Origin of the sequence: Bacteroides sp. HF-162 (genome assembly GCF_015679285.1) — a bacterium.
In the GTDB taxonomy this organism is placed as follows: Bacteria; Bacteroidota; Bacteroidia; order Bacteroidales; family Bacteroidaceae; genus Bacteroides; species Bacteroides uniformis.
On record NZ_CP064937.1, the window covers coordinates 2,018,501 to 2,133,843 of the forward strand.

At 46.9% G+C, this 115,343-nt stretch carries 111 protein-coding genes, 3 tRNA genes, 3 rRNA genes and 1 pseudogene (1 of these 118 cut by a window edge); 75 read left to right on the forward strand and 43 right to left on the reverse strand.

What is annotated here, in order from left to right; genetic code table 11:
* The first annotated feature begins 376 nt into the window (after positions 1-376).
* Both ITJ87_RS08025 and ITJ87_RS08030 read left to right on the forward strand, forming a co-directional pair.
* On the forward strand, positions 377-670 hold the full coding sequence (locus ITJ87_RS08025; RefSeq protein ID WP_005864565.1) for a helix-turn-helix domain-containing protein: 294 nt from the start codon (positions 377-379) through the stop codon (positions 668-670).
* A gap of 56 nt (positions 671-726) precedes the next feature.
* A complete protein-coding gene (locus tag ITJ87_RS08030) occupies positions 727-1,449 on the forward strand; it encodes an NYN domain-containing protein (protein WP_007219026.1) in 723 nt (240 codons plus the stop codon).
* Positions 1,450-1,471: 22 nt separating this feature from the next.
* On the opposite strand, the gene ITJ87_RS08035 is transcribed toward ITJ87_RS08030, so the two are convergent.
* From ITJ87_RS08035 to ITJ87_RS08075, 10 genes are all read right to left on the reverse strand, one after another.
* Positions 1,472-2,263 carry a PRTRC system ThiF family protein gene (locus ITJ87_RS08035; protein WP_152635382.1) on the reverse strand — a complete coding sequence of 264 codons (792 nt, stop codon included), beginning with the start codon at positions 2,261-2,263 and terminating at the stop codon, positions 1,472-1,474.
* Positions 2,260-2,961, reverse strand: coding sequence for a prokaryotic E2 ligase family D protein (locus ITJ87_RS08040; protein ID WP_005828792.1), 702 nt, complete (start codon positions 2,959-2,961; stop codon positions 2,260-2,262). The genes ITJ87_RS08035 and ITJ87_RS08040 overlap by 4 nt, the downstream gene beginning before the upstream one ends.
* Positions 2,962-2,993: 32 nt before the next feature.
* A complete protein-coding gene (locus ITJ87_RS08045; protein ID WP_005828790.1) occupies positions 2,994-4,121 on the reverse strand; it encodes a hypothetical protein in 1,128 nt (375 codons plus the stop codon).
* Positions 4,122-4,163: 42 nt separating this feature from the next.
* Positions 4,164-4,385 carry a PRTRC system protein C gene (locus ITJ87_RS08050; RefSeq protein WP_005828787.1) on the reverse strand — a complete coding sequence of 74 codons (222 nt, stop codon included), beginning with the start codon at positions 4,383-4,385 and terminating at the stop codon, positions 4,164-4,166.
* Between the two features lie 19 nt (positions 4,386-4,404).
* Entirely contained in the window at positions 4,405-5,475 is a 1,071-nt protein-coding gene (locus tag ITJ87_RS08055; protein ID WP_005828784.1) for a PRTRC system protein E, read from the reverse strand.
* A 20-nt stretch (positions 5,476-5,495) separates the two neighbouring features.
* On the reverse strand, positions 5,496-5,705 hold the full coding sequence (locus ITJ87_RS18655) for a hypothetical protein (RefSeq protein ID WP_007219029.1): 210 nt from the start codon (positions 5,703-5,705) through the stop codon (positions 5,496-5,498).
* A gap of 19 nt (positions 5,706-5,724) precedes the next feature.
* Positions 5,725-5,937 carry a hypothetical protein gene (locus ITJ87_RS08060; RefSeq protein WP_005828779.1) on the reverse strand — a complete coding sequence of 71 codons (213 nt, stop codon included), beginning with the start codon at positions 5,935-5,937 and terminating at the stop codon, positions 5,725-5,727.
* A 312-nt stretch (positions 5,938-6,249) separates the two neighbouring features.
* The gene (locus ITJ87_RS08065; RefSeq protein WP_152635383.1) at positions 6,250-8,010 is read right to left on the reverse strand and encodes a DNA topoisomerase; all 1,761 of its coding nucleotides are present in this window, start codon (positions 8,008-8,010) and stop codon (positions 6,250-6,252) included.
* A 73-nt stretch (positions 8,011-8,083) separates the two neighbouring features.
* Positions 8,084-8,359 (reverse strand): DUF4099 domain-containing protein, encoded by a 276-nt coding sequence (locus ITJ87_RS08070; RefSeq protein ID WP_007219032.1) that lies wholly within the window; start codon positions 8,357-8,359, stop codon positions 8,084-8,086.
* 54 nt (positions 8,360-8,413) lie between these two features.
* A complete protein-coding gene (locus ITJ87_RS08075; protein ID WP_005828772.1) occupies positions 8,414-10,249 on the reverse strand; it encodes a DUF3945 domain-containing protein in 1,836 nt (611 codons plus the stop codon).
* Between the two features lie 852 nt (positions 10,250-11,101).
* On the opposite strand from ITJ87_RS08075, the gene ITJ87_RS08080 reads away from it, so the two are divergent.
* From ITJ87_RS08080 to ITJ87_RS08200, 25 genes are all read left to right on the forward strand, one after another.
* The gene (locus ITJ87_RS08080; RefSeq protein ID WP_005656940.1) at positions 11,102-12,325 is read left to right on the forward strand and encodes a site-specific integrase; all 1,224 of its coding nucleotides are present in this window, start codon (positions 11,102-11,104) and stop codon (positions 12,323-12,325) included.
* 494 nt (positions 12,326-12,819) lie between these two features.
* Positions 12,820-13,368, forward strand: a complete 549-nt coding sequence (locus ITJ87_RS08085) for a UpxY family transcription antiterminator (protein ID WP_005636842.1) — start codon at positions 12,820-12,822, stop codon at positions 13,366-13,368.
* A gap of 24 nt (positions 13,369-13,392) precedes the next feature.
* Positions 13,393-14,499 (forward strand): MraY family glycosyltransferase, encoded by a 1,107-nt coding sequence (locus ITJ87_RS08090; RefSeq protein ID WP_005636844.1) that lies wholly within the window; start codon positions 13,393-13,395, stop codon positions 14,497-14,499.
* 26 nt (positions 14,500-14,525) lie between these two features.
* On the forward strand, positions 14,526-15,320 hold the full coding sequence (locus ITJ87_RS08095) for a polysaccharide biosynthesis/export family protein (protein ID WP_005636845.1): 795 nt from the start codon (positions 14,526-14,528) through the stop codon (positions 15,318-15,320).
* A gap of 41 nt (positions 15,321-15,361) precedes the next feature.
* A complete protein-coding gene (locus ITJ87_RS08100; RefSeq protein ID WP_196096323.1) occupies positions 15,362-17,740 on the forward strand; it encodes a polysaccharide biosynthesis tyrosine autokinase in 2,379 nt (792 codons plus the stop codon).
* Between the two features lie 59 nt (positions 17,741-17,799).
* Positions 17,800-18,504, forward strand: a complete 705-nt coding sequence (locus ITJ87_RS08105; protein WP_152635386.1) for a tyrosine-protein phosphatase — start codon at positions 17,800-17,802, stop codon at positions 18,502-18,504.
* Between the two features lie 80 nt (positions 18,505-18,584).
* Entirely contained in the window at positions 18,585-19,790 is a 1,206-nt protein-coding gene (gene wecC, locus ITJ87_RS08110) for a UDP-N-acetyl-D-mannosamine dehydrogenase (protein WP_005636852.1), read from the forward strand.
* Positions 19,791-20,608: 818 nt separating this feature from the next.
* On the forward strand, positions 20,609-21,952 hold the full coding sequence (locus ITJ87_RS08115) for a lipopolysaccharide biosynthesis protein (RefSeq protein ID WP_152635387.1): 1,344 nt from the start codon (positions 20,609-20,611) through the stop codon (positions 21,950-21,952).
* Entirely contained in the window at positions 21,940-23,142 is a 1,203-nt protein-coding gene (locus tag ITJ87_RS08120; protein WP_005636858.1) for a hypothetical protein, read from the forward strand. The genes ITJ87_RS08115 and ITJ87_RS08120 overlap by 13 nt, the downstream gene beginning before the upstream one ends.
* Positions 23,143-23,148: 6 nt before the next feature.
* The gene (locus ITJ87_RS08125; protein WP_005636860.1) at positions 23,149-24,318 is read left to right on the forward strand and encodes a glycosyltransferase; all 1,170 of its coding nucleotides are present in this window, start codon (positions 23,149-23,151) and stop codon (positions 24,316-24,318) included.
* A 5-nt stretch (positions 24,319-24,323) separates the two neighbouring features.
* Positions 24,324-25,397: a polysaccharide biosynthesis protein gene (locus ITJ87_RS08130; protein WP_005636862.1), complete on the forward strand. Its 1,074-nt coding sequence runs from the start codon at positions 24,324-24,326 to the stop codon at positions 25,395-25,397.
* A gap of 174 nt (positions 25,398-25,571) precedes the next feature.
* The gene (locus ITJ87_RS08135) at positions 25,572-26,726 is read left to right on the forward strand and encodes a capsular polysaccharide biosynthesis protein CapF (RefSeq protein ID WP_005656928.1); all 1,155 of its coding nucleotides are present in this window, start codon (positions 25,572-25,574) and stop codon (positions 26,724-26,726) included.
* Positions 26,727-26,732: 6 nt separating this feature from the next.
* A complete protein-coding gene (locus ITJ87_RS08140) occupies positions 26,733-27,131 on the forward strand; it encodes a WbuC family cupin fold metalloprotein (protein ID WP_005636866.1) in 399 nt (132 codons plus the stop codon).
* Between the two features lie 6 nt (positions 27,132-27,137).
* Positions 27,138-28,319: a non-hydrolyzing UDP-N-acetylglucosamine 2-epimerase gene (gene wecB, locus ITJ87_RS08145; protein ID WP_005636869.1), complete on the forward strand. Its 1,182-nt coding sequence runs from the start codon at positions 27,138-27,140 to the stop codon at positions 28,317-28,319.
* A gap of 31 nt (positions 28,320-28,350) precedes the next feature.
* The gene (locus tag ITJ87_RS08150; RefSeq protein ID WP_005636871.1) at positions 28,351-29,532 is read left to right on the forward strand and encodes a glycosyltransferase; all 1,182 of its coding nucleotides are present in this window, start codon (positions 28,351-28,353) and stop codon (positions 29,530-29,532) included.
* A 69-nt stretch (positions 29,533-29,601) separates the two neighbouring features.
* Entirely contained in the window at positions 29,602-29,940 is a 339-nt protein-coding gene (locus tag ITJ87_RS08155; RefSeq protein ID WP_005656926.1) for an acyltransferase, read from the forward strand.
* A 4-nt stretch (positions 29,941-29,944) separates the two neighbouring features.
* Positions 29,945-30,442: a serine O-acetyltransferase gene (locus ITJ87_RS08160; protein ID WP_007219052.1), complete on the forward strand. Its 498-nt coding sequence runs from the start codon at positions 29,945-29,947 to the stop codon at positions 30,440-30,442.
* A gap of 346 nt (positions 30,443-30,788) precedes the next feature.
* Positions 30,789-30,911 carry a hexapeptide transferase family protein gene (locus ITJ87_RS18660; RefSeq protein ID WP_005840881.1) on the forward strand — a complete coding sequence of 41 codons (123 nt, stop codon included), beginning with the start codon at positions 30,789-30,791 and terminating at the stop codon, positions 30,909-30,911.
* Between the two features lie 6 nt (positions 30,912-30,917).
* A complete protein-coding gene (locus ITJ87_RS08170) occupies positions 30,918-32,111 on the forward strand; it encodes a glycoside hydrolase family 88 protein (protein ID WP_005636881.1) in 1,194 nt (397 codons plus the stop codon).
* A gap of 12 nt (positions 32,112-32,123) precedes the next feature.
* Entirely contained in the window at positions 32,124-32,822 is a 699-nt protein-coding gene (locus ITJ87_RS08175; protein ID WP_005656920.1) for a WecB/TagA/CpsF family glycosyltransferase, read from the forward strand.
* Between the two features lie 11 nt (positions 32,823-32,833).
* Positions 32,834-33,994, forward strand: coding sequence for a non-hydrolyzing UDP-N-acetylglucosamine 2-epimerase (gene wecB, locus ITJ87_RS08180; RefSeq protein WP_007219053.1), 1,161 nt, complete (start codon positions 32,834-32,836; stop codon positions 33,992-33,994).
* 895 nt (positions 33,995-34,889) lie between these two features.
* A complete protein-coding gene (locus tag ITJ87_RS08185; protein ID WP_152635388.1) occupies positions 34,890-35,198 on the forward strand; it encodes an Arm DNA-binding domain-containing protein in 309 nt (102 codons plus the stop codon).
* Between the two features lie 24 nt (positions 35,199-35,222).
* Entirely contained in the window at positions 35,223-37,484 is a 2,262-nt protein-coding gene (locus ITJ87_RS08190; RefSeq protein ID WP_005636894.1) for a Helicase associated domain protein, read from the forward strand.
* Positions 37,485-37,813: 329 nt separating this feature from the next.
* Positions 37,814-40,189: a hybrid sensor histidine kinase/response regulator gene (locus tag ITJ87_RS08195; protein WP_230391797.1), complete on the forward strand. Its 2,376-nt coding sequence runs from the start codon at positions 37,814-37,816 to the stop codon at positions 40,187-40,189.
* Positions 40,134-41,438 (forward strand): sigma-54 dependent transcriptional regulator, encoded by a 1,305-nt coding sequence (locus tag ITJ87_RS08200; protein ID WP_007219056.1) that lies wholly within the window; start codon positions 40,134-40,136, stop codon positions 41,436-41,438. Before ITJ87_RS08195 ends, ITJ87_RS08200 begins: the two co-directional genes overlap by 56 nt.
* Before the next feature lie 5 nt (positions 41,439-41,443).
* Here ITJ87_RS08200 and ITJ87_RS08205 read toward each other — a convergent pair whose 3' ends face one another.
* The 4 genes from ITJ87_RS08205 to mobA all read right to left on the reverse strand — a co-directional run bounded on the left by ITJ87_RS08205 (position 41,444) and on the right by mobA (position 45,887).
* Positions 41,444-41,938 (reverse strand): hypothetical protein, encoded by a 495-nt coding sequence (locus ITJ87_RS08205; protein ID WP_005636900.1) that lies wholly within the window; start codon positions 41,936-41,938, stop codon positions 41,444-41,446.
* Between the two features lie 221 nt (positions 41,939-42,159).
* The gene (gene mobC / locus ITJ87_RS08210; protein ID WP_005636903.1) at positions 42,160-44,196 is read right to left on the reverse strand and encodes a conjugal transfer protein MobC; all 2,037 of its coding nucleotides are present in this window, start codon (positions 44,194-44,196) and stop codon (positions 42,160-42,162) included.
* A 36-nt stretch (positions 44,197-44,232) separates the two neighbouring features.
* Complete coding sequence (mobB, locus tag ITJ87_RS08215; protein WP_005636905.1) at positions 44,233-45,480, reverse strand: conjugal transfer protein MobB; 1,248 nt, start codon at positions 45,478-45,480, stop codon at positions 44,233-44,235.
* The gene (mobA, locus tag ITJ87_RS08220; protein ID WP_005840900.1) at positions 45,465-45,887 is read right to left on the reverse strand and encodes a conjugal transfer protein MobA; all 423 of its coding nucleotides are present in this window, start codon (positions 45,885-45,887) and stop codon (positions 45,465-45,467) included. The genes mobB and mobA overlap by 16 nt, the downstream gene beginning before the upstream one ends.
* Positions 45,888-45,891: 4 nt before the next feature.
* Here mobA and ITJ87_RS08225 point away from each other — a divergent pair, with 4 nt between their 5' ends.
* The 4 genes from ITJ87_RS08225 to ITJ87_RS08240 all read left to right on the forward strand — a co-directional run bounded on the left by ITJ87_RS08225 (position 45,892) and on the right by ITJ87_RS08240 (position 48,520).
* Complete coding sequence (locus ITJ87_RS08225; RefSeq protein WP_230391798.1) at positions 45,892-46,173, forward strand: hypothetical protein; 282 nt, start codon at positions 45,892-45,894, stop codon at positions 46,171-46,173.
* A 438-nt stretch (positions 46,174-46,611) separates the two neighbouring features.
* Positions 46,612-47,406: a ParA family protein gene (locus ITJ87_RS08230; RefSeq protein ID WP_005828742.1), complete on the forward strand. Its 795-nt coding sequence runs from the start codon at positions 46,612-46,614 to the stop codon at positions 47,404-47,406.
* A gap of 8 nt (positions 47,407-47,414) precedes the next feature.
* Complete coding sequence (locus tag ITJ87_RS08235; protein WP_005828741.1) at positions 47,415-47,864, forward strand: DUF3408 domain-containing protein; 450 nt, start codon at positions 47,415-47,417, stop codon at positions 47,862-47,864.
* Entirely contained in the window at positions 47,852-48,520 is a 669-nt protein-coding gene (locus tag ITJ87_RS08240) for a DUF4122 family protein (protein ID WP_005828739.1), read from the forward strand. Before ITJ87_RS08235 ends, ITJ87_RS08240 begins: the two co-directional genes overlap by 13 nt.
* A 466-nt stretch (positions 48,521-48,986) precedes the next feature.
* Here ITJ87_RS08240 and ITJ87_RS08245 read toward each other — a convergent pair whose 3' ends face one another.
* Positions 48,987-50,126, reverse strand: coding sequence for an AbiH family protein (locus ITJ87_RS08245; protein ID WP_196096325.1), 1,140 nt, complete (start codon positions 50,124-50,126; stop codon positions 48,987-48,989).
* 32 nt (positions 50,127-50,158) lie between these two features.
* Positions 50,159-51,169 carry a hypothetical protein gene (locus ITJ87_RS08250; RefSeq protein ID WP_117974745.1) on the reverse strand — a complete coding sequence of 337 codons (1,011 nt, stop codon included), beginning with the start codon at positions 51,167-51,169 and terminating at the stop codon, positions 50,159-50,161.
* A 556-nt stretch (positions 51,170-51,725) separates the two neighbouring features.
* On the opposite strand from ITJ87_RS08250, the gene ITJ87_RS08255 reads away from it, so the two are divergent.
* The 13 genes from ITJ87_RS08255 to ITJ87_RS08315 all read left to right on the forward strand — a co-directional run bounded on the left by ITJ87_RS08255 (position 51,726) and on the right by ITJ87_RS08315 (position 61,777).
* On the forward strand, positions 51,726-52,112 hold the full coding sequence (locus ITJ87_RS08255; protein ID WP_074668503.1) for a DUF4134 domain-containing protein: 387 nt from the start codon (positions 51,726-51,728) through the stop codon (positions 52,110-52,112).
* A 5-nt stretch (positions 52,113-52,117) separates the two neighbouring features.
* A complete protein-coding gene (locus ITJ87_RS08260; protein WP_005656899.1) occupies positions 52,118-52,444 on the forward strand; it encodes a DUF4133 domain-containing protein in 327 nt (108 codons plus the stop codon).
* Positions 52,441-54,975, forward strand: coding sequence for a TraG family conjugative transposon ATPase (locus tag ITJ87_RS08265; RefSeq protein ID WP_005828729.1), 2,535 nt, complete (start codon positions 52,441-52,443; stop codon positions 54,973-54,975). Before ITJ87_RS08260 ends, ITJ87_RS08265 begins: the two co-directional genes overlap by 4 nt.
* Complete coding sequence (locus ITJ87_RS08270) at positions 54,972-55,328, forward strand: DUF3876 domain-containing protein (RefSeq protein WP_005636939.1); 357 nt, start codon at positions 54,972-54,974, stop codon at positions 55,326-55,328. The genes ITJ87_RS08265 and ITJ87_RS08270 overlap by 4 nt, the downstream gene beginning before the upstream one ends.
* Complete coding sequence (locus tag ITJ87_RS08275; RefSeq protein WP_005656895.1) at positions 55,325-55,954, forward strand: DUF4141 domain-containing protein; 630 nt, start codon at positions 55,325-55,327, stop codon at positions 55,952-55,954. The genes ITJ87_RS08270 and ITJ87_RS08275 overlap by 4 nt, the downstream gene beginning before the upstream one ends.
* A 2-nt stretch (positions 55,955-55,956) precedes the next feature.
* Positions 55,957-56,970, forward strand: coding sequence for a conjugative transposon protein TraJ (traJ, locus tag ITJ87_RS08280; RefSeq protein WP_005656893.1), 1,014 nt, complete (start codon positions 55,957-55,959; stop codon positions 56,968-56,970).
* 122 nt (positions 56,971-57,092) lie between these two features.
* Complete coding sequence (traK, locus tag ITJ87_RS08285) at positions 57,093-57,716, forward strand: conjugative transposon protein TraK (protein WP_005636947.1); 624 nt, start codon at positions 57,093-57,095, stop codon at positions 57,714-57,716.
* Positions 57,713-58,012 (forward strand): TraL conjugative transposon family protein, encoded by a 300-nt coding sequence (locus ITJ87_RS08290; protein WP_005656892.1) that lies wholly within the window; start codon positions 57,713-57,715, stop codon positions 58,010-58,012. Before traK ends, ITJ87_RS08290 begins: the two co-directional genes overlap by 4 nt.
* Positions 57,963-59,270, forward strand: coding sequence for a conjugative transposon protein TraM (gene traM / locus ITJ87_RS08295; protein ID WP_005828723.1), 1,308 nt, complete (start codon positions 57,963-57,965; stop codon positions 59,268-59,270). Before ITJ87_RS08290 ends, traM begins: the two co-directional genes overlap by 50 nt.
* A 49-nt stretch (positions 59,271-59,319) precedes the next feature.
* Positions 59,320-60,234, forward strand: a complete 915-nt coding sequence (gene traN / locus ITJ87_RS08300) for a conjugative transposon protein TraN (protein ID WP_152635350.1) — start codon at positions 59,320-59,322, stop codon at positions 60,232-60,234.
* A complete protein-coding gene (locus ITJ87_RS08305; protein ID WP_005828719.1) occupies positions 60,231-60,818 on the forward strand; it encodes a conjugal transfer protein TraO in 588 nt (195 codons plus the stop codon). Before traN ends, ITJ87_RS08305 begins: the two co-directional genes overlap by 4 nt.
* Before the next feature lie 21 nt (positions 60,819-60,839).
* Positions 60,840-61,301 carry a DUF3872 domain-containing protein gene (locus ITJ87_RS08310; protein WP_005828717.1) on the forward strand — a complete coding sequence of 154 codons (462 nt, stop codon included), beginning with the start codon at positions 60,840-60,842 and terminating at the stop codon, positions 61,299-61,301.
* Positions 61,298-61,777 carry a hypothetical protein gene (locus tag ITJ87_RS08315; RefSeq protein ID WP_005828716.1) on the forward strand — a complete coding sequence of 160 codons (480 nt, stop codon included), beginning with the start codon at positions 61,298-61,300 and terminating at the stop codon, positions 61,775-61,777. Before ITJ87_RS08310 ends, ITJ87_RS08315 begins: the two co-directional genes overlap by 4 nt.
* Positions 61,778-61,845: 68 nt before the next feature.
* On the opposite strand, the gene ITJ87_RS08320 is transcribed toward ITJ87_RS08315, so the two are convergent.
* The 7 genes from ITJ87_RS08320 to ITJ87_RS08350 form a co-directional block, all read right to left on the reverse strand.
* A complete protein-coding gene (locus ITJ87_RS08320; protein WP_005828713.1) occupies positions 61,846-63,000 on the reverse strand; it encodes a hypothetical protein in 1,155 nt (384 codons plus the stop codon).
* Between the two features lie 28 nt (positions 63,001-63,028).
* Positions 63,029-63,910: a hypothetical protein gene (locus ITJ87_RS08325; protein ID WP_196096326.1), complete on the reverse strand. Its 882-nt coding sequence runs from the start codon at positions 63,908-63,910 to the stop codon at positions 63,029-63,031.
* Between the two features lie 12 nt (positions 63,911-63,922).
* On the reverse strand, positions 63,923-65,158 hold the full coding sequence (locus ITJ87_RS08330; RefSeq protein WP_005636598.1) for a hypothetical protein: 1,236 nt from the start codon (positions 65,156-65,158) through the stop codon (positions 63,923-63,925).
* Between the two features lie 32 nt (positions 65,159-65,190).
* Entirely contained in the window at positions 65,191-65,931 is a 741-nt protein-coding gene (locus ITJ87_RS08335) for an N-6 DNA methylase (protein WP_032557856.1), read from the reverse strand.
* A complete protein-coding gene (locus ITJ87_RS08340; protein WP_005636601.1) occupies positions 65,918-66,739 on the reverse strand; it encodes a DUF4121 family protein in 822 nt (273 codons plus the stop codon). The genes ITJ87_RS08335 and ITJ87_RS08340 overlap by 14 nt, the downstream gene beginning before the upstream one ends.
* Complete coding sequence (locus tag ITJ87_RS08345; protein ID WP_005636603.1) at positions 66,726-67,004, reverse strand: hypothetical protein; 279 nt, start codon at positions 67,002-67,004, stop codon at positions 66,726-66,728. The genes ITJ87_RS08340 and ITJ87_RS08345 overlap by 14 nt, the downstream gene beginning before the upstream one ends.
* 281 nt (positions 67,005-67,285) lie before the next feature.
* A complete protein-coding gene (locus ITJ87_RS08350; RefSeq protein ID WP_005942846.1) occupies positions 67,286-67,576 on the reverse strand; it encodes a DUF4120 family protein in 291 nt (96 codons plus the stop codon).
* Between the two features lie 330 nt (positions 67,577-67,906).
* Between ITJ87_RS08350 and ITJ87_RS08355 the strand changes: the two genes are divergently transcribed.
* Complete coding sequence (locus ITJ87_RS08355) at positions 67,907-68,251, forward strand: hypothetical protein (protein WP_005636608.1); 345 nt, start codon at positions 67,907-67,909, stop codon at positions 68,249-68,251.
* Between the two features lie 58 nt (positions 68,252-68,309).
* Here the strand turns inward: ITJ87_RS08355 and ITJ87_RS08360 are convergent, their stop codons facing one another.
* The 11 genes and pseudogenes from ITJ87_RS08360 to ITJ87_RS08410 form a co-directional block, all read right to left on the reverse strand.
* Positions 68,310-69,020: a hypothetical protein gene (locus ITJ87_RS08360; protein WP_005840921.1), complete on the reverse strand. Its 711-nt coding sequence runs from the start codon at positions 69,018-69,020 to the stop codon at positions 68,310-68,312.
* Between the two features lies 1 nt (position 69,021).
* Complete coding sequence (locus ITJ87_RS08365) at positions 69,022-69,723, reverse strand: hypothetical protein (protein WP_005636610.1); 702 nt, start codon at positions 69,721-69,723, stop codon at positions 69,022-69,024.
* 10 nt (positions 69,724-69,733) lie between these two features.
* Complete coding sequence (locus ITJ87_RS08370; protein ID WP_008778735.1) at positions 69,734-70,753, reverse strand: LPD29 domain-containing protein; 1,020 nt, start codon at positions 70,751-70,753, stop codon at positions 69,734-69,736.
* A gap of 13 nt (positions 70,754-70,766) precedes the next feature.
* Positions 70,767-70,976: a hypothetical protein gene (locus ITJ87_RS08375; RefSeq protein WP_005802673.1), complete on the reverse strand. Its 210-nt coding sequence runs from the start codon at positions 70,974-70,976 to the stop codon at positions 70,767-70,769.
* Positions 70,952-71,251 carry a hypothetical protein gene (locus ITJ87_RS08380; protein WP_005637786.1) on the reverse strand — a complete coding sequence of 100 codons (300 nt, stop codon included), beginning with the start codon at positions 71,249-71,251 and terminating at the stop codon, positions 70,952-70,954. The genes ITJ87_RS08375 and ITJ87_RS08380 overlap by 25 nt, the downstream gene beginning before the upstream one ends.
* Entirely contained in the window at positions 71,248-71,847 is a 600-nt protein-coding gene (locus ITJ87_RS08385) for a hypothetical protein (protein ID WP_005864584.1), read from the reverse strand. Before ITJ87_RS08385 ends, ITJ87_RS08380 begins: the two co-directional genes overlap by 4 nt.
* A 47-nt stretch (positions 71,848-71,894) precedes the next feature.
* Positions 71,895-72,392, reverse strand: a pseudogene (locus ITJ87_RS08390) (DUF4313 domain-containing protein).
* Positions 72,393-72,442: 50 nt separating this feature from the next.
* Positions 72,443-72,694, reverse strand: a complete 252-nt coding sequence (locus tag ITJ87_RS08395) for a hypothetical protein (RefSeq protein WP_005634966.1) — start codon at positions 72,692-72,694, stop codon at positions 72,443-72,445.
* A 69-nt stretch (positions 72,695-72,763) separates the two neighbouring features.
* Positions 72,764-73,651, reverse strand: coding sequence for a hypothetical protein (locus tag ITJ87_RS08400; RefSeq protein WP_005828696.1), 888 nt, complete (start codon positions 73,649-73,651; stop codon positions 72,764-72,766).
* A gap of 3 nt (positions 73,652-73,654) precedes the next feature.
* Positions 73,655-74,797: a hypothetical protein gene (locus ITJ87_RS08405; protein ID WP_005864591.1), complete on the reverse strand. Its 1,143-nt coding sequence runs from the start codon at positions 74,795-74,797 to the stop codon at positions 73,655-73,657.
* On the reverse strand, positions 74,782-75,078 hold the full coding sequence (locus ITJ87_RS08410) for a hypothetical protein (RefSeq protein WP_005864593.1): 297 nt from the start codon (positions 75,076-75,078) through the stop codon (positions 74,782-74,784). Before ITJ87_RS08410 ends, ITJ87_RS08405 begins: the two co-directional genes overlap by 16 nt.
* Positions 75,079-75,105: 27 nt before the next feature.
* Between ITJ87_RS08410 and ITJ87_RS18970 the strand changes: the two genes are divergently transcribed.
* The gene (locus ITJ87_RS18970) at positions 75,106-75,300 is read left to right on the forward strand and encodes a hypothetical protein (RefSeq protein WP_005634939.1); all 195 of its coding nucleotides are present in this window, start codon (positions 75,106-75,108) and stop codon (positions 75,298-75,300) included.
* Between the two features lie 80 nt (positions 75,301-75,380).
* Here ITJ87_RS18970 and ITJ87_RS08415 read toward each other — a convergent pair whose 3' ends face one another.
* The 6 genes from ITJ87_RS08415 to sppA form a co-directional block, all read right to left on the reverse strand.
* Positions 75,381-76,616 carry a site-specific integrase gene (locus ITJ87_RS08415; protein ID WP_074783329.1) on the reverse strand — a complete coding sequence of 412 codons (1,236 nt, stop codon included), beginning with the start codon at positions 76,614-76,616 and terminating at the stop codon, positions 75,381-75,383.
* Positions 76,617-77,076: 460 nt separating this feature from the next.
* Positions 77,077-77,152 (reverse strand) — tRNA-Phe (locus ITJ87_RS08420).
* Positions 77,153-77,295: 143 nt separating this feature from the next.
* Entirely contained in the window at positions 77,296-78,345 is a 1,050-nt protein-coding gene (gene thiL, locus ITJ87_RS08425; RefSeq protein WP_005828671.1) for a thiamine-phosphate kinase, read from the reverse strand.
* Between the two features lie 6 nt (positions 78,346-78,351).
* Positions 78,352-79,161, reverse strand: a complete 810-nt coding sequence (locus tag ITJ87_RS08430) for a purine-nucleoside phosphorylase (RefSeq protein ID WP_005835556.1) — start codon at positions 79,159-79,161, stop codon at positions 78,352-78,354.
* Positions 79,100-80,230 carry a tetraacyldisaccharide 4'-kinase gene (gene lpxK / locus ITJ87_RS08435; protein WP_195690829.1) on the reverse strand — a complete coding sequence of 377 codons (1,131 nt, stop codon included), beginning with the start codon at positions 80,228-80,230 and terminating at the stop codon, positions 79,100-79,102. Before lpxK ends, ITJ87_RS08430 begins: the two co-directional genes overlap by 62 nt.
* Positions 80,231-82,000, reverse strand: a complete 1,770-nt coding sequence (sppA, locus tag ITJ87_RS08440) for a signal peptide peptidase SppA (protein ID WP_005835560.1) — start codon at positions 81,998-82,000, stop codon at positions 80,231-80,233.
* 755 nt (positions 82,001-82,755) lie between these two features.
* On the opposite strand from sppA, the gene ITJ87_RS08445 reads away from it, so the two are divergent.
* From ITJ87_RS08445 to ITJ87_RS08515, 15 genes are all read left to right on the forward strand, one after another.
* Positions 82,756-82,998 carry a hypothetical protein gene (locus ITJ87_RS08445; protein ID WP_196096327.1) on the forward strand — a complete coding sequence of 81 codons (243 nt, stop codon included), beginning with the start codon at positions 82,756-82,758 and terminating at the stop codon, positions 82,996-82,998.
* Positions 82,999-83,258: 260 nt separating this feature from the next.
* Positions 83,259-84,785, forward strand: a 16S ribosomal RNA gene (locus tag ITJ87_RS08450).
* Between the two features lie 135 nt (positions 84,786-84,920).
* Positions 84,921-84,994, forward strand: a tRNA-Ile gene (locus ITJ87_RS08455).
* A 56-nt stretch (positions 84,995-85,050) separates the two neighbouring features.
* Positions 85,051-85,124, forward strand: a tRNA-Ala gene (locus ITJ87_RS08460).
* Between the two features lie 129 nt (positions 85,125-85,253).
* Positions 85,254-88,131: ribosomal RNA gene (locus ITJ87_RS08465) — 23S ribosomal RNA — on the forward strand.
* A 73-nt stretch (positions 88,132-88,204) separates the two neighbouring features.
* A 5S ribosomal RNA gene (rrf, locus tag ITJ87_RS08470) occupies positions 88,205-88,315 on the forward strand.
* The 16S, 23S and 5S rRNA genes sit together here with 2 tRNA genes alongside, the layout of an rRNA operon.
* A gap of 123 nt (positions 88,316-88,438) precedes the next feature.
* Positions 88,439-88,705: a hypothetical protein gene (locus ITJ87_RS08475; RefSeq protein ID WP_117966787.1), complete on the forward strand. Its 267-nt coding sequence runs from the start codon at positions 88,439-88,441 to the stop codon at positions 88,703-88,705.
* A 364-nt stretch (positions 88,706-89,069) separates the two neighbouring features.
* Positions 89,070-90,566: a 2-isopropylmalate synthase gene (locus ITJ87_RS08480; RefSeq protein ID WP_005835565.1), complete on the forward strand. Its 1,497-nt coding sequence runs from the start codon at positions 89,070-89,072 to the stop codon at positions 90,564-90,566.
* Between the two features lie 42 nt (positions 90,567-90,608).
* Positions 90,609-92,003, forward strand: coding sequence for a 3-isopropylmalate dehydratase large subunit (gene leuC / locus ITJ87_RS08485; protein WP_117966785.1), 1,395 nt, complete (start codon positions 90,609-90,611; stop codon positions 92,001-92,003).
* A 109-nt stretch (positions 92,004-92,112) separates the two neighbouring features.
* Positions 92,113-92,712 carry a 3-isopropylmalate dehydratase small subunit gene (leuD, locus tag ITJ87_RS08490; protein ID WP_117601589.1) on the forward strand — a complete coding sequence of 200 codons (600 nt, stop codon included), beginning with the start codon at positions 92,113-92,115 and terminating at the stop codon, positions 92,710-92,712.
* Positions 92,702-94,243: an alpha-isopropylmalate synthase regulatory domain-containing protein gene (locus ITJ87_RS08495; protein WP_005826194.1), complete on the forward strand. Its 1,542-nt coding sequence runs from the start codon at positions 92,702-92,704 to the stop codon at positions 94,241-94,243. Before leuD ends, ITJ87_RS08495 begins: the two co-directional genes overlap by 11 nt.
* A 12-nt stretch (positions 94,244-94,255) precedes the next feature.
* The gene (locus ITJ87_RS08500) at positions 94,256-94,498 is read left to right on the forward strand and encodes a hypothetical protein (RefSeq protein ID WP_025834589.1); all 243 of its coding nucleotides are present in this window, start codon (positions 94,256-94,258) and stop codon (positions 94,496-94,498) included.
* 4 nt (positions 94,499-94,502) lie between these two features.
* Entirely contained in the window at positions 94,503-95,564 is a 1,062-nt protein-coding gene (leuB, locus tag ITJ87_RS08505) for a 3-isopropylmalate dehydrogenase (protein ID WP_117966782.1), read from the forward strand.
* A gap of 298 nt (positions 95,565-95,862) precedes the next feature.
* Positions 95,863-96,813, forward strand: coding sequence for a cysteine synthase A (cysK, locus tag ITJ87_RS08510; RefSeq protein ID WP_117601593.1), 951 nt, complete (start codon positions 95,863-95,865; stop codon positions 96,811-96,813).
* A gap of 15 nt (positions 96,814-96,828) precedes the next feature.
* Positions 96,829-97,680, forward strand: coding sequence for a tetratricopeptide repeat protein (locus ITJ87_RS08515; RefSeq protein WP_117966779.1), 852 nt, complete (start codon positions 96,829-96,831; stop codon positions 97,678-97,680).
* A 3-nt stretch (positions 97,681-97,683) separates the two neighbouring features.
* Here the strand turns inward: ITJ87_RS08515 and recQ are convergent, their stop codons facing one another.
* Complete coding sequence (gene recQ, locus ITJ87_RS08520) at positions 97,684-99,495, reverse strand: DNA helicase RecQ (protein WP_117966777.1); 1,812 nt, start codon at positions 99,493-99,495, stop codon at positions 97,684-97,686.
* Positions 99,496-99,776: 281 nt separating this feature from the next.
* On the opposite strand from recQ, the gene ITJ87_RS08525 reads away from it, so the two are divergent.
* The 10 genes from ITJ87_RS08525 (at position 99,777) to ITJ87_RS08570 (ending at position 109,942) form a co-directional block, all read left to right on the forward strand.
* Positions 99,777-100,250 carry an AraC family transcriptional regulator gene (locus ITJ87_RS08525; RefSeq protein WP_117601585.1) on the forward strand — a complete coding sequence of 158 codons (474 nt, stop codon included), beginning with the start codon at positions 99,777-99,779 and terminating at the stop codon, positions 100,248-100,250.
* 101 nt (positions 100,251-100,351) lie between these two features.
* Positions 100,352-102,400: a dihydrofolate reductase gene (locus tag ITJ87_RS08530; protein ID WP_117601584.1), complete on the forward strand. Its 2,049-nt coding sequence runs from the start codon at positions 100,352-100,354 to the stop codon at positions 102,398-102,400.
* A gap of 6 nt (positions 102,401-102,406) precedes the next feature.
* Positions 102,407-103,081: a DNA alkylation repair protein gene (locus ITJ87_RS08535; RefSeq protein WP_117601583.1), complete on the forward strand. Its 675-nt coding sequence runs from the start codon at positions 102,407-102,409 to the stop codon at positions 103,079-103,081.
* Positions 103,082-103,208: 127 nt separating this feature from the next.
* A complete protein-coding gene (locus tag ITJ87_RS08540) occupies positions 103,209-103,697 on the forward strand; it encodes a Fur family transcriptional regulator (RefSeq protein WP_005835580.1) in 489 nt (162 codons plus the stop codon).
* Entirely contained in the window at positions 103,694-104,965 is a 1,272-nt protein-coding gene (locus ITJ87_RS08545; protein WP_117601582.1) for an adenylosuccinate synthase, read from the forward strand. The genes ITJ87_RS08540 and ITJ87_RS08545 overlap by 4 nt, the downstream gene beginning before the upstream one ends.
* Before the next feature lie 102 nt (positions 104,966-105,067).
* Positions 105,068-106,372: an alpha-L-fucosidase gene (locus tag ITJ87_RS08550; protein WP_117974543.1), complete on the forward strand. Its 1,305-nt coding sequence runs from the start codon at positions 105,068-105,070 to the stop codon at positions 106,370-106,372.
* Positions 106,373-106,513: 141 nt separating this feature from the next.
* Positions 106,514-107,209, forward strand: coding sequence for a zinc metallopeptidase (locus ITJ87_RS08555; protein ID WP_117965136.1), 696 nt, complete (start codon positions 106,514-106,516; stop codon positions 107,207-107,209).
* 256 nt (positions 107,210-107,465) lie between these two features.
* On the forward strand, positions 107,466-108,827 hold the full coding sequence (hisS, locus tag ITJ87_RS08560; protein ID WP_117601592.1) for a histidine--tRNA ligase: 1,362 nt from the start codon (positions 107,466-107,468) through the stop codon (positions 108,825-108,827).
* Positions 108,828-108,973: 146 nt separating this feature from the next.
* Positions 108,974-109,132 (forward strand): hypothetical protein, encoded by a 159-nt coding sequence (locus tag ITJ87_RS08565; RefSeq protein ID WP_165491391.1) that lies wholly within the window; start codon positions 108,974-108,976, stop codon positions 109,130-109,132.
* Between the two features lie 48 nt (positions 109,133-109,180).
* Positions 109,181-109,942 carry an EFR1 family ferrodoxin gene (locus ITJ87_RS08570; RefSeq protein ID WP_117601579.1) on the forward strand — a complete coding sequence of 254 codons (762 nt, stop codon included), beginning with the start codon at positions 109,181-109,183 and terminating at the stop codon, positions 109,940-109,942.
* Here ITJ87_RS08570 and ITJ87_RS08575 read toward each other — a convergent pair.
* On the reverse strand, positions 109,912-110,766 hold the full coding sequence (locus ITJ87_RS08575; RefSeq protein WP_117965132.1) for a bile acid:sodium symporter family protein: 855 nt from the start codon (positions 110,764-110,766) through the stop codon (positions 109,912-109,914). The genes ITJ87_RS08570 and ITJ87_RS08575 overlap by 31 nt on opposite strands.
* A gap of 182 nt (positions 110,767-110,948) precedes the next feature.
* On the opposite strand from ITJ87_RS08575, the gene ITJ87_RS08580 reads away from it, so the two are divergent.
* From ITJ87_RS08580 to ITJ87_RS08595, 4 genes are all read left to right on the forward strand, one after another.
* Positions 110,949-111,221, forward strand: a complete 273-nt coding sequence (locus ITJ87_RS08580) for a co-chaperone GroES (protein WP_004290132.1) — start codon at positions 110,949-110,951, stop codon at positions 111,219-111,221.
* 37 nt (positions 111,222-111,258) lie between these two features.
* Complete coding sequence (groL, locus tag ITJ87_RS08585; RefSeq protein WP_016273163.1) at positions 111,259-112,896, forward strand: chaperonin GroEL; 1,638 nt, start codon at positions 111,259-111,261, stop codon at positions 112,894-112,896.
* A 253-nt stretch (positions 112,897-113,149) separates the two neighbouring features.
* Entirely contained in the window at positions 113,150-113,368 is a 219-nt protein-coding gene (locus ITJ87_RS08590) for a winged helix-turn-helix domain-containing protein (protein WP_005826242.1), read from the forward strand.
* Between the two features lie 156 nt (positions 113,369-113,524).
* Positions 113,525-114,544, forward strand: a complete 1,020-nt coding sequence (locus ITJ87_RS08595; protein ID WP_005835591.1) for a low specificity L-threonine aldolase — start codon at positions 113,525-113,527, stop codon at positions 114,542-114,544.
* 171 nt (positions 114,545-114,715) lie between these two features.
* Here the strand turns inward: ITJ87_RS08595 and ITJ87_RS08600 are convergent, their stop codons facing one another.
* Positions 114,716-115,343, reverse strand: partial view of a glycoside hydrolase family 9 protein gene (locus ITJ87_RS08600; RefSeq protein WP_117965130.1) — the end only. Its footprint extends 1,883 nt past the window's final position; 628 of the gene's 2,511 nt are visible here — the last part of the coding sequence; its start codon lies beyond the right edge, outside the window; it ends in the stop codon at positions 114,716-114,718.

Below are 115,343 nucleotides of genomic sequence, written 5' to 3' on the forward strand. Positions count from 1 at the left end.
TATGGAGAGGGAGACTCATATCCAAAAAGGTGTCCGCAAATGTCATCAGATGTCATCAGATGTCAGATATACATTGGTTTATGATATTTTTAGCCTGTTCCCCGGAAAGATAAGGCATGGCGGTAGCGGATAGCCGGTAATATGTAAAGTTTACAATCCGTATTTTACAGTTTTACACTTTACCTGTTTACACCTGTTACATTCGAAAAGGAAGAAAAATACAATTTATATCTAATTATCAATGTGTTATAATTCTGCTTAAAAGACATAAAGGAGGTATGGCATACATTTTTCATAATAAAATGGTATATACTCTTACAGTGCGCACCGGGGGTATTTCAGTAGTAACCTTTAAAAAATACAGGAGATACATGCCATGATGTATATAGATAATGAAGTGCTCGAGAAAATGATAATGACCATAGTGGAAGGATTTGACCGCATAGAGAAGAAACTGGATAGGATGGGCCGTGTGAAGGAGTTCTTGAACGGTGACGAGCTTCTGGACAACTATGACATAGCCAGGCTGCTCAACGTGTCGCTTCGGACCGTGGCCCGCTACCGGGAAAAAGGACTGATCCGTTATTACCAGACGGATGAGAACGGCAAGAATTTCTACAGGAGTTCGGATATACAGGATTTTTTGCAGAAACGGGGAAAGAAAAACTGAACGGGGCAATGTGGATATGCGGAAGTTATGCTAACTTTGTCTTATAAACGGTTGTTATGAAGACAAATACCAATTCAAAATATCTCATTGCGGTTCTGATTGACGGTGACAACGTGTCCTTTGAGAGGATGGAGGATATCATGGGCTTTGTTTCCCGTTATGGGGATGCCGTTATCAGACGGATATACGGTGACTGGACGAGGAAAGCTCTTTCCGGATGGAAGGAGACCGCCCGGGAATATGGGTTCAGGTTGGTGCAGGCCTCCTCCTATGCTTCAGGAAAGAACACTACGGATATCGCGTTGGTCATAGACGCCATGGACATTCTCCGTGACGGCCGGGTGGACTGTTTCTGTCTGGTCGCCAGTGACGGTGACTACAACCCGTTGGCGCAACGGATACGGGAGGCGGGATTGAAGGTACTGGGATATGGGGAGGGCAAGACTCCCGTATCGCTGATACGTTCCTGTTCCGTATTCCTGTATGCCGACCGTAAGGAAAACAAGACCTTGGAGAACACTCCGGATTTTTTTATCCGAAGGGATATGGAGTTTTTTGACAAGGCTTTCCAGCAGGCGGCTGACGGCAAGGAGGAGGTCTCCCTTTCCCTGATAGGCGGCTCGTTGAAGAAAATGATGCCCAAATTCAAGGTCAAGAGATACGGATGCAAGACATTGGGCAAGCTCTATGAAAGGTTGGAACGGTACGAGCTGGTCATGACGGAAAAGGGAGTGGCGAGTGCCGTACGGATGAAAGGTCGGGCCGTACGGCAGGAATGACCGGGAATAAATCCACGTCCGTTTATACCGGAATGGGATTTACCCGTAGCGTGTCAAGGTTGAGATAGGCCCCCCGGTAGAATGTCCTCCCTTCTCTGAACATGCGCCAGAGGATGTCGCAACCGATTTGTGCCAGCATGGAGTTGATGAACAGATCCTGCTTGCGCAACGCCTCCGTGAGTGAGCAACTCGGGCCTGAGTCCTCCTCCCGGATGGTGGAGTAGCTGACCTCCTCGGTGATGACATTCATCCTGGGCATGGGAAGGTATTCGCTGGATGCGGGCTGGCTTATTTTGCTCCGGATATTGCCTACCAGGACTTGCCCGGTGGTTTGGGCGTTCCCGAAATCCAACCAGTATATCGGCGCTTTCTCATCGTTATTTTTATATTCCCTGTATTTCTTCAGGAACCGCCACAGATCGAGCCGGGAACGGGTGTTGTCCGTACAGGTGATGATGATGTTCGCCAGCGGGACGCTTTTATCCCCTTCTTTGGTTATGATCGGATAGCGGCATTCCCTGGCCTCCCACGCGTAACCGAAAAAACGGTTGACGCGGGTGACAAGCGCCGTCGCCTTGTTCAACCCCAGTTCCGTCTCGCTGAACAGCTGGCGGCCGATGTTTGCTTCCGTGACAGTGTCGGGGTCGAAAGCCGTCAGGTGCAGCCCCGGATGTCCCAGAGCCTGTAATGCCACGCTCATGCGTGCCAGGTTGGTTATTACCTGCGAGCCGGTTCCACCCGCCCCGGCTACCAGGACGGTTACGGGGTGATAGGGACTGAGCAGGTACTTGTCTGTGAAATGGATCTTTCTCATGGCAGGATGTCTTTCAATCGTTTGTTGATCGGTTGGAGTTCGTCGTTGTCGAACGGCTGTTCACGCATCCGCTCAGTAACCAGGACCAGATTGTTTCTTGTCGGGTTCTTCCCTCCTCCAAGATGGGAAAATTCACTGAGCCAGAAACGTTTCTCCCAATATTCCAACAGGGTGTGAAAATCCAGGCTCTCCGGTTTCTCCAGTGTGGAGTTTCCCAGGCATACGTTTCCACCGGTCACGTTGAAAAAAGGGGCCAGATAGAGCGGTGTCCTCCCGTCCGGTTTTTTCCCCTTGTAGGCGAAGATGTCCATCCTTTCATTTTTAATGATATAAATGACTCCCGGCACGTGGAACATTCCATCCCCGATGTTCAGGTCGTTCTTGAAAAACATCCGCCGTTTTCCCGGCGGATTATACCACACATAGCTTTCATGCCCCCTGCGGGTATCGCACCACAGCATGTTGGGTGGCAGCCACCCGTGCGGGATACGCCGGTTCCCGTCCGAATAGGATTCCACCAGGGAGTCCATGAATTCATATGTAACCGGAATGCCGGCTTCCATTCTTCCCTTTTTGTTGATAGGGCGTAGTTCCAGGTAGTGACTTCCGCTTGCGTAGTGACCTTCCTGGTACTCATAGGCGATCAGCGCCGCTTTGGGCACCATTATCTCTTGCAGTTGCTTGGTAAGTTCGTTCATATCCTGTATTTTTTTTGTTTTCGTTTCTTTATTTATTGGGAAACGGGCACTTTAAAATGCCAGTTTATGCATTGCGTGAATCGTTCCATCCATCCGGACAGTCTCTCCGGATAGTCGTCCATCCGGAACAGTCTGTCCGTCTCAGGTGTCAGGTACATGCTTGTGACCGGGGTGATGGCATACGTCTCCCGGTAGTCCGAGTTGAAATAGCATTCCATGTTCTCCGTAAGGGTGTCATTGTTGGAATATGCCAGCATGATCTGACAGTCCAGGTCGATCGGGGGGAAATCCGGTGATCTTTCATACGCCCAATCGTAACCGTATTGCATGATGCACGGATTTCCTGGGGTAATCAGTCCCATCCCTTCCCGTATCAGTTCCAAAAGCTCCCGTTCCTCCTTCACTGCCGCCCGGTATTTCCGGACCTTTTCTTCCAGATCGGTACAGAACGGTTTCCCTTCCATTCGTTTAAGTGTTTTTGCGATTTTCCCGGATTGGTAGGATTCCGCCAGGCGTTTGTATTTACGGATTGTCTGAGGGGAAGCCTCGGGATCGCGGTTCTTCCAGTCATCCAGTTCCTCCACCGCCAGCTCATAATACCATGTTTCCGTGACGGCGTTCAACCCGTGGTAACGTACGAACTGCCGTATGAATTCCCGGACGATACGCCGTAACGGTACAGGAAGGTTCTCCGTGAAATCGACGGGTAGCCAGAACAGGGTATGGTCCGGCCAGTCATGGAACCTGTACAGGCAGAAATGGAGCCTCCCGGCCCTTTCCTCCAGATTGACATGTTCCGGCAAGGTCTCGTCCAGGGCCTTGTATAAGGCGGTGATGTTGATGCGGGGACCGCTCCCTTTCCTCGCGCGGAAAGGGAGCCTGACATTCATGAGATCGGCATATCGCAGGGCGGACCGGTATAGATAGTCAAAGTTTTCGGACGTGGTCAGGTTGACGCATGCCCCTCCCGTTTCGTCCTCCACCAGATAGTCCGCCGCGATGGGGAGGAATCTGCCTGTCAAAAAAGCGTTACGCTCCCCGGTGGCGGCAGTCTTCTTTTTTCCCGGCCCATCGTACCCCGTCCGATGTACGAGAGGTCGGCGGCCCTGATGATCAATACGGCCAGTCCCGCCATTTGTGATTCTGATAGCGTTTTGCATGTATCCTCCTTTTTTTTGATGGAAATTCTCTTTGCCATATATCTACCCTTTTGTTCCGATGGTCGTCTTGAACCGGTAGACCACGCTGTCATCCTCGCATTCCGGACCGTGTACGCTCGCCGTGGTCAGTTCCGGATAGGTCATGGAATAGAAATCCATCACCTCGTTCGGGGACAGGCTGTTGTCCGGATCGGCCAGCTCTATTTCCGACGAGCCTTTCCTGATTTTGAAAACTCTCTGCAATCCTTTAATTTCTAGTGCCATAATTGTATTTTTATAGGGTTTAACAACATATCATTTCCATTTGTGCCTCGTCTTTCATGCGGTATTCCTCCGGGAAGTCGAGATATTCCGCGTAAGGGTCCTCACGCAGGAGCTCCCTGTCATGCTCGTCGTCCTTGTCGAAGCCGTACTGTCCCATGTCCTGCGCTCGTGCCCCGTATTCGCTTTCCCCTTTGTTATCGGGAACGGTTTGCGTGGAAGCCGTTTGCGGTTGCGAAGGGACGGGTTGCAGCCATTGACCGTCGTATACCTGTGATTGCGGCATCTGTACCGGCTGGTGGAATTGTATGGTCTGCGGTCGGTTCACGGGCTGCTGACAGCCGGCCGGTGTACCATCCGCTCCTGGTCGTGAAGCCGCCTGTCCGTGTGGAACCTGTTGTGGTCGCGTGCCTTGTACCGACCGCGGAATCTGGTGGGGAGATTGGCGGGACGGTTGTTCGGGTGCGAACATCCGTATCTGTTCCCCTCCCTGATATCGGGGGGCATGACCGGGTACCGGTTGCGGCGCCACCGGTTGGATAACCTGCGCGGGCTGTGGTTCCGGCATTACCGGTTCCGCTCCGAAGAGACTGCCCTCGGACGCTTTTTTCTGTACCTCCGCTATCTTCACGTCAATCTCCTTCTGCTTGTCCGGCATGGCCAGCCGTTTTGCCTGTCTGAGCCAGGTCAACGCCTCGGAATAGCGTTTGCCGCCTGTGGCGTCCTCCGCCTTTTTAAGCAGCTTTTCCATCTTCTCCCGTTTCTCGCGTACCTCTTTTGATTCCTTCTCAGCTACGGACTTGGCCGCCTTGCTTTGTGATACGGCCTGTTCCGCTTGTTTCTCGAATGTTTCCAGGTTGGTAAGGATGCCCTGCGCCTTCTGTACGGGCGCGGTGATCGCTCCCAGGAATTCCATGTCCAGCTCTTCCGGGGTACCGTTCAATACCAGCGGGACGATTTGTTCCCCGGCCTCGTCTTTCAGTCCCGCACGCCGGGGCATGACGGCCACGGTCAGTTTGTCATTCACTTGTCTGATGTTGATACTCAGGTCTGTGCCTGCCGTAATCATTCGGTTGATCGTTTGAAAAAACATAATGGTAAAATATTTGTAAGTTATACATAAGTTTCTTGGAAAAACTCTTTCAGGAGTCTCTGCCTGTCGGGATTGGACGCGATGTCCTTTAATGGCTCCAGGTAGTGGCCTATTGTTTTCGGTTCGTCCAATATGCAGGGGAACCGTTTTTTGACAGGTTTTATGCGCTTTGTGACGGGCCATGCGACCGGCATGACCGGGGCTGAGGGGGTGGATGTCGCGGTTCTCATGTTTTTTGTATTTTAGGAGTTATGCAAGCATGCCCATGACGGACAGGATAAGGATGACTTTTATCACAAGGAGGAATGCCCTGAAGAGGAATCCTATGATTGTTCCCGATAAAAGGAACAGGACGATCAGGTACACGGGAATGATTCCCTTGCTGTAGAGCAGGCATATTCCCGTAAGCAGGACCAGTGAGACCACTCGCTTGCAGATGTTTTCGATGAGTCGCAGTTTCATATCTTTAAATTTTTAAGAATGAATAATCCCATCGGGATATGTTTTCCCGATTTTATAGGCCTCCGGCCCTTGGATTGCCTTTTTGCGCAAGGCTTGGTCAAAAGAAAATACCGCAGCGTAGCGAGGATGATTTTCTTTTGACCAACCAAGCCCCCAAAGGGGGCCGCCTTGCGGCAAAAACGAGGCAATCCAAGACCTTTGCCGGTTAAAAGCGGAAAAACTATCCAATCTCCCATGAAAAAAGGAGTACGGCATTGAAAGCCTGTACTCCCTGCTCTTTTGAGAATCGTCCCGTGCCGGTGGCGTAATATCCTACGGGTTGTTTTTAGCCTGATAGATCCGGAATATCTCACCGGTCACCTCCTTCACCTGTTCCAGTACCCCTCCCAGGAACTCCTCTTGCGTGAGTTTTCCCTGTTCTATCCGTGCCACTTCCGCTTCCCATCCGGAAGTGAGGGAGGTGTCGGCCACTTTCATCCCACGTACCGTTTCATAGAAGAAAAGCCCTTTTGGGGTGGGGATGACATATTTGCCTGAATAGCGGATATATTTACGCTCCAGCAGTGTGCGGATGATATTGGTACGCGTGGAGACGGTCCCTAATCCGCTCCGGTCCATATAGCCGACCAGCTCCTCATCCGTATAGGGGGATACCGGAAGTGTTCTCTTGCGGACGATATTGCATCCGCTTACCGGTACCGGCTCTCCCGGGGAGAAATCCGGTAGTGCGGAACAGGGCATACCCCCCCTTGCGATAAGATGTTCCCGCCCGAAGATGCTGAGCCACCCCTTTTTCAGGACGCGGTACGTTTGGACGCTGAACTTCCGTGCGGCACATACTACGTCGATGGTCGTATATTCCACCCGGCAGGATGGCATGAAGGCTTCGAGTGTCCTGCCGAGAATGAGCGTATAGACCAGTTGTTCCTCCTTGTTCAATGTTCCGGGGGGCATGCCGGTGACAATGATCGCGTGGTGATCTGTCGTCTCCTGTGCGCTGATGTCGCTTGGCGGCGCGGCAAAGTCCGTCATTTTGGCGTATTGGCGGAATTCCTTGCGGGAAAGAATCTTTTCCATGACAGCGGGCAACGTGTCATATACGTCCCTTGTCAGCAGGCGGCTGGCGGTACGCGGATAGGAGATCAGTTTCTTTTCGTACAGGCCTTGGGTGATATCCTGTACCTGTATGGCTGTCAGGTTGTGGTAACGGTTCGCGTCCTTCTGAAGTTCGGTCAGGTTGTAGGGAGCCGGTGCCCGGATGTCCTCGCTCTCGCGGCTGACCGTCGCGATACGTGCGTTCCGTACCGCCTTGCAGTCACCGTACAGTTCTGACGCGTACCGGTACTCCTGAAAATCTTCCGTGTGGCGCAGTTTTATGATTTGTCGGTCCTTGCAGAGACTGACGAATACCGGCCAGCTGTCGGCTAGCAGGAAATTCTCCCTCTCCCGGTACCGTCTGCATATCTCCGCCAGTACGGGGGTCTGTACCCTGCCCAGCGAATTGTTCCCGAAGCTTACCGCCTTACAGATGGCATAGCTTGAATTGACCCCCAGGAGCCAGTCCGCCCGGTTACGGCTGTCCGCCGCAAGGAACAGGTTGTCGAACCGATCACATGGAAGGAGGTTCGCCATACCTTCCGTGATGGCCTCGTCCGTCAGAGACGAGATCCAGAGGCGGAGGCAGGGTTGTTTACATCCCAGAAAACCGTAAAGATGGCGGAACAGCATCTCTCCCTCTCGGGAGGCATCGGTTGCCGCGATAATGGTGTCGCATGCGTTGAGCACCTTGGCAATCACTTTCAACTGGAGCACCGCATTGATGTCGGGATTCCACCCGGTATCCGTCTTCACGTGCCTTACTGTCAGGAAGGAAGGCGGCAGCAGAGGAAAGTCCTTCCACTCCACATGGGCTGTTCCTGAATCCTTCGGCATTGCAAGGGAAAGCATATTGCCGTATGTCCATGTCACCATGTAGCCGTTCCCGGTCATATAACCGTTCTCTTTTCTGCCGGCTCCCAACACTCTTGCTATCTCTCTGCCCACGTTGGGCCTGTCAGTCACTATTGCGATCATATTCTTTTTCTTTTTGATGCCCCGTACCGGATTGGGCAGTACAGGGACAGGTTAAACTTATTTTATTTTTTTGTTATTTCTTTGGAGATTCCTCCTGACGGATGCCGTTGATTTCCATGATTGTCCTGTTGTTGTCACCGGGTACCAGTTTGAGTGTAGCGTCCATGGTCAGGCTGATTACCGGGGTACAGAGTTTCAACGGGATGATTTCCGACTCCTTGCCTTGCAACAACAGGTCAAGGTTGCCGTCCGCTTCCAGTTGCTCCTTGCTGATACCCACGGCCTTCAGACCGGGCCAATCAATATCTTTTACATTATAATTATAAGGGATGTTCCGATTCGTATTCATACGGTTTGGGGATTTGATGTTTGTAAAATTCATTTTGTTTCTCTCTGATTGGGGTTATACCGCTTGTTTTGCGCCCTTCTTTTGTTCCTGCTGCTGGCCTTGGGCGGTATCCGCCTGTGCTGCACGACGGGAAGTATCCCTGCGAATATCAGGGTTCTCTTGGAAATACTGCAACTGTCCGGAATAAGGGTTTACTTTCAGGTAGGAACTGAACGTTTGCCCGTTGTTTTTCAGTCCTTCGACCAGGAGGGTCTTCCCGTCCTGGAGGTTCGCCTTTTCCTGCGCCGTGAATACATGGCCGTAAACCTCCGCCGGGATACGTGGTGCCTGCTGCTCGTTGAACCCATCCGGCGTGCGTGAGTACATCGTCCTGCCGGTATTCATGTCCAGCTTGACAAATGCGGAGAATTCCTCTCCCTTACGGTTGATCATGTTTTCCAGATAGACGGCCTGCCCCTTGCGCAGGACCTCCTTGTCCTCGGCTGTCAGCTGCACGTTGCAGATTTCCTTTGGAATATAGATTTCTCCGGTTTCCGGATTATGACGGGTGTAATTCGGCCGTCCCGTCGTCTGGTCTATCGTGACAAACGCGGAGAAAGCTCCATCCCTGTTCTTGAACTTCATGTCCTCGACCAGGATGGTATGTCCCTCGCTGAGCATCTTTATCTGGGTGGGCGAGAGTGGCACGCCCCCGATGGACTTCTCGTTGAATACCTGGTTCTTCGGGAAGATGAACTCCAACCCCCTGCGCTCGGCACTGTATTGAAGCGTGGCGTCAAACTCCTTCCCCGCCTTGGAGGTCATCCCCTCCACCTTGACGGGTTGTCCCTCCTTCAGCAGTCTGATCTCCTCGTCCGTAAGTCTTACCCCGCTCACTTCCTGCGGGATGTAGACATGTTCCTGCCGGACGGCGACCAGCTCGTTGGTGTTTTTGTCGATGGAGATCAGGCAGGGGGTGTACTCGCTGCCACGCAGGTTGAGTTCCACCGCACGTCCCATGTTGCCGGTCTCACGCAGGTTCTTCTTGTCTTCCTCGCTAAAGTTAAACCCGAAATAAGGGCGTTCCAGTTGCGGTTCCTTGCGTATACCGTGAACGGCCAGCCCCACCTGCCCGTTCTCTTGCGGTATGAGCGAGAGCCTCGCATCCAGTTTGGCTGTCAGCACGCCGGGAATGTTAAGTGTCAGCGGCACCAGCTTGTTGGTCTTGTAACCTCTCAGCATGGAGTCAAGAAGTCCTTGCTGTTCGAGTGTCGCCTTTGAGATACCGATCTTGTCCAATCCCTCCCAGTCGATCATGTTCTCATTGTAACGATAGCGCGGGCCTTGCGGCTCTTGTGGCACCTGCTGTGCCTGCGGTTGCTGTTGTTGCTGGGATGCTTGTTGTACCTCACTCTGTTGCAGGGGTTCCTGCGGTTGCGTTTCTTTTTTTGCCATGGCTGTCTCTTGTTTATTCATGTTTTGTTCCTCTTTGTTCTCTCTCGGACGGATCTCGTAGCGTTTGAGGAACTCCTTCACCACGTCCGTCTTTTTCCCTTCCGCCAGGTCCTTGATCGCCTGCTTGTTCACCTTGTAGTCGTGGAAGGTCATGCGGAGCAGGCGGAAATGGGTCGGTTCCTTGAACTGGCTCCAGAAATTCTTGATGAAGTTTTCGAGTATGCTCGAGTTCTTGTCGAATTTCAGGAATGAGTTTTCATTCTTCTCGTCCGCTGGAACCGTCTTGACCTTCCCGTCCTTGTCGATCTCGCTGACCACTTGTACACCGGCTTTCGGATCACTCTTGTTATGAATCATCATCAGCTCGGTGATCTGTTCCACCAAAGGGGCATCGTTCATGACCTTCGGTTTCCGGGGCCGTCCAGGCTTCTCGTTTGGGCTCTTTTCTTGTGCCATACCTTTTCTTTTTGGGGTTAATAAATTGCTTTGACACTTCAAAAATATGGGCTAAATCCGAATAAAACACTGATTTTCAAAAAGGTGTCATCAGATGTCATCAGATGTCGTCAAATGTCCGAAAGACTAGTTTTCCGTGAGAGAAACATGCCGTGAAAACAAGGATATGGTATGCGGAGGAAGGGCGAAGAAGCCGGCACGGGCGCAAAGGGAGGATTATGCAGAGCAGAGGGAGCTGAAGTCCCTGTCTTCTCATGGGGCGGCGTTTTTTTCATAAGACATTGCAGGTCTGCCCATATATCCCGTACTTCCTGCCGAATTTATTAGGGATATAAAGGAGGCCCTCCTTTTTTCATCAATGACACGGTCATGCGTCGCGTCGGTCGCAGTGAGTCCCTATAATCTTTCCCGAAATCAAAACCATTGTCCGGGCGTTTGTTTCCATGTGTATTTTCCGCGACTTGTCGCAAGGAAAATACTCATGGAAAGCGAAGCCGGAACGCCCGTGACAATACGGTTTTGATTTATCTTTGATTATAGGGAACTCGCTGGTATCCGTCTGTTTTTACGAATTTCCCAGAAAACATATACTGTCTTGTTGTTTATGCGATATAAATATTTCTAGACTTGTTCCACGGAAAAAACGTCGCTTTTCATTTTCGGACTTTGATTCTTTACGAGGCTATTCGGACTGTCTTTCAAGAAGATTTACAGAGTTTGGCATCGGCATCAGGTGATATTCGGTGTTCCAAGTGGAGAAGCGGAATCCATGACTAAATATTTTCTTCCTTCAACAATATAGCCCACGGGTTGTATCTATGTACCTATTATTCATCATAAAACAGACTATATATGGCTACCATTAAATTAAAATTCCGTCCGTCGACGGTACAGGGTAAGGCCGGCACGCTCTGTTACCAGCTTTGCCACCGTCAGGAGAACAGGCAGATTACCACCGACATGAGGATATTTCCCGAGTGGTGGAATGAGACGAAACGTGAGCTTGTCGCTGTCCCCGGCAATGAGAGGGTCCTGACCGCCTACCGGAAACGGGCGGAAAAGGAGATGCGTGACATCCGTGAGATTATCCGCGAGCTGGACTGTAGCGGAGAAACATACACCTTGTCGGAAATACTCAACCGCTATCGCTCCCTGCCTTCCGAGCCCGGTTTCCTGTACTACATGAAAAAAGAGATGGAAACGCTTTGGGAGAATGGCCAATACGGCACCTCTCGTAATTACCGGCGTGCACTGAACAGCTTTTCCGCTTTCCTGGACGGTGACGACATTCCTTTTTCATCGTTGGATTCCGCCCTGGCGTGTCGGTATGAGTCATGGTTGTGGCAACAAAAGGTAGCGAGAAACAGCAGCTCGTTCTATATGCGGATTCTGCGTGCCGTCTATAACAAGGCCGTAAAGCAAGGTCTTGCGGTGCAGACCTTTCCGTTTCGTGAGGTTTATACAGGAGTGGCTCGCACATCGAAGCGTGCCGTGGATGAGGAAACCATTCGGAAGTTACAGCGGCTTGACCTATCCGGATCACCGGCTCTGGCACTTTCAAGAGATATGTTCGTGTTCAGCTATTGCGCCCGTGGGATGGCGTTTGTGGATATGGCCTATTTGAAAAAAGAGGATGTAGGTGGAGGACGAATCACCTATTATCGTCATAAGACCGGGCAATACCTGACACTCCGCATAGAGCCGTGTATGGTAACGATATTGGAACGGTATGGGCGGACTTGTCCGGAAAGTCCATATCTTTTCCCCATCCTTACCGATGAACAGCCGGAGCTGGCTTACCGTCAATATCGGACCGGATTGAACTACCATAACCGAAAGTTGAAACGGTTGGGCAAATTGCTTGGCGAACCATTACCTTTGTCCTCATATACGCCACGCCACAGCTGGGCTACCGCCGCACGCAACCACGACGTACCGATTGCCGTCATCAGTGCGGGGATGGGACACAGCAGCGAAAGGACTACGCTTATTTACTTGGATTCTTTGGACAATGCCATAATAGATAATGCGAACGAGAAGATTTTGAAGGGTTTGAACGATACCATTTCTATGTAAGAGAGGGTAAAAACACACTGCAAAGGTAATGATTCTCAGTAAAACTGAAAAGTAAAATAAACGTTTTTATTTCCTTATTTTACCCCCCCCCATTTACAAACAGCTGATTATCAATAATTTATATTACTAATTTAATATGAATCAAAATAGTGCCGTAATAAGAATATAAAATAAAAGGAGAACGTTGCATTTTCCATTCGAGCGTATTTTCGAGTCTAAAACCGAGCAAACCGAGCAAAAATGTACTTTTATAGCAATGTATATTCTTGATTATCAGAAAAAAACAACATGTGTACCCTCTCTTACATAGAAACGGTACGAATACGGGGTTACGGTATCCGCTCACTGTAGTCAGGAGCGGCCCGCATTCCGGAAGTCCTATGAAGGAAAAAACCGGATTAACCTTGATTGCTGTATCTTCCTTATTTGAAAAAGCAGAAGGTGCAGGAATGGAAATTATATTCTTTTTATCAACCCGGTAACATTACTTTTCGTTGAACATAGAAACACACACACACGAACATTGGTTCGCCCTAAAAGTATTTTATAACAAAGTTTTCGAGATTGAGGATATATTGAAAAAAGACAAGATCGAGACTTACATTCCTTGTGAGGAAACCTTGATGGAACGTAACGGCATAAAGAAGAAACTCCGTCGTCCGGTCATTAATTCGCTTATGTTCTTCCGTTCAACCGTTTGTCGTGCTTTGGAAGTACAGCGACAATTCACCAATAAGGTAATCCTATATACAAGACAGAAGGGATTGAAAAGACTTCCCCTTGCCATTCCTGATCGGGAAATGAACATTTTCATGCTGGTCACCTCGTCCGGCGAGCAGGGAATGGAATATTTCGGGGAGGACAATTCCAAGTTTCAACAGGGAGAACGTGTACGGGTCATTGACGGAAAGTTCAAGGGAGCGGAAGGGGTTATCTGCCGGATTAGGAAGAATCGCCGTTTGGTGGTCACCGTCCAAGGCGTATGCGCCGTGGCTACTTCCTATATTCCACAAGCCTTTCTACAACGGATAGGGCAAGATTAAGAAAATCATCAAAAGAATCATATAGTGGACATTCTTCATTTTATCGAATTTGCCTTTATAGTCATAGTCGGCTGGACATTGAGTGCGATGGTCCTGCCTCGCATTTCGTTGGTCTCTTTCCGACGTCGCCTGTTCGACTCAGTGGACGAACGTAAGTTGCATACTGCCCATATACCAAGGTTAGGCGGTATCGCCTTTTTCCCTTGTATCACAGTTACGGTTTCGCTTGCCATTATCGGTTACAACCTTTGGCAGGGCTATAACATACTCGACATGGACTTGACGAACCGTCTGCTTTCCATGCTCTGTTGTCTGTTCATACTTTATCTTATAGGTATGATGGATGACCTTATCGGTGTACGTTACCGTTCCAAATTTGTAGTGCAAATACTTTGTGGCATACTGTTGGTGATTTCCGGGTTATGCTTCGACAACCTATACGGGTTGTTCGGTATTTATGTCATACCTTATTACATAGGAGTGCCGTTCACAGTATTCGTCATCGTCTATATCCTGAACGCCATCAATTTGATAGACGGCATTGACGGACTTGCCTCTGGGTTGAGTATTATCTCATTCCTCGCTTTCAGCTGCATGTTCATCCATTTGCAATGGTGGATGTATGCCTTTATCAGTCTAGCTGCTTTCAGTGTGTTATTGCCGTTCTTTTATTATAACGTATACGGTAAGATATATCGGGGACGCAAGATCTTTATGGGTGATACCGGTTCGCTCACTATCGGGATGCTGCTGGCAGTGATGGTCATCCGTCTGAGTATGTCCGATCCAGTGAAAGAGAGTGCCTTTCCCGGTAGCATTGTGATAGCTTTTTCTTTTTTGATTGTACCAATGTTTGATGTGATACGTGTGGTTATTCACCGGTTGCGTAACGGTAAAAATCCATTTCTTCCAGACCGGAATCATATCCACCATAAATTTATAGCCTTAGGAATGTCCCAACGTAAAGCTATGGTAAGCATTATTATTATGGCAGCTTTTTTTGCATTGGGAAATTGTTTTTTGATTCATTGCCTTTCCGTAACAAACTTGTTTCTGTTGGATGTGGCTGTTTGGACGGTGATTCATTGCTACATAACTATGAAAATCAAACGAAAACATAAAGTAGAATAATTAACTGTACAGAAAAAAAATCAGATATGAAATTTCATTTAATTAAATTATGTTTCTTGTGTGTCTTATTGGTGTCCTGCAATACCTCCAAAGAAATTGTCTATTTTCAAGATATCGTAGTTAATCAACCCGAGGCGATTATCGGGGCACGGGATATTACCGTACAACCCAAAGACCAGATTTCCATTATGGTGTCCAGTAAGGATCCGCAATTGGCGGCTCTGTTTAATTTGACACGGGTGCAATACCGTGCCGGATCTTCTGATTTACGTTCTGGCAACATCAATGGAGAAATATCAGGTTACACATTGGATGATAAGGGGAACATTGATTTTCCTGTTGTCGGAACATTGCATATTGCCGGTATGACCAAGAGCCAGATTGCCACCCTGGTAAAAAAAAGGCTGATGGAAGAGAATCTGGTAAACGATCCGGTAGTTACAGTTGAGTTTATGAACCTTTATTTCTCCGTGTTGGGCGAGGTGAAAACTCCAGGTAAATATGCCATTACAAAAGATCAGATTACCCTTTTGGAAGCCATCAGTATGGCGGGTGACCTAAGCATCTACGGAAAGCGAGATGCGATATTTGTCATCCGTGAAGAAAACGGCGAGCGTGTAACCCATTGGGTGGATATCCGCTCGAAAGATCTGTTTAATTCACCGGTGTATTATCTGAAACAGAATGATGTGGTGTATGTACAGCCCAACAAGGTACGTGCCGGACAAAGCACCATTAATGAGAACAGTGTAAAATCGGTATCGTTGTGGATCAGTATCGGTTCGCTCCTATCCTCGCTGGGTGTTTTGCTGTTCAAGTAATGTATTGAATTTTATTTTATAAGATATTAAAGAGAGCCAAAATGATAAAGAATAGAACGAACACAGGCAAACCTACCGATGATTTTATACGGATACAAGATTTATGGGGTATGTTTATCCCGAAATGGTATTGGTTTGCCACTTCCTTGTTCGTTGCGTTGGCAACGGCATCATTATATTTGTTGAGTACTCCTAATGTCTATACCCGGACGGCTGCCATTTTAATTAAGGATGACTCCAAGAACAATTCTCCGGCAAGTGCAATGAATGAGTTTGCAGATATGGGTATTTTTAAATCAAACACCAATATCAACAACGAACTGCTCACCTTGAAATCCCCTACGCTGATGACAGAGGTGGTGAAGCGTTTGGGGCTAAATGAGATATATACTATTCGTAGGGGCTTAAAAAGAATAGAATTATATAAATCAAGCCCGATATTGGTGACTTATCTTTTTGATAATAAAAAAAGTGTAAGTTTTGATATAGAAGTTGGTGCACAAAACAAGTTTTATCTTTCAAACTTTATCGTTGCTGGAGAAGAAACTGGGGAACGGTTTGAAGGAATTATAGGAGATTCCATTCAAACATCAGCAGGAACATTGGCCATCAGCTTAACTTCTCAATATGAGAATTTTTTTACAGGCAGCACTATTCAATATAGTAAAGAACCGGCTGATATGGTGGCAGACAGCTATACGCAAAAATTGTGGGCTGAATTAGGCAATGAAGATGCCACCATTATTAATTTGAGCATTGATGATGCTTCTGTACAAAAGGCAGAAGATATATTAAATACATTGATTGAGGTTTATAACGAGAAATGGATCCAGGACAAGAACCAGATAGCAGTAAGTACCTCACGGTTTATCGGTGAACGTTTGGGCGTGATTGAAAACGAATTGGGTCATGTGGATGAGAACATCTCCAGCTACAAGAGTGAACATCTGTTGCCGGACGTACAAGCCGCATCCAATCTGTATATGAGCCAGTCAGCTGAGAATAAAAAAGAAATTCAAGCACTCACCAATCAGCTTACCACGGCCCAGTATATTCGTCGCGAACTGAACAGCAAGGAAATGAACCAGCCATTGCCAACCAACTCCGGTATAGCTAACGTAAATATCGAAAGTCAAATCGGAGAATACAACAAGATTGTGTTGGATCGTAACCGGTTGATAGCTAACAGTAGCGAGAAGAACCCGTTGGTGAAAGATTTGGGAAACTCTATGCAGAGTATGAAGCGTACCATTTTGCAATCAGTTGATAATCTGATTGTATCACTGAATACCCAGATACGCAGTATTCGTCAACAGGAAGTGGCGACCACTCAACAGTTAGCTTCTAATCCGAGTCAGGCCAAATACTTGTTATCGGTAGAACGTCAACAAAAAGTAAAGGAAGAGTTGTACCTGTATCTGCTCCAGAAGCGTGAAGAGAACGAACTGTCCCAAGCGTTTACCGCTTATAATACGCGAGTGATTACAGCTCCACGTGGCAGTGCTTTACCAATGGCACCGAATAAGAAAAACATTTTGTTGGTGGCTTTTGCTCTCGGGCTTTTAGTACCGGCAGTCATTATCTTTATGCAAGAAAACATGAACACCAAAGTTCGGGGTAAGAAAGATTTGGAGAACTTGAGTGTGCCCTATTTGGGTGAAATACCATTATATTCCAATAACAAGAAAAAGAAGAACAAATCTCAGGAAAAAACAATCGTGGTGGAAGAAGGCAATCGCAACATCATCAACGAAGCTTTTCGTGTACTTCGCTCCAACGTGGACTTTATGAAAAACAAGAATACCGATCAGAAAGTATTTGTGATTACCTCTTTCAATCCGGGTAGTGGAAAGAGTTTCTTTTCGGTGAACATAGCCACGAGCTTTGCCATTAAAGGGAAAAAAGTATTGGTGATAGATGGGGACTTGCGACATGGAACGGTTTCGGCTTATGTAGGGTCGCCTAAGAAAGGTTTAAGTGACTACTTGGGAAACAAGGAAGTCGTTTGGAACGAGTTGCTTGTGATAGACAAAAAGTATCCTAATCTGCATATAATTCCAGTAGGAACCATTCCTCCTAATCCGACGGAATTGTTGGAGGATGGAAGTCTGGCAACCTTGATGCAAGACTTACGCGATGAGTATGACTATATCTTTATTGATTGCCCGCCGATTGATATTGTGGCAGATACACAAATAATCGAGCAATATGCCGACCGGACACTCTTTGTGGTACGGGCGGGATTATTGGACCGCTCACTGTTACCTGAATTGGAAAGTATTTATCAAGAAAAGCGGTTCAAAAACCTTTCGGTGATATTGAATGGTACGGAAAGTACAGGTGGACGCTATGGTTACCGCTATGGTTACCGCTATGGTTACCACAATGGGTATGACTCTTATTACGGCAACACAAAATAGAGGGGTATTCCAAAATAAACAAGGAAACTGTTTGCTATTATTCCCAACAGTCAACAGAAATGTGTTTTTTCCGACAGAAAAAAGTATTAGCGGAAAGCGGTTTTTTCCGTGGTTTCACTGATTGCCACAGCCATCTTCTTCCCGGGGTAGATGATGGGGTGAAAACGTTGGAAGAGTCGTTGGCGATATTGGAAGAAATGGAACGTTTAGGCGTTCGTAAGGTTTGGCTTACCCCCCATATAATGGAAGACATACCCAATGAAACAGTGGATCTGCAACAGAAGTTCCAAGAATTAAAGCAAATGTATCATGGAAAGATCGAATTGGCTTTGGCAGCGGAATATATGTTGGATAACCTTTTTGAGGAACGGTTGGAAAAGGATGACCTGTTACCCCTTGAGGAGGGAAAACGTTATCTGTTAGTGGAAACTTCTTATTTCAATCCACCAATGGGATTACTGTCTATTTTGCAACGCATCCAAAAGAAAGGTTATCATCCTTTGTTGGCCCATCCGGAACGATATGAGTATATGCAAATGATGGATTATAAAACGTTAAAAAAGAACCAAATTTCTTTTCAATTAAATATACCGTCATTAGTCGGAATGTATGGTAAGCACATAGAGAAGAAAGCGAAGATATTATTAAAAGCAGGAATGTATGATTTAGGAGGAAATGATGTTCACTCCCTTATTTTTTATGTGACAACTTGTAAGCAAAAAATAGACAATCTGTCTTTCTTGAAAAATGTGTGTAAAATATAGCGTATTTACATTCGGGAAGACTTTGCCCTAATATGTGTTTTTTATGTAAATGAATGATTTAATATTTAATACAAAGATAAATGAAAGCATGTTTCATGGGCTTGGGTTACATCGGACTACCTACAGCCATTATTGCCGCAAAGCACGGCATTCAAATAACAGGAGTTGACATTAATCCTCATGTAGTGAAAATGACCAATGCGGGACATTTGCACATCATTGAACCTGGCATGGAGGAAATGTTACAGGAAGTAGTGAAAGCTGGCATGTTGAAGGCTTCGGTTACACCGGAAGTCAGCGATGCATACTTCATGGTGGTCCCAACCCCGTTCAAGGGAAACCACGAGCCGGATGTGAGTTACGTGGAAGCGGCTACACGTGCCGTATTGCCGTTACTGAAAGAAGGGGATCTTTATGTAATAGAATCCACTTCACCTGTAGGAACTACAGAGGCTATGGCACGCATCATTTTTGGTGAACGTCCGGAATTGGAAAGTAAGATTTTCATAGCCTATTGCCCGGAGCGTGTATTGCCAGGTAATGTGATCTATGAATTGGTACACAACGATCGGGTCATCGGTGGTTTGAATCCTGAATCTACCGAAAAGGCAATAGCATTCTATTCGCAATTTGTGCAGGGCACACTTCACAAGACTAACTGCCGTACAGCGGAAATGTGTAAGCTGACGGAGAACTCCAGTCGCGATGTACAGATAGCTTTTGCCAATGAACTTTCGCTTATCTGCGACAAGGCTGGTATCAATGTTTGGGAACTTATTAACCTTGCCAACAAGCATCCGCGTGTAAATATCCTGCAACCCGGTTGCGGTGTAGGCGGTCATTGTATTGCGGTAGATCCATACTTTATCACTGCTGATTTCCCGGCAGAAAGCAAGTTAATCAGCGATGCACGTGATATTAACAACTACAAGAGTTTCTGGTGTGCTGAAAAGGTGAAGAACGCCATGTTGAAGTTTGAGTTGAAGAATCATCGTAAACCAGTTATAGCCATGATGGGATTGGCATTCAAACCAAATATTGACGATTTGCGTGAAAGTCCGGCGAAGTATATTACCACGAAAGTGATGCAGAGCTGCAACAATGCCGACATTTTGGTCGTAGAACCGAATGTAAAAGAGCACAACGTGTTTAAGCTGACTAACTACTGCGAAGCCTACGACAAGGCAGACATCGTGGTGTTCCTTACGGCTCACAACGAGTTTAAAGAGCTATCTTGGAGGAAGGATAAAATGATATTGGACTTTTGTGGAATATTCAAGAAATAATGGATATTTCTAAATAAGTGCAAATACAATTATCACCGAAACTAATGAAAATTGCACATAAAATAGTTCAAGTACCGGAAATGAAATTTTTATTAAGACCTTTTATACACAATGTAAAAAGGAATAATCAAAATATACATGAGATTTTCCAGGAAAAATCTCATGTATATTTTCGGAGTTTGATAAGATTTTGCCACAAAACAATATCTTTTGCAGCGTATTTACCAATATATTATTGGGGGCGGTTCGTAAAAAAATATCAAAAGCGTTTCGATATAATAATCACCAGTGCCTGATACAAGAATTATGCATCCAAATTAAAATATATACTCGAAAAAATAGGAATTTATGTTTATCCGAAGATTTGAAGTGTTAGCTGGGAATAAGACTTGTGAAGAAACATACAGGAAACGTCATATCGACATAGAATATATCTTACATATATGAAGACTATCCATCATGTCTGTGTGATTTTGGTTACGTTGACGGTACGGTATCGCATTTAGAATTGATGAAAAAAATTCGGTTGGGCAAAATTGGAAGAATCGAATTCCCTATCAGTCACGAAATAACACATTTTTTCGAAAACATAGAATCAACGTATTGGCTAATACAAATGAATGGATCTTGCAAGATATGAACTACTATATAACTTCCTATTCAGACTTTCACGACGATGACACAAAGCCAAGGATGTTTGAATAGAAAGAGGGTAAGGCGATATTAATGCATAGTGAGTATGAGGAGAAGTGGAATATTATTCCTGTATAAAATTCTTTTAGATAATCCTATTATTAGGTGATTTTAGGTTTCAAGATATGAAAGGGTTGAGTTTTATTAAGTCATCTTCAGGCAGAACTCAAAAGGCACAAAAGAATATTTTGGGGATGTTGCTCATAAAAATTTGCAACATCATTATTAATTTGGCTTATGTTCCATTGTTGATTAATAGTTTGAATCAAGATAGATATGGAATATGGTTGACAATTACTACAATTGTTTCTTGGATTGCATTTTTTGACATTGGGTTAGGTAATGGTCTGAGAAATAAATTGGCGGAATCAATTGCTTGTAAAGATGAAATAAATGCTCGAAAATATGTGAGTACTACTTATGGTGCAATGGGAATCTTATGTTTCTTGTTCTTTATCATAGAGGCCTGCATTGTTCCATTTTGCAATTGGAATAGTCTGCTAAACGCTCATTCGATTCCTAATGGTGAACTTACATTATTAATGTTATGGGTTCTTTCAAGTTTAGCATTTCAAATGCTACTAAAACTTCTAAATTCTGTATTGTACGCTTTACAAAAGCCGGCATTATCCGCATTGATATTGATGCTTAGTCAATTGTTCGCTTTCATTGGAATTTTTATTTATACAAATGTTTGCAATGAAGTTTCTCTTTTGAAATTGGGAATGATTATATCAATGGCTCCAGTCGTTGTATTGATGATTTTTTCATTGATACTGTTTAGAAAAATGATACCCCAATATATGCCAACCCCCTCTTTCTTTGAGCGTTCTAAAATAAAAGAGATTGTTATTCTTGGGAGTAAATTCTTTTGGATTCAATTGACGACTTTATTATTATTTCAGTCAAACAACTTGATAATCGCCCATACTTGTGGAAATACTTCTGTGGCTGAGTATAATATTGCCTACAAATACATTGGTTTGATAGAGATGGCCTTTATGATTATCATGACTCCTTTTTGGTCTGCTGCCACTGATGCTTATGCGAGAAAGGATTATCAATGGATTAAAGGAATATTAAAAAAACTACAATTCATTTCATATATAATGATTGCCGCTGGAGGAGTTTTGATTTTATTATCAGATTTTGTATACAAATGGTGGTTATCATCAACTATCAAACCCGATAAATCATTAATGTTTCTTCTATTATTGTATTTCTGCATCCAATTATCATGGGCTAGATATGGGAGCATAATCAATGGTATTGGGTGTGTAAAGCTCCAATTCTATATTACAATGATAGAGGCTTTTGTGCATATTCCATTGGCTTTATTGCTTGGTACTTATTGGGGTGTAAAAGGAGTAATTATTTCACTTATTATATCAACATTTGCCAATACTATTTGGCCTAAGATACAGATCAAAAATATTTTTTTAGGAAAACGAAGTATATGGGTAAAGTAAATTCTATTACAAAGCTAGAAATAGCGATATTTGTTTTTCTCACTATGATGATATCAGGAGCATCGTCCATTGCTAGTAATGATTTTATTAGAATTATAGTTGTGGGATTATTAGCTCTTTATAGCTTTATAAATCATAAGAATTTATATAATAATATTCTTTTTTATTTATTAAGTGGATGGATTTTAATAAACCTAATATCCTCATTATATTTTGGTAAAAATATAGATTTTTTTCCTTTTATAGGGAAAATTGTTTTGATCTATCTTGCATATTTATGTTTATCTTGTTGCAAGGATAACTTTTGGGATAAATATGAGCAATTTTTGTATAAACTGGCGTTAATTTCTACAATATTTTATATCTTATCCTTGTTCTTTCCCAGTATGTTTAATAGCCTTACTTCTGTATTCCGTCCTTTTACCGCTGATATTTTTTATCAGAAGGAGTCTCAGAAATACTATTTCTATGCTTTCTTTTTTACATATATGGGTAATGGAAACTTCAGGAATAGTGGTTTTATGTGGGAACCGGGTGCATATGCGATGATTTTAAATATCTTGATTGCATATAATATATGTCGACAAGGTTTTCAATTGAATAGACACATTAAGGTATATACTATAATCCTTTTAACTACATTTTCCACAGCAGGATATTTGGCATTTTTTATCATTTTGCTACTGTTTCTTTTGAAAGGACAAAATATTTATATAAAAGCACTTATTCTTATCTGTACTGCTTTTTCAATAGGTTGGTTGATGAATGCAGACTTCCTTCTTCCAAAAATCGAAGAATTTATATCCTCCGCACAAAAGGGAATAGTACACCATCAAGGTTACAGGAAACTATATGAAGCCAATAGAATCCTTTCTTTCAAATTGTTGACGGATAAATTTTTGATGTTTCCAATAGGTTGGGGTTGCGTCCAAGATACAACTTCATATATGGCTTTGAAACATATTGTTACTGTTAATGGCTTGGGAAACACATTAGTGACATGGGGTATTTTCGCATTCTCTTTTTTTATGTACTCGATTGGTAATTTTTTCTATCAATATAGGCAGTCAATTATTATTGTTACACTTTCATTATTAGTAGTATGTATTAGTTTTTTTAGTAATCCTATAGAAAATAACATACTACTCTATTTGTTAATTTTATCTCCTTATATCGTAGAATTTAATTGATAAAACATGAATATTGGCATTATTTGTAAATACCCTATTCCGTATGGAATGGCAGCCACAACACGTATCTTCTCATATTCTAAGGGCTTATTAGAATGTGGTGATAAAGTTGATGTATGGTCAATTGCACCTAATAATTTTAACGCGAATAATAATAATGAAGGCGTTTTTAATGGTATATCATATTTTTATTCATTCAGAAGCAAACGATTTAGTAATAAGCTATTCCATGCATATGAAATGATTTATTCTCTTTTTATCTTAGGTGTAAAATTACATAAAAGAGATAAAATTAGAAGATATGACGTGTTTATTATAAGCTCAGATAGTCTCATTTGCCTGCTGTATATGAGGGTATTAAATATATTATTTAAGAGAAAACTTATTTTTATTTTTGATGAGTATCCAACACCTATTAGAGGTAAATTAAAGAATAAAATACCATTTTGGAAAGAAGTGATTTATCGTGTTATTTTAAGTAAATATTCAGGATATATTTCCATGACCGAAAATTTATTGAAATATTATAAAAAAATCACAGACAATCCAGGTATTATAATTTCATCCATTACCGATGTCAATCGATTCCATAATATAATAAAAAAGCCTATAAATAAAACTAAGAAATTAATTTATATGGGAAATATGGAATTATCAAAAGATAATGTAGACAATATTTTGTACGCTTTATCTATCTTGCTAAGAGATAATTATGATGTTCATTTGTATCTTTTTGGAAAACCAAATTTAAAAGATAAATCTATATTGGAAAGGATTATTGAGCAAGAGGGATTAGCAAACAACACAAGTTTTAGATTTGCTCAATATAATGATGTTCCAAAGATTCTATCAGAAGCAGACATTTTAGTTTCCTCCCAACCTGTGACTGTTCGTGCAGACGGAGGATTCCCAACTAAATTGGGAGAATATTTAATGTCGGGTACTCCTGTATTATCAACCAATGTTGGAGAAACATCAAAATACTTTAAGGATGGCGAACATATGTATTTTGCAAAACCAGAATCGCCATTGGATTATGCTAACAAGCTCAAATATATCATAGATAATTATGAGAAAGCATTAGCTGTTGCTAAAAAAGGGAAAATGCTAATAGAGCAATCGTATTCTCATATATCTGCTGGAGAAAAGATGCATAAATTTTTAAAATCATTATAAATAGTATGTCAGTATTCAAAGACAAAGTCCTGTTAATTACAGGCGGTACGGGTTCCTTTGGGAATGCTGTGCTACGTCGTTTTCTTGACAGCGACATCAAGGAAATCAGAATTTTCAGTCGTGATGAGAAGAAGCAGGACGATATGCGTCACCGCTTGCAGAATTCTAAGGTGAAGTTCTATATCGGTAATGTCCGCAACAAGACTTCTGTAGATATTGCTATGCGTGGTGTTGACTACGTTTTTGCCGCCGCCGCTCTCAAGCAGGTGCCGAGTTGTGAGTTTTTCCCTATGGAGGCTACTCGCACTAATGTTCTCGGTACTGGAAACGTTCTTCTTTCTGCTATCGAGCATGGGGTAAAAAATGTTGTGGTCCTTTCTACTGATAAGGCAGCTTATCCTATCAATGCTATGGGTATCAGCAAAGCACTTATGGAGAAGGTTGCGATTGCTAAGGGTCGTGAACTTGGCGAGGGTGCGGCTACTACCATTTGTTGTACTCGTTATGGTAACGTTATGGCAAGCCGCGGTTCTGTTATCCCTTTGTGGGTTGAGCAGATGATAGAGGGTAATCCTATTACTATCACTGATCCGAATATGACCCGCTTTATGATGACTCTTGATGATGCTGTTGACTTGGTTATATACGCGTTTACCCATGGTCATAATGGTGATCTTTTTGTCCAAAAGGCTCCTGCCGCTACTTTGGAGACTCTTGCTACCGCACTGAAGGAAATATATTCTAAGGTTGATCCGAAATATGGAGATACTGAGGTTCGCGTTATTGGTACTCGCCACGGTGAGAAACTTTATGAGACTCTTGTCACTCGCGAGGAGATGGCTAAGGCTATTGATATGGGCAATTATTACCGTATTCCTTGTGATAACCGTGACTTAAATTATGACAAGTTCTTCTCTGAGGGTGATGAGGTGGTTTCTCGTATTGAGGATTATCATAGCCACAATACTCAGCGCCTTGATGTTGAGGGTATGAAGAAGCAGTTGATGCGTCTGCGCTTTATTCAGGAGGATTTGGGCTTGATTGAGAAGGCAAAGGCGCGCGAAATCCGTTCCGAATAGCCGGTGTGTGAAAACCGGCAATCTACTGCGTTGCCATCGACTTCGCAAAGTATTTTTTTTGGGGGGGGAACAATTATTCAAAGTGTTCCCGCTATTGAGAAATCACCAATAGGAAATCTTTTACACACAGGAAGACATTATCTTTCTTTTCCATCATAATTAAATTTTATCTCAATGAAAATATTAGTTACCGGAGCCAAGGGCTTTGTCGGTCGAAATCTTGTTTCGCAACTTTACAATATCCGCGATGGCAAAGCTCGCAATTACGGCATTGACAGTGAGGACTTGGCCGTTTATGAATATGATATTGACAGTGACCCTGCCGACCTTGAGGAATATTGCAAGAATGCAGACTTTGTTTTCAATCTTGCCGGTGTTAACCGCCCGAAGGACAATTCTGAGTTTCTGAAGGGCAATTTCGGCTTTGCGTCGGTGCTTCTTGACACTTTGAAGAAGTATGGAAACACTTGCCCTGTTATGATTTCATCATCTATTCAGGCGGTTCTTGACAATCCTTACGGTGAGTCGAAGCGTGCTGGCGAGCAGTTGATGTTTGAATATTCGGCGGAAACTGGAGCGAAAGTGCTTGTCTACCGCTTCCCGAACGTTTTCGGAAAGTGGTGTCGTCCAAACTATAATAGTGCCATTGCAACTTTCTGCAACAATATAGCGAATGATCTTCCTATTAGCGTCAATGACCCGAGCATTGTTATGAATCTTGTTTATATAGACGACGTTGTTGATGAGATGATAGCGGCACTTAACGGCAACGAGCATTGCAATGAAAACTTCTGTGAAGTTCCAGTCACTCATACCCGCACACTTGGCGAGATTGTTGAGATTATCCGCTCGTTTAAGGATATGCCAGCAAATCTCGGCGTTGCAGATATGGGCGACGGTTTGGCTAAGAAACTCTATTCAACATACCTTACTTATCTGCCGAAGGAGCGTTTTGCGTATCCTTTGAAAATGAACGTCGACGAGCGCGGCAGTTTTACTGAATTTATCAGGACAGCCGATCGTGGTCAGGTTGCGGTGAATATATCCAAACCGGGTATTACCAAAGGTGAGCACTGGCACCATACAAAGGTGGAGAAATTCGTTGTAGTCAGCGGTCACGGCCTTATTCAGATGCGTAAGGTCGATTCAGACGAGGTCGTCAATTTTGAGGTTTCCGGCGATAAAATCGAGGTTGTTGAGACTATCCCGGGATACACTCATAACATTGTAAACCTTTCAGAAACAGAGAATCTTGTAACTCTGATTTGGTGTAACGAGTGCTTTGACCCGAACCGCCCAGATACTTATTTCGATAAAGTAGTAAAATAGCAGGTTATGTTGGTTATCGACAAAGAATTGCTTGACGGGGTAACGGCACAGGCAAAGGCGAGTCCCCGTTTGCGGATGAACTACAATCTGCATGACAGTCTTGAGGCAAAGGCGCAGAGACTGATGAACGCTATGGAACCCGGAACCGATTTGCCGATTCACCGCCATACCCATACTGCAGAAACGTATTTCGTTCTACGCGGTAGAATCAACGTGCTGTTTTACGGTGAAGATGGTCAGTTGGAAGAAAGCCGTGAACTTGACCCCTTGAAAGGATGTTACGGCGTTCAGATTCCTATCGGTCAATGGCATACGATTGAGGTCCTTGAAAGCGGAACGGTAATCTTTGAAGTTAAGGATGGACCGTACACACCACTTACTCCTAAAAATACAATGACAAAATAAAATATTATGGAATTAAAAACTGACTATTCAGATATAAAATTTGCGGAAAACGGCAAGTTGAAACTTTTGATAATTGTAGGAACAAGACCTGAAATTATCCGCCTTGCAGCCGTTATCAGTAAGTGCCGCATCTATTTCGACACAATCCTTGCTCATACAGGCCAGAACTATGACTATAACTTGAACGGCATCTTTTTCAAAGACCTGAAGTTGAAAGAACCAGAAGTGTATATGGATGCCGTTGGCGATGACCTCGGTTCAACAATGGGAAATATCATAAGTGCTTCCTATAAACTCATGTCGCAGGTAAAGCCCGATGCTGTACTTGTTCTTGGCGATACAAACTCATGCCTGTCAGTTATCGGAGCAAAGCGTCTGCACATACCTATCTTCCACATGGAAGCAGGTAATAGATGCAAGGATGAGAACCTTCCGGAAGAGACAAACCGCCGTATCGTCGATATCATCAGTGACGTCAACCTTGCCTATAGCGAGCATGCTCGCCGCTATCTTGCAGAATGCGGATTGCCGAAGGAGAGGACATACGTTACCGGTTCACCAATGGCGGAAGTCCTTCATAATAATCTTGAAGAGATTGAGGCAAGCGACATTCATAACCGTCTCGGCCTTGAAAAGGGCAAATATATCCTTCTTAGCGCCCACCGTGAGGAGAATATCGACTCAGAAAAGAACTTCACTTCATTGTTCCGGGCAATCAATGCGATGGCAGAGAAGTACGATATGCCGGTGCTTTATAGTTGCCACCCAAGAAGCCGCAAACGCCTTGCCGCAAACGGATTCCAATTAGACAAAAGAGTAATTCAGCACGAGCCTCTCGGATTTCATGATTATAACTGTCTCCAGATGAACGCATTTGCCGTTGTCAGCGACAGTGGAACATTGCCAGAGGAGAGTTCATTCTTCACATCAGTAGGCCATTCGTTCCCGGCAATCTGCATCCGCACGAGCACAGAGCGTCCGGAAGCCCTCGACAAGGCATGCTTCATATTGGCAGGCATTGACGAAAAATCATTGCTTCAAGCGGTTGATACAGCCGTAGAGATGAACAAGAATCAAGATAACGGCATTCCAGTGCCAAACTATGTTGATGAGAACGTATCAACAAAGACCGTTAAACTCATCCAAAGTTACACCGGCGTTGTCAATAAAATGATATGGAGAAAATAATTAAGAATTTTACCTAAATCATCAATAAATAATGAAAGTTCTTTATTCTCATCATGGCATGAAAGGAAAAAATGGATGGGGACGAACCTTTTATATGGCACAAGGATTAGCAGATTTAGGACATGATGTGACCTTATTAACAATCAATCCTAAATGTTCATTCTTTAAGATAAATACTATTATCTATCAAGGTGTTAAAATAAAAGTACTACCAGACTTTTTTCCTGCCAAAATGAAATCCTCAGGTTTTGCTATTTGGAGTACTTTATTTGGATTGATATACTCGATGTTCCATAAATTTGAAATATGTATAGCAGATTGTGGACATAGATTTACTTCCTTACCTTGTAAATTAAATAGATTTATTTATCATTCTGTTTATATTTCTGAGTGGTGGGATTTCTTTGGTAAAGGAGGTTATATTAAAAAGAAAAGTAGATTGTTTAGGTTAACATACGGTAGACTGGAATGCTATAATGAACTCAACGATAAAAGAAAAGCTGATGCTATAGTCGTATTATCTACTTTTATGAAAGATAGGGCTGTTGAAAATGGAATTGACTCAGAAAAAATTTTTATTGTTCCTGGTGGGTCTATAGTGAAAGATGTAAAGCCGTTATATCCATCCTATTCATCTGTTGAAAAACGAAAAATAAATATAGCATACATTGGCATTAATAATCACGAAATTGATTTGATAGCTCCGTTTATAGAAGCATTGAAATGTGAAAATGTTAAAAACAGTTACAGGTTGATTCTATATGGGAATACTATCTCAAACGAAAAGTGGAATCAATTAGGATTGTCTGAAATTGCTGAATATAGAGGATGGTTAGATTATTCTAAAGATGTTTCTACCTTAAAAGATATAGATGTGTTTTTGCAATTATTAGATGACAACAATGTTTCTAAAGCTGGATGGCCTAATAAATTAGGTGATTATTTAGCATTTGGGAAGCCCGTTATATTGTCACCTTATGGTGATATAATTGATTTTGTAAAAAATGAAAAAGGTTTTTTTATAGTAGAATACAATAAATACTCGATATTAAAAATTTTACAAGAAATTAAAGATATACCTTATAGCGATTTAAAGACCATGGGGTACGCTAATAGGCAATTAGCGGAAAAAATCTCATGGAAAAATAGAGCAAAAAATATAGAATATATATGCAATAAAATTAGATTTAATAATGAAACTGTCAAGAATTAAAAAACTTGTCTTCCTTCATTTACAGCATTTGCCAATGAAGTCAAGGGGTTGGAGACCAACGCTTTGTAAATGGGGGGGGTAAACATCAAATGCCCTAAAAAGACCTTCATCGGAGAGGACGTTATTTTCGACACAAATTATCCCGAAGATATTGTCATTGAAGAGGGCGTGCGCCTGACTGTCGGCGTCCGGATTGTAACGCATTTCATGAACCCGAAGACAGGCAGTTATGACCGCGGTCAAGTGCATGTTGGCAAAGGAGCCTACATTGGCATGGGAACAATGGTTGTCAAGCCGGTCACAATCGGAGAAGGGGCAATCGTAGGCGCCGGGGCAATAGTGACGAAAGATATACCGTCAAACGAAGTATGGGCAGGAAACCCCGCCCGCTTTATCAGAAAACGATAAAATTATGCCAAACGCAATATTTTTTTACAGAATACAGAGGTGGTTATACTTACACCACATTCCATTTTTACCTAAATTAATTCAACTATTAATTTTTCTGATTTACAACACTAAAATTACTGCTGATTCAAAAATCGGTAAAGGATCTTATTTTGTTTGTAAAGGAATTAGCACTGTACTAATCCCAGGAACGGAAATTGGAGAAAACTGCGTATTAGGTTTACGATTCTCAACAGTAAGAAAATTTCCATATAAAAACGTTCCTAAAATTGGCAATAACGTTTTTATCGGTCCAAACGTTGTAATCTGTGGACCAGTAGAAATTGGTGATAACTGTATTGTTGCAGCTAATTCGTTTGTTGATAAATCATTAAGGGGGGGGGTAATTGTTGCAGGCTCTCCTGCTAAAATAATCGGATATACTAAAGACTTAAACTATAATATTTCTTCAAATCAAAAAGATTTAGATGGAATAGCACCATATCTGCAACCAAAAGAGTAAATCAAAAGTTGCAATCGGATATAGTTTTAAAAGGATAAAACTATGTTGAATGCAATCTCTTTTTATCGGGTATCAAGGTGGCTGTACTTGCACCACATTCCTGTACTGCCAAAATTGATAACATTGCTTATTTTCCTAATTTACAACAGCAAGATTCCATACCAGGCAAAGATTGGCAGAGGGTCAACTTTTGGATACGGAGGTATGGGTGTTGTTATCCATTCTAAATCAATTATAGGGGTAAACTGCACTATATGTCAGCAAGTTTCCATAGGGGGGTAATTCAAGATTTCCAGAAGTACCAGTGATAGGTAATAATGTTTATATTGCGAAAGGTTCTATCGTTATGGGTGGTATAACAATCGGAAACAATGTTACAATAGGAGCAAACGCAGTCGTAACCAAACCAATTCCCGATAATGCTATCGTTGCAGGCGTACCCACCAAAATTCTAAGGACTAAAGAATAACATAATATGCATAAAGTTATCAACTCTTTTCGCTTGCTGAAGGAGTATTGCGAGAATGAGGGGTTCAAGGGTTGGGATCCCTATGACGGACTTAACTCGAAGGTTTTTCAGGCGTTGCCGTTCCTGAAGAAGTCGGCAATCTGCCGCCTGGTTGTTATCCAAGGATTTAAGCGCTGCCCAGTCAATCTCCGCAGGCTTGCGCTTGTCCCCAAGGAATATAATGCCAAGGGCATCGGGCTTTTCCTTTCCGGTTACTGCAACCTATATAATGCAGTTAAGGCAAACCCCAAACTTGCGGAAAGCCTCGGCTCTCCCGATTCCCTGAAATCACGGATTAACGAACTGGCTGAACTGTTGATCTCTCTACAATCAAAAGGTTACAGCGGTGCTTGCTGGGGATATAACTTTGACTGGCAGGCTCGCAGACTTTTCCTTTTCCCAAAGTTTACTCCAACCGTTGTTGCGAGCAATTTCTGTGCAACCGCTCTTATGGAAGCATACGAAATTACCAGAGAGAAAAGGTTTCTTGAAATCGCTCTCAGTGCGGCACATTTCGTTATCAACGACCTTCACCGCACGGAATATAAGGACGGATTCCTATTCTCTTACAGCCCGTTGCAGGGAAACGACACTGTCTTTAACGCCTCACTGCTCGGCTCAAGGCTGCTTAGTTTTTGCTACAAGTACACAGGCAACGAGGAATACTGCGAACTTGCAGAGCAAAGCATAAAGGCATGCTGCTCAGGTCAAAAGCCAAACGGTGCATGGGTATATGGCATGCTACCCGTTCAGAGTTGGGTTGACAGTTTTCATACAGGCTATAACCTTGATGCGCTTATTGCATATCAGGAGCTGACAGGCGACAATAAGTATCGCAAATATATTGAGAAGGGCTTTGAATATTATATTCAAAACTTCTTTGAAGCCAACGGAATGCCAAAATACTACGACAACCGCACTTATCCCATCGACATTCACTGCCCGGGGCAGTTGCTCGTAACGCTCGCAAGGTTGCACAAGATCGAAGAATACAAGGAAATTGCAGAAAAGGTCATTGATTGGACTATCCGCAATATGCAAGACCGGAAAGGCTATTTCTACTACCAGTTAAAGCCGGGGATAAGTTCAAAAATATCATATATGCGTTGGAGCAATGCGTTTATATTTAATGCTATGAGCCATTATTTACTTGCCGAATAATATTTTAATCTTATGGATAAAGTTTCATTAAACGGGGTCGAAATATTCCCTTTCGACTCCGAACAGCAACTATTGCATTATGTGGACACGCATAAGGGCATATTGGTAGCGATCAATGCAGAAAAGATATTGCATGCCACGGAACAGACACGTGCCATTATCAATCGAAATATTGGGTATTGTGATGGAGCCGGTGCACAAATGGCTTTAAAGCAGAAAGGTTATAAAGATGCCTGTAAGATTCCCGGATGTGAACTATGGCTAAAGATTATTACTCGCTTTTACAAGGAAAAGACATTCTATCTGGTTGGTGGAAAACCGCAAATCGTAAATGAGACCGTAGAGAAACTGTGTTCTGAATATCAGGATATCCGAATAGTGGGTTATCGTAACGGCTATATCAAGACGGATGAAGAGAAACGACGATTGATAGACGATATTGTGGAGAAGAAACCGGATGTGGTATTCGTGGCTATGGGGTCGCCAAAGCAGGAATTGCTGATGGAGGAGATACAGCAACGGCATCGCGCTATCTTCCAAGGCTTGGGTGGCAGTTTCGATGTCTATACAGGTCATGTGCAGCGCGCACCGAAATGGTGGGTGGAGCATAACCTGGAATTTGCTTATCGCTTGATAAAAGAACCCAAAAGAATTAAACGTCAGATCCACTTGGTGAAATATGCTTGGTGGCTGATGAAGAAAAAATTATAAACAGAGGATATATGAAGAAAGTGATGTTGGTCTTCGGCACCCGTCCGGAGGCAATCAAGATGGCTCCGCTGGTGAAAGAATTCCAGAAACAGCCAAAACGGGTAGAGACTGTGGTGTGCGTAACCGGACAGCATCGGGAAATGCTGGATCAGGTGTTGAAGATATTCGACATCAAACCGGATTATGATTTGAATATCATGAAGCAGGGACAGGATCTGTATGATGTGACCGCTCGTGTGCTGACCGGTATGCGTGATGTACTGAAAGAGGTAAAGCCCGATGTGGTATTGGTACATGGGGATACTACCACTTCTACAGCTGCAGCTTTGGCTGCTTTTTATCAACAGATACCGGTGGGACATGTGGAAGCTGGTTTGCGTACACATAATATTTATAGCCCATGGCCGGAGGAGATGAATCGGTTGTTGACGGGGCGTCTGGCGACCTATCATTTTTCTCCCACTCCGTTAAGTCGTAATAATCTGATTAAAGAGAGCGTTGATGACCGCAATATCATTATAACTGGTAACACAGTGATTGATGCACTTTATTGGGTAGTGGATAAAATCAAGAACAACAAGGAGCTAGATAATGAATTGGAAGATATATTGAGCAAAGCGGGTTATGATGTAAACCGCTTGAACAATGGCAAGAAGCTGGTATTGATTACGGGGCATCGTCGTGAGAATTTTGGTGACGGATTTATCAATATGTGTACAGCTATTAAAGATTTGACGGTTAAATATCCAGATTTGGATTTTGTTTATCCTATGCACTTGAATCCTAATGTACGCAAGCCGATTCATGAGGTGTTCGGGGAGAATCTGTCCGGCTTAAAAAATATGTTCTTCATTGAACCATTGGAGTATTTGAGTTTTGTGTATCTAATGGAGAAGAGCAGCATCGTATTGACAGATAGCGGTGGCATTCAAGAGGAAGCTCCGGGACTGGGTAAACCGGTATTGGTGATGCGTGATACCACGGAGCGACCAGAAGCATTAGATGCCGGAACGGTGAAACTGGTAGGTACGGACTATAATAAGATTGTAAACGAAGTATCATCTTTGATTGATGATAAAGCAGCTTATGAAAAAATGAGTAAGGCTGTAAATCCGTACGGTGACGGATTAGCCTGCGGACGTATTGTAAATGCATTGTTATATAGGATATAAGCTGAGCTATGAAGCTGATGCTGAAAAAATATTTTTACAAATCGAAATACTTGTTATTACTTATGGTTTGCATTACCAAGAGCTAATAAACTTAAAGTGAAAGTTTTTTCTGGAGTTGAACTTCATTATCGGGACTTGTTTCATGGTAAGATATACGAATTGTTGCAAAAACTAACATCGGGTATAAAATGAAGAATGATAAACGAAAAAAGGAAATTTTTCGGTGGATATTCCTCGGAGGACTTTTGTTGTTTGTGACTTTTCCTGTTTTTACGCAGTAAATACAAGAATGAGTGGATTGATTTATGTGCCGAGCACGGACATAGATGATGGAGGAAAAACTCGCATAGGTGGTCACTTTTTCAGAAAAGAGTTCCTGCCCGATGTCAGCTTGAATTCGTTAGGAAAGTGGATGTATCATACAGGCAATCATTTTTTGAGCATCATTCCTTTTTCATAGATTGAGCTGGAATTATTTGTACTATACAGAAAAAATTAAAAGACAGCAATATAGATAATATGGATTTTGATCACAAGAATTGATATTTATCTAAAAGAATCAGGCCTATCAAAGAAAACGAATGATGATCATGTATTGCTATTGGAAGTAATGATCACATTACGACGAGTGACAAGGTGAAAAGAGATGATTGGCCGGATAATAGAAGAACCATATTGGGGAACTATTATGTTGCTGCCACTAAATATACGAAAAAAAACATATCATAGGTTTCTATGTCACCTACCGAAAATGAAAACGTGATTACAATTAAATGGAATGGAGTGGCAGACTGTATGACTTATCAGTCCTCTTTGCAAAACGGGAAATATTCTTCGGAAGGTATATGCTTTTACATCAACCTACTGTAAAATACTAATCAAGAAAATAATAAGGATGCCTACAGTCGTTGTCCGTTTTGAGACTTGTAAGAAAGCCATAGGGTACGGTACGGTTTATTACCGTATCTACAAAGGACATAACCGACGTATGGAATTTTCTTTCCACCTTCACCTACCAACTTCTTCTTGGGATGAAACCACAAAGACAATCCGGGGAGAGCATCCCAAAGCCTGTCTCTTTCGTGCTCAGATGGAAGCGGATCTTCGGCTTTTGAACCGGATTATAACGGAAGATGTTACCGGTCGACTGACAATGGGCGATATGATAGCCCTCTTTAAACATCAAAGGACAATAATCAAATGAACTTTTGACTTGTAAGTCAATAGGATGGTACCGTCTTTGACAGATTGCTATCACCGTCTAGGTTTTCAGGTAACAGAATCCGAAGATGGATTACGGATAGGCTTCAAACCGGGAATGGCACATGCTATCGTGAAGGAGATTTGGAACGAGCAGCCTTTGACCCGTTCGGATGTTGAAAGGTTTTATGAAAAGCTTTCTTCACTGAACAAAGGATATCGAAATCTCTATTTCAGGATCGTGGCGCACGGTGGATTCCTGCCGGAGGCATTGGACTTTGAACTGCACGGGCTGACCGTTTCGGATGAAAGCTATATTGAAAGCCTCTTGTCCGGAAGACATGTGGAGCTTTATCCGCATAACGAAGCGGCTTACAGGGCGATCATGCGGGGATTCAAACAACACCGTATCGGTACGGTCGTGCAGGCTACCGGAACAGGGAAATCCTATTTGCTGGCACGCTATATCGCAGATCATGCAAAGGAAAATATATTGGTCTTTGCTCCGAACATCACGATTCTGGATGAGATCCGGAAAGCCGTCGGATTCTCCATTCCGCAAGTGACGTACCGGACATTCCAGTCACTGATTCGTAACCGGGAGGACAATGGGTTGTTACGGGCAGATCATATTCTTATTGATGAATTCCATCATTTCGGGGCGGAAATTTGGGGAAGTGCCTTGCAGGAAGTGATAGAAAACAATCCCTGTGCCTATGTCCTGGGAACATCGGCAACGCCAATCCGTCCGGAAGGAATGATCGATACGGTGGATCTTTATTTCGAAGGAAATTTGTTTTATGAACTTACCTTGCCGCAAGCTTGGTATTACAATATCTTACCAGTGCCGATCCTGGTACAAAGTGCTTACGGGCTGGACAACGAACTGGATCGGCTGCAAAGAAAGCTGGAACGCAGCGGTTGTTCAGTCCGCCGGAGAGAGCGCATCCAAAAGAAACTGGACCTGGCGCGGGTCGATTTCAAAGGTGCTTTGGGCGCGTCGTCGGTGATCCGGAAGTTCCTACCCGAAAGCGTACGCAAACTGCTGGTTTTCTGTCGCGACCTGGCCGATCTCAGACAGATGGTGCCGGAAGTGTGCGACTGGCTCACACAGGCAGGCCGATCGATTACGCCATTTGAAATCCATCATGCGCAAAGCGAGCAGGAGAATCAGCGGCTGTTGGCCGCTTTCCGAGAAGAGTCGGACCGGTTACACGTACTCTTTTCCGTCAATATGCTGATCGAAGGATTGCATGTCGAGGGAGTGGATGCCGTCTTGTTCCTGCGGCGCACCGAATCTTACATTGTCACCCTGCAACAGCTGGGGCGCTGTCTGGATGCCGGAAGCGGGAAACAGCCGGTCGTCTTGGATTTCGTGAATAACCTGTCGGGTAAATCGGTCTACGACGTGATGGCGTGCCACTGGGAGCGACTCTCTTATCTTCCATCGCCCCACGGATTTGAAAGAACAACCTCGTTCCTCGCTACCGGCTATTTGTCGGATATCCGGCTCCGCATCGAAGAGATCCTGGCCGAGCTGGAACCATGGCAGATTATGTACGAGCGGCTGGTCGAGTTCCACCGGGAAGAGAACGACTGGCCTTCAGTGACGGAAGGGAAACTGGGCCTTTGGTGCAACACGCAACGCATCGCCTACAAACGAGGCTGTCTTGCCAAGGAACGGTGCGACCAGCTTGATGCAATCGGTTTTGAGTGGAATCAGCTCGACTCCAAATGGATGAGGGAATACCATGCATTGAAAGTCTTCTTTGATACCTGCGGACGCTGGCCCAAACGTGAAGACGGCCCGCTTGCGACCTGGTGTTATACCCAGCGGGAAAGACGGAAGGATGGACGTTTGAGCAAAGAGCGCATCCGGGCTTTGAATGAGATCGGCTTTGTCTGGAATCAGAACCTCCAAGGGGAATGGATGAAGAACTACGAGGAGCTGAAGTCTTTTGTCAGAAAATATCGGCGTTTCCCTAAATCGACGGAAGGGAATTTGGGCGGATGGTGCCATACACAACGGAAAATGCGTAAACAGGGAAAGTTACCCAATGACCGCCGGCTCCTGTTGGATAAAATAGGATTTGTCTGGTCGGCGGAACAGGTCTGGCAAGGCAACTTCGAACAATTGTGCCTGTTCCATAACCTGCAAGGACGATGGCCGGGATGCCGTGAAGGAGCATTGGGACGCTGGTGTACCATTCAAAGACGGGATTACCGCAAGGGGAACATGTCAGACGAGCGAAAAGCACAATTGGAAAGAATCGGTTTCCCTCTTGCCTGATATGGAATATATTCGATTCTATCCGTTATGAAAGTTGTCTATTCAATTATAATCAACATTGGAACAGTGTCTGTCATTACCCGGATTTGGAACTGCCAGCATACGGGTGGAACCAACTGATAAAACCGGAATAAGACCAATCTCATAAAGTAAATCGTTATTGATTCATCCCAATATGGAAGCCCTTGTCTGAAGCCGGTTATCGGAGAAGACAGGGGCTTCTTCTATATTTTATAAATGAATTATAGATAACTATTACACTGGCTTAACGAATCCGTTACAAATCCTTGGTGGTTTAAAGTGAGTGTTTACGTAAAATGAAAATATTTATGGTAGCAAGGAAAGTTTCATTACAGCATAAGGTTCTTTTAGGGTATATGATATTGATCATGGCTGTTTGCGGCATGGTTTCCATCTTGTTATACGAACGGAGCCGCATGCGTGAGATAAAAACGGAAACATCGGAGATACGCAGGATACGCCATGACATCAGTACGGCGCATCGCTATATCACGGAGCTTGCCACCTATGGAGAGTCCGTCATTGTCTGGGAGGATACCGATTTTCGTGAGTATCGCAGAAAACGCTTGCAAACGGACAGCTTGTTACAAATATTGAAAGTGAGTTGTGGCACGTTCGTCCTGCCAAAGCAGATAGACTCCCTATGTCATTTATTGGAAGCTAAGGAGATACATCTGCTCCGCATTATGGAGACCATTACCAGACAGGGGGAAGCGGACAGCCTGCTCGCAAATCGTCTGCCTATTGTTATCAGGGAAGCGGTTCGTACCCGGACAGTCACCCAAAAGAAAAAAGGGATTGCCGGTTGGTTCGGAGGGAAAAGGAGCGTACAGGTCTTCGAGCCATCGAAAGGACTGCAAGATTTGAATGAGAAGCTGATCGCCATGCAAGAGGAACGTGAACGCCGGATAGACATGTATACCGACAGTCTGCGCATACAGAATAAGGCCTTGAACCGGAAGTTGCAAATACTCATCACCCATCTTGACGGGCAAGCGCAGGCGGCGTTCATCAGTCGTGAGGAAAAAATCACGGAAGCCGGAGATTTTTCTTTCAAACTGTTTGTCTTGGTAATCGTCTCTGCTTCCTCCTTGCTATTCATCTCGTTCCTGATCATACGGCATGACATCAGGAAAGAAAGGGAAGGGCGGGCACAGCTCCAAAGGATAAACCGTGAGAACGAGGAACTGCTCGGTATGCGTAAACAGATCATCCTGACCATCTCGCACGATATACGAGGACCATTGGGTAATATCAACAACTGCGTGGAACTGGCCTCGGAAACCCGTGAAAAGAAAAAACGGGAAGGCTATCTGGAGAACATCCGCCATTCCTGCCGCCATATACTGAATCTGGTGAACAACCTGATGGATGTTTATAAGATCAATGAGACCAAGGATACCCGTAACGAGGTTCCTTTCCATCTAAACAACTTGCTTGACAACATATCGAAGGAATATGCCCGCAAAGCGGGTGGCCGGGCCTTGCTGTTCGAGCACCGGCATAAGAATGTCGGTGATATTACAGTGAGAGGAGACGCAGACAAATTGGAACAAATATTGGACAATCTGCTGACAAACGCCATCAAGTTCACCCTGTCGGGTACGATCCGTTTCCATACCGAGTACATGGCGGGAAGATTATATGTGGAGGTCGGTGATACCGGTATCGGTATGGACGAGGAGACATTGGAACGTGTCTTCCGTCCGTTCGAGCGTGCGGCGCAGGAGATAAACTCGGAAGGTTTCGGTCTTGGGCTTTTTATCACGAAAGCTCTTGTAAAGGTACTGGACGGAAGCATTGAAGTAGAGAGCCGACCAGGTAAAGGTACAACATTCCGCCTGTCGTTTCCCCTTTCGGAAACGACAGGAGAACCGGAAACAGAGGAGCTTCCGGTACAATCTGCGACGATACTTCCCAAACATGTACTGGTAGTGGATGATGACAGCATCCTTCTGAAAATAACGGAAGACATGCTCGGGCGCAACGGGGTGGAATGCACGACCTGTCAAAATGCAAAAGAAGCCATTCTAGCACTCGACCGCTTGGATTATGATTTGGTATTGACAGATATACAGATGCCCGTGACCGATGGTTTCGGCTTGTTGAGATTACTGCGTAACTCGGATATCGGAAATTCCCGTACCGTTCCGGTCGCTGTCATGACGGCACGGGGGGACGGGGACTCGGGCGTGTATATGAAGTCCGGTTTTTGCGGTTGCATACATAAGCCTTTCTCTTCAAAAGGACTGCTGGCCTTTATCTCCTCCGTTACGGAGGGCAGAAGTGCAGGCATGTCTCCGTTCGACTATTCCCGCCTGATGGAAAGTACGGACGACCGTCGTCATATGTTCGGTCTTGTCGCAAAAGAGTCAGAAAAGGATCTTGCCGAACTGGAGGAGGCTTTAAGAGAAAACGATCGGGAAGCCATGCGGAGGATCGTACATCGGATGGCTCCGGTCTGGGAGTTGTTAGGGGCCAACGATGTACTGTTCGGTTATCGGAAGCTCCTGCATGACAAGACCTCGAGCGACGAGACGGTCAGAGAGTACACGATGAGAATTATGAAACAGATACGGTTACTGATAGACGAAGTAAATAATGAATTAAGAAAGAAAAATGACGGGGATGAAAAAGACTTTATTGATCGTGGAGGACAACCTGATTCTTTGCGATATTCTTGAGAGATGGCTACAGAAAGCCGGTTACAGGGTATTGACGGCCATAGATGAGCCTTCGGCACGCCGGAAAATCAAGGGGAATAACGTGGCGCTGGTACTGACGGATGTCCGCCTTCCCGAAGGGGATGGCATCAGTTTACTGGAATGGAGCATCTCCCAAGGGTTACATATCCCTTTTGTGGTGATGACTGAACATGCCTCCATTGCAGATGCGGTGCGTGCCGTCAAATTGGGCGCAAAGGACTACTTGCCCAAGCCTGTCCACGAGGAGTTACTGATGGAACTGTTACGGGGATTGATCGGTCTGCCAGTTTCCGTTCCCCCGAAGAAATCATTAATGAAAAGGCTTAGCGGGGCGGTCCGGGAGACCGAGCGGATAGCTTGTCGTGTGGCTCCTTTGAATTGTTCCGTCATGATCCTTGGACCGAACGGTAGCGGAAAAGAATCTGTCGCACAGCTGATCCAACAGCATAGCGGGCGTAAGGACAAGCCTTTTGTGGCGGTGAACTGTGGTTGTATCCGGGGGGAACTTGCCGCATCTGAGTTCTTCGGTCACGTGCAGGGGGCATTTACCGATGCGAAAAAGGATACTGCCGGCTATTTTGAGACGGCCAAGGGCGGTACGCTCTTCCTTGACGAGATCGGAAACATGCCTCCCGAAATGCAGACACTGCTGCTCAGGGTATTACAGGAAAGAGTGTATTGTCCAGTGGGCAGCCGCAAAGAACTTGAAGCCGATGTACGGATATTGTCGGCCACCAACGAGGATATGGAGCGTGCCATACGGGAGGGACGTTTCCGGGAGGATCTGTACTACCGTCTCGCCGAGTTTGAGATACGCCAGCCCTCTCTCTCCGAATGCCCGGAAGATATATTGCCACTGGCTGACTTCTTTCGTGAGCAACATTCAGAAGAGATACGTGTGGAGACCTCCGGTTTTACCGAACAAGCCAAAATCTCCATGCTTTCCCACTCATGGCCGGGCAATGTGCGTGAACTTGACAACCGGATAAGACATGCTGTCCTGTTGGCGGTATCTCCATTGTTAACCCATAAAGATCTGAACCTTAATGCGACCATCTGTAGGACAGGCGAAAAATGTAAAAAAGGCTTGATGGAAGAAGCAGAAGAGAAAGAACTAATAAGGAAGATTCTGGAAGAATGTGGAGGTAAGATCAGTCGTGTGGCGAGAATGTTGGGGATGAGCCGTCCGACGCTATACAAGAAAATGGAAAGGTATGGGTTGAGATAGCATCTTCATCCGTTTCGTTTATACATAAGCCGGCAGATTCCGTTGGAGAAAGTTTTGCAGCCAAGAAGTTTCCAGCGGGCAGACCGGAATTCTCCCGTCAAGGGGATTCCACCACCATAAGAAAGAGGCAGCAGAAAAAGTACTGTCTCATCCACCAGATTATACCGAAAAAGTCCATCGGCATATTCCGCACTTCCTCCATCTCCCACTCCTGCCAGATAAATACAATCCTTGTCATGCTTTTCCTTTACATTCAGCAAGTCCATCAAACCGTAATGGGGGTAGATGTGGAATGTGGCCTGTCGCTGCCAGCGTGGGAAACCATACCGTTTGTTTTCCCTCACCCATCGCATAAGCATCTCGTCTTCATGCGGAAGGAACCCGTCCAAAGTGAGTGCCATGATAACTTGAATTTTTGCCATACCTCTTGTTAAAAAAGCATGAAACCCATGCTTATTTCGAACAGAGGCTCTGACAAAGCCCAACACAGAAACCCGCATGGGCTCATGCTATAAGGTATAGCATAAGCCTCACGCAATAGCCTCTGTGTTTTTGAATTTGTCAGATTCCTGTTCGAGACGTCTTGCGACTTATGTATAATAATGGCGGTCCCAATTGTCGAGACCGGCCTTATTTCTCTATTTCAAGTTTCAAATATACGGCATCTTTTTCAATAATCCGATCAGTCGGGGTATAATTTCTTCAATTACCCCTCCACTTGTCATGATTTGTCGGGGTCCTTTCCTTTTTCATCTTCCAGACCTAGTCGTTTACGGAGTTCAGGGTCATTTTTGATACGCCGCATCTCCTCATTGATAATAGCCTGCGCATCCGCCTTGATCTGGTCGTAATTGCGTTGTATCTGTTGCATCATGATGTCGTTACCGTTCCTGTCCTTGAAGTCGTTGATGACCGGGATTTTCTGATAAGCCTTTTCTTCTGCGCTGATCTTGGTATGGTCCACGACAATTTCGGCATGAAATATTTTTTGCTCTATCCTCTCATCAAAATTATCCGCCACAGCCCCGACAAACGTGCCTTGTGAGAGGTTGGCGATCTTTGATGCGGGAATGAGCGAGTCTAGCTGTGTGTTGATGGAGGTGGATACGTCCTGACGGTTGATGGATACGGACTGACGTTGCTGAAGCACCTTGCCGAAGCGCTCTGAAAGCGTTTTTGCGGTTTCACCGACCACCTGTCCGCTGAAAATATTCCCCACCGTGTTCTGGATGACCTTGGATTCTTTTTCTCCGTAGTCACGTGTCAATTGACTGAAATCCTGAAAACCCAGAAGCACACCCACCTTGTTGCTTCTCGCCGTCGCGATCAGGTTGTCAAGCCCACGGAAATAGATGGTGGGAAGCTCGTCAATGATAACGGCGCATTTAAGCTGTTTTTTCTTGTTGATAAGCTTGACGATACGGGAATTATATAATCCGAGCGCTGCCGAATAAATGTTCTGCCTGTCCGGATTGTTGCCCACGCAGAGCAGTTTGGGCTCTTTCGGATTGTTGATATCCAATGAAAAATCATTACCGGTCATCACCCAGTAGAGTTGTGGGGAGATCATGCGCGTAAGGGGTATTTTAGCCGAGGCTATCTGGCCTTGGAGCTGGTCCTGGGCATTTCCCTTCCATGCGTCCATGAAGGGAGAAAGATAGTTTTCCAGCTCCGGATAAGAGGTCAGAATGGTGAACAGGTCTGAGTAGGGTTTGTTGAGCAGTTCTACCGCATGGGGAAACGTACAGTAAATACCGTTTTTGTAAATCTTTAAATACCAGATTATTGCCGCAAGCAGAATGATAGGAGACTCCACGAAGAAGTCCCCCTGCTTTTCGATCCAGGTGCGATTGAGGTTGAGCATTATCGTATAGCTTGCCTCGTACGCATCGGAAATGTCCGTCATGAATTCCGGATTAATGGGATTGCACCGGTGAGACCTGCGCGGATCGTCGAAATTGATGACATAGAACCGGGGCTTTACCTCGTACTTGTCCATATTTTTCAACAAAGAATTATAGGCGATGGTGGACAGGTCATCAAACTTGTAATCATAGATGTAAATCGCAAAGCCTTTGGCTATAAGCTGGCGTATGTAACTGTTGACTATCGCATAGGATTTGCCGCTGCCCGGTGTCCCGATAACCATGCAGGCACGGAAAATATTGACAATATTGACAAATCCGTTATTCCAGCGTTTTTTATAATAGAATCTCGTCGGGAGGTTTACCGAATATTCATTCTCCATCAGTCGGGTTTCCTGCATGAAACTCTCATTTTCCATATTGAACACATCTTCCATGAGGTTGTGCCTGTAAAGGCGGCTCATCCATAATCCCGACATCAACAGGGCGAGATAGCCTGCCGTAAGAGTAAAAATATAGAATGCGGTATTTGCCATGTGTGGCAATGGCAGTTTAAGAAGCCACCAGTTCAGAAAAAACAATGCGCATCCTGCCACCAACACCGCATAAATTTTAGGCCAGGTTATTTTTTCACCTTTGACCCCATGCGTACCCAGGCAGGAAACGGCCAACAGAAGCACTGCCAACAGTTTGCTCCAGAGAATACAGTTGAAAATTCCGGTCGTGTTGTTGAAGTTTACCAGAATCCGGTCTATCACCTCAAGGTTCAGGTGCCATGCGGTGATACTCGGATAGCAGTACACATAGACGTGTACCACCAAAAGAAAAATACTCACGGCCCTGCCGAATTCCATTATCTTAGCGAGAGCCCTCAAATCATCTTCCTGCTGCATAAGAATTGTATATAAATGGGTTGATACTTGTTTTGTCTAAATGCCACGCTTGCGTCCGGTCTTCTTTTTTTTCTTCATGCGGCGTGCAAAGGCTTCCTCCTCGTAATCCCGCGGATTGGTTTCCAAGGAAAAAATGCCTGCCGCCAGTTCGAGCGTGCTAGAGGATTCGTGACGGTGATGCTGCCAAAGTTCTGTAGCGGAATGTCCGCCCCGTTCCTTTTCGGGTATGTTTTCCAACCATTTGAAATAGTCGTTGAACACATTGGCAGAAAACACCTTGCCCATGCGTGAGCCGTTGAACACCTCCCGATGGTTGTGATCAATAAAGGTGACACCATAGATACGTCCCCGCTCATTCTTGCGGAAAACCACATCAATACGCCTTTGCCCGAGCAGTTCCACAAACCGTTTCTGTGAATCCGCCTGCCGCAAGGCACGAACGATGTCCGCCTGTATGGAGGGGGCCCATTTCCCATCTTTGAGAGCTTTCAGATTTATCAGCATCCGCTTTTCCAACTGTTCATTTCCGAAGCGTTTCCCAAATCGGGAACTTTTGAACGGTGGGCTGACAACCTTGCCGGTATCATCCGTGACCGAATATACAATACTGGTATATGGGGTACCGTTGTATTCTCCCCTGACCTGTTTCGCCTCGATGTTGAGCGTGGAAAGCAGCGCATTGTATTCCCCGAAGGTTTGGAAACGGTAGCTTTCCAATACGGCTTTAAGGGTATTACCTACCTGATGGCGGACATCTCCCAAGGAAGCGTCCACCTTTCTTAGTTCCGCTTTTGGATTCCGCTTTTCCGCATCCGCTCCGTTTCGCAGACCGAAATCCACTTCCAGCTCCCGACAGGCGGTCATGGAACGCCGATGCTCGTAGGCATCGCTGATCTTTTTCCCCTGTTCATCCACACAGACACTGACAATATGGATATGGGTATTGTGTGTATCGGCATGTTTGTAGGTGATGTAAGGCTGATTCCCATACCCCATCTTCTGCATATAACGTTCCGCCAGTTCTGCCAGCCGCCCGTCGGTCAGCCGGTCTTCCGGTGCTGGGGAAAGGGAAATGTGCAGGACGGGCTTCTCCGTATTGCGGTTTGCCAGCAGGTAATTCTCAAAAGAGAGCAATGCCAAGCGCATGTCCTCGCTTGGCAATCCGAGCCGGTCGGAAATCATACGGTTACCGGAAAGAATCTCAGCCGTACCAGCCGCTACCTTCTCGTAGTTATAAGCAAGCGCTCCGTAAAGACTCATGCCATGGCTTATTTTTGCAACCATTTCCGCTCGTATTCCTGGGTTAGCGCCATGACCTTTTTGCAGATGAGCATCAGCTCAAGACTCAATCTTTCCAACTTATAGAGCAATGCCATCGCCCGTTTCTCCCCGAAATTGTTCTTCAAGGCACGGACGACCTGGTTGTAGTTGTTGCCGACAGCCTGGAACTGTTTGTGGAATTCTGTCAGCCTGATGTAATAGTCCATCGTCGCCTTGTCTATTTTCACGACCTTTATCTGTCCCGAGAAGATGGATTTCTTGATGAACAGCGTGAGGTTGCCGGCTCCTGAATCCGCCAGCAACTTTTCAAATCTTGTGTTCTCCTCGGCGTTCAGGCGGAAACTGTACTTGTGGTCCGCCGGATCATTTTTAGGCTTTCTGCCCGTCCTTGTCCCTGTTGTTTTCTCCATACACATGAGATTTTTGGTTTGTACTTTTTTCTCTTCCAGAATCCGCGACTTTGGAGCGGATTCCCCCGCCCCTCTGGGCGGGCAAGTTGGTTCTTGTCGGACAAAAGACTTTTTGTCGGACAAGGACACAACTTGCTCTGTTCGCTTGAACAGAGAATCCTCCTTCGTCGGATTGCTGCGCGACGTTCACGGCGTGCTGTGGTCCGGCGAAGTCAGTTCCTTTCCATTGTCTGATTCCGGTTTTGCAAAATTAGACAGTGATAACCGATTGGTAAACAGTGCTTGATATGACATTTGATGACATCTGACGACATCTGATGTCAGGTAGGGGAAATGTTGGCGGAAGTTTCAAAAATAGCCACTACTTTTGGCACAGTGCATGAGGGCATACATTGGAACATTGTCCTGTAAGGTGTATTGCTTGCCTGCCACAGGTGGTGCATGACGCGAATGCGGTATCATCCATGTATGCGCAATGCCATATATGCCGCATGGCAGTCCTGCATGACGGGACACATTGCATCCGTGCAATGCAGTATGGGGTACATTGAACTCCATATTGCATGAATGCAATGCACCTTATACGGCAACACCCTCCGGCAACCGGCATTACACTGATGCGATATGGTATGCAATGTATTCATGCAAACAGGCAAGCAATGCGTCATTGCCATATACCAACGGATGCATTGCCGTGTGATGAAACGAAAAAATCCAGACAGATATGAAACAAGTCATACACTCTAAATTCAAGCCTATGAAGAGAGAACCTTTATTTGTCGCTTTGAGCAATCAGAAAGGCGGTGTGGGAAAATCCACGTTCACCGTGTTGCTCGCCAGTTATTTCCATTACCTGAACGGATATAACGTACTTGTGGTGGATTGTGATTATCCACAGCACAGCATCAGTGCCATGCGGGACTGGGAAGTGGGGAACATTGAAAAGAACGTGCATCTGCAAAACCTGCTGGTGGAACAGTTCGGAACAAGCGGCAGGAAAGCCTACAGCATCCTGAACTCCACCCCGGAGGAAGCCAGGGAGACGGCCGGCCGCTTTCTCGAAAAGTCGGAGCTGGACTATGACCTTGTCCTTTTTGACCTCCCCGGTACCGTGAATGTGCCCGGTGTCTTCCAGTCCGTAATCAATATGGACTATGTATTCACTCCGATTACACAGGAAAGGATGGTAATGCGGAGCAGCATGTCTTTTGTCCTTGCCATCAGGGAATACATGCACCGGCATGCGGACGTACCCTTGCGTGGCATCCATATGTTCTGGAACCGGATGGACAAACGGGTGTCCAAAGGGCTGTATAACGGCTATACCGAAATTTTCCGCTCTCTGAAACTGCCGGTGCTGGAGACCGTCATTCCCAGTGCGGAACGCTACAACAAAGATTCCGGGATGAAGGGGTCCCTGTTCCGCAGCACCTTGTTCCCTCCATCAGCCGCCGCACTGAAAGGCAGCAATCTGGATCTGCTGGTTGCGGAGATGGAAACCATACTGAAACTTAAATAGGAATCATCATGGCTACCAAGAGAAGAACGGATTACCGGGTGGACGAGGATGCCCTGAAGCGTATGATGGCGGGGGATGTCACGGCATTGGAGGAAACAGCAGCTCCGGCTGAGACTCCGGAAATAAAGCCCTCCCTTTCCCGGGAGAGACAGGAGAAGAAAACCTCTGCCGATTCCCCAAAACAGCAAACAAGAAAATTTCCGGATGAGGCATCAGGTGCCGATGAATACCGGCTGCGTTTTCTGGAAGCAAAGCTGACGGGTACCAGAAGGCAGACCTATATCCACGATTCCCTGTATAGGGCGGTTGCCAGGGTGCTGCCGGTCATTGCGCCGGACATGTCCGTCCCGATGTTTCTAAGCAGCGTCCTGTCAGACCATCTGGAAAGGTACCAGGACATCATCAATGAGATATATAATCAGGAAGCCACACAAAAACCGATAGAATGGAAGAAATAGTTTATTTGTCAATACGGCTCGGCTGTACCGCTTATCTATTATATAAGGTATGGGAGCAGAAAAAGAGAATAGGTAAGATATGCGATCTGCTTTATACTCCCCGTAAGAAACCGGAAATGGAGAAGGGCCACCACCGGAATCCGGAAAATGCGGCAGATGTGATGGGGGCCACCCGTTTTGTCTATCTGGATGAGAATGCCGGAAAGACCGTTGCCCCTTACATGAGCCAGCAACTGGAAATGGGAAGCGACCTTATCGGCAAGGATGAGGATATTCCGGAAGATGAAGTGGAATGCAAACTGCCTTTGGAGGAGATGAGAATGCTGAAAGACGAACAGGAGGAGCTGGACAGCCGTTCTCCCGAGGCGGAAGCCATTGTTCCGGCAGTCACTCCTGCCGACCTGCTCAATGTAGGTGACGTGCTGCTTAATCTGGACGGTGCCGGTTCGGATGAGGACAAATCATACCGGGCCGCCATGACACTGCGTGCCATCCGGGAAACGGACATGTTCGAGCTGTTCTCCTCCCAGGTGGAGAACAAGAAACTGATAGAGGAGCTGATGGAAAGGTATGTGGATGAGGAAGGGAATGCTCTGCCTTTAAAAAAAGAGAGGAACGTTTCCAAACCTGTCGCAGACTGGAGGAAGCTGGTCTGAAAGTAATATGCTATTATGCCACAAAATTCCATATTGTTGAATATTATATATAGGATATTCATTATGTACCCAACTTTGTATTTTTCTATAATCTATGAAAAAGGTTGAAGTTTGTCTTTTGTTAAGGGTCATAGAAAGGAACAAACACTCAAAACATAGAAATCACGGGGACAACTCAGAAAATCGGATACTTCCTCACTGTTGCTTACGATTCAAAAGTAAAAGAATGAAATTATCCTGATTTGCTGACAGGAAAAACTATAACTCAATTTATTAAATGAAATTTCTTTATAAGAGACCTATAAACGACTATAAAAAAGTAAGGAGCTGCTTACCAAGCCAGCTCCTTACTTTTTCTAATGGATGAAAATCCGTTTCCCTGCTTCCTTTTGCACAATATTTTTGTCGTACTTTATGTGCATAACAAGATATCATAGAAAAAATCACATTTAAATTTAGTGTTCCATTACATGGTTTTGCATTGCTCCTTGTTCACAACTCTATCTCTGAATAACTTCATATTAGTAAAGTTTCGGGAAATATTTTGAACAAGTTCCAAGTAATTATCTCTGCCATCTTCCCATTTATGATAAAACGGCTTTATGGAAACACAGTTTTCATGTTCAAAGACGGTATTTAGTAATGTTCGGTCTGAATTTCCGCAAGAATGCCCCATTATCAAAACTTGAAAAGGTGCAGCTAAAAGAAATTCGAGCAAATCATGATAATGTCTTGTTTCTAAATATTTAACGGATTTGACATATCTAAGTAACTCATTGTCATTCATATCAAGAATAGACTGGTAACTTTTGTCAAGTTCATCCCCATAGCCAAAAATTATATTTTCAGGTTTTTCTAATTCGCCATGAATATAATTGTGGGTAATATTAAAGTTACCATACATCTTAGCTGTTTTTGTATAGTTGAAACTCAGCAACATGATACGTTTAGGGATAAGTTTATCGCGTTCTCCATAATTGTATTCAACATCTGCAAGGCTGGATATATCCAGCCCAATGTTATCCAGAGCTTTCTTTTTTCCTTCTGTTGAGAAATCAGCAGGATCAAAGAAGTCAATTATTGCATTTTGAAGGTCATTCCTTACATTGTCTGTTTCTATTGTATGGAGGTATTCAATTAATTTTTCTTGAAGGAATGCAAATTGTTCATTCAACTCACTGATTGTATAATTACAACCAGGGCTATCCATGCCAACTTTCAACAGTTGGTAATAGTTGTTTTCAATATCCACCCATCCTTTGGTTTCTATTGATTGCAGAATAGTTTTAAAAAAAGGGCAACATTCAATAGAAAAAATGTTTGGTTGGTCCTTGATATACTGAATAACTTCGCTTCCTGAGTATCTTTCTTTACGATAGATATCCTTAAAAAAACATGAGTTGTTGAAGACAAAAACATTCCAGCAATTAATGCCTACATTATCTTTGATAACCAAACGGCAAAGGCAATCTTCTGATACATTTGTAGTATTACCGGAAAAAGTATACACTCGTTGGTCCCAATACCAGTTGATAAAATCCATATAACTTGTTTTAAAGCCATGTGCCATGTCAAATCCGTTTCCTATGATAACAAGTCTATTCATTCGGTTGTAATGATGATGTTAGTGTTATTGACTTAAATTATAGAATAATCTCCTTGCTCTTCATTTACAAGAAGTGGCTTTAAAAGCGTTTCCACCGACTCAAAAGTATCTTGTTTTGAGAAGTGTATCTTTGGTTGTCCCCACCATCCTCTAATGAATTGTTGGTATTGGTATTGCAAGGTACGGCGAGGTGCCTGCGCCAAGTAGCTATTATAAAAGGAGTCCACAATGTCAGAATGGTAATTGGTCAATGAAAAGAAATACTGCCAAGTTTCTGATATTTCATTCGCGTTGAATCCGGGACGTTCAATTATTTCCACTGCATCCAATCTATGAACACCATCATGTTTAGAGAACGCAGCTTTAAGTATTTCACTTGCCTCCTTATCAGAAGAAGGTGCGCTATACCCAAAGATTGTTACCTTGCCTGCTTTCGATATGTAGTACTTTGCAACACTCCATTGGTCACGGATAAAGCTGTCGCTGTTGTAATCCTTTTGTTCTACAGGATACAGCAAAGGAACAGCGTTGTATGGTTTGCCACACTTTCTGCAATAGTTTTGTATAAGACCAAAGGTCATACAGTCTTTGCACACACCAGCCCCCACATTTCCATGCAAGAACAGAATCTTTGGTCTGTTCCAGGTAATCTTTGCCACTCTGTTATATGCTTGGATAAGCAGACTATCCCAGTTGAAGGATACAATGCAGTCTTTTTCTGTGAGCGAAAGAATCAAAAGGTCGTAGATGGTCAAGAAGGATGGAAGCTGCACATTTGAAAAATATTCATAAAGTTTTTTTTCCATTGCTATCCGTGCGTTTTTACACTCATCACCACGTCTAAACAGCTCACTATATATATCTTCAAGATTCTTGCTTTTCGTTTCTAACATAAATCCTTCAAGGATCCTATCTAACCCAACCTGTTCAATGGCTTCATTCATCGTCGGGCAAGATTTTCCCATGACCGCTCTTGAAGCACCAGCTCCAACTATCACGACATGAGGGCGTTGGCAATACAAATCTTTAAGTTTTTTCTTCATACACTAACTGATTAAATATTTTGCCCGTAAGCAATTGTTGCATCATGCTTTATTTTACGGCCTCATATTTTGTTCGTTTTGTTTCAGGCACAATAATTTCATTGTTCATACTTATAAGTATGAAAGTTATTGTTCTCTGTTTGGCTGTTCTTGAATATAAACAGATATATTACTTAAAAATGCCTTATCAAGGTGTGATATTGTTACTCTCTTTATACACTACTACATGATATACTATTTTTAACCTGTTTACATTGGCCATAAAACTGCGTTTGATATGCAAATATAGCTATTTTAATCCAATATCAATAATAGTCGTTTTTGACAAGAAATCAACTTTATGGAATTTGCTGGCTTTTGTATGGCAATTATATAAATGGTACAGAAAAACATGTAACCGTTTGAACAATCCATGTTTGTGCCAAAATCATCAATTAATCATGTATTATGCTTGAGGTAAGCGTCTCCGCAATGACGTAAAACAGTGTTGAAAATCTCTGTAGAGACGCGCAAAAGCACTTGTTGGATGACATCTGATGACATCTGGCGACATCTGATGACACCTCTGAATAACAGCGTATTATCCCTTTTTATCTTCGCCGTCGAATTCAAATTTATGTCTTACCCAAACGATTCGACAATGAAGAGAAGAATCCTTTTTTCAGTGATGTGCGCGGCGATTGCCGCCGGTGCTTTCGCGCAGGGCCAAGGCCAGGGCCTTGCCGGTATCAACGAGGCGACCAGCCTCATGACCTCGTATTTCGATCCCGCCACCAAACTGTGCTATGCCATCGGTGCGGTGCTCGGCCTGGTGGGCGGCATCAAGACCTACGGCAAGTTCTCCAGCGGTGATCCCGACACCTCGAAAACCGCCGCCAGCTGGTTCTTTGCCTGCATCTTTCTGATTGTAGCCGCCACCATCCTGCGTTCCTTCTTCCTCTAAGCGGTATGGAGTATTCTGTAAACAAGGGGGCGGGCAATCCCGTCGAGTTCAAGGGGCTCAAGTCACAATACCTGTTCGTCTTCGCGGGCGGTCTGGTGACGGTGCTCCTGGCGGTAGTCATCCTTTACCTGGCAGGCGTGGACCAATGGATATGCATCCCTTTCGGGACCGTATCCGGCGGTCTGCTGGCATGGGCGGTGTTCCGGCTGAACGCCCGCTACGGCGAACACGGTCTTATGAAGCTGCTAGCGGAGAAACGCCATCCGCGCTACCTGATCCACCGCAAGAGAGTTTTCAGATTATTTGCAAAAAGAAAAAAACGACAATCATGAGAAATGTATTGAAAGCGGAAACGCTGGAACGCAAGTTCCCCCTGCTCTCGGTGGAGAACGGCTGCATCGTGAGCAAGGACGCCGACCTGACCGTGGCCTTCGAGGTGGAGCTTCCCGAGCTGTACACGGTGACGGCGGAAGAGTATGAGGCCATGCACTCCACCTGGATAAAGGCCGCCAGGGTACTGCCCGAGCACAGCATCGTCTGCAAGCAGGACTGGTTCACGAAGGAGAGCTACCGTCCCCAAAACGGCGGGGAGGAACAGAGCTTCCTCTCGCGCAGCTATGAGCGGCACTTCAACGAGAGGCCGTACCTGAACCACCGCTGTTACCTGTATCTGACAAAGACCACCCGTGAGCGCAACCGCCGGCAAAGTGACTTCAGCACCCTCTGCCGGGGATTCCTGCTGCCCAGGGAGATTACCGACAAGGACATGGCGGCCCGCTTTCTGGAAGCGGTGGAGCAGTTCGAGCATATCGTGAACGACTCCGCCCATATCCGGCTGCGCCGCCTGGAAACGGAGGAGATTACCGGCACGAAGGAACATCCCGGGCTGGTGGAGAAATACCTCTCCCTCTCGATGGAGGACGGGACCGCCGTGCTGCAGGACATCTGCCTCAAGCCCGGACGGATGCGTATCGGGGACAAGCGGCTCTGCCTGCACACACTTTCGGATACGGAAGACCTGCCGGGCAAGCTCTCCACCGACATGCGCTACGAGCGTATGTCCACCGACAGGAGCGACTGCCGCCTTTCCTTCGCCGCACCCGTGGGGCTGCTGCTCTCCTGCAACCACATCTACTCGCAGTACGTGTTCATCGACAACGCGCAGGAAATCCTGCAGATGATGGAGAAGAACTCGCGCAACATGCTCTCTCTGTCACGGTACAGCCGGAGCAATGCCGTGAACCAGGAATGGACGGAGATGTATCTGGACGAGGCGCATACCAAGGGAGTGCTTCCCGTCAGATGCCACTGCAATGTCATCGCCTGGGCGGAGGATGCGGAGGAGTTCCGCCGTATCAGGAACGACACGGGCAGCCAGCTTGCCATGATGGAATGCACCCCCCGTTACAACACCGTCGACACCCCGGTGCTTTACTGGGCGGGCATTCCGGGCAATGCGGGCGACTTTCCTGCCGAAGAGTCATTCTACACGTTCCTGGAGCAGGCGGTCTGCCTCTTTGCCGGGGAGACCAATTACAGAAGTTCTCCCAGTCCGTTCGGCATCCGCATGGCGGACCGGCAGAACGGCATTCCGGTGCACGTGGACATTTCCGACCTTCCGATGAAACGGGGCATCATCACCAACCGCAACAAATTTATCCTGGGACCAAGCGGCAGCGGCAAGTCCTTTTTCACCAACCATCTGGTGCGCAACTATTACGAGCAGGGAGCGCATATCCTGCTGGTGGACACGGGCAACAGCTATCAGGGGTTGTGCCGGATGATCCACGACCGCACACGCGGCGGGGACGGCATCTACATCACGTATGAGGAGGACAATCCGATATCCTTCAACCCGTTCTACACCGATTCCGGACAGTTCGATGTGGAAAAGCGCGAGAGCATCAAGACTCTGATACTGACCTTGTGGAAACGGGAGGACGAGGCGCCGAAACGTTCGGAAGAGGTGGCGCTCTCGGGAGCGGTGAACGCCTATATCCGTAAAATTACCGGGAATCGGGAGGCAAGGCCGGACTTCAACGGCTTCTACGAGTTCGTGGACGGTGACTACCGCCGGATGATAGCGGAAAAGAAGGTACGCGAGAAGGATTTCGACATCGACGGTTTCCTGAACGTGCTGGAGCCTTTCTACAAGGGTGGCGACTACGACTTCCTGCTGAACTCCGACAGGGAACTGGACCTGACAAACAGGCGGTTCATCGTGTTCGAGCTGGACAACATCAGCGGCAACAAGGTGCTGCTGCCTGTGGTGACGCTGATCATCATGGAGACCTTCATCGCCAAGATGCGCCGTCTGAAAGGAATCCGCAAGGTAATATTGATAGAGGAGTGTTGGAAAGCCCTTATGTCCGCCAACATGAGCGGCTATATCCAATATTTGTTCAAGACCGTCCGTAAATATTTCGGTGAGGCCGTTGTGGTGACCCAGGAGGTGGACGACATCATCAGCTCCCCGATTGTGAAGGAGGCCATCATCAACAACTCCGACTGCAAGATCCTTCTGGACCAGCGGAAATACATGAACAAGTTCGAGCATATCCAGCGGCTGCTCGGCCTGACGGAGAAAGAGAAAAGCCAGATACTCTCCATCAACCAGGCGAACCATCCCGGACGTTTTTACCGTGAAGTCTGGATAGGGCTTGGCGGCACCCGTTCGGCGGTCTATGCTACGGAAGTGAGCGCGGAAGAGTATTTCACGTTCACGACGGAAGAGTCCGAGAAACTGGAAGTGCAACGGCTTGCCGAGGAGCTGGACGGCAACCTGGAACTTGCCATCCGCCGGATGGCAGAGAGAAAACGAGAGGAACAAAGACAAGTATCAACCCCAAAAAGAGAACAATGAGAAACAAATCCCTTATGAGACTGGCGGTGTGCCTGATCGGTATGGCCGCCATGGTATTGCAAGGCTGCTCGGAGAGCGGCACCGACCGTGACAAGCTCTGCGGCTCGTGGAGCAGCGTGGAAGGCAAGCCGGACGTGCTGGTATATAAGGAAGGGGAAGCCTACAAGGTGACGGTGTTCGCCCGTAGCGGAAAGATGCGCCGTCTCAGGCCTCAGACCTACCTGCTGGTTGAGGAGAACGGGAACCTGTTCATCAACACGGGGCACCGCATCGACATCTCCTACAACGAGGCCGCCGACGTGCTGACCTTCTCCCCGAACGGTGACTATGTGCGGAAGGAGGAACGCCCATGAAAGCGAAGTCACTCCTGATCGGAACGGTACTCGCCCTGTGCGGCACCGGCGCCAATGCCCAGTGGGTGGTGACCGATCCCGGCAACCTTGCCCAAAGCATCATCAACATGTCGGACAACATCGCCCATACCTCGAAAACGGCGGTCAATACGGCCGACAGCTTTGCGGAGACGGTGAAGATTTACGAGCAGGCCAAGAAGTATTACGACCAGTTAAAGGCGGTGAACGACCTGATACAGGACGCCCGCAAGGTGCGCGACATCATCCTGATGGTGGGCGACGTGTCCGACATCTATGTAACGAACTTCGGCAAGATGATGAACGACGGGAACTTCTCGCCCCGCGAGCTGGACGCCATCGCCTTCGGCTACACCCGCCTGCTGGAGGAGAGCAACGGCGTGCTGCAGGATCTCAGGCAGGTCATCAACGTGAGCACGCTCTCCATGACCGACAAGGACCGCATGGACGTGGTGGACCGCTGCTACTATGAGATGCGCCGCTACCGCAACCTGGTGAGCTATTACACGAACAAGAACATCGCCGTGAGCTATCTCCGTGCCAGAAAGAAGAACGACCTGGACCGGGTGATGCGGCTTTACGGGAATGAAACCTCCAAATACTGGTAGCCATGATGCCGTTGTCGATAGATTTTGCCAACCTGCATACCATACTGGCGACCCTGTATGACGATATGCAGCCCCTTTGCAAGGACATGATGGACGTGGGAAAGGGACTTGCCGGGCTGGGTGCCCTGTTCTATGTCGCCGTCCGCGTGTGGCAGTCGATGGCCCGTGCCGAACCGATAGATGTCTATCCCCTGCTGCGTCCCTTCGCCATCGGCATCTGCATCCTGCTTTTCCCCACGCTGGTGCTCGGCACGCTGAACACCGTGCTCAGCCCGATAGTACAGGGTACGCACAAGATGCTTGAGGGGCAGACGCTGGATATGGAACAGTACAGGGCGCAGAAGGAGGAACTGGAAAGGGAGGCCATGCTGCGCAATCCCGAAACCGCCTACCTGGTGAGCGACGAGGAATTCGACCGTCAGCTGGACGAGCTGGGCTGGTCAACCATAGATACCGCCTCCCGCCTGGGCATGTACGTGGAGGTGGGGATGTACAATCTGGAGAAGAAAATCCGTGACGCCTTCCGCAGCCTGCTGGAACTGATATTCGCGGCGGCATCGCTGCTGATAGACACCGTGAGGACCTTTTTCCTTGTCGTGCTCTCCATACTGGGACCGGTGGCGTTCGCCTTCAGCGTATGGGACGGTTTCCAGTCCACGCTCGGGCAGTGGTTCACGAGGTACATATCCGTCTACCTTTGGCTTCCGGTCAGCGACCTGTTCAGCACCCTGCTCGCCAAGCTCCAGGTGCTGATGCTCCAAAATGACATTCTGGAATTACAGAACAACCCCGACTACTCGATAGACAACTCAAATAGCGTCTATATCATATTCATGCTGATAGGGATTATCGGGTACTTCACCGTCCCGACGGTGGCGGGCTGGATCGTACAGGCGGGCGGAGCCGGAAACTTCAGCCGTAACCTGAACCGCACGGCCACGAAAGCGGGCGGTTTCGCTGCCGGGACGGGCGGTGCCGTACTGGGGAATATCGGGGGAAGGCTGCGGGGCAAATAGGCTCTATGGCAACCCGTTTCCGTGAGTCGGCAACTTGGATTACCGGGTTGGCGACTTGTCGGAAGGAGCCGCCCGGTCATACCGGAACATTTATTTATTCATTCAAACCAATCATTCGCTAAATGGAATTCAAGTCATTGACCAACATTGAGAGCAGCTTCAGGCGTATCCGGTTGATGCTGGCTGTCTTTACCGGCTGCTGTGCGCTCATTACCGGCTATGCGTTGTGGAGCTCGTACCGTTTCGCCGAGAAGCAACGGGAAAAGATCTATGTGCTGGATAAGGGCAAGTCGCTGATGCTCGCCCTCTCGCAGGATCTTTCACAGAACCGCCCCGCCGAGGCGCGGGAACACGTCCGGCGTTTTCACGAGCTGTTCTTCTCGCTCTCCCCGCAGAAGGACGCGATCGAGCACAATATAGGCCGTGCCCTGCAGCTGGCGGACAAGAGCGCCTATCACTACTATGTGGACTTTGCCGAAAAGGGATATTACAACCGGCTGATTTCGGGCAACATCAACCAGGTGGTACACGTGGACAGCGTGGTGTGCGACTTTGCCGCCTATCCCTACAAGGCGCGTACATATGCCCGGCAGCTGATCATCCGTGAGAGCAACGTGACCGAGCGAAGCCTTGTCACCTCCTGTTCGCTCCAGAATACGGGGCGTTCGGACGACAATCCCAACGGGTTCATCATCGAGCAGTTCACCATACTGGAGAACAGGGATATAAGGAGTGTGGAACGATGAGAGGGAAACCTGCCGTCTTAAAACGTGCGGACAGCCGTATCCGGCTGTTCTGCCGCCGGCTGACCGGGAAGCAGCGCATTGTCTTGACAAGTGTCGTCTCGCTTCTGTTCACGGCAGCCTGCCTGTACTCGGTTGTCTCTTCCGTGTCCCGTTTGGGGGAACGGAAGGGCGACATGAAAACCGGGCATATCCGGCCCGTCATGTTACGGCCGGAAACAACAACCATTCATTCAAACATCCAGAAACATGAAAATGGACTTTCAGAAAATCAGGGAACGGCTGGGGCTGTCGAGTGACAAGCCGCTGACTCCCGAAGAGAAGCGCCGACGCGCGAGGTATATTGTCTATCCGTTCTTCTGCCTGCTGTGCGCCGGATTTCTCCTGCTGGTATTCAGCCCGTCGGAAAAGGAGAAGGCGGAAAAGGAAAAGGGCAAGGGATTCAACGTAGAGATGCCCTCGCCGAAAGATTCGGAAATGGAGGGCGACAAGGTAAGCGCCTACGAGCAGGAAGCACTGGCTAAAAAGGAAAAATGGCGCAGGGGAACCTTCCAGGAGATGTCCAAGCTGCTCAACAAGGACAGTCAGGATACTGCCGGCCTTACCGCAGGAAAAGCCAACACGGAACTTCCGCCGGAACCGGAAACGGGGAAATCCCCCGGCTCCGTCCATTCCTCTGCGGAAGCCTACCGGAATATGAACCGCTCGCTGGGTGCTGTATATACCCGGAATGAAAACCAACAAAATGCCGATCTGCTCCGCCGTATAGAGGAACTGGAAAAAGAAAAGAGACCGGCGGAAGGACAGCCGGAAGGACAGACCCTGGAAGAAAAGATGGCACTGCTGGAAAAGTCTTACGAGCTGGCCGCCCGGTACAACGGGAAGCAACCGGATGCCCCGGCTGCCGTGAATGGCCGGAGCGACCGGAAAGACAGGACAGCCGTCCGCCCGGTGAAACAGGTACGGAATCAGGTGGTGTCATCGCTTGCACAACCTATGGGCAATGAGGATTTCATCGCCGAATTTGCGGGAGAGAGGAATACCGGTTTCCACACCCCTATAGGCAGGACACTCCCTTCCGGCAGGAATACCATCGCCGCCTGTGTACACGGCACGCAGACCGTATCGGACGGGCAGGTGTTGCGCATCCGGTTACTGGAGCCGATGGCGGTGGACGACCGGCTCATTCCCCAAGGGATGGTATTGACCGGCGGTACACGCATCCAGGGGGAGCGGATGGACATCCTTGTAGAGACGGTGGAATACAAGGGCACGCTGTTTCCTGTGGAACTGGAGGTATATGATGCCGACGGACAGCGGGGAATCCTCGTGCCGAACTCGATGGAGTATGATGCGGCGCGTGAGATAGCCGCGGGTATGGGCGCCTCAATGGGGAGCAGCATCAACATCTCGACGGATGCCGGGGCGCAGATTGCCTCGGACGTGGGCAAGGGGGTAATACAGGGCGTGTCGCAATATGTGGAAAAGAAAATGCGTGCGGTGAAAATCACCCTAAAAGCCGGACACCGGCTGTTGCTGCACTCTCCCGAAAAATGAAAAGAGAAAAGAAACCAACCATTTATTCACCAACCAATCAAGAACGCACATGAAGAAGATTCTGATGATGTTTGCCCTGATTATGGGCGCAGTGGCTGCATACGCGCAGCAAGGCAGCGGGGATTATTACGAGGGATTGAGCCGCAAGATCGGCTTCAGCCAAATGATTCCCCCGCATGGTCTGGAAATCACGTATGACAAGACTGTACATATAATTTTCCCCTCTCCCGTAAGATACGTGGATTTGGGTTCCCCCAACCTGATAGCGGGCAAGGCGAACGGTGCGGAAAACGTCATCCGTGTGAAGGCGACCCGGAAACATTTCCGCAGTGAAACCAATATGAGCGTGATAACCGAGGACGGCAACTTTTACACATTCAACGTCAAGTATGCCGACGAGCCGTTGCTGCTGAACGTGGAGATGTGCGACTTCATCCATGACGGGGAGTCGGTTAACCGTCCGAACAATGCGATGGAAATCTACTTGCAGGAACTCGCCGGGGAGTCGCCCCGTCTGGTACGGCTGATCATGAAATCCGTGTATGGGCAGGACAAACGCAAGGTCAAGCACATCGGCAGCAAGCGGTTCGGGGTTCAATACCTGCTCAAGGGGCTTTACGCACACGGCGAGCTGCTCTATTTCCATACCGAGGTGAAGAACGCCACGCACGTGCCTTTCGATGTGGACTTCGTAACTTTCAAGATTGTAGACAAGAAAATCGTGAAGCGTACCGCCATGCAGGAGCAGGTTATCTATCCGCTGCGTGCCTTCAACTATGTGACCCGTGTGGACGGGAAGAAGAACGAGCGGACGGTGTTCGCCCTGCCCAAGTTCACCATCCCCGACGGCAAGAAGCTGGTCGTGGAGATGTACGAGAAACAGGGTGGCCGCCATCAGTCGTTTGAGGTGGAGAACGAAGACCTTGTACGCGCCGAGACTGTCAATGAACTGAAAGTAAGATGAGTGCCATGAAAAGAAACTTCATCTTTATTATCCTCCTGCTTGCCCTCTTTACGGGGCAGGCGGAAGCCCAGCGCCGGCTGCCGGGGATGAAATCCGTCCGCTTTACCGCTGAAATGGCCGACGGCTTTTACAGCCGGGCAGACCGCCATGATGCGGGCTACGCCTTTTCGCTGGCTGTTGCCACTTACACAAAGAAAGGGAACCAGTGGGTGTTTGGCTGTGAGATGCTACAACGTAATAACCCTTACCGGAACACGTATGTCCCACTGTCGCAATATACAGGGGAAGGCGGTTATTATCATACAATCCTTTCCACATCCGGCAAGTCTTTCTTTCTGAACCTCGGCGCTTCCGCCTTGCTGGGCTACGAGGCCGTGAACAACGGAAACCGCCTGTTGGATGACGGAGCTTCCTTGCGCAAGTATGAGTCCTTCATCTATGGAGGCGCGGTGACACTGGAAGCGGAGGGATACCTGTCGGACAGGATAGCCCTGCTGATACGCCTGCGTGAACGTTTTGTATGGGGTGGCGCTTCCGGCCGCTGCCATTTCCAGTATGGAGCCGGAGTCAAATACATTTTCTAACCTTAAAAAGAACATATACCCATGAAAAGAAGAATCCTTGATTTTATGATGACAGCCTGTTGCATGGTATTTTCCTTTCTTGCCCTTGTCGCCTGTGACAATGAGCTGGATATCAGACAAGAATACCCGTTCACGGTGGAGTCCATGCCGGTGGCGGACGAAATCGTAAACGGTGAGACGGTGGAAATCCGTCTGGAAATCAAGCCGGAAGGAAACTTTTCCGGAACTGTCTATACGCTGAGGTATTTCCAGCCCGACGGAAAGGGCAGTCTGAAGATGGAGGACGGAACGGTACTGAAACCCAATGACCGTTATTTGCTGAACGAATGGAAATTCCGTCTTTACTATACCTCGCAGAGCGGCAAGGAATCACAGACCATAGACCTCTATTTTGAAGACAATTGGGGAAATCTGCAACAGTTGACATATGATTTCAATGGAAAGGATGCGGAGGAGGAAGACAATAATACGGAGGCCGCATGAAAAGAATACCGGTTATTATGATTTTTCTGTCACTTGTTCTGTATGGCAAGGCGGAAAATCCCCCGTCTGACAAGGATAAGGCGGTAGCCTGCATCAAGCGGTGGGAAGGCTGGCACCGGGGGAAAATGCCTTACATCGGTTACGGACACCGCCTGCTCCCCCATGAGAAGCTGACCGAGAACCTGAGTGAGGCACAGGCGGACTCACTTTTGAGATGCGACCTTGAACGGTGCCTGAACGTATTCCGTAAATATGGAAAAGACTCGCTTCTTTTAAGTCTGTTAGGCTTTAATGTAGGCTGTTACCGTCTGATCGGAAACGGCAAAATACCTAAAAGCAGACTGATTCAGAAACTGGACAGCGGCAACCGGGATATTTACAGGGAATATGTATCGTTCCGCTGTTATCGGGGGAAAGTCATTCCAGGCATAGAGAGAAGAAGAAAAGAGGAGTTTGAACTGTTCTATATACCGTAGATTGAAATTATGCAAAGCCGTGAACGGACGCTTGCCATCGCCGTTCACGGCTTTAGTCTTAGCCACTCTTAATTTACCTTTACCCGGTTCATCAGCTGCCCCGATATTTCATGCAGTTCCCGGCAGCGTTCCGGCTGCTGTTCCCTTGCAAAGGCGGTGATTCCCTGTGTCAGTTTCCAGAGCGTGGCCCCGCCTGTCACTCCGTCGTCAGGATTGTTGTTCATCAGCAGTTTTTCCACCTCGCGTCCTTCGTTTTTCAACAAGGCTCCTTTCTGCACCAGATTCTTCAGTTCCTTGTCGAAATCCACGTCAATTTCCGATGCTCCTTGAATTTCGATGGCCTTCTGCATGATGGTGTCTTTGCTGTACAGTCCTTTGGTCAGGTCGGAAACAGCCGATACGGTGGTCTGCGTGTCCAGTTCGTAGGTCTTTTGGGAGAGGGACAGGGATTCCGGCAGTCGGCCTCCAAGGTGTATCTGCCGCATGACGGACTCCCTGACCATCCCGTTCAGGCACGCCCCGTTGAGCAGGAACGACCGCATGTCCACCGATCCGTTGCCATAGTCGGATGTGGAGAAGCGTGCTCCTGCGAAGATGATGACCGTTCCGTTCTTACGGGTGGGTATCTCTATCGGAGTGGGCAGGATTGTCTCACACCATACTTTCGTGTCGTTCATATAGGCATCGGACACGACCGCCCCCTGTCCTCCCGCCTCACGGATGAAAGCGGTCAGGATATCCACCGAGTTCAGCCGACGGTAGGAGTCCGACAATACGCCCCGGACTTCCATTCCTACCGCCCGTATCAGTACCCGTGTACGCTCGGTCCATCCCGAATGCTCGTTCAGGATGGTGGCGCACAACTGTTTCTGCCAAACATCCCCGGCGGAAAGCTCGCGCAGGTATTTGGCGGGAATGCCCATCTTCTCCGAAATCTGGCTTATGGCGTTGCCGTGCAGGTTGAAGTTCCCTTCGGGCATTGCCATCTGTACCCTTCCTTCCGCTTTGAAAGAGATAACGGGGCGTTCCTTGCTACGTTGGCTTACCCCGATGGGAGCGATGAAATCCTGCGCGATCCGTCCCTCACTGAGCAGACGGTTGATGGTGTCCATGACATCCCCCTGCCTGCCTTCTATCATTCGCCGTACCTTGTTGATGACTACCTGGTTGAGTCCCTGCTGTTTCTGTACCGGTGCAGTGGCCGGCATGACTGTTGCTTCCATATTTCTTGTTTTTAAAGTCGTTGATAAATTACAATTTGTTCTTATGGCTTGTCCTGCTTGTTTTAGTAAATTCAGATCTGTACTCTTCTGACAGACGGATATAATCCTTTTCGCTATATCCGGCCGTTCCGAACAGTTCATAATATCCGGGGAAGGGTTTTCTTTCCGTTTCCGGTATATGCGTGCTGGTTTCCTTATGGCAACAGATGATGTGCCGGACAAACCGGTAGCACTTGCAAAGATCCGCCAGGATGGTGTACTCGTTGTCCGTATGAGGTTCATAATATCCGCAGGAGAGATTGACGCAGGATACTTCCAGCCCGTTCCTTTTCAATGCCGCCACATCCGTAGCCAGCCCCTGTGCAGGCTTGTAACCGTACCTCCGGGGATCTACTGCCGAAATGAACTCATTGGAGCAGAGCCTCATTCCGTTGATTTGTGTCACCATGTCCCCGTTCCCTTTCCGGTCGCACTGGATGACGAAACGGCAGTCGGAAAAGAAGGACATGTCGGCATGGCCGCTGCCTATGCATCCTATCTCCTCCTGTACGAAGAAGGCGCATTTCACCGCCTTGAAATCCTCCGGGCATTTCAGGCAGATCCAGATGCCGTTCTTGTCATCCGCGCCGATTCCGGCCATCCGTTTACGCTTGCGGTCATAGCCGACAATCATCGAGTCCGCCACAAGATGGGCTGCATAGGTGCCTGTCTTGCGCCGGTGTACCTCGTCCATGTGCGCCACGACACAGGGGTAGCTTTTCCGGTTGCCTTTGACCGCGTAGATGTTTCCGTGCCGGTCTTGCCGGAAAGGAATACCCATCCGCCTGAGTTCCCCGATGATGAACCCGGCCATCTTCCCCTCCTTGCCGGAGGGGGAGGAGATGTTGTAAAGAGCCATTAATTTTTCCATGATACTGACTTTTCAGGAGATGAACAACTTTTCGATTTGCAGGTACCGTCTGAACTCCGGTACGGGACGTCCCTTCTTGAAGAGGAAGGACGGATATTTCTTTCCCTTGTATTCCGCGGACGTGCCTTTCAGTACTTTTCCGAATACGGTGGATATATAGAACATGTCCTGACAATTCTTGCAGAATGCCGTATCCGGAAAGGAATGTATCTTTCCGCATTTGGGACATACATATTTTCTCCTGTTTGCGCGCCCTTCCGTGCTCCGGCAGGTGGCTATGCTCGTGTCGCCCTCCGTATTTCTCAGTTCCAGGTTACCGTCCGTCAGATGGAGGCTGTAGAACGTGTCGAGGTAAGGCACCCCTTTCTTGTGCCACCTGCAGGCGGGCACTTTCACCGTCAATGAAACCTGTATATTGTCTCCGGCCGCCCATTCCTGCCCCTCAATGGGATTCAGTACGGTGAAATCCGTTGTATGTGTATAATCGTTGTATCTGCGTCGCAACAGGATGCCCGCCTCCTGCGCCTGCTTGCGGATCAGTTCGGCGACGAATGCGTGTGAGGAATAGATGCGGTCCAGCAGGGAGGCGGCAATCGGTGTGTTTATTGATTTCCACAATGTTACCTCGTTCCATACGACAGCCCGTCCGAGTATGTTGTTGCTCTCGTCCCTTGCCACAAGGATTTTAGCGCCGGCGAAGTTGGTATAGAAGTCAGCGGCGTTGCGTGCCTTGTCCTCATACCGCATACAGGAACTGTGCAGGCTGGATGTGTCACTGTCGGAGATGGGGCTGTAGTTGCTTTCCAGATAGGCTTCCATGAAGTCGTTCATGCTTTCATGCAGCCTGACCGTGACTTTGCTGTCCAATGAGAGAGAACTACAGAAATAATTGATTTCGTCGGGTGAGTACTTGGGCAGGTTCTTGAACAGTTCCACAAACGTGGAGGGTTCCAGGTCTGTCCGGTTCTCCGGGAACCAGGGTGCCTGCGGGTTGTTCCGGTCCGGGAAACTGGGATGGGCCAGATCCTTGCTGCAGGCCGTGAACACGATTCGGATTTTCTTGAACGTGCCCGCTTCCGTCCGCTTGCGCTTGGTGGAGAAGCAGTTGTAGGTACCGCGTATGATCTCTTCCACCGGTACGTTCTTTTTTACTTCCGAAAGGATGTCTTTGGCTATCACACTTCCGTTTTCCGCCGCATGCACCAGGCGGGATTTCAATTCATTGCTAACATTCAGTTTCATAATCATTCGTTTTATTGTTTATAAATTCTGCCATGTTTTTATGGCAATTGTTTCTTGTCCGGCTGCATTTGGCGCAATTTCTCTTTCTGCTTTCTGAGCAGGTCAACGGACATGTTCCTGCTTGTCCGATATTCCTCCTCGCTCATCCGGCGAATGGAAGGAATGCCCGTCTGGGTCAGTGTATGGTTTACCATCCAGCCGTCCATGAAGTTTTCGGGGCAGAGGCTGTCATGGTGGATGACTTCCCCCACGCAGCCGTGAATGAGCATATTGCATATGGTCATCAGGCAACAGGTACGGTTGACATCTTCTGCGACAAGATAATTACCCAGGTGGCGTACATGATATGCCAGCAGGAGACGCCCACTTCCGCAGGTAGGGTCGTTTATCCTCTGCCCGGTCTTTTTTCCGTCCGTTTCCGTACACATTACCATCAGGTCGCAGATATGTACGGGAGTGAAGAACTGCCCTTGCGCCTGTTGTCCCTTTCTGGAACTGAGCGCCATGAAAAGGTCTCCTAACGCGTCATACCAGGATGCGGCCTCCAGCTGCTTCTGCATGAGCCGCACCCATTCCGCAAACATTTTCATGAATGCGGCATTCTGCTGCCGCTTGTACCTCCAGTCTTTCAGCGGAGGAGCGCCCGGTGAGAATCCGTGTATGACGTAACGCAGGAAATCTGTGAACACGTTCATCGGATCGTACCCGTTCAAGCCTGCAAACTCACAGATTGTCTTTTCAAGTGGCCGGACTTCTGGGGATGTCTCATAGCGTGTCATATTGTTCTGTTTTTTTATAGAAGGTTACTGTATGTCCGTTATGGTCTGTCCGTATCTTGACGGGGGAGACGCCAAGGAAAAAGAGGTGCGTTTCCGCTTTCAGCATGTTCCATTCCCATGTGGGAAGTTCCTTCCATTCCATACGGTATGCCCAGAGTATGAACAGACCGGGACGGAATCCGTTGAAAAGTTCTCCGTGCAGAATCCCGACCAGCCGCTCCAGTTCTTCCCGCGAGTAAAGGGTGAATGACTCATTCCGATAGATAAAGGCATCAGCCGGTTCAATATCCGGCTGACACTCGATGATGTATCTCGTCCATTCTTTTGTGGTGTACTTTCCGTACAGAGGATCGGGTTCCGTGTATTTCCATGCCCTGACGAATGTGTGGAAGAGGACGGCACCGTTCCTGTGCCTTCCGGTATGCCCCCACATCCGGAACTGTTTGCTGCGTATGCCATCGGGAAGCAGCAATTCCGGACCGGTTATAACCCAAGGGCCTCCTTCCGTATTGTAACCGGTACACTTTTCATTTTCATGGCAGAAAGGTGTCTGTGGGAGAAGGCAAATATGGACTTCCCGGTCATCGCCCCTTTCAATGTGTGCCTGCGGATAATAGTCACCGCCACGGGTAGTATAAGTGACGACATCCCCTGCGGTCGGTAAACTGACTCTTTCCCTGTCCTCCCGCATCCTTGAAATCAGCCGGTTCACCTTCTCCACGTCGCACTCCTTTATGGAACAGGCACACCCTTCATGCCTGTTGAGCAGAGTCAGGCTTTCCAAATCATAAAAATTACCGTACTTCATATTGAGAGCGTTTTTGTTGGTACAATTTGACCTGGCGGGCAACCATATCACAGAACTTCTGTCCGTTCTCCTTCTCGCTTCTGAAATAGGCAATCATGTCCCAGAGATTCTGATTGAAGTAGCCGGTCCATTTTTCGTAGCAGTGACTTCCATAGACCTTTCCGAACGTTTCCTCGAAAAGTGCGGGAGTCAGCCCTTCATCCCCATGGTGGTTGTATTGCCACAGAGAGACAAGCAGCAGCCGGTTATAATCCAGTGTTTCCATATCCGTTCTTTTTTAAGTAAAACATCGGCCTACATGGGTAGGCATTTTTATTTCTTGGTGTCTTTCCGGCCTGTTTGCCGGGGATTGCGACAAGGCTTGGCGAAAGAAAATACCGGAGCGAAGCGAGGATGATTTTCTTTCAGCCAACCCAGCCCCTGAAAGGGGCCGCCTTGCGCAATCAGCCCGGGAAACGGCTATCTTTACAGCAAGAAATGAAAAAGCAGACCTCGGATTCTCTGTTCTGAAGTCTGCTTTTCGGTCATTGTCGAGTCTCATGTTTTTCAGGTATGTATCTGCCATCCGTGGAACGGCTGCAATGTTACGGCAAACGATCTGTCAGGTATTCCATGATAGAGCAGACCTCCCACGATACCTGTCCTTCCGTCGGGATAGCGCTGTGTAAAGCCGAACGAGTACGGGGCATGGTCGTAGTAGAGTGAGATTTCGCAGGGACAGTCAGGGTTTTCTTCCCAGCTTTTCAACCGTTCCAGACATTTTTGGAGCGAGGTGTCACCGATGGATTCGGCATAGCGCCTTACATTCTCGAAATGTTCTTCATTCAGGATTTTCATGACTTTTGTATTTTTATCTGTTAAACACGTCCGGCTCCGGGAGCCGGTATTTTTATTTCTCGCCTGCCTGACAGTCCCGTGGCCGTACCCGCAAGGTTTGGCGAAAGAAAATACCGCAGCGAAGCGAAGATGATTTTCTTTCAGCCAACCCCGCAGGGGCCTGACCTTGTACGGGTACACAGGACACGGGACTACCTTTGCAGGGTGGGAAATAAAATATGCGGTTGTTCCTTGTTGCGGGATCTTGTATGGCTTCCGGAGATAATCTTCCTGATTTGTTCGCCATTGCCGGACAAATGGTGTATTTTTGCAGTTTCTAATTTCAGGATCATGGAAAACTATATAAAGAAAGCGGCGGATGCTTTCCTTGTGGAGCGTCCGTATGGTATGCGTGTGGATTACAGGAAGAAAGGATTCGTGCTGTTTAACCGCAACCTGAACGTATTGGGCAATGCGGAGCATGCCCGTCTGGAAGAGCTGCCTCTGGAGCGGTTCAATGTGGAGGAGATTCCGTTGGATGGTGAAATTGTGGAGGAACACGCGGGATTTACCGATGTATTCTTCTATACCGATCTGACCAGCCCCTATGCCGGATATGCGCTGAATTTGCAAAAGCTCAAGGCCTATAACCGGTTTATGTTTCCGTTGGCGATGGCGCTGAACCGTAAGTTGTGAGTCCGGAAGCCGGCAACGGTAACAGCCGCATGGAGCACGCCGTTACCGCCAGGTTTTATTATTTGCCCTTTCTTGTTGTTATAAATGCAAGATAATCGCCCACGGCCTTATGGCATCCGGTAAAGTCCGGAGTCCGGAGACCTTTGATTTTCCGGTAACTGACGGTTCCGTTCCTGTCAATGCCTCTTACATGCCTGTTGAATGTCCCTTTGGTTCTGATATGGATGTCAAAACCGTCCCTTCCGGTGATTTCAAGGAACATTCCTCCCGTGATCCGTTCCCCGTCCAGGAATTTCTGTTTCTGTTCATCGAGCAGCCGCTGATATTGCTCTTCCCGCGCTCTGCGCTCTTCCGCCTCTTTCTCCTCCTGTTCCCTGCGTTTCTGTTCCTGCCTCCTTTTGTATGCCTCACGGGCTTGCACCAGGGGGGTGGTGTCAAGTCCGAGAGCCTCGAACACGCGGACGGAGATCAACCTGACAAAGGCTCCTCTTTCCGCGCCCTGAAGCGTATCCGCGATCCAGTTCCTGCAATAGGCGGCAGTTTCGTCCCTGCGGTTTTCTCCGTTGAGGAACCGGCGTGAATACTGCCCGCTGGAGAAATAAACGTTTTCAATCCGGCAGACCACATGGAAACAGTCATCGTCCTCATTCCCATATTCGTTCTTTCTAGACAGGGAGAGATATACATTCTCGGCGTACGGTTCCAGTTCCATATAAGGAGCCACGACGGTATTCCCGTCAGACCTGTACTTGAATACTTTTGCTTTCATACTATCGTTCAGTTTGTCGGTTGTTGCATATTTCATCTATAATCTCTTTCCCGCTTCTTTCACCCTTCAGGAAGGCAAGGAAGCGCCTCAAAAAGAGCCGGGCACAGTCAGTTCCCAGCTGGGAGCTTTCACCGTCTTTGGTAGCGCATACCGCAAAACGCCCCAGTCCGAAACTGTCCTGTTGCGGTACGATGTGGTAAGACAAGTCCTCGCTTGCGTTGATGTGCAACCCACGACGGAAAACATAGAAAGTTTTCGGGATTCTTCTGTCGGTATCGATTTCCATACGCTTGTAACCGTGATGTTCCAATAACCGGACCAGTTCCCTGTTTGTCGGAATTGTATGTCCGATCCAGTCCGGCCAGCTTATATTTTCTATTGTATGTCCGTAATTGTCATATAATATGTCGAACTGTTCCTGGTATTCATCGTAAAATTCCCCGTTCCCGTTGCACATTTTCTCCAAAGCGATGCCGTTTTTACGGACAAGGGCAAGGTCGCCCAGTCCGCACGCGATTTCATTGAGCAGCGTGCGTTCCTCATCCCTGTCCTTTGCCGTTCCGTAAATTCTAAGCCGGGAATACCGGTGTAGCGCCGAACGGGACGGCATATCCAGTTTTTCCCATATCCCATCGTTTCCTATAGCCTGTCTGGTGTTTTCCGGAAGTCCGTACCACCACTTGTCCAAATTGTTTGTATCCATAATTTCTGAATCAGATTGTTTTTAAATTCTGTTTTGAGTACCATGCCTGATACGCGGCGGCATACTCCTGACGTTCCCGTTCCAGGGAATTTCTCATCTCAGGGGTGTATCCGAGCAGGCGGATGTATCCTCCGTTATAGCCGGTGAGTTCGCACCTTATTCCGGCTTCCTCCAGTTTGTCGATGCGTTTTTGGGCCATTTTTGCGCTTGAATATTCCTTCGGCCAAAAATAGACTTCGCCCCGTGAGCCGAAACAGTCTTCCCCCAGAATTATTTCCCCGGCATACTTCCGGCTTTCGATGAAGCCGAAACGCGCTTTGCCCAATGCCCGGCGCATTGCCTCGTGTGCCGGACCTTCCGGATGCTTGAATATCTCCGGCTTGTCTTTGCTGCCGAGTTTGGGCGGTTCCACCTTGTACGGCTGTTTGTAACTTCCGATTCCGAGCGTCAGGTAAAAGTTGGTGTGAAAATAGTCCGTCATGGGGTCGCTGTCATCGAAATTGTACGACATGATGAAATCGCAGATATTCACCATTACATCCTTTGCCCTGTCCGTCAAGGATTTGTCTGAATGGATATGATGGTGGTTGACATCGCCTTGAACTTTTCCGGACTCTTTGGTGAACGCCTCGAAATCCGCTTTCATCAACCGGATATGGATGGAGTGGCAATTCTCCCGTCTGACAGAGAACTTGTATCCCGGATAGGTCTCCTTGAGCCATGCCCGTACCAGTCCCACGATTTCAGGAGCGTGCTGCCCCTTGTAATTGCGGCCTTTCCAGCGGTATTCGTTATACACATACTTGGTGTATTCCTTTGCCGTGGCTCCCGGATAGTCATATTCATATCCGGTTGAGGTCGAGGGAATATCCGGTTTTTCTTTCCAAGCCTCAAAAAGCCTTCCAAACTCGGTGTTCACCTGTTGCATGATTGCGGTGTCACCACCCTTGTCCGGGTGGTGCTCCAATGCCAGCCGGCGGTATTCTTTCTTCAAGTCCGCCAGAGAGTGTATGTTCTGAAAATAAGTCATAGCCATAAGTTTTTTATGCCCCTGCGAGGCGGTTGATAAAATATTCCCGGTAGTCAAGGTCAAGACCGAGGTTGAGACAGGCCGTTTCCATGTCATCTTCTCTCAGGTCGTCCGCCTCCTGCAATTCGCGCAGGTACCGGATTTCGGAGTCCAGGTATTCCTGTGCTTCCGTTTGACCGCAACCGCATGAGTTGCAGATCAGACTGATAATGTTTCCCTGCATGCTGTTTGATTTTTTATGTTTCTGTTCCTGTTTCTGAGGCCTCGTCCGTCGTATATCGAGACGGCCCGTTCCACCAAAAGCCTGCGGTTGTCTTCCGAAAGTTCCAGATAGAACCGTTCCGCCGCGCCGAATGTGCCCTTGTCTGTCGCCACGCACCATTTTTCCCAGAAATGCGGGTACATGCCGCCATACACGGTTTTGCATTCCTCCTCGCTCCAGGCGTTCCACATGTAGTAGAAGAAACTGGAGACGGTATTTTCCGCTTGATATTTCATGGTTCTTCTATTTGTGATTCTACATTGTTTGTTTCTCTCAGTTGATGCCACACAGCCTCATACATCTCATGAAGCCAGTCTATGTTCTTCGCGCCGAGTTCAAACGGGCTGTGACACTGCACCTCGTCACCGCTTTCTTTCTCTTCGGCAAGGACGGTCAGGCTGTCCGCCGTTACCCGGAGTCCTGTCACCCTGCATTCATATGGTTCTCCGTTCTTGCCAAACCATATCACCCAGACCGGATCATAATCCTCTTCCGGAAGACGAATTTCTTTCACGCAGTGAGCATGGAGCAACTGCCGTATCGCGTCGATGATGTCCCCCCGCAGTTCCTTGATCCTGCCGCTGAAATCAACGGCTTCTGACGGTAAACTTCCTTTTCCGCCTCTTTCCTGCAAGGAGAGAATCCGCGTGTCGGGATGGATACAGAAATCCCAGTCCAACACTTCATCGTCATCGCGTGTCGTGTGGATATCGCCGCCCAAAACAAGACCGCAATCGTCATTTACCATTCTTTTTGCTTCATCGCGGTCTTCTGCCGCTACCGTGTAAGTGCCCTCGAAGGAATACCTTACTCTTATGTCATATCTTTTCATGATTCTTTCCATTTGATTGTTGATACCAGATTCATTGCCCGGAAGGATTACCGGATATTCAATATTGCGCTAAAGGCATGTGGGTCAAGCCTGTAAAACGTCGGAAGGTTAAGTGTGACCATCGGGTAGCTTACTCAGCCGCTCTGACGTCTATAACCTGTATCCTCAGCCAATTTGTTAGACAGAAGGAACTCCATGGCATCAGGATTGTTGTTGATGTCCACGAATGCCCTGTCAGGCAGTGAGAATGCCGCCTTATCTTCTAAGTTGACCGTCAGGACCGTGTATATCTCATGGGTCACGGGATCTTTCAGAGACAATGCCGGCCAGCCGTTATGGTACATTTCAATCACGATTGAGAGACGGCTTTCCTGATACAGGAAAGTCTCTTCCATGGACGGATGGTCGCATTTGGCAATTTCAAAATCATCCTCCCCTTTGGTAAATGTCACCATCGGATAGGATACATCGACAAAACATTCCTCTTCCCGGTAGCAGAGATGTTCTTTTCCCTCTGAACGGATTATAGCCAATCGGGTGTTCATATTCGTAACTGGTTTTAAAATTATTGACTTGCAAGTTAATTGGCCGGCATTCACCTGCCTGTTTCTTTAAACGTGTGATTGTCACCGCCTGCGGACATTTGGGAGAGTTGCTGTCTCACCGCCTTGATTTTCCCAATCAGTTCGTCCTCCCTTCGGAATGAGGGGGTACATTTGGTACGCCTCATCCCGGCTCCCCAGGGGATGCCGCCGCATACTTTTCTCAGGCGTGCCTTTTCGCTTTCCAGGGCCGACTCCAGACGGGCCAGCCTGCGTCGCAACGATTCTTCGGTCACAGTTCTCATGATTTCATTGTTTTTTTAGTATGGTGACGGGTCGGAAAGACAGTCACCATACCGTCGTTATGTGTCACGTTATATTTTAGCTTTTTCCCTTTTGATGCCTCTCAGGACGTACAACAGGTGCAGGAACAGCTCCCTGTCGTAAATCCGGAAGAAGAACGGCTCGCCTGTTTCCCTGACCGTTCCGGTAAAAGACACGGACTCCCGGTTCACGGGATATTGGAGGAAGTTGCCGTTTGCCAGCAGGGTGTGCTTTTTCTTCATCACTTCGCCTAGGAACTTGTCCATATCGTCGTTTCCCTCATAGCCGGAGAAGTAGAGGAAATGATGACGGCGCAGGCTTCGCAGGATTTTGGCGGTTTCCAGCCTTACATCCCTGCCTGACGATTCGTCCGTTCCTCTCATCAGGTTGCAGATGAACTTCTTCTCGCCATTTATGTCAAGAAACAGATAAGGAACTATAATTATAGAGGCATGCCGTGCGTGGTCAGAGATGACCATCGGCTTTTCTTTCAGGATGTCTCCTTTGAAGGTAATGTTCCGGTAATGGTTGTCCATCTGCCGTTCCAGTTCCTTTCTTGGCGTGGTAACGGAGCGGAGTCCCGTGAAGTAGCGTCCGCCCGCCCGGAAGCAGAACCGGTAGATGTCCGCATGATAAGGCTCTCCCAGGAAAAAGAAATTCCGGGTATGGCGGATGGGGGGCAAGACATCCATGTAGTCGAAATATCTTTCTTCCGTAATCTCACTGAACGGGGCGCAGAGGGATTGCAGGTGGATGCGTATCATCTTGCGGACGGTATTTCCGGACACGGCTGTGAGGTACGGGTTCTTTTCCCTGTCCCTCAGTTCCTCCAGTGTCTCATGATGGTAGTCGCCGTGTATTCCGTCAGACATGGTGGTCACGCAGCTGCCGTCAAAACTGCGTGAATCGACTACGAATTTCAGTTTGTCGTTATTCATGGTTCAGATGTTTTGAAGGTTCAACACTCTCTTGGCGGCACTGAGGGCATTGGAGGTGAGCTGCCGTTGCCATGCCTTGTTTCTGGGTGACCAGCGGAATCCGGAGGATTTCAGTTCCTTGCGTCTGTTGTCTTCGGGAATCCTGTCAAACAGGATCTGAAGGCGGTCTTCCCCATAGTTCCATACAAGTGTCCCGCCCTCGAACGGCACTTCCTTGTTTTCCCGTCTTTGCACCGCTTTCAGCCTTTCGCGCATCCGTTCCGCAAGTTCCGGCAATTGGAAGAATTTGTTTCTCGGGGTGATGACGGGTTTCCTTACCCTTGCATTATATTCGGAAATGAAGTCCACGGCCCTGCGGACGATTTCCACTTCCCCGTGATTGGCGAAGGTGGATACCTTGTTCAGGATGCTGCTGACGAACAGGGCACGGCTATAACCCCGGCATTGTCCGGTATCAATCCCGTGGATGGTGTCGGCGCTGCTCCTGATGTCGCGTTTGAGCGTCTGCCATGCCTTTTCCAGTTTTTCTTCCTCCGGTCGTGCGGCTTCCTTTTTCCGTCTGACGGCTTCAAGAACCTTTTGCCGCCAATTGCGGAACTCCTCGTAGCGGTTCCGGTAGCTTCTGTTCGTATTCTCCTGCCTGTGGTAATCGAATCCGCCCCGTCCCGTCACCATCGGGTTGGCGCAGCGTGAGAGGGCCGAGAGCTGGGCGGACAGCTTTTGCCGGTAGGCGGCGATGTATGTATCCCGTTCCTCTTCCTGCATGAGTTGCAGGTCGTTGTGCAGCTCCTCCCCGTAGATCATGATGTCCGTCTCGCCACGAATCTCCGGGTCGAAGGAACTCCATGCGTATGCGTCGCAAGCCTGTTTCCACATATCCTCCAGATAGCCCGGATGTTTGAACGCTACGGCTTCCCAGTCTTTGAAGTCCCTGGAATGCAATTCATTGCGGTCTTCCGGATTTCCGTACAGGTGTACGTAGTTGCCCGTTCCATGATGCTCCTTTCTGAAATGGAACGGTACGGGAGGATGGTCCGTACCCTTTTCCCGGATCATCGTGACCCGGTGTGCATTCTCTGCGGTAAGGCCCGTTACTTGTTCTTCCCGGACCTTTGCTGTTGTTGTTTCAGTCATAACCGTTGCCATTCATAAATTATTTCTACCAGTTCTTCGTCCGCCAGTTTTTGGATTTCCTCGTCCGAGCAATAGCAGGCGATTTCCTCGTCCAGCTTGAAAGCTGCCGGATCATGGCTTCCGATGCCGTCCAGCAGTTCCGGCACCAGGCTGTCTGCGGCAACCGTATAGCTTCCGTCCCTGCCTTGCACCTCCCGTGCGGGATAGCTCCTTTCCCGATAAACCAACATTCTCATTTTCGGATTGGCACCCTGCTGTCCTTTGTGGACTTTGCTTGTCGTTTCTCTGTTCATACCTTCATTTTTTTTAGTTTGTTTGACATTATCGGCTCCGTGGAGCCGGTTTTTCGGTTTCTTACTTGCCGGACTGTCCTTTGCCGGGGATTGCGCAAGGCTTGGCAAAAGAAAATACCGCAGCGAAGCGAGGATGATTTTCTTTTAGCCAACCAGCCCCTGAAAGGGGCCGCCTTGCGCAATCAACCCGGCAAAGGGCTATATTTGCAGGTAAGAAATTGAAAGAATGGCAGTTATTCCTGAACTGTCCTGATACAAAAAAAGCCATCCTCCGGGGACGGCTTTAATGGTGTGTCGTACGTCTATTGCGCCAGACGTTCCTTCACATTGTTCATCGCCTCTTTCAGGCTGCTGTTCATGACCCGCGCATAATGCTGCGTCATGCGTGTGGAGGCATGTCCGAGCATGACGGACACGTCCTGCAAGGGTACATTGTTGGCGAGCGTGACGGTCGTCCCGAAAGTGTGCCTGGCCACGTGCGTGGTCAGGTTTTTCTTTATGCCGCAGAAATCGGCGATTTCCTTGAGGTAGCTGTTCATTTTCTGGTTGCACATGACAGGCAGGCAGCATCCTTTCTTTATGCAGACCGGATGTTCCCTGTATTTCTCCAATATGGCCAGTGGAACGGGCAGCAGCGGGATGTTGCTGATGGAAGACGCTTTTCTGCGGTGTTCCAACTTGATCCTTCCCTTCCTTATCCACCAGTCCCCGAGATTGTCCTGTACCAGGTTTTCACCACTCAGAGTGGCGACATCGGAGAACGCCAGACCGGTGAAACATGCGAAGACAAATATGTCCCTGACCAGCTCGAGCCGTGGGATGGTGAATTTCTTTTTCATGAGGGTCTGCAACTCGTCGTAGGTCAGGAATACCGGATCGGTCTCGTCCTGCTCCATCTTGTAACCGTAAAAGGGATTCTTGCGCATCCATTCCTTTGCCAATGCCATGTTGGTAAATTTCTTGAAACATTTCATATAACGGACTATCGTGTTACGGCACAGTCCCCCCTCCGTTTTCAGGTAAATGTCAAACGCACGGATGAACTCCGGTGTCAGCTCATGGAAGGTGATATCCTCCTTGCCATAATAAGAGGGGATAAGCCGCTGCAATTTCTTCACCACGTTCTTGTACCGGTTGATCGTGACGGGAGAGTAGTCTATGCCTGCCAGTGTTTCCATTTCCCCGATGCCTTCCATCATGGTACCGAGCAGTGTACGCATTCCGGTGTCTTTCCCGAAGACACGTTTCAGGATCAGTTTCGGGGTAATCAGGGCCTGTTCCAATACCAGCTCCTTGTGTTTTTCCAAGGCGCGTGCGTGCAGTTCGGCAATATAGGCGTTCAGTGCCACTGATGCCCTGTCCCTGCCTTTACTGCATCCTTTGGCGGCGTTCCATAAGTTCAGGGGCACGCTTCTTTGGATACGTACATCGTCATAGTCTCCATTGATGGTTATCCGCATCAATACCGGTGCCTCACCGTTTTTCAACAATTTCGTTTTAAGCACGAAAAACAGAATGTTCATTGTTCCCTGTTTCATCACTTTTGTTTTTTGAGGTTTACATTCAATTGTTTCGTCAAAACCGGATGGCATGAGGACGTGGAGCGAAGTGTTAAATTCGGTGGCTTTTTTGAGGGACTTGTGGAAAAGCCATAAAAATCCCATTTTTCTCAGGTTCGAATTGCCTTTTGTATCCCGGGTTCGATTCCTTTTTTTTATCCCGATGGGGAATACCGAATTTTTAAATTTCTTTCACATTTTCAACTCCATCCGGTCATGTGTGCAAAATTACTTTTTCACACCGGAGATTGGAATTGTCAAATAGTTGAAAAACAATGAAGTATGATACATATTTATGGCTTTTTCAAAAGCCTTAAAAAAAGCCACTGAATTGGCGAAATCCAACTTCACAAATATGTAATGAAATGCGTAGCGAGGGTAAAAAAAGAACCCTTGAACTATCTCTAATTCAAGGGTTTTCTAAAATTGAAAAGCTTTTTGGTGGTGCCACCAGGAATCGAACCGGGGACACAAGGATTTTCAGTCCTTTGCTCTACCAACTGAGCTATGGCACCATGTTTATCTCTTTTGCGGTTGCAAAGGTAGTGAAACTTTTGGACTATGCAATAGCTTTCATAATAAAAAACGCTGATAATTGGCTATATGTCTAATTATCAGCGTTTATGATTTGAGAAAAAATACTGAAAAAGTTTTATAGTTATGCTTTTTCCGCTTCTTCTTCCTTCAAAGGATTCCATCCTTGTGCTTTGAGTTCAAACTCTTGACCGTCACGGGTAATTAGGGCGCAGCCTAATTCCGGTTTGGTGATATGGCCAATCAGCTTGACGCCTTCCATTTCGGCAACTTTTTCATGGTCGGCAATGGGGACGGTGAACAATAACTCATAATCCTCGCCTCCGTTCAGTGCACAAGTGCTTAGGTTCATATTGAATTCTTCTGCCATTACAGCCGTCTGATAGTCGATAGGAATATGTTCTTCGTAAACGCGGCAACCCACTTTGCTTTGGGTACAGATATGCAGTAATTCCGAAGAAAGACCGTCCGATATATCCATCATGGAGGTGGGTTGTATACCCTCTTCTGCCAGTTTCTGAATGATGTCACGGCGTGCTTCGGGCTTCAATTGACGTTCCAGAAGATACTCCTTCCCCGAGAAGTCCGGTTGCAAGTCTTTGTCACCTCCTTTGAGCACCGCCTTTTCGCGTTCCAAAAGCTGTAGTCCCATGTAGGCGGCACCCAAGTCGCCGCTGACGCAAATCAGGTCGGTTTCGCGGGCACCATTGCGGTAGACCACTTTTCCTTTCTCACCCTCGCCTATGCAGGTGATGCTGATGGTAAGCCCGGTATAGGAAGCGGAGGTGTCTCCTCCCACGATGTCAACATCATATTCTTCGCAAGCCAAACGGATGCCGGCATAGAGTTCCTCCATGTCTTCTATACTGAAACGCTTGGATATGCCCAAGGAAACGGTAATCTGCTTCGGTGTGCCGTTCATGGCATAGATATCGGAGAAATTGACTACGGCCGATTTATACCCCAAATGCTTGAGCGGTACATACACAAGGTCGAAATGGACGCCTTCCATCAGCAAGTCGGTAGTAACGAGCACTTCCTTTTCGGCCGGGTAGGAGAGGACGGCAGCATCATCTCCGACACCATATCGGCTCGACTCATTCTTTAGTTCAATGCCTTCGGTGAGGTGACGGATGAGGCCGAATTCACCGAGGGTAGCTATTTCTGTTCTCATGCTTTCTTATGCTCTATTAATCAATTCACGCATAATCTCTGTCATTCTCGGTTGTGCCTCGTCTGCAGCTTTCTGCACTTCTTCGTGAGAAACTTCTACGATTTTACCTTCTACCCCCAAGTCTGTAATGACAGATACGCCGAACACTTTGATTCCGCAATGATTTGCCACGATGACTTCCGGCACGGTGGACATGCCCACTGCATCGGCACCCAGAATATGGAACATCTTGTATTCCGCAGGTGTTTCGAATGTGGGACCTTGCGTACCGATATAGACACCGTGCTGAACCTTGATGCCCTTTTCTGCTGCAATGGCGTCGGCCTTACGAATCAGCTCTTTGTCATAGGCCTCGCTCATATCCGGGAAACGAGGGCCGTAAGGTATGTTTTTGCCACGCAATGGATGTTCGGGGAAGTAGTTTATATGGTCGGTGATAATCATCAGGTCGCCGATCGCAAAATCCGGATTTGTGCCTCCACTGGCATTGGAAACGAACAAGGTCTTGATACCCAGTTCGCGCATTACACGTACCGGGAAGGTTACTTCCTTCATGGAATAGCCCTCGTAAAAATGGAAACGTCCCTGCATCGCCATGATGTCTTTATGGCCCAGTTTGCCGAAGATAAGTTTTCCGCTGTGTCCCTCTACGGTAGAGACGGGGAAGTTGGGGATTTCTTCGTACCTTATCTCATACTTTTCAGTGATTTCACCGGCAAGACTGCCGAGTCCGGTACCGAGGATGATTGCTGTCTCAGGCTGGGTGTGCATCTTTCCCTTCAGAAAGGCTGCTGTTTCTTGAATGCGCTCTAACATAGCCAATAATGTTTTGGTTAAATATATATTGTTGATTTTGTAAAATTTCTATTTCTATCGGCAGCACGTAGATGTACGGCTTTAGTGTTTCGTCCAGTGCGGGATGGAGTTTCAGCCTTGCCGCATCTTTCTCCGTGGTGATTATCAGTCTTTTCCACTCTTCCAGGTGCAGGAATTGTTCCTTTATTTGCAATAAATCTTTGGGAGTAAAGTCATGATGGTCATCAAATGACAGCAATTTGACGTGCGGCGTGTAAGATTCCACTTCTTTCTGCAAGAGGGCGGGGGAGGCGATGCCTGTCACCAGCAGTACTTGCTCGTCTCCGGTGAGGGAGGAGAGCACTTTCCAGCTGTTCGTTTTCTCGGGAAATAGCGGGGTCAACATTCCATAGCAGAATCTGGAGAAATACAGTTGTTGGTATGGATAGAGGTGGAGCCGTTTGGCTATGATGTTGAAGTCTATCGGCTTGATGTCATCCGGACATTTGGTGACGATGACCATCTGTGCCCGGTTTTTACCGCTTGAAGGTTCGCGGAGTCTTCCGGCAGGGAGCAAGGCATCATCGCATAGTAACCGGTGAAAATCGGTTAGTAGAATGTTCAGTCCGGCTTTTACATGGCGATGTTGGAAGGCGTCGTCCAGGATGATGGCTTCTACAGTGGGATTTTCCAGTTTCAGCAGTTGCTCAATGCCGTGACAACGGTTTTCGTCTACTGCTACCCGTGCATTGGGGAATTTATTTTTAATTTGATACGGCTCGTCACCTATTTGCCGTACATTGCTCTTGTCATCGGCCAGTACATAGCCTCGGCTTTTACGCTTGTAACCCCGACTGAGGGTGGCTACATTCACTCCGTTTTTTTGTAATAGCTTTATCAGATATTCGGTATGTGGCGTCTTGCCAGTTCCGCCCACAGCAAGGTTGCCCACGCATATTACTGGAACGTCAAAACTCTTTGACCGGAGCCAGCCCCAGTCAAAGAGTTTATTTCGCAAGCATACCCCTATTCCATAAAGCCATGATAGGGGATATAGCCAATGATATATCTTGATAAAGTTTTCTTCCATTTATTGAATATTCAGTTCAAAGGGTACACGTGCTTGTATACGGTCACATTTGTCAAAATTCTCCAGGACGCTGAACTGCTGGTATATCTCGCCCATTGTGCCTTTCAGCATGCGTGCTTTGACGTAGTTACCCGGATTGGTGTTCATCAGGCTTTCAAAGAAACTTTCCTTTTTCGGATAGCTCATCACGGTATAGGCATCTACTCCGGCCTTTGCAATGGCAATGTCCAAAGCTTTGTCCAAACCACCCAATTCGTCGACCAGTCCTAGTTCCTTGGCCTTGCTTCCGGTCCATACACGACCTTGGGCAATTTTATCCAGGTCTTCCTTGCTGATGCCTCGGCCATCAGAGCAGCGGGTGAGGAAGAGGTCATATCCGTTGTTCACATACATTTGCATCAGCCCTTTTTCACCGTCATTCATCGGGCGTGTCAGCATGCCGAAGTCTGCGTATTTATTGGTTTTCACTACATCAAAATTTACCCCGATTTTATCAGTCAGCCCCTTTGCGTTGGGGAACATGCCGAAGATGCCGATAGAACCCGTCAGTGTGGTAGGCTCGGCCACGATGGTGTCTGCATTACAAGAAATGTAGTAACCTCCTGAAGCTGCATAGTCACCCATGGAAACAATGACCGGTTTCTCTTTCTTCAATTCGCTGACGGCATACCATATCTGTTCTGAACCATAGGCACTTCCGCCCGGTGAGTTTACGCGTAATACTACCGCTTTTACATCTTCGTCATCTTTCAGCTTGCGCAGGTCTTTAATCACTTTTTTAGAGTCGATGCCTTCTTCGCTGGAGGCAGAAGATGAACCACCGTCAATTTCTCCATAGGCATAGTATACGGCAATCACATTTCCACTTTTGTCTTTGGGAACGTTCTTCTTTACGTTAATCATGTCCTGCAAACCAAGTACGGGCATGCGGTCGTCTTTGTCGATGCCTACCATCGCTTTCAGGTAGTTGCGCACATCATTCTTATATATTAATGTATCGACCAGTCCGCATTGCACACTTTCTTCTGCGGGATAGAACATCAACATGCGGTCGGCAATGGCGTTCAGTGAGTCTACAGATATTTTGCGTGATTCTGCAACATCATTGGTCACTTGTCCCCAGATGGAGGTCAGGTAAGCGTCGATTTGTTCACGGTTGGCAGGGCTCATTTCGGTAGAGATGAAAGGCTCTACAGCCGATTTGTAGGTACCTACTTTGAATATCTGCATTTCCACTCCGATTTTGGCCAGCAAATCCTTGAAGAACATGGGGGTAGCGGCCAAGCCCCTCCACTCGACCATACCTTGCGGGTTCAGCAACACCTTGTCGGCTACACTTGACAGATAATAAAGACCTTGGGAATAGCTGTCACCATAAGCTACGATGAATTTTCCCGATTCCTTGAAATCCTTCAATGCATTGCGTATTTCTTCGCGTGAAGCAAATCCTGCACCCAGCGAAGTTGCTTCTATATAGATACCTTTAATGTTGTCATTCTCTTTTGCTTTTTTGATAGAGGAGAGGACATCATCCAGGCCATAGGTCTTATAATTGTCTCCCATAAGGGCATCGAACGGATTGTCTTGGCTGCGTTCAGCCAGTGCGCCATTCAAATCCAGCATCATAATGGAGTTCTTGCGTACTTGCGTTTCCGACTCCGAAGATGATACCATGCTGAAAACCACCAGAATACTGATGAAAACTAAAACAACGACTGATACGATGATGCCGGTAATGGTGGCAAACGTAAACTTCAGAAAATCTTTCATTGTACTTTATTGTTTTTAGTATGCTAACTTTTAAAAGCTAACAAAGATAAATAATTAGGTTGATATTTACCCTATCTGTCGCTGAGTTTTTCGGTTTGTCACAGTATTATGGGAGATTTCATTCTCTTTTCTTTTATCTTTGAAGTATGTCATTTCGTTCTTTATGGATAGTTAGTTTGTAAAATGCCAGAGTATAATTGCTGTCTCCTTACTTTCTGAATCTATTTTTCCCTAAGAATTAATCCTTCCACACCCGTGTTTCTTTCTTACCACAGCTGTGGTAAGAAAGAAACACGGGTGTGGAAGGAAAGCAACATATCTGTGGTGAGAAAAGTTGTTCATTAGTTCCCGTTTAGTTTCCGTGCTTTCCGGATGTAGCCTTTCGCAGGTTTATTGTCAGTTCTCTTTGTGATTCGCAAGCGCGGTGCCGGCCGTTCAGTGGTCTATGTCAAGGTATGAATTGGAGCTTGTATTGCGCGCGCGTATATATATAATGTGTCCCTTCCTTTCCTTATCCCAGTTTCCTTTAAAAAACATGCTTTAAAACATATCTATCAATCAGTGAGTTATGAAAAAGTTCATGGAATCTCTCAAAAAAAACCGTGTATAAATTTTGCAGATGTCCATAAAAGGCCTACTTTTGCATCCGCTTTCGGGAACGAAGGCGGCGATGTTTTGACATTCTGACAGTAAAACGGAGCGGTAAGCTTCCATTTTTCTCTTCTTTGCCATCGGTTTCTTCCGGAACTTCGGCCTTGGAAAAGAAAAATGAAAAAAAACTTCTGAAAATATTTGGAAGTTATGCTTTAAAGTTCTTACCTTTGCACCCGCTTTTGAAAATGAAAGCAGCGCGAGTTGACATTCTTTTAAAAGAAACGGTGCCTGGTTCTTCTTTCTTTTTCTTTTTGCCTCCCTTTCGACAAGAGAGACGACGAGGAAAGAGAAAAGAGAGAAAAAAAAAAAAAAAACTTCCGAAAATATTTGGAGGATATACTTAAAAGTTCTTACCTTTGCATCCGCTTTCTGAAAAGAACAGCAATCGTGAAACGAGCGATCTTTGAACAGATTTACATAAACAATACAAGTAGTACAAGAGCAAGGCTTTTCCTTATCAATGGGGAATTGCCTTGGGTAAAACAAGAGAACCGTCAATACTTATTTTATATAGGTAAAGATAAACTTTTGAATTCGAGCGTCCTGAACAGATAACAAGCTGTCGCATTTTGATTTTTTTAATTTGCGCAGTCACGATACTTTTACAATGAAGAGTTTGATCCTGGCTCAGGATGAACGCTAGCTACAGGCTTAACACATGCAAGTCGAGGGGCATCAGGAAGAAAGCTTGCTTTCTTTGCTGGCGACCGGCGCACGGGTGAGTAACACGTATCCAACCTGCCGATGACTCGGGGATAGCCTTTCGAAAGAAAGATTAATACCCGATGGTATATCTGAAAGGCATCTTTCAGCTATTAAAGAATTTCGGTCATTGATGGGGATGCGTTCCATTAGGTTGTTGGCGGGGTAACGGCCCACCAAGCCATCGATGGATAGGGGTTCTGAGAGGAAGGTCCCCCACATTGGAACTGAGACACGGTCCAAACTCCTACGGGAGGCAGCAGTGAGGAATATTGGTCAATGGACGAGAGTCTGAACCAGCCAAGTAGCGTGAAGGATGACTGCCCTATGGGTTGTAAACTTCTTTTATACGGGAATAAAGTTAGGCACGTGTGCCTTTTTGTATGTACCGTATGAATAAGGATCGGCTAACTCCGTGCCAGCAGCCGCGGTAATACGGAGGATCCGAGCGTTATCCGGATTTATTGGGTTTAAAGGGAGCGTAGGCGGATGCTTAAGTCAGTTGTGAAAGTTTGCGGCTCAACCGTAAAATTGCAGTTGATACTGGGTGTCTTGAGTACAGTAGAGGCAGGCGGAATTCGTGGTGTAGCGGTGAAATGCTTAGATATCACGAAGAACTCCGATTGCGAAGGCAGCTTGCTGGACTGTAACTGACGCTGATGCTCGAAAGTGTGGGTATCAAACAGGATTAGATACCCTGGTAGTCCACACAGTAAACGATGAATACTCGCTGTTTGCGATATACAGTAAGCGGCCAAGCGAAAGCGTTAAGTATTCCACCTGGGGAGTACGCCGGCAACGGTGAAACTCAAAGGAATTGACGGGGGCCCGCACAAGCGGAGGAACATGTGGTTTAATTCGATGATACGCGAGGAACCTTACCCGGGCTTAAATTGCAAATGAATGTTCTGGAAACAGATCAGCCGCAAGGCATTTGTGAAGGTGCTGCATGGTTGTCGTCAGCTCGTGCCGTGAGGTGTCGGCTTAAGTGCCATAACGAGCGCAACCCTTATCGATAGTTACCATCAGGTTATGCTGGGGACTCTGTCGAGACTGCCGTCGTAAGATGTGAGGAAGGTGGGGATGACGTCAAATCAGCACGGCCCTTACGTCCGGGGCTACACACGTGTTACAATGGGGGGTACAGAAGGCAGCTACACGGCGACGTGATGCTAATCCCTAAAACCTCTCTCAGTTCGGATTGGAGTCTGCAACCCGACTCCATGAAGCTGGATTCGCTAGTAATCGCGCATCAGCCACGGCGCGGTGAATACGTTCCCGGGCCTTGTACACACCGCCCGTCAAGCCATGAAAGCCGGGGGTACCTGAAGTGCGTAACCGCGAGGAGCGCCCTAGGGTAAAACTGGTGATTGGGGCTAAGTCGTAACAAGGTAGCCGTACCGGAAGGTGCGGCTGGAACACCTCCTTTCTGGAGTGACGTCTCGACTCGATCGTTGGTTCTTGAAGTTATGCTTCCATAAGAACCTCTTGTACTGCGCGTACTTGTTTATTAAAATATACGAGAAAAGTAGAAGCCGAGCCGTAAGGCGAGGGTTTGACTGACAGTCCTATAGCTCAGTTGGTTAGAGCGCTACACTGATAATGTAGAGGTCGGCAGTTCAACTCTGCCTGGGACTACTTCTCAGTTGGTGACCGACCGGTTACGATTTAGCGGGTCTTTCATCAATGGTGAAGGGGGATTAGCTCAGCTGGCTAGAGCACCTGCTTTGCACGCAGGGGGTCAACGGTTCGAATCCGTTATTCTCCACTTCTCAAGATTAGGCATTATTTTAAATTCTTAATTCCTAATCCTTGACAACGATCTTTGACATGATGTGACCAAAAAAAGTAAAGTTGAAAGCTGAAAGTATATATCGACCATACGTGATCGGTAAGACAAAAAGTAAGTAAGGGCACATGGCGGATGCCTTGGCTCTCGGAGGCGATGAAGGACGTGATAAGCTGCGATAAGCCGCGGGTAGGTGCAAATGACCTTTGATCCGCGGATTTCCGAATGGGACAACCCGATATCCTGAAGGGATATCATCCCGCAATGCGGGAGGCTAACGCAGGGAACTGAAACATCTTAGTACCTGCAGGAAAAGAAAATAAATAATGATTCCCCCAGTAGTGGCGAGCGAACGGGGAACAGCCCAAACCATCCATGTTACGGCATGTGTGGGGTTGTAGGACCACGTTGTGGCAAGAAAGTTGGTGAGCAGAATGTTCTGGAAAGTACAGCCATAGAGCATGATAGCTGCGTATGCGAAGCCAACCGAAGCCTAGTGGTATCCTGAGTAGCGCGGAGCACGAGGAATTCTGCGTGAATCTGCCGGGACCATCCGGTAAGGCTAAATACTCCCGAGAGACCGATAGTGAACCAGTACTGTGAAGGAAAGGTGAAAAGCACTTCGAACAGAAGAGTGAAATAGTTCCTGAAACCATGTGCCTACAAGCGGTCGGAGCACTTTTAGTGTGACGGCGTGCCTTTTGCATAATGAACCTACGAGTTACTTTTTCCGGCGAGGTTAAGGATCTCAGATCCGCAGCCGAAGCGAAAGCGAGTCTGAACAGGGCGTATAGTCGGAAGGAGTAGACGCGAAACCAAGTGATCTACCCTTGGGCAGGTTGAAGGATGGGTAACACCATCTGGAGGACCGAACCAATAAGCGTTGAAAAGCTTCTGGATGACCTGAGGGTGGGGGTGAAAGGCTAATCAAACTTGGAGATAGCTCGTACTCCCCGAAATGCATTTAGGTGCAGCCTTGACTTATACTGACATGAGGTAGAGCGACTGATAAGATGCGAGGGCTTCACCGCCTATCAAGTCTTGACAAACTCCGAATGCGTGTCAGTTCTATGTCAGGAGTGAGGGCATGGGTGCTAAGGTCCATGTCCTAAAGGAGAACAATCCGGACCAACAGCTAAGGTCCCGAAATGAATACTAAGTTGAACTAACGAAGTCAGATTGCTAAGACAGCTAGGATGTTGGCTTGGAAGCAGCCATTCATTTAAAGAGTGCGTAACAGCTCACTAGTCGAGGAGTTTGGCGTGGATAATAATCGGGCATAAGTATTCTACCGAAGCTTTGGGATGAGAAATCATCGGTAGGGGAGCATTCCACTCAGCGTCGAAGGTAAGGCGTGAGCCTTGCTGGAGCGTGTGGAAAAGCAAATGTAGGTATAAGTAACGATAAAGGGGGTGAGAAACCCCCTCGCCGAAAGACTAAGGTTTCCTGATCAACGCTAATCGGATCAGGGTAAGTCGGGTCCTAAGGCTCAGCCGAACGGCGAGGCCGATGGCAGAACCGGTTAATATTCCGGTACTACCTTAAGGAGTGACGTGGAGACGGAGTCGTGACAGCGCCGCGGACTGACGGAATAGTCCGTTGAAGGGTGTAGATGTTGATTGTTCCAGGCAAATCCGGAATGAGAGTCGAACCTGACAGTATGGAGCGTCCTTCTGGACAATCCAATAGTGCGTGTAATCATACTTCCAAGAAAATCCGCTAAACTTAATCCTTACGGTACCCGTACCGCAAACGGACACACGTAGTCGGGTTGAATATACTAAGGCGCTTGAGTGATTCACGGTTAAGGAACTAGGCAAACTGACCCTGTAACTTCGGGATAAAGGGTCCTCAAGCAATTGAGGCGCAGAGAATAGGTCCAGGCAACTGTTTAACAAAAACACAGGGCTGTGCAAAATTGAAAGATGAAGTATACAGCCTGACACCTGCCCGGTGCTGGAAGGTTAAGAGGAGACGTCATCGCAAGAGAAGCGTTGAATTGAAGCCCCAGTAAACGGCGGCCGTAACTATAACGGTCCTAAGGTAGCGAAATTCCTTGTCGGGTAAGTTCCGACCTGCACGAATGGTGTAATGATCTGGACGCTGTCTCAACCGTGAGCTCAGTGAAATTGTAGTATCGGTGAAGATGCCGATTACCCGCGATGGGACGAAAAGACCCCGTGAACCTTTACTATAGCTTAACATTGAATTTGGGTAATTGATGTGTAGGATAGGCCGGAGGCTTTGAAGCGGGCACGCCAGTGTTCGTGGAGCCGCTGTTGAAATACGGCCCTTTGATTATTTGAGTTCTAACCCGCTGTTGCGGGGACACTGTTTGGTGGGTAGTTTGACTGGGGTGGTCGCCTCCAAAAGCGTAACGGAGGCTTCTAAAGGTGCCCTCACGACGATTGGTAACCGTCGGCAGAGTGTAATGGCATAAGGGCGCTTGACTGGGAGACTCACAAGTCGATCAGGTAGGAAACTAGAGCATAGTGATCCGGTGTTTCTGTATGGAAAGGACATCGCTCAAAGGATAAAAGGTACTCCGGGGATAACAGGCTGATCCCTCCCAAGAGCTCATATCGACGGAGGGGTTTGGCACCTCGATGTCGGCTCGTCACATCCTGGGGCTGGAGAAGGTCCCAAGGGTTGGGCTGTTCGCCCATTAAAGTGGCACGCGAGCTGGGTTCAGAACGTCGTGAGACAGTTCGGTCTCTATCTATCGTGGGCGCATGAAATTTGCGTGGCTCTGACACTAGTACGAGAGGACCGTGTTGGACTGACCTCTGGTTTACCGGTTGTGCCGCCAGGTGCATTGCCGGGTATCTAAGTCGGGATTGGATAAGTGCTGAAAGCATCTAAGTACGAAGCCAGCCACAAGATTAGATTTCTCAGGGTCGTTGTAGACTACAACGTTGATAGGACGCAGGTGTACAGGCAGCGATGTCATAGCCGAGCGTTACTAATTGCCCGTTCACTTTTTGCCTTGCCTTGTATGGAGGTATATACGTTCAGCCATAAATGAATGCTTTGCTTTTTTCGCATCATGTCTACCTTATTCAGGTGACTACAGCACCGGGGTTCCACCTCTTCCCATTCCGAACAGAGAAGTTAAGCCCGGTCACGCCGATGGTACTGCGTAACAGTGGGAGAGTAGGTAGTCGCCGTTTTTCAGAAGAAGCCTCTGTGTCTGATAAGGATACGGAGGCTTCGTTCGTTTTGGCGGTCTCATAAACTTTTCGTATATTTGCGTCGAACTAATTTTATATCAACGTTTAAAGCAAATTGAAAGTATGAAGACTAAAGTTTTATTGGCTGCCGTTGCGGTAGCGTTTTCTTTCGCAGTGACATCTTGTGGCAACAAAAAGGCTGCAGATTCTAATGTAACTGAGGTGGATTCTTGCTGCGCAGCAAAAACAGAACAAGTGTGTGACTCTGCTAAGGCTTGCTGTGAGGGTGCTGACTCTGCTGCTTGTGACAGTGCGAAATGTGAGAAGGCTTGTGATAAAGCTGCTTGTGATAAGAAAGAAGATTGCAAGAAAGCTTGTGATAAAAAGTAATTCAAGACTTGTATTAAATTGTGCAATAGGAAAAGGCATACTGTAAAGTATGCCTTTTTTGTGATATATTTAAGTAATAGGTGAATGCTAACTTATAAAATGAAACTGTTTCTTTGAAAAAAGTAATGAATTTGTTTGTGCGATACGAAATAATATCTACCTTTGCAACGTCAAAACAAAAAAGAAGATGATTCAGAACTTTACATATATTCTACTGTGTGGTATTATTATTCTACTGGCAAAGTTTAGTGGAAGTGAGTGCTGTGCGTGAATATATATGTAAGATGCAATGATATATGAAGCCTTTCTCACTTCCAAGTGCGAAAGGCTTTTTTATGGGACATAAATTAAATACAATAAAGCAATGAGTGACAAATTATTTATTTTCGACACAACGCTCCGCGATGGCGAGCAGGTTCCGGGATGCCAATTGAATACAGTGGAAAAGATTCAGGTAGCCAGACAACTGGAAGCCCTGGGGGTGGACGTGATTGAAGCCGGATTTCCGATTTCAAGTCCGGGAGATTTCAATTCGGTCATTGAGATATCAAAGGCTGTGACATGGCCCACCATCTGCGCCTTGACACGTGCCGTACAGAAAGATATTGATGTGGCAGCAGAGGCTTTGCAATTTGCCAAGCATAAACGTATCCATACTGGCATCGGTACATCTGACTCGCACATTAAATATAAATTCAATTCCAATCGCGAGGAAATAATAGAGCGTGCAGTGGCTGCCGTAAAGTATGCACGTAAGTATGTGGATGATGTAGAGTTCTATGCCGAAGATGCAGGCCGAACGGATAATGAATATTTGGCACGGGTGGTAGAAGCTGTTATCAAGGCAGGTGCTACTGTGGTGAATATTCCCGATACAACGGGGTATTGCTTGCCTGATGAGTATGGCGCGAAGATAAGATATCTGATGGAACATGTCAACGGTATTCATAATGCCATTATTTCTACTCATTGCCACAATGACTTGGGCATGGCTACTGCCAATACAATGGCTGGCGTGCTGAATGGTGCCCGCCAGGTGGAGGTAACCATCAATGGTATTGGTGAACGTGCCGGCAATACTTCTCTTGAGGAAGTGGCGATGATTATCAAATGTCACAAGGACATAGAAATCGAGACCAACATCAATACACAGAAGATTTATCCAACCAGCCGTATGGTGTCCAGCCTGATGAACATGCCGGTGCAGCCCAACAAGGCTATTGTAGGTCGCAATGCTTTTGCCCATTCGTCGGGTATTCACCAGGACGGTGTATTGAAGAATGTGCAGACGTACGAAATCATTGACCCGCATGATGTGGGTATTGATGATAATTCCATCGTATTGACAGCCCGTAGCGGACGTGCAGCCTTGAAGAATCGTTTGTCGATATTGGGAGTACAGCTGGATCAGGAGAAGCTGGACAAAGTGTATGAAGAGTTCTTGAAACTTGCCGATAAGAAGAAAGATATCAATGATGACGACATTCTGGTATTGGCAGGGGCAAATCGTACGCAGAACCACCGTATCAAACTGGAATATCTCCAGGTGACCAGTGGGGTGGGGGTTCGTTCGGTTGCCAGTTTGGGATTGAACATCTCCGGTGAGAAGTTTGAAGCCGCTGCCAGTGGAAACGGTCCGGTAGATGCCGCTATCAAGGCTTTGAAGAAGATTATCGACCGCCATATGACATTGAAGGAATTCACCATCCAGGCTATCAGCAAGGGTAGCGACGATATGGGTAAGGTACATATGCAGGTGGAATACGATAATCATATTTATTATGGGTTCGGTGCCAATACGGATATTATCGCGGCATCAGTGGAAGCGTACATCGACTGTATCAATAAGTTTAAGATGTGATTTTAATCGTAAATTGTAAATAGCTAAATTGTACATAAAGAGATGAATACATTATTTGATAAAATCTGGGATGCCCATGTGGTACAGAAAGTGGAAGACGGTCCCACACAGCTTTATATTGATCGGCTTTATTGTCATGAAGTAACCAGCCCGCAAGCCTTTTCAGGATTGCGCGAACGTGGAATCAAGTGTTTCCGTCCGGAAAAGATCTTCTGTATGCCCGACCATAACACGCCGACGCATGACCAGGACAAGCCGATTGAAGACCCGATTTCAAAGACTCAGGTAGATACACTGGCCAAGAATGCGGAAGAGTTTGGATTGGCCCATTTCGGTATGATGGACAAGAAGAACGGAATTATCCATGTAGTAGGTCCGGAACGCGGGCTGACCCTGCCTGGCATGACCATTGTCTGCGGTGACTCGCATACTTCCACCCACGGGGCGATGGGAGCAGTGGCTTTCGGTATCGGTACGAGTGAGGTGGAAATGGTAATGGCCTCGCAATGTATCCTTCAGACCCGTCCTAAGACAATGCGTATCACTGTCGACGGCAAACTTGGCAAGGGAGTGACGGCAAAAGATGTAGCATTGTATATGATGTCGAAGATGACGACCAGCGGCGCTACGGGATATTTCGTGGAATATGCCGGAGAAGCTGTGCGCAGTCTGACTATGGAAGGGCGTCTGACCTTGTGCAATCTGAGTATAGAGATGGGTGCCCGCGGCGGTATGGTTGCTCCGGATGAAACCACTTTCGAGTATATTAAAGGACGCGAATATGCTCCGAAGGGTGAGGCATGGGACAAGGCATTGGCATACTGGAAAACGTTGAGGAGTGATGAAAATGCCGTGTTCGACAAGGAAGTCCGTTTTGCAGCCGAAGATATTGAACCGATGATTACATACGGTACCAATCCGGGTATGGGCATGGGTATCACACAACATATTCCTACTACCGAAGGAATGGGAGAGGCTGCCCGCACCTCTTTCATGAAGTCCATGGGCTATATGGGTTTTCAACCGGGAGAGCCTTTGCTGGGTAAGAAGATTGATTATGTATTTCTAGGCGCCTGCACCAATGGACGTATTGAGGATTTCCGTGCATTTGCCTCCATTGTGAAAGGCCGTCGGAAAGCCGAGGATGTAGTGGCATGGCTGGTTCCGGGCTCCTGGATGGTAGATGCCCAGATTCGTGAAGAGGGACTGGACAAGATTCTGGAAGAGGCCGGTTTTGCCATTCGCCAACCGGGTTGCTCCGCTTGTCTGGCAATGAACGACGATAAAGTGCCTGCCGGAAAGTATGCAGTGTCTACCAGTAACCGTAATTTTGAAGGACGCCAGGGACCGGGTTCCCGAACACTGCTTGCCAGCCCGCTTGTAGCTGCAGCAGCGGCAGTGACTGGAGTGATTACTGACCCGAGAACGCTGATTTGATGTACGATTGGACGATTTACGATTAAAATTACTTCGTAAATCAAACATCGTTCAACAAAGGTAAATCAAGAGTATTTTCAATCGTAAATTGTAAATCGTAAATACAAAGATGAAGACAAAATTTGATATAATAACCAGTACTTGTGTGCCTCTTCCATTAGAGAATGTGGATACAGACCAGATAATCCCTGCACGTTTTTTGAAAGCTACTACCCGTGAGGAAAAGTTCTTCGGAGATAATTTATTCCGCGATTGGCGTTATCATCCGGATGGTTCTCTGAACAAGGACTTTGTTTTGAACAATCCCACTTACGGTGGACAGATTCTGGTGGCGGGAAAGAACTTCGGTTCCGGTTCCAGCCGTGAGCATGCTGCATGGGCCATTGCCGGTTACGGGTTCCGCGTGGTGGTATCGAGCTTCTTTGCCGATATACACAAGAACAATGAACTGAACAACTTTGTGCTTCCGGTGGTGGTAAGTGAGCCGTTCCTGAAAGAGTTGTTCGACTCTATCTCTGCCAATCCGAAGATGGAAGTAGAAGTGAATCTGCCCGAACAGACCATCACCAACAAGGCTACGGGCAAGAGCGAACATTTTGAAATCAATGCCTACAAGAAACATTGCCTGATGAATGGTTTGGATGACATCGATTTTCTGGTTGAGAATAAAGATAAGATAGAAGCTTGGGAGAATAAAAATGAAGCATAATCATCCGAAGATAGAAATCATGGACACTACGCTCCGCGACGGTGAACAGACCAGCGGAGTCTCCTTTGTGCCCCATGAGAAGCTGATGATTGCCCGTTTGTTACTGGAGGAATTGAAAGTAGACCGGGTAGAGGTGGCTTCTGCGCGGGTATCCGAAGGAGAGTTTGATGCCGTAAAAATGATTTGTGACTGGGCGGCACGCCGTAATCTGTTGCCAAGAGTAGAAGTGCTTGGCTTTGTAGATGGCCACACGTCGGTGGACTGGATACATGCGACCGGTTGCCGTGTCATCAATCTGCTGTGCAAAGGCTCGCTGAAGCATTGCACCTACCAGTTGAAGAAGACTCCCGAAGAGCATATCGAGGATATTCTGTCCGTAGTGGATTACGCCAACGAGCAGGATATGGTAGTGAATGTCTATCTGGAAGACTGGAGTAACGGCATGAAAGATTCTCCGGAATATGTGTTCCGTCTGATGGACGCATTGGAACAGACCAATATCCGCCGTTACATGTTACCTGACACATTGGGCGTATTGAACCCGCTACAAGTCATCGAGTTCATGCGCAAGATGGTGAAACGCTATCCGCATGCCCATTTCGACTTCCATGCCCACAATGACTATGACCTTGCTGTGAGCAATGTGCTTGCCGCCGTACTTAGCGGTTGCAAGGGACTGCATACTACCATCAACGGCCTGGGCGAACGTGCCGGCAATGCTCCGCTTGCCAGTGTGCAGGCTATCCTGAAAGACCACTTCAATGCCATTACCAACATTGACGAAAGCCGCTTGAACGATGTAAGCCGTGTGGTGGAGTCCTACTCGGGTATCGTAATCCCTGCCAATAAACCGATTGTGGGCGAGAATGTATTTACCCAAGTGGCAGGCGTCCATGCCGACGGTGACAATAAAAGTAACCTCTACTGCAACGACCTTCTGCCCGAACGCTTTGGCCGCAAGCGAGAGTATGCCCTGGGCAAGAACAGCGGTAAAGCCAATATCCGGAAGAATTTGGAGGACTTGGGATTACAACTGGATGAAGATGCCATGCGCAAAGTGACCGAACGCATCATTGAGCTGGGCGACAAGAAGGAACTGGTGACGCAAGAAGACCTGCCCTATATTGTTTCGGACGTACTGAAGCACGGAATGGCAGAAGAACGCGTCAGCCTTAAGAGCTATATTGTGAATCTGGCGTATGGATTGAAGCCGATGGCTACGTTGAAGATAGAAATCAACGGAAAGGAATATGAGGAAAGTTCCAGTGGAGATGGCCAGTATGATGCTTTTGTGCGCGCCTTGCGCAAGATATATAAAGTGACACTGGGTCGTAAGTTCCCGATGCTGACGAACTATGCCGTGACCATTCCTCCCGGCGGGCGTACCGATGCCTTTGTGCAGACGGTTATTACCTGGAGTTTTGAAGATACGATATTCCGTACACGCGGATTGGACGCAGACCAGACGGAAGCGGCCATCAAGGCGACGGTGAAGATGTTGAATATCATAGAAGACGAATACGAATCATAAAAAATGGATCTTATGGAGAAAAAGAAATCGTTTTTTGAGAGGCGTCCTTATGTATGCTATGCGTTGTATGCAGGCTTGCTTTTTGCTTTCAACCTCTTTCTGCGTTGGTGGAGCGGCGAGTTGGATGCGGACGAGTATCTTATGTCAGCCATCAATACCCTTATATTGACAGCTGGTTTTGTGTGGGGTGACCGGTATCGCCGCAAGAATCTTGCAAACAAAAAGAAGATAGATGAACTTTTAAATAATAAATAAAACAATGGATTTTAAAATTGCAGTGTTGGCCGGTGACGGTATCGGCCCCGAAATCTCTACCGTAGGCGTGGATGTGATGACTGCCGTGTGTGAGAAGTTCGGACATAAAGTGAACTATGAATATGCCATCTGCGGTGCAGACGCGATAGACAAGGTGGGTGACCCGTTTCCCGAAGCCACTTATGAGGCTTGTAAAAATGCGGATGCTGTATTGTTCTCTGCCGTAGGTGACCCGAAATTCGACAATGACCCTACTGCCAAAGTGCGTCCCGAGCAGGGCTTGCTGGCTATGCGCAAGAAACTGGGACTGTTTGCCAACATCCGTCCCGTACAGACCTTCAAATGTCTGCTCCATAAGTCTCCCCTTCGTGCGGAGCTGGTGGATGGTGCCGATTTCCTTTGCATCCGCGAACTGACCGGTGGCATGTACTTCGGTGAGAAATACCAGGACAATGACAAGGCGTATGATACGAACATGTATACCCGTCCTGAGATTGAACGTATCCTGAAAGTCGGATTTGAATATGCCATGAAACGTAACAAACATCTTACGGTGGTGGATAAAGCCAACGTGCTTGCCTCTTCCCGCCTTTGGAGACAGATTGCCCAGGAAATGGCACCGCAATATCCCGAAGTGACAACCGACTATATGTTTGTGGACAACGCCGCTATGAAGATGATTCAAGAGCCGAAGTTCTTTGACGTAATGGTTACGGAAAATACGTTTGGCGATATTTTGACGGACGAGGGTTCCTGCATCAGTGGCTCTATGGGATTGCTGCCTTCTGCTTCTACGGGAGAGAGCACGCCGGTATTCGAGCCTATTCATGGCTCCTGGCCGCAAGCGAAAGGTTTGAATATAGCCAATCCGCTGGCGCAAATTTTGTCTGTAGCCATGCTTTTCGAATACTTCGACCTGAAAGAGGAAGGGGCGTTGATTCGCAAGGCAGTGGATGCTTCACTCGATGCGAATGTACGTACACCGGAGATTCAAGTAGAAGGTGGAGACAAATACGGTACCAAGGAAGTGGGCGCTTGGATTGTAGACTATCTTAAGAAGTCTTGATGCCAGTATCCCATTACTGTTCTGTCCATCAGTAACTTCCCACTGTAAAGTTCTGCAAAAAGCATGCACCATCTTTGCAGTGGGAAGTCGCTGATTGTCAGATATGGTTCTTCCTTCCCATTTTTCCTTCTTCAATCGTTTCATATCCTTTCATCCTCTTTATTCGTGTTAAGCTTTGGTAGATGGCAGCATAATCTTTCCTTTCCCGCACGGTTTATTTCTTGGAATTTGCATATCTTTGTCAGCATATCCATGCACCGCAAGTATGTGCGGGAAGAATGTATTAGACAATAAGATTATGGCGAAAATTGCAAAGAACCTGACGGAGTTGATTGGGCATACTCCTTTGATGGAATTGGCTGAATACAGCCGTAAATACGGATTGAAAAGAAATATTGTGGCTAAGCTGGAATCTTTTAATCCGGCGGGAAGCGTGAAGGACCGTGTGGCATTTGCCATGATTGAGGATGCCGAGGCACGCGGGGCTTTGAAACCCGGAGCCACGATTATTGAACCTACCAGTGGCAATACCGGCGTGGGACTGGCGATGGTGGCAACCATCAAGGGATACCATTTGATATTGACCATGCCGGAGACCATGAGTGTGGAACGCCGTAATCTGTTGAAAGCCTTGGGCGCGGAGATTGTACTGACCGACGGGCTGGCAGGTATGTCCGGCTCCATTGCCAAAGCGAAAGAACTGCGGGATGCGATACCCGGTGCGGTTATTCTGCAACAGTTTGAAAATCCCTCCAATGCCAAGGCTCATGAACATGCTACGGGGGAAGAAATCTGGACGGACACGGATGGCAAAGTTACTGTTTTTGTTGCCGGTGTGGGCACGGGCGGCACGGTCTGTGGAGTGGCGCGTGCCTTGAAGAAACACAATCCGGATGTCTATGTTGTGGCTGTAGAACCTGCCTCCTCTCCGGTTCTGGAAGGAGGGGAAGACGCACCGCACCGCATCCAGGGGATTGGAGCCAATTTTATTCCTTCCATTTATGATGCTTCTGTAGTAGACGAGGTTATTCCGGTACCCGATGACGAGGCCATTCGTGGAGGACGGGAGCTGGCTTCTACGGAAGGCTTGCTGGCCGGCATCTCATCCGGTGCAGCGGTATATGCGGCACGGTTGCTGGCCGAACGCCCTGAATTTGCGGATAAAATGATTGTTGCCCTACTGCCCGATACGGGGGAACGCTATTTGTCAACAGAACTGTTTGCTTTCGATACCTATCCTTTGGAATAAATACTGAACGATTATATGAAGAAATTTATTTTTTCTTTCCTTTTGTGTGGAGCCACGATGTTTTCTGCCTTTTCACAAACCTATCAAGAACTGAGCGAACGTGCGGTTGCAGCCACGGAGCAGGATAGCTTGTCATTGGCCGAAAAATACATTGAACAAGCTTTGAAAATGGAGCCTGCCAACCCTCATAACGCTTTGCTGTTCTCCAACTTGGGAACGATACAGCGTCGGCAACACCGGTATGAGCAGGCCCTTGACTCGTATACTCTGGCATTGAACATTGCTCCGCGTGCCATACCTGCCCTGATGAACCGTGCCGCTCTTTATCTTGAGTTGGGGAAGGATGATTTGGCCCGGATAGACTATTCTTTGGTGCTGGATATAGAGAGCGATAATCAGGAAGCCTTGCTAATGCGCGCCTATATCTATATGCGGCAGCGCAACTATAATTTTGCAAAGTCTGATTATGAACGTCTGCTGAAACTTGCCCCCCGGAGTTACAATGGCCGTCTGGGGTTGGTTACACTGGAGCAGAAGGAGGGCAAATATGAAGCGGCGCTTTCGATATTGAATGCCATGATTGCAGAAAAAGGAGGAGAAGCTACCCGGCTGACTACCCAGCAATATGCCGTACTTTACGTAGCACGTGCGGGTGTAGAGCAGGATATGAAACATGTGGACCTGGCCATGATGGACTTGGAAGAAGCCATCAAGCTGGATGCTTCGCAGACAGAAGCCTACTTGATCCGGGGGCAAATTTACCTTTCTCAAAAGAAAAAGGAGTTGGCAAAACGTGACTTCGAAAAAGCCATTTCGCTTGGCGTGCCGCAAGGTGACCTCAGGGATTTACTGTTACAGTGTAAATAATATTCAACTGTATTTCCGTATCAGTTCCACAAACTCTTTTCCGTATTTCTTCTTTTTATATTCACCGATACCGCTGATATTACCAAATTCTTCTATGGTAGTGGGGCGGGAGGCGCTGAGTAGGTGGAGCACTTTGTCGGACAGTACGATATAGGCAGGAAGTGCTTCCTGGTCGGCAAGGCGTTTGCGGAGAGTGCGGAGAGCCTCGAAAAGTTCCCCACTTTCTGTATTGGGCAATCCCAATAGCAATTCTTTGGTTGGAACTGTAGCCTTGCGTTTACGGCCTCTTGTAGTTTGTACAGCTTCCTCGCGGCGGATGGTGACAAGCAGGGTGCGTGCTCTGCCAAACAAGATATCTGTTCCGCTTTGAGTAATTTTCAGATGGTTGTTTTCATTGTAGGCTATTTCGAAATAGCCGAGTTGCAACATTTGCAGCAGGTAGTCATGCCAATCTCTGGCGGGTACTTCACGCCCGACTCCAAAGGTCTTAAGACGATGGTATCCTCTTTCTGTAACTTCAGAACTCATGTTTCCTCTGAGGATGTCCACTAAAATACCAGTCCCTATCTGTTGTTCGGAACGCGCGATTGCACTAAGTGCTTTTTGTACGATTATTGTACCATCGAAACGTTCAGGGGGATTTTTGCATACATCACAGTTTCCACAGTCGCAGGTCGTATTTTCACCGAAATAGCTTAACAGAATGCGGCGGCGGCAGATATCTGCTTCCGCATATTGCTGCATGCGTTGCAGTTTTTCCAGGTTGATGCTTTGCTGTCCACTGTCCGTTGCGAATTTAGTGAGCAGAATGAGGTCGGCCAGTGAATAGAACAAAAGGGTGTCACTGGGCATTCCGTCCCGTCCGGCACGTCCTATTTCCTGATAGAAACTTTCAATGCTTTTGGGCAAATTGTAATGAATTACCCAGCGTACATTGCTTTTGTCAATTCCCATTCCAAAGGCGATGGTGGCGCATACCACTTGCACGCGGTCATTGATGAAGTCGTCTTGCGCTTCATCTCTTCGTGCCGGTGACAGTCCTGCATGATAGACCGCTGATTTTATCCCTTGTTTTTGAAGCATTTGTGCCACTGTTTCAGTCTTGCTGCGGCTCATGCAATAAATAATGCCGCTCTCTCCCGGATGGCGGGCAATGAAGTCGAGGATGGCTTTGCTTTTTTCCTTCTGCTGGTAACCTCTTTTTACGGTGAGGCTCAAGTTGGGACGGTCGAAAGATGAAATGAAAACCCTGGGTTGGTTGAGGTGTAGCTGTTTAATAATATCTTCACGGGTTATTTTGTCGGCTGTGGCAGTAAGTGCAATGATGGGAACCTGGGGAAACTGTTGGTGAAGGATGCCCATCTGTGTATATTCCGGACGGAAATCGTGTCCCCATTGTGAGATGCAGTGAGCTTCATCAATGGCGAAAAGGGAAATATGCATATCTCTTAACAGATAGTTGGCTTCCGTCAATAATTTTTCAGGAGAAATATATAGTAGTTTCAGCTTGCCTTCCATGCATGCACGTCGTAGGGAAGCATTCTCTGTTTCATCATTATTGCTGTTCAGTGCACCGGCCGCGATGCCGTTTGCACAGAGCGTTTCCACTTGGTCCTTCATCAAGGAAATGAGCGGAGAAACCACTACCGCCGTGCCTTCACTCAATAAGGCGGGAAGTTGATAGCAGATGGATTTTCCGCCTCCCGTCGGCATCAGTACCAATGCGTCTTTACGGTCCATCAGATGGCGTATGATGTCTTCTTGTAAGGGGCGGAAACTGTCGTAACCGAAATATGTCTTGAGCGTTTGTAGCATAATTTGGCAGTATGGATTTCTTCCGACAAAGGTACACTAATTATTGCATATACTACAAATGGAAAGTCATCAAGATTTAGTATCATATGAGTTTCCGCAAAAGGTTAAAGTTTCTTATTAATGGCTGAATTGAGCTACTTTTCAACCTTTTTCGTTGTTTATTTATCAAAAATATATACGGGAAAAGTTGTGTATTAAAAAAAAATGTCTGACTTTTGTAAAGTCTAAAGGGCTAACCCTTTGGCTTTTCCGATTTTAAACAACCCTAACCAGTTAATTCAATGAGTGATTTAGAAAACAATGCCCAGGAAAAAGGAACGAAGAAACGTCCTTACAACCTGCGCGAAAAGAAAGAAAAGAATGCTGCCTACCGTTCTTTGATAAGGCCGGAATTGGCAGATGAGTTGTATGACAAGATATTGAATATCGTTGTTGTACAAAAGAAGTATAGAGATGCTGATTATTCCGCTAAGGATTTGGCGAAAGAATTGCAGACCAATACCCGCTATTTATCTGCAGTGGTGAATTCACGCTTCGGTATGAACTACTCTTGCCTGCTGAATGAATATAGAGTAAAAGAAGCGCAGCATTTGTTGACAGACAAAAGATATGCTGACAAGAATGTAGAGGAAATCAGTACGATGGTAGGCTTTGCAAACCGTCAGTCTTTTTATGCTGCTTTTTATAAAAATGTAGGTGAGACTCCTAATGGATATCGTAAAAGACACGCTGAAAAAGAGGCTAAGAAGAAATAATTCTGTATGATTGAATGAATAAAAAGGAAATATTTCGGAACAGTTGTTTCGGGATACTTCCTTTTCTTCTTTTTTAATACCAATCCATATATTCCCGACACATGAAGAAACAACTGATTTCTATGGTGACTGCCCTTTCTCTATTGACGGCTTGTGGCGGAAATCCGAAAACAACTGCTGAGGCAGAAAAATTTGACTATACAGTGGAACAATTTGCAGATTTACAGATTTTACGTTACCGTGTACCAGGTTTTGAGGATTTGTCCCTCAAACAAAAAGAATTGGTTTATTATTTGACGGAAGCGGCTTTGCAGGGTAGAGACATTCTTTTCGATCAGAATGGCAAGTACAACCTGACGATTCGCCGGATGCTGGAGGCTGTCTATACCGGCTATAATGGAGATAAGAACACTCCTGATTTCAAGGCTATGGAAGTGTACCTCAAGCGGGTATGGTTCTCCAATGGCATTCATCATCACTATGGCAGCGAAAAGTTCGTTCCGGGATTTACTCCCGAATTCTTCAGGCAGGCTGTACAGAGTGTGGATGCAGCTACGTTGCCGCTTGCCGAAGGACAGACTGTGGAACAACTATGCGAGGAAGTATTCCCCGTTATTTTTGACCCTAAAGTGATGCCCAAGCGGGTGAATCAAGCTGCCGGTGAAGATTTGGTATTGACTTCCGCATGCAATTATTATGATGGCGTGACGCAGCAAGAAGCCGAAGACTTTTATAATGCCTTGAAGAATCCGCAGGATGAAACTCCCGTTTCCTATGGTTTGAACAGCCGTTTGGTGAAAGAGGATGGCAAGATTCAGGAGAAAGTATGGAAAGTGGGTGGTTTGTATGGACAGGCACTTGAAAAGATTGTCTATTGGCTGAAGAAGGCGGAAGGAGTTGCCGAGACTCCCGAGCAGAAGGCGGTGATAGCCAAACTGATGGATTTCTATGAAACCGGCGATTTGAAGACATTCGATGAATATGCCATTTTGTGGGTGAAGGATTTGAACTCACGCATTGACTTTGTGAACGGTTTTACCGAAAGTTATGGTGACCCGCTCGGCATGAAGGCAAGCTGGGAATCTCTGGTGAATTTTAAAGATTTGGAAGCTACCCGGCGTACAGAGTTGATAAGCGGCAATGCACAGTGGTTTGAGGACCATTCACCGGTAGACGGACAATTCAAGAAGGAAAAAGTGAAAGGGGTGTCTGCCAAGGTAATCACGGCGGCTATTCTGGCCGGTGACTTGTATCCTGCAACAGCTATCGGCATCAACCTGCCCAATGCGAACTGGATACGTAGCCAGCATGGTTCGAAATCCGTTACAATCGGTAACATTACAGATGCTTATAACAAGGCTGCTCATGGCAACGGATTCAATGAGGAGTTTGTGTACAGTGATGCAGAGCTTCAACTGATTGATAAGTACGCAGATGTGACAGATGAACTGCATACTGACCTGCATGAATGTTTGGGACATGGTTCCGGCAAATTGCTTCCGGGTGTGGACCCGGATGCGTTGAAGGCGTATGGCTCTACTATTGAAGAGGCACGCGCCGACTTGTTCGGACTCTACTACGTGGCCGATCCGAAGCTGGTGGAACTGGGGCTTACTCCAAGTGCGGATGCTTATAAGGCTCAATACTACACCTATCTGATGAATGGTTTGATGACACAGCTTGTACGTATCGAACCGGGCAACAATGTAGAAGAAGCCCATATGCGTAACCGCCAGCTCATAGCGCGCTGGGTGTATGAAAATGGTGCGGCGGAGAAGGTTGTGGAATTGGTAAAGAAGGATGGGAAGACGTACGTCGTGATAAACGATTATGAGAAAGTGCGTGACTTGTTTGGCCGGTTGCTTGCCGAGATACAGCGTATCAAGTCCACCGGTGACTATGCCGGTGCCCATGATTTGGTGGAAGCCTATGCCGTGAAAGTCGATCCCGCTTTGCATGCCGAAGTGCTGGAACGCTACAAGAAGCTGAATCTTGCGCCGTATAAGGGTTTCGTCAATCCGAAATATGAGGCGGTGACGGATGCCAACGGTACTATAACAGATGTGACAGTGACTTATGATGAAGGTTATGCGGAACAGATGTTGCGTTATAGCAAAGACTATTCTACATTGCCTTCTGTCAATAAATGATGAACTATGATAGATACTAAAGAGCAGCTGCATCAGCGGCTGAAAGATATAAAGACACAGCTCCGTCTCTCAATGAACGGGGCTGTGTCCCAAAGTATGCGTGAAAAAGGGCTGGTATATAAGCTGAACTTTGGCGTGGAGCTGCCCCGTATCAAGGGTATTGCTGCCGGTTACGAGAAGGACCACTCTCTGGCTCAGGCTTTGTGGAAAGAAGATATCAGAGAGTGCAAAATATTGGCGGGACTTTTACAGCCAGTAGAGAGTTTCCTGCCCGAGATAGCCGATATCTGGGTGGAAGATATCCGTAATATCGAGATTGCAGAACTTACTAGTATGAATTTATTCCAACATCTTCCTTATGCGCCTGCCAAGTCCTTCCATTGGATTGCAAGCGAGGACGAATACACGCAGGTTTGCGGCTTCCTCACCATAGCCCGTCTATTGATGAAGAAAGGGGATATGAGTGAACGGGTTGAAAATGAGTTCCTCGACCAGGCAATAACGGCTTTTTTGTCGGGCTCCTATCATGTGCGCAATGCAGCCATGACCGCTATCCGCCGCTTTATGCAGCAAAATGAGGAAAATTCTTTTCAAGTTTGCCGCAGGGTGGAGGGTATGGACAATTCTTCTTCTGATGTAGAACAATTACTATACAATCTTGTAAAAGAGGAGGTTTGTTAGATTAGTTCTATGGTTATAGAGACTGATGCGGTAAGGGAATATTTCCCTTATCGCAATTTTTATCTCTTTCTCGTTTGCTTTCCACAAAAAAGGATTAACTTTGTTGGCTGTAAAACTGCGCCGTCAAATGGAAAGTCAGAATGTGAAAGATACAGTTAGGCAGATATTCACTGAATATCTGAATGCGAACGGGCATCGGAAGACTCCCGAACGTTATGCCATACTTGACACCATTTACTCCATAGACGGTCATTTTGATATCGACACGCTCTATTCACTGATGGCCGACCAGGAGAATTTCCGCGTCAGCCGTGCAACGCTTTACAATACCATCATTTTGCTTATAAATGCTCGTCTGGTCATCAAGCATCAGTTCGGCAACTCTTCCCAATACGAAAAATCTTATAATCGCGATACACACCATCACCAGATATGCACCCAGTGCGGAAAGGTAACTGAGTTTCAGAACGAGGAGTTGCAGCATGCCATTGAGAATACCAAGCTGAGCCGTTTTAATCTTACGCACTATTCCTTATATATGTATGGGTTGTGCAGCAAGTGTGACCGGGCCAATAAACGGAAGAAAAAGAATAATAACCATAAAAAAGAAAAATGAAAGTAGACGTATTATTAGGATTACAATGGGGCGACGAAGGCAAAGGCAAAGTCGTTGATGTGTTAACTCCGAGATACGATGTCGTAGCTCGTTTCCAGGGCGGACCGAATGCCGGACATACACTCGAGTTTGAAGGGCAGAAGTATGTGCTCCGTTCCATTCCGTCTGGAATATTCCAGGGGGACAAGGTGAATATCATTGGTAACGGTGTAGTGCTTGACCCGGCTCTCTTCAAAGCGGAAGCCGAATCTTTGGAAGCGTCTGGCCATAACTTGAAGGAACGCTTGCACATTTCCAAGAAAGCACACCTCATTCTGCCGACTCACCGCATACTGGATGCTGCATACGAAGCAGCCAAAGGCGATGCAAAGGTAGGAACGACCGGAAAAGGCATCGGACCGACTTATACGGATAAAATCAGCCGTAACGGTGTGCGCGTAGGCGACATTCTGCATGACTTTGACAAGAAGTATGCAGCGGCCAAGGCCCGTCATGAACAGATATTGAAGAGCCTGAACTATGAGTATGAACTTGCAGAAATGGAGAAGGCATGGTTCGAAGGTATCGAATACTTGAAACAATTCCAGTTGGTGGACAGTGAACACGAGATGAACAATCTGTTGGCTGTCGGCAAGTCTGTATTGTGCGAAGGCGCGCAGGGGACAATGCTAGACATTGATTTCGGTTCTTATCCGTTTGTCACTTCTTCCAATACGGTCTGTGCGGGTGCTTGTACCGGTCTGGGTATTGCTCCCAACAAGATTGGTGAGGTATATGGTATTTTCAAGGCCTATTGTACGCGCGTAGGTGCCGGTCCGTTCCCGACGGAATTATTCGACAAGACCGGTGACCAGATTTGCACGCTGGGGCATGAGTTCGGGTCTGTGACTGGACGTAAGCGCCGTTGTGGTTGGATTGACTTGGTGGCATTGAAATACGCCATTATGGTAGACGGGGTTACCAAACTGATTATGATGAAGAGCGATGTGCTCGATTCTTTTGAAACCATTAAGGCTTGTGTAGCTTACAAGATGGATGGGGAAGAGATTGATTACTTCCCGTTCGATATCAACGAGACTATTGAACCGGTTTATGTAGAGCTACCCGGTTGGCAGACGGATATGACCAAGATGCAGAGTGAAGATGAGTTCCCGGAAGAATTCAATGCATATTTGTCATTCCTGGAAGAACAGCTTGGTGTGCCCATCAAGATTGTTTCCTTGGGACCGGACCGTGAGCAGACCATCGAACGATATACAGAGGAATAATAAAACAAACAGATAACCTTAGGCACGGATTACACGGATTTCGCGGCTTCATCTGAAGAACCGTGGGTGTCCGGATAATCCGTGCCTTTTTTATTTATTGCCATGAAAACACGTCTTTTGTCTTTTTTACTGCTGTTGCTCCTTGTGCCCTCCGCACAGTCGCAGACTTATCAGCCGACGGAGGAAAATCTGAAATCCCGTCAGGAGTTTCGTGACAACCGATTCGGTATCTTCCTGCATTGGGGGATATACAGCATGCTGGCTACTGGAGAATGGACCATGACGAACAAGAACCTTAATTATAAGGAGTATGCCAAACTGGCGGGAGGCTTCTATCCTGCCAAGTTCGATGCCGCCAGATGGGTGTCAGCCATCAAAGCGTCCGGGGCAAAGTATATCTGCTTCACGTCCCGGCATCACGATGGCTTTTCCATGTTCCACACACGCTTTTCCGATTACAATATTGTGGATGCCACCCCTTTTAAGCGGGATATTCTGAAAGAATTGGCAGACGAGTGCCACAAGCAAGGTATCCGTCTGCATCTCTACTATTCGCACATTGACTGGTATCGCGAAGATGCTCCGTGGGGACGCACCGGACGTGGAACGGGACGGCCGAATCCGAAGGGCGACTGGAACAGCTACTATAAATTCATGAACAACCAGCTGACCGAGTTGCTCACTAATTATGGAAAAATAGGTGCCATCTGGTTTGATGGCTGGTGGGACCAGGACCAGAATCCGGATTTCGATTGGCAACTGCCCGGGCAATATGCCATGATACACCGCCTGCAACCGGCTTGCCTGGTTGGGAACAACCATCATCAAGCACCGTTTGTCGGCGAGGACATCCAGATATTCGAGCGCGATCTGCCGGGAGAGAACCGTGCCGGCCTTTCCGGGCAGGATATCAGCGCCTTGCCCCTTGAAACCTGCGAGACGATGAATGGAATGTGGGGATATAAGATTACGGACCAGGATTATAAATCCACCAAAACGCTGATACATTACCTGGTGAAGGCTGCGGGTAAAGATGCCAATCTGCTGATGAATATCGGTCCTCAGCCGGACGGTGAGCTGCCTGCTGTTGCATTGGAGCGTCTGGCAGAAGTAGGGGAATGGATGAAGGTATACGGTGAAACCATCTACGGAACCCGTGGCGGCTGCATTGCTCCGCATCCTTGGGGAGTCACTACACAAAGAGAAAATAAATTATACGTGCATATTCTCGAATTGCAGGATAAGGCTCTCTTCCTGCCGTTGGAAGGCAAGAAAGTGAGGAAGGCAGTGGGGTATGCCGACCGTCTTCCAGTGAAGTTCCGTAAGTGTGAAGGAGGGGTGATGCTTTACTTGCCGGAGGTTCCGACGGATATCGATAAAGTGATAGAGGTGGAGATTGAAAAATAAATTATAAATCAGAAATCTTTAATTCTTCCTAAAAGATAAAGGAAACGCTGGCATTGCTCACCGTTTCCTTTTATTTTTGGCAGACTATTTGTTATACAATAAGAAACGACTGATTTATTCACAATTTAAAGAAAGAAAATTATGGGAACAGGAATGATAGGAATGCAATGGATTATTTTTATCGGTATTGCCGTCGTCAGCTGGCTGGTACAGATGAATCTTCAGAACAAATTCAAGAAGTACTCTAAAATCCCTACCGGCAACGGAATGACGGGAGCAGACGTGGCCTTGAAGATGCTGCACGATAATGGCATCTACGATGTGACTGTGACGCATACTCCTGGACATCTGACCGACCATTATAATCCTGCCAATAAGACAGTAAACCTGAGTGAGAGTGTTTATAGCAGTAACAGCATCATGGCTGCTGCCGTTGCAGCCCACGAATGTGGCCACGCTGTGCAGCATGCGTGTGCATACGCTCCGTTGACAATGCGCAGCAAACTGGTGCCGGTAGTCTCTTTCGCCTCACAGTGGATGACGTGGCTGCTGCTGGCAGGTATTTTGATGCTGAACTCCTTCCCGCAACTGTTACTGGCGGGTATTATACTGTTTGCGTTGACTACTTTGTTCAGCTTCATCACCTTGCCGGTGGAAATCAATGCAAGTAAGCGTGCGCTGGTATGGCTTAGCAATTCCGGCATTACAAATTCATATAATCATGCACAAGCGGAAGATGCACTGCGTTCGGCTGCCTATACGTATGTAGTGGCTGCTCTCGGTTCGCTTGCTACCTTGATTTATTATATCATGATATTCTTGGGACGCAGAGATTAAGTATATGATGCAGACATAAAAACAGACCATCTGTTCCATACGGACAGATGGTCTGTTTGCTTTAGATGGATAGTCTGTTTATATCAAACAGCTCATCTGTTGTGTATTATTCAACCTTTTCTGTAAAGGTGTAAGTTCAAAGCTTGTTTTTGTCACTTTTATACTGCAGTAATGGCATAAAGATAAACATTCTCTTTTCTCAATCAATAAAATACTGTAACTTTGTCGTCCGATTTTTAAAATGATTGAACTGATTATGGCAGCAAAACCAAGTATTCCGAAAGGAACCCGTGACTTCTCGCCCGTAGAAATGGCGAAGCGTAACTATATATTCAATACGATTCGTGAAGTGTATCACCTCTATGGCTTCCAGCAGATAGAAACGCCCTCAATGGAAATGCTTTCTACCTTGATGGGGAAGTATGGTGAGGAAGGTGACAAGCTCTTGTTCAAAATACAGAATTCTGGTGATTATTTCTCCGGACTTACGGACGAAGAACTGTTGAGCCGTAATGCAGTGAAGCTTGCCAGTAAGTTCTGCGAGAAAGGTTTGCGCTATGACCTCACAGTACCTTTTGCCCGTTACGTGGTGATGCACCGCGATGAAATAACTTTCCCTTTCAAACGTTATCAGATACAACCCGTGTGGCGTGCCGACCGTCCGCAGAAAGGGCGTTATCGTGAATTCTATCAATGCGATGCCGACGTGGTAGGCAGCGATTCCTTGCTGAGCGAAGTGGAACTGATGCAGATTGTAGATACGGTATTTACCCGCTTCGGCATCCGTGTTTGTATCAAGATTAACAACCGCAAGATATTGAGTGGCATTGCCGAAATCATCGGTGAGTCTGACAAGATTGTGGATATTACTGTGGCCATCGATAAGTTGGATAAGATAGGTCTAGATAATGTCAATGCCGAGTTGAAAGAGAAAGGCATCAGTGACGAGGCTATCGCTAAACTGCAACCTATCATTTTGTTGAGCGGAAGTAATGAAGAGAAACTCGCAACTCTGAAGGAGGTCCTTGCTGCCAGCGAGACTGGACTGAAAGGTGTGGAGGAAAGTGAATTTATCCTTTCCACTTTGAAGAATCTCGGCTTAAAGAATGAAATCGAGTTGGACTTGACATTGGCTCGTGGCTTGAATTACTATACCGGCGCCATCTTCGAAGTAAAGGCGCTTGATGTGCAAATCGGCAGTATCACCGGTGGAGGACGTTACGACAATTTGACGGGTGTATTCGGCATGTCCGGTGTCAGTGGTGTAGGCATCTCGTTCGGTGCAGACCGCATCTTTGATGTGCTGAATCAGCTCGACCTTTATCCGAAAGAAGCAGTGAATGGTACTCAGCTGTTGTTTATCAACTTTGGTGAGAAAGAAGCTGCATTCTCCATGAATGTACTTGCCGGGGTTCGTGCGGCAGGTATTCGTGCCGAGATTTTTCCCGATGCAAGCAAGATGAAGAAGCAGATGGGGTATGCGAACTCTAAAGCCATTCCGTTTGTGGCTTTGGTAGGGGAGAATGAGATGAATGAGGGTAAGGTGACATTGAAAAACATGGAGACCGGTGAGCAGAAAATGGTCACTCCCCAAGAGTTGGTTAGCGAACTGAAATAATAAAAACTGAAATACATTTAAAAAGGAGCATAAAGTTGCTCCTTTTTTTGTATATTTATGGCACGAATATAAGTATTTGTAATAGTGGCGTAGGAGAAATGAAACATCCTGCATTTATCTTTGTACTGACAAAAAAGGAGGTTCTTATGGTTTCTGTTGAGCTTAAGCAAGAAAAACACAATGCCCTCGTCAGTTTCCTGATGATTGTCATAGCGGTATTGTTCCTGCTCTATATGGGCAGTTCATTAGTGCATTCTACAAAAGCGTTCTGGGAAAATTATTCCATAGAAGAGCTGCTGGAATAGAAGGAATTCAAGTCAAATCACTACCTTTGTCGGCAAAACATACTGCCGATGATACTTTATTTTACCGCAACCGGAAACTCACACTGGATTGCAGAATTGCTTGCAGAGGCTACGCATGATACTGCCGTCAGCATTGTTGATTGCCTTAAGCAAGGCCTGATACCCGCAGAGCTGTCAAAAGCTGACAGAGTGGGTATTGTTTTTCCGGTGCACTCATGGTATGCCCCCCGTGTCTTGATTGATTTTTTGTCGCAGCTCCGGTTGCCGGACTGCCGTTATCGTTATGCCGTGTGTACATGCGGGGACGATGTGGGAAAGGGAATGAACCGTCTGGCGGAGCATTTTCCGTTGGATGCTGCTTGGTCTGTTGCAATGCCTAATACCTACGTACCGATGTTCGACTTGGACGATGAGGCGCTTTGTCGTAAGAAGATAGAGAATGCACGGCTTGCCATTACTTCAATTGTGGAGGATGTCATTGCACGGAAGAAGGCTTGGAACGTGCATGAAGGCGGTGCTGCCTGGCTGAAAACGTATGTAGTGAATCCTTTGTTTGTACGTTTCATCATTGGTAGCAAGGGATTTCATGTAGATGAAGGCTGTATCTCTTGCGGAATATGCAGTAAATCTTGTCCGGTAGGTAATATCCGATTGGTGGATGGGCGTCCGGTGTGGGGAAAGCACTGCATTCATTGTATGGCTTGTTTGCATTTTTGCCCCCGGAAAGTGATACAGTATGGAAAAGCGACACAGAAGAAGGGAAGATACCGGTTGGGAGATTATCTTTGTCGCTTTACCACTCCCACATAAATCAGCAGAATAACATTCATTACCAGTGCGTAGATAATGGCAGGTATTGCAATAATGTCATTGTTGAATACAAACGGGCTACTGGCAACGGCAATTGCCTGTGCGGCATTTTGCATACCGATTTCTATAATGAGTGTACGTTGTTCTTTTCGGTTGAGGTACATGGACTTCGATAGCAGTACGCCGCCTCCTATAGCCAGCAGGATAAGAACGGAGATGCAGATTCCTAGTTTGCCGAATTGGTCGGTGATGGTGGAATGGTGCTGTATGAAGAAGATAGTCGCCAGCAGGATAAGTGCGGGAAAAGCTATCTTCGACAATGTCTTATGAATCCTTTCTGCCATTTGCGGACGGTAACGCTTTGTGAGTATACCGGCTACAATGGGAAGGAGCATCAGGGCCAGGTTCTGTATGATGAGGCTGCCTATAGGGAGATGGACGTCTATGTTCAGATTGTTGTCTACATAGTGTGTGGCGAATTCCATAATCATGGGGATGGTGAATAGTGTGATAATACTGCTGCATGCCGTCAGTGACACGGACAATGCTACGTCTCCTTTAGCTATCATGGAGAAGATGTTGGATGAACTGCCACCTGGCGAGCAGGCTATGAGCATGATGCCGATAAAAAACAAAGGTTCGAGCTGGAAGACATGTCCTAAAGCAAATGCCAGCGTCGGCAGTAGGATAATTTGACCTGCCAGTCCGGCAATGATGGGGCGGGGGCGTTTGCGGAACAGTTTAAAGTCTTCGGTTTGTAATGTCAGTCCCAGTTCAAACATCAATAAGGTAAGAATGGGGAGGACTATCCATATTGCATTCATAAGTCAAATCATTTTGGAGGCTGCAAAGATAGCAAATCTTGTTTATACTTTGTCATTTTGTCAGTCTTTGTCTGCCAAACAAACAGCTTGTCGGTTTGGCACGGTTTTCGTAAGTTGTTTATTGCTTGTTTAAAGCGAAATTACTATTATAATAAATGTATAACATATAAAACAAAAAGACTATGAACATTAAACCATTAGCAGACAGAGTGCTGATACTCCCTGCACCTGCAGAAGAAAAGACAATTGGCGGTATCATTATTCCTGATACAGCGAAAGAGAAACCTTTGAAAGGTGAAGTTATTGCAGTAGGCAACGGAACAAAAGACGAAGAAATGGTGTTGAAGGTTGGTGACACAGTGTTGTATGGCAAGTATGCTGGTACTGAACTGGAAGTTGAAGGAACCAAGTACCTCATCATGCGTCAAAGCGATGTGCTCGCTGTTTTGGGATAATTTTTAATTAGTAAACCGTTAAATAGTAAATAAAATTATGGCAAAAGAAATATTATTCAATATCGATGCCCGCGACCAATTGAAGAAAGGTATCGACACACTGGCAAATGCAGTGAAAGTAACCCTCGGCCCTAAAGGTCGTAACGTTATCATCGAAAAGAAATTCGGTGCTCCCCACATCACGAAAGATGGTGTAACGGTAGCTAAAGAAGTTGAGTTGGCAGACGCATATCAGAATACCGGCGCACAGCTGGTAAAGGAAGTTGCTTCCAAGACCGGTGATGATGCAGGTGATGGTACTACAACCGCTACTGTTTTGGCTCAGGCCATCGTCGCCGAAGGCTTGAAGAACGTGACTGCCGGTGCCAGCCCGATGGATATCAAACGCGGTATCGACAAGGCTGTTGCCAAAGTGGTTGATTCTATCAAAGGACAGGCAGAGAAAGTGGGTGACAATTATGACAAGATTGAACAAGTTGCTTCTGTTTCTGCCAACAATGACCCCGTTATCGGTAAGCTGATTGCAGACGCTATGCGCAAAGTTTCCAAAGACGGTGTCATCACTATCGAAGAGGCCAAGGGTACTGATACTACTATCGGTGTGGTTGAAGGTATGCAGTTCGACCGTGGCTACCTCTCTGCTTACTTCGTTACCAACACGGAGAAGATGGAGTGCGAAATGGAGAAACCGTACATCCTGATTTATGATAAAAAGATTTCCAACTTGAAAGACTTCCTGCCTATTCTTGAACCGGCAGTACAGACCGGTCGTCCTTTGCTGGTTATTGCAGAAGATGTGGATAGCGAAGCGCTGACAACTTTGGTTGTAAACCGTCTGCGTTCTCAGTTGAAGATTTGTGCAGTGAAGGCTCCGGGCTTCGGTGACCGTCGCAAGGAAATGTTGGAAGATATTGCAGTGCTGACCGGTGGTGTTGTCATCAGCGAGGAAAAAGGTCTGAAGTTGGAACAAGCTACTATCGAAATGCTGGGTACTGCCGACAAGGTAACTGTCTCCAAGGATAATACAACCATTGTAAACGGTGCCGGTGACAAAGAAAACATCAAGGAACGTTGCGAGCAAATCAAGGCTCAGATTGTATCTACGAAATCTGATTATGACAAGGAAAAACTGCAGGAACGTCTGGCCAAGTTGTCTGGCGGTGTAGCTGTTCTTTATGTAGGTGCTGCTTCTGAGGTTGAAATGAAGGAAAAGAAAGACCGTGTAGACGATGCGCTTCGTGCTACCCGTGCCGCTATCGAAGAAGGTATTGTTCCAGGTGGTGGTGTAGCCTATATCCGTGCATTGGATGCTCTGGAAGGCTTTAAGGGTGACAATGTAGATGAAACAACCGGTATTGACATCATCAAACGTGCTATTGAAGAACCGTTGCGCCAGATTGTTGCCAACGCTGGTAAAGAAGGTGCTGTTGTTGTACAGAAAGTGCGTGAAGGCAAGGCAGACTTTGGTTACAATGCCCGTACAGATGTTTATGAAAACCTGCATGCAGCTGGTGTGGTAGATCCTGCCAAGGTTACTCGTGTGGCTCTTGAGAATGCCGCTTCTATTGCAGGCATGTTCTTGACTACAGAATGTGTAATCGTAGAGAAGAAAGAGGATAAGCCCGAAATGCCGATGGGTGCTCCCGGAATGGGCGGCATGGGTGGAATGATGTAAGACTTTTCCCCTGATTGCTTAATCAAATAGAAGAACCGCAGTGTCTTTTTGATAGATACTGCGGTTTTTTTGTTTCATTTTCCTTCTTGATTATCAATAAAAAGAGTGTAATATTACAAAAGTGTTGCAAAAACGGTTCATTTTTATATCTTTTGTTCGTTTTTGTTGTTAGTTAAATAAAAAATCATATCTTTACCCTTCGTAAAGATAACCTAATCAACAAGAACTATTAACCTTTTTAATTGAAGAGAAAATGAACAAAAGCGAAATTGGACTAAATGCTGGGAAAGTTTGGCAGTTGCTTAGCGATTATACCAGATGGAGCTACGGTTCTTTAAAGAGGAAGTCCGGACTGAAGGACAAGGAGTTGGGAGCCGCATTGGGGTGGCTTGCCCGTGAGGACAAGATTGAAATTCATCAGGAAGAAGATGAACTTTATGTTTCACTAGGGGTAAATGTTTATATCGGATAAAGGAAACCGATTGAATGGATTGATTGAGGAGCACAGATTTCGCAGTGCGGAAGCATTTTCTGCCGGGGGGATGAAATCTGTGCTCCTTTGTTTTTTCATGTTGCAGAATATTCTTTCCTTTGCACATTCTTTTCAATGAACAAAAACAGAATGACTATGAGAAGTTTTGCTTCAGACAATAATTCAGGCGTACATCCGCTGGTAATGGAGGCACTGAACCGGGCCAACAGTGACCATGCTGTAGGTTATGGAGATGACCCTTGGACAGAGGAGGCTGTCTGTAAAATAAGAGAAGCGTTTACGCCGGATTGTGAACCGTTGTTCGTATTCAACGGTACGGGCAGTAATGCGGTGGCTTTGCAGCTGTGTACCCGCCCTTATAATTCCATTATTTGTGCAGAGACTGCACATATCTATGTCGATGAGTGCGGTGCGCCTGCCCGTATGACAGGTTGTCAGATTCGTCCTATAGCTACCCCTGACGGCAAGCTGACGCCCGATTTAGTCCGTCCTTATTTGTGCCATTTCGGCGAACAGCATCATTCGCAGCCCGGAGCCATCTATATTTCGCAATGTTCGGAGCTGGGCACTGTCTATAAGCCGGACGAGTTGCGGGCTTTGACGGATTTGGCCCATCGGCATGGCATGTATGTCCATATGGACGGAGCCCGTCTGGCAAATGCTTGTGCAGCCTTGAATCTTGGCTTTAGGGAACTGACAGTGGATTGCGGGATAGATATCCTCAGCTTCGGTGGTACGAAAAATGGACTGATGTTGGGAGAAAGCGTGGTTGTCTTTAACCCAGCTTTGAAGAAGGAAGCTTATTTTGTGCGCAAGCAGTCGGCACAGCTCGCATCCAAGCTCCGCTATCTGTCCTGCCAGTTTACTGCCTATCTGACGGACAGCCTTTGGTTGAAAAATGCCGCGCATGCCAATCGTATGGCAAAGATTCTTTACGACGGATTGAAGGAATTGCCAGGTGCGCATTTTACGCAGAAGGTGGAAAGTAACCAGCTTTTCCTTACGATGCCCCGTCCGGTGATTGACGAGCTGTTGAAGGACTATTTCTTCTACTTCTGGGATGAGGCCATCCACGAAATCCGTTTTGTAACCTCTTTTGATACTACGGAAGAAGATATCGAGCAATTGCTGCAATCGGTAAAAAGGCTTCTCTGAAATATATAAAAGCTCCTAACCTTCACAGGCTGGGAGCTTACTTCGAAACTTTCCCCTCTTGGGGGTAGGGGAAGGTTTACTGAAAACAAACCGATTGAATATTTACCTTAAATACCTTTGCACGATAACCTTTTTAACTAACCTTTTCAATAAATCCTTGTTAGAGTATGCTTATATACCGACAGCCTCGCGGACCGGTACAAAAGTGTAGCCTTTTCGTTTCAGCGTCTTAATCATCTTGTCCAGATAGCCATTATAGAACTTGTCTGTGCGGCGGTCGTCCGTTCCGAAGTGTATCAGCATTAGGTGTCCGTTCAGACCTTCTTTCTTTTCCACCTCCATAATCTTGTCGTAGATGAGTTTGCTACTCCGGTACTTCTGTCCCATGTCCGGAGTGGTGTAGTCGGCATTGCTCATGGTACCAGGGGTATAGTTGATAACTTGAATACCCATATTCTTTGCCCAGGCAGATATTTTCTTGTTATAGTATTCGTAAGGAGGAATATAGACGGGAGCGTCCTTGTATTCGATACCTGCCTTGCGGAGGGTCTCGTAGCTTTTCATCATATCGTTCTCAAACTCTTCGCGGGTGACCAGCAGAGAATCACGGTCTTCCCAAGGCATGTACAACAGATGTCCGTAACTGTGGCTGCCTACAAAATGCCCTTCGTCGAGCAGGCGTTTCACTACATCGGGATAGAGTTCATAGAACTCTCCGGTAAAGAAGAAGCCACCTTTGATGCCATGCTTCTTCAAGGTGCTGATGATGGCATCGGCACCGTCTGCTTTGTCGGCGGCA

Bases quoted from the DNA above. Each gene is read 5' to 3' on its own strand.
- ITJ87_RS08025 (WP_005864565.1), top strand. From the start codon at position 377: ATGATGTATATAGATAATGAAGTGCTCGAGAAAATGATAATGACCATA.
- ITJ87_RS08030 (WP_007219026.1), top strand. From the start codon at position 727: ATGAAGACAAATACCAATTCAAAATATCTCATTGCGGTTCTGATTGAC.
- ITJ87_RS08035 (WP_152635382.1), bottom strand. From the start codon at position 2,263: ATGAGAAAGATCCATTTCACAGACAAGTACCTGCTCAGTCCCTATCAC.
- ITJ87_RS08040 (WP_005828792.1), bottom strand. From the start codon at position 2,961: ATGAACGAACTTACCAAGCAACTGCAAGAGATAATGGTGCCCAAAGCG.
- ITJ87_RS08045 (WP_005828790.1), bottom strand. From the start codon at position 4,121: ATGCAAAACGCTATCAGAATCACAAATGGCGGGACTGGCCGTATTGAT.
- ITJ87_RS08050 (WP_005828787.1), bottom strand. From the start codon at position 4,385: ATGGCACTAGAAATTAAAGGATTGCAGAGAGTTTTCAAAATCAGGAAA.
- ITJ87_RS08055 (WP_005828784.1), bottom strand. From the start codon at position 5,475: ATGTTTTTTCAAACGATCAACCGAATGATTACGGCAGGCACAGACCTG.
- ITJ87_RS18655 (WP_007219029.1), bottom strand. From the start codon at position 5,705: ATGAGAACCGCGACATCCACCCCCTCAGCCCCGGTCATGCCGGTCGCA.
- ITJ87_RS08060 (WP_005828779.1), bottom strand. From the start codon at position 5,937: ATGAAACTGCGACTCATCGAAAACATCTGCAAGCGAGTGGTCTCACTG.
- ITJ87_RS08065 (WP_152635383.1), bottom strand. From the start codon at position 8,010: ATGATCGCAATAGTGACTGACAGGCCCAACGTGGGCAGAGAGATAGCA.
- ITJ87_RS08070 (WP_007219032.1), bottom strand. From the start codon at position 8,359: ATGAATACGAATCGGAACATCCCTTATAATTATAATGTAAAAGATATT.
- ITJ87_RS08075 (WP_005828772.1), bottom strand. From the start codon at position 10,249: ATGGCACAAGAAAAGAGCCCAAACGAGAAGCCTGGACGGCCCCGGAAA.
- ITJ87_RS08080 (WP_005656940.1), top strand. From the start codon at position 11,102: ATGGCTACCATTAAATTAAAATTCCGTCCGTCGACGGTACAGGGTAAG.
- ITJ87_RS08095 (WP_005636845.1), top strand. From the start codon at position 14,526: ATGAAATTTCATTTAATTAAATTATGTTTCTTGTGTGTCTTATTGGTG.
- ITJ87_RS08100 (WP_196096323.1), top strand. From the start codon at position 15,362: ATGATAAAGAATAGAACGAACACAGGCAAACCTACCGATGATTTTATA.
- ITJ87_RS08105 (WP_152635386.1), top strand. From the start codon at position 17,800: ATGTGTTTTTTCCGACAGAAAAAAGTATTAGCGGAAAGCGGTTTTTTC.
- wecC (WP_005636852.1), top strand. From the start codon at position 18,585: ATGAAAGCATGTTTCATGGGCTTGGGTTACATCGGACTACCTACAGCC.
- ITJ87_RS08115 (WP_152635387.1), top strand. From the start codon at position 20,609: ATGAAAGGGTTGAGTTTTATTAAGTCATCTTCAGGCAGAACTCAAAAG.
- ITJ87_RS08120 (WP_005636858.1), top strand. From the start codon at position 21,940: ATGGGTAAAGTAAATTCTATTACAAAGCTAGAAATAGCGATATTTGTT.
- ITJ87_RS08125 (WP_005636860.1), top strand. From the start codon at position 23,149: ATGAATATTGGCATTATTTGTAAATACCCTATTCCGTATGGAATGGCA.
- ITJ87_RS08130 (WP_005636862.1), top strand. From the start codon at position 24,324: ATGTCAGTATTCAAAGACAAAGTCCTGTTAATTACAGGCGGTACGGGT.
- ITJ87_RS08135 (WP_005656928.1), top strand. From the start codon at position 25,572: ATGAAAATATTAGTTACCGGAGCCAAGGGCTTTGTCGGTCGAAATCTT.
- ITJ87_RS08140 (WP_005636866.1), top strand. From the start codon at position 26,733: ATGTTGGTTATCGACAAAGAATTGCTTGACGGGGTAACGGCACAGGCA.
- wecB (WP_005636869.1), top strand. From the start codon at position 27,138: ATGGAATTAAAAACTGACTATTCAGATATAAAATTTGCGGAAAACGGC.
- ITJ87_RS08150 (WP_005636871.1), top strand. From the start codon at position 28,351: ATGAAAGTTCTTTATTCTCATCATGGCATGAAAGGAAAAAATGGATGG.
- ITJ87_RS08155 (WP_005656926.1), top strand. From the start codon at position 29,602: ATGGGGGGGGTAAACATCAAATGCCCTAAAAAGACCTTCATCGGAGAG.
- ITJ87_RS08160 (WP_007219052.1), top strand. From the start codon at position 29,945: ATGCCAAACGCAATATTTTTTTACAGAATACAGAGGTGGTTATACTTA.
- ITJ87_RS18660 (WP_005840881.1), top strand. From the start codon at position 30,789: ATGGGTGGTATAACAATCGGAAACAATGTTACAATAGGAGCAAACGCA.
- ITJ87_RS08170 (WP_005636881.1), top strand. From the start codon at position 30,918: ATGCATAAAGTTATCAACTCTTTTCGCTTGCTGAAGGAGTATTGCGAG.
- ITJ87_RS08175 (WP_005656920.1), top strand. From the start codon at position 32,124: ATGGATAAAGTTTCATTAAACGGGGTCGAAATATTCCCTTTCGACTCC.
- wecB (WP_007219053.1), top strand. From the start codon at position 32,834: ATGAAGAAAGTGATGTTGGTCTTCGGCACCCGTCCGGAGGCAATCAAG.
- ITJ87_RS08185 (WP_152635388.1), top strand. From the start codon at position 34,890: ATGCCTACAGTCGTTGTCCGTTTTGAGACTTGTAAGAAAGCCATAGGG.
- ITJ87_RS08190 (WP_005636894.1), top strand. From the start codon at position 35,223: ATGGTACCGTCTTTGACAGATTGCTATCACCGTCTAGGTTTTCAGGTA.
- ITJ87_RS08195 (WP_230391797.1), top strand. From the start codon at position 37,814: ATGGTAGCAAGGAAAGTTTCATTACAGCATAAGGTTCTTTTAGGGTAT.
- ITJ87_RS08200 (WP_007219056.1), top strand. From the start codon at position 40,134: ATGAAAAAGACTTTATTGATCGTGGAGGACAACCTGATTCTTTGCGAT.
- ITJ87_RS08205 (WP_005636900.1), bottom strand. From the start codon at position 41,938: ATGCGGGTTTCTGTGTTGGGCTTTGTCAGAGCCTCTGTTCGAAATAAG.
- mobC (WP_005636903.1), bottom strand. From the start codon at position 44,196: ATGCAGCAGGAAGATGATTTGAGGGCTCTCGCTAAGATAATGGAATTC.
- mobB (WP_005636905.1), bottom strand. From the start codon at position 45,480: ATGGTTGCAAAAATAAGCCATGGCATGAGTCTTTACGGAGCGCTTGCT.
- mobA (WP_005840900.1), bottom strand. From the start codon at position 45,887: ATGGAGAAAACAACAGGGACAAGGACGGGCAGAAAGCCTAAAAATGAT.
- ITJ87_RS08225 (WP_230391798.1), top strand. From the start codon at position 45,892: ATGAGATTTTTGGTTTGTACTTTTTTCTCTTCCAGAATCCGCGACTTT.
- ITJ87_RS08230 (WP_005828742.1), top strand. From the start codon at position 46,612: ATGAAACAAGTCATACACTCTAAATTCAAGCCTATGAAGAGAGAACCT.
- ITJ87_RS08235 (WP_005828741.1), top strand. From the start codon at position 47,415: ATGGCTACCAAGAGAAGAACGGATTACCGGGTGGACGAGGATGCCCTG.
- ITJ87_RS08240 (WP_005828739.1), top strand. From the start codon at position 47,852: ATGGAAGAAATAGTTTATTTGTCAATACGGCTCGGCTGTACCGCTTAT.
- ITJ87_RS08245 (WP_196096325.1), bottom strand. From the start codon at position 50,126: ATGAATAGACTTGTTATCATAGGAAACGGATTTGACATGGCACATGGC.
- ITJ87_RS08250 (WP_117974745.1), bottom strand. From the start codon at position 51,169: ATGAAGAAAAAACTTAAAGATTTGTATTGCCAACGCCCTCATGTCGTG.
- ITJ87_RS08255 (WP_074668503.1), top strand. From the start codon at position 51,726: ATGACACCTCTGAATAACAGCGTATTATCCCTTTTTATCTTCGCCGTC.
- ITJ87_RS08260 (WP_005656899.1), top strand. From the start codon at position 52,118: ATGGAGTATTCTGTAAACAAGGGGGCGGGCAATCCCGTCGAGTTCAAG.
- ITJ87_RS08265 (WP_005828729.1), top strand. From the start codon at position 52,441: ATGAGAAATGTATTGAAAGCGGAAACGCTGGAACGCAAGTTCCCCCTG.
- ITJ87_RS08270 (WP_005636939.1), top strand. From the start codon at position 54,972: ATGAGAAACAAATCCCTTATGAGACTGGCGGTGTGCCTGATCGGTATG.
- ITJ87_RS08275 (WP_005656895.1), top strand. From the start codon at position 55,325: ATGAAAGCGAAGTCACTCCTGATCGGAACGGTACTCGCCCTGTGCGGC.
- traJ (WP_005656893.1), top strand. From the start codon at position 55,957: ATGATGCCGTTGTCGATAGATTTTGCCAACCTGCATACCATACTGGCG.
- traK (WP_005636947.1), top strand. From the start codon at position 57,093: ATGGAATTCAAGTCATTGACCAACATTGAGAGCAGCTTCAGGCGTATC.
- ITJ87_RS08290 (WP_005656892.1), top strand. From the start codon at position 57,713: ATGAGAGGGAAACCTGCCGTCTTAAAACGTGCGGACAGCCGTATCCGG.
- traM (WP_005828723.1), top strand. From the start codon at position 57,963: ATGAAAATGGACTTTCAGAAAATCAGGGAACGGCTGGGGCTGTCGAGT.
- traN (WP_152635350.1), top strand. From the start codon at position 59,320: ATGAAGAAGATTCTGATGATGTTTGCCCTGATTATGGGCGCAGTGGCT.
- ITJ87_RS08305 (WP_005828719.1), top strand. From the start codon at position 60,231: ATGAGTGCCATGAAAAGAAACTTCATCTTTATTATCCTCCTGCTTGCC.
- ITJ87_RS08310 (WP_005828717.1), top strand. From the start codon at position 60,840: ATGAAAAGAAGAATCCTTGATTTTATGATGACAGCCTGTTGCATGGTA.
- ITJ87_RS08315 (WP_005828716.1), top strand. From the start codon at position 61,298: ATGAAAAGAATACCGGTTATTATGATTTTTCTGTCACTTGTTCTGTAT.
- ITJ87_RS08320 (WP_005828713.1), bottom strand. From the start codon at position 63,000: ATGGAAGCAACAGTCATGCCGGCCACTGCACCGGTACAGAAACAGCAG.
- ITJ87_RS08325 (WP_196096326.1), bottom strand. From the start codon at position 63,910: ATGGAAAAATTAATGGCTCTTTACAACATCTCCTCCCCCTCCGGCAAG.
- ITJ87_RS08330 (WP_005636598.1), bottom strand. From the start codon at position 65,158: ATGATTATGAAACTGAATGTTAGCAATGAATTGAAATCCCGCCTGGTG.
- ITJ87_RS08335 (WP_032557856.1), bottom strand. From the start codon at position 65,931: ATGACACGCTATGAGACATCCCCAGAAGTCCGGCCACTTGAAAAGACA.
- ITJ87_RS08340 (WP_005636601.1), bottom strand. From the start codon at position 66,739: ATGAAGTACGGTAATTTTTATGATTTGGAAAGCCTGACTCTGCTCAAC.
- ITJ87_RS08345 (WP_005636603.1), bottom strand. From the start codon at position 67,004: ATGGAAACACTGGATTATAACCGGCTGCTGCTTGTCTCTCTGTGGCAA.
- ITJ87_RS08350 (WP_005942846.1), bottom strand. From the start codon at position 67,576: ATGAAAATCCTGAATGAAGAACATTTCGAGAATGTAAGGCGCTATGCC.
- ITJ87_RS08355 (WP_005636608.1), top strand. From the start codon at position 67,907: ATGGAAAACTATATAAAGAAAGCGGCGGATGCTTTCCTTGTGGAGCGT.
- ITJ87_RS08360 (WP_005840921.1), bottom strand. From the start codon at position 69,020: ATGAAAGCAAAAGTATTCAAGTACAGGTCTGACGGGAATACCGTCGTG.
- ITJ87_RS08365 (WP_005636610.1), bottom strand. From the start codon at position 69,723: ATGGATACAAACAATTTGGACAAGTGGTGGTACGGACTTCCGGAAAAC.
- ITJ87_RS08370 (WP_008778735.1), bottom strand. From the start codon at position 70,753: ATGACTTATTTTCAGAACATACACTCTCTGGCGGACTTGAAGAAAGAA.
- ITJ87_RS08375 (WP_005802673.1), bottom strand. From the start codon at position 70,976: ATGCAGGGAAACATTATCAGTCTGATCTGCAACTCATGCGGTTGCGGT.
- ITJ87_RS08380 (WP_005637786.1), bottom strand. From the start codon at position 71,251: ATGAAATATCAAGCGGAAAATACCGTCTCCAGTTTCTTCTACTACATG.
- ITJ87_RS08385 (WP_005864584.1), bottom strand. From the start codon at position 71,847: ATGAAAAGATATGACATAAGAGTAAGGTATTCCTTCGAGGGCACTTAC.
- ITJ87_RS08395 (WP_005634966.1), bottom strand. From the start codon at position 72,694: ATGAGAACTGTGACCGAAGAATCGTTGCGACGCAGGCTGGCCCGTCTG.
- ITJ87_RS08400 (WP_005828696.1), bottom strand. From the start codon at position 73,651: ATGAATAACGACAAACTGAAATTCGTAGTCGATTCACGCAGTTTTGAC.
- ITJ87_RS08405 (WP_005864591.1), bottom strand. From the start codon at position 74,797: ATGGCAACGGTTATGACTGAAACAACAACAGCAAAGGTCCGGGAAGAA.
- ITJ87_RS08410 (WP_005864593.1), bottom strand. From the start codon at position 75,078: ATGAACAGAGAAACGACAAGCAAAGTCCACAAAGGACAGCAGGGTGCC.
- ITJ87_RS08415 (WP_074783329.1), bottom strand. From the start codon at position 76,616: ATGAAACAGGGAACAATGAACATTCTGTTTTTCGTGCTTAAAACGAAA.
- thiL (WP_005828671.1), bottom strand. From the start codon at position 78,345: ATGAGAACAGAAATAGCTACCCTCGGTGAATTCGGCCTCATCCGTCAC.
- ITJ87_RS08430 (WP_005835556.1), bottom strand. From the start codon at position 79,161: ATGTTAGAGCGCATTCAAGAAACAGCAGCCTTTCTGAAGGGAAAGATG.
- lpxK (WP_195690829.1), bottom strand. From the start codon at position 80,230: ATGGAAGAAAACTTTATCAAGATATATCATTGGCTATATCCCCTATCA.
- sppA (WP_005835560.1), bottom strand. From the start codon at position 82,000: ATGAAAGATTTTCTGAAGTTTACGTTTGCCACCATTACCGGCATCATC.
- ITJ87_RS08475 (WP_117966787.1), top strand. From the start codon at position 88,439: ATGAAGACTAAAGTTTTATTGGCTGCCGTTGCGGTAGCGTTTTCTTTC.
- ITJ87_RS08480 (WP_005835565.1), top strand. From the start codon at position 89,070: ATGAGTGACAAATTATTTATTTTCGACACAACGCTCCGCGATGGCGAG.
- leuC (WP_117966785.1), top strand. From the start codon at position 90,609: ATGAATACATTATTTGATAAAATCTGGGATGCCCATGTGGTACAGAAA.
- leuD (WP_117601589.1), top strand. From the start codon at position 92,113: ATGAAGACAAAATTTGATATAATAACCAGTACTTGTGTGCCTCTTCCA.
- ITJ87_RS08495 (WP_005826194.1), top strand. From the start codon at position 92,702: ATGAAGCATAATCATCCGAAGATAGAAATCATGGACACTACGCTCCGC.
- ITJ87_RS08500 (WP_025834589.1), top strand. From the start codon at position 94,256: ATGGAGAAAAAGAAATCGTTTTTTGAGAGGCGTCCTTATGTATGCTAT.
- leuB (WP_117966782.1), top strand. From the start codon at position 94,503: ATGGATTTTAAAATTGCAGTGTTGGCCGGTGACGGTATCGGCCCCGAA.
- cysK (WP_117601593.1), top strand. From the start codon at position 95,863: ATGGCGAAAATTGCAAAGAACCTGACGGAGTTGATTGGGCATACTCCT.
- ITJ87_RS08515 (WP_117966779.1), top strand. From the start codon at position 96,829: ATGAAGAAATTTATTTTTTCTTTCCTTTTGTGTGGAGCCACGATGTTT.
- recQ (WP_117966777.1), bottom strand. From the start codon at position 99,495: ATGCTACAAACGCTCAAGACATATTTCGGTTACGACAGTTTCCGCCCC.
- ITJ87_RS08525 (WP_117601585.1), top strand. From the start codon at position 99,777: ATGAGTGATTTAGAAAACAATGCCCAGGAAAAAGGAACGAAGAAACGT.
- ITJ87_RS08530 (WP_117601584.1), top strand. From the start codon at position 100,352: ATGAAGAAACAACTGATTTCTATGGTGACTGCCCTTTCTCTATTGACG.
- ITJ87_RS08535 (WP_117601583.1), top strand. From the start codon at position 102,407: ATGATAGATACTAAAGAGCAGCTGCATCAGCGGCTGAAAGATATAAAG.
- ITJ87_RS08540 (WP_005835580.1), top strand. From the start codon at position 103,209: ATGGAAAGTCAGAATGTGAAAGATACAGTTAGGCAGATATTCACTGAA.
- ITJ87_RS08545 (WP_117601582.1), top strand. From the start codon at position 103,694: ATGAAAGTAGACGTATTATTAGGATTACAATGGGGCGACGAAGGCAAA.
- ITJ87_RS08550 (WP_117974543.1), top strand. From the start codon at position 105,068: ATGAAAACACGTCTTTTGTCTTTTTTACTGCTGTTGCTCCTTGTGCCC.
- ITJ87_RS08555 (WP_117965136.1), top strand. From the start codon at position 106,514: ATGGGAACAGGAATGATAGGAATGCAATGGATTATTTTTATCGGTATT.
- hisS (WP_117601592.1), top strand. From the start codon at position 107,466: ATGGCAGCAAAACCAAGTATTCCGAAAGGAACCCGTGACTTCTCGCCC.
- ITJ87_RS08565 (WP_165491391.1), top strand. From the start codon at position 108,974: ATGGTTTCTGTTGAGCTTAAGCAAGAAAAACACAATGCCCTCGTCAGT.
- ITJ87_RS08570 (WP_117601579.1), top strand. From the start codon at position 109,181: ATGATACTTTATTTTACCGCAACCGGAAACTCACACTGGATTGCAGAA.
- ITJ87_RS08575 (WP_117965132.1), bottom strand. From the start codon at position 110,766: ATGAATGCAATATGGATAGTCCTCCCCATTCTTACCTTATTGATGTTT.
- ITJ87_RS08580 (WP_004290132.1), top strand. From the start codon at position 110,949: ATGAACATTAAACCATTAGCAGACAGAGTGCTGATACTCCCTGCACCT.
- groL (WP_016273163.1), top strand. From the start codon at position 111,259: ATGGCAAAAGAAATATTATTCAATATCGATGCCCGCGACCAATTGAAG.
- ITJ87_RS08590 (WP_005826242.1), top strand. From the start codon at position 113,150: ATGAACAAAAGCGAAATTGGACTAAATGCTGGGAAAGTTTGGCAGTTG.
- ITJ87_RS08595 (WP_005835591.1), top strand. From the start codon at position 113,525: ATGAGAAGTTTTGCTTCAGACAATAATTCAGGCGTACATCCGCTGGTA.